Source organism: Silvimonas iriomotensis (assembly GCF_014645535.1).
GTDB lineage: Bacteria > Pseudomonadota > Gammaproteobacteria > Burkholderiales > Chitinibacteraceae > Silvimonas > Silvimonas iriomotensis.
This window is the reverse complement of sequence record NZ_BMLX01000003.1, coordinates 113,117-228,459: the sequence shown is the minus strand read 5'-3', so window position 1 is coordinate 228,459 and position 115,343 is coordinate 113,117. Positions and strand designations below refer to the sequence as shown.

Below are 115,343 nucleotides of genomic sequence, written 5' to 3'. Positions count from 1 at the left end.
CTTCTTCCCGGGTATTGTCGCCTGCTTGTCTTTTTCATTGCACCGTCACGCCGGGCTTCTGACCCGCAGCAAGGCATGCTGCCGGAACACGAGCGGCGCCATCTCATGCCGTGCGCGGAAAAACCGCGTGAACGCGCTTTGCGACGCAAACCCCAACTGCTCGCTGATCTGCGCCAGGGTGATTTGCGGGTTGCCCAGCAAACGCCGTGATTCGCTGATCTTCACTTTCATCTCCAGCGCCCTGAAATGCGTCCCTTCCAGTTGCAACTGCCGGTGTAACGACCAGCGCGACGTCTGCAGGCGCTCGCACAATTGCTGCAGCAATGCCGCGCCGCGCGTATCGGTTTGCGGATCGTTGATGAACTCCAGAATCAGGTTTTCCACGCTGGCGGCAAAAGAGTGCAATTGCTGGATGCGTTCCAGTTCTTGCTGTGCATGCTGTTGCAACATGGGCGCGAGCATGGCGTTGCACTGGGCAAACGGCGCATCCAGCGCCGGCGCGGCAAACGCCATGCGATTGGCGGCGCTGTGGTATCGCACCGGGACGCCGAAAAAATCATTGATCTGCCGGGCCAGATGCGCCGGCGGCGCGCCCCCCATCAACTCGACCATGAACCGGGTTGCAACGCCTTGCTCGTACACCCGCGCCAGCGCGGCAAGCACCTGGAAATTGGAAAGCGCCTGAAAGCCGCTGGCGGGTGCGAACTCGGCCAGATATTCAAAACGCACTTGCTGCCCGCTGATCCGGCACAACAGAAAATCAAACTCCCCGATCAAGGGCCGATAGGTGCTGAACGCGGTCAGGGCCTCGCGCAGGGTGCGCGCGTTCATGCACAGGTTGCCCAGCACCGGAAAATCGGCAAACAGCGTTGCGCAAGCGTGGTTCAGCACCACGGGCGGCAGGCCGATCCGCCCGGCCAGTTGCACCATGCGGCGGTGGCGTTCGCCATCAATACGGCCGTTGGGGTCCATCAGATCTTCGGCAGTGATCCCGGTATGGCGGGCAAACAGGCTGGCGGACAGCCCGGCCTGTTCGGTGGCGCGCTGAACGTAGAACGCAATCCGGTTGGATACGGTGCGCGCCAATGCGCGGTGCAGAGCCGGCATGCAAAACCTCCACAGTGCGTTGACTGGTTTGATGTTTTTTTAGTCATCCTGGCGAGGCCGCCCTGGTCAGGCCATCAGGTAAAGTCCATACGAACCATGGGCCTGTGATGGATCACACAGCCAAACCCAATACCGGCGCGGCTTTGCGGCACGCTTTGCCACCTGGCGGTGCCGCGTTTGACGCACTGCACGATCGATCCTGCTCCCCAAAGGTAAAAACGCGCCACCGCCAGTCAAAGCGCCCCAAACGGGATGCGTACAGTGGGACAAGGCCCGGTACAGGGCCGTTACATGCGTAACAAGAACAACCCACGATCGAGGAGTAGTCGATGAAAAAGAAGAGTACGACACCGCTGGCCACGCGCAATCTGTTGCTGGTCAGCAGTACCCTGGCGCTGTTGCTGGCCGGCTGCGGCGGTGGCAGCGACGGCGGTGGCCAGGTCGCCCAGATGGACTTTGGCTATACGTCGCTGAGCCTCGTTAGCCAGGATGGCCTGCAGTTCAAGGACATGAACAAGGACGGCAAGCTTGAGCCATACGAAGACTGGCGCCTGGCGCCAGAAGTCCGCGCGCAGGATCTGGTATCCCGGCTGACGCTGGAAGAAAAAGCCGGCCTGATGATGCACGGCACGGCCCCGGTGCTGAACGACACCACGGGCGCCGGTACCGGCAACGCCTATGATCTGACCGCGCTGGGGACGTTGATCAACACCCAGTTCATCAATACCTTCATCACCCGCATGGCCGCAGACCCGCAAACCATGGCGGAGCAGTACAACAATATCCAGAAACTGGCCGAGCAATCGCGGCTGGCCATTCCGGTCTCGATCAGTACCGACCCGCGCAACCACTTCCAGTACACCCTGGGCGCCAGCGCCGGCAGCAGCGGTTTCTCGCAATGGCCGGAAACCCTGGGCTTTGCCGCCATCAATGATCCTGACCTGACCCGCCGCTTTGGCAGCGTGGCCCGCCAGGAATATCAAGCCGTCGGGATTACCCAGGCGCTGTCGCCACAGGCTGACCTTGCGACCGAGCCACGCTGGCCGCGGATCAACGGCACGTTTGGCGAAGATGCCGATATCGCCAAAGCGCAGGTACAGGCGTATATCGAGGGCTTCCAGGGCGGCAGCACCGGTCTGAAACCGGGCAGCGTGCTGGCCGTGGTCAAGCACTGGGTGGGTTATGGCGCATCGAAAAGCGGCTTTGATGGCCACAACTACTACGGCCGTTTCCTGACTTACCCGGGCAACAACTTTGCCTATCACCTCAAGCCGTTTGAAGGCGCGTTTGCCGCCAACGTCGCGTCGGTCATGCCGACGTACTCGTTCCCGGATTCAACCGTTACGGTAGATGGCATCACCATCGAGCAAGTCGGCGCGGGTTTCGACAAAGCGCTGCTGACCGACCTCTTGCGCGGTCGCTACGGCTTCAAGGGCGTGATCCTGTCGGACTGGGGGATCACCTCTGATTGCGACGCCAACTGTCTGAACGGCACGCCGGCCGGTGTGGCACCGTCCTTCTACGGCTTTGGTACACCGTGGGGCATGGAAACCGCCACCAAGCTGGAACGCTACGTGAAGTCGGTGAACGCCGGGATGGACCAGTTTGGTGGCGCCACCGAACCGGAATATCTGGTACAGGCCGTACAACAAGGCTTGCTGACCGAAGCCCGCCTGACCGATTCGGCCTACCGCGTGTTGCTGCAGAAATTCCAGCAAGGCCTGTTTGACAAGCCGTTCGTGAACGCCAGCGCGGCCAGCAGCATTGTCGGCAACGCCGAGTTCAAGGCACTGGCACTGGATACCCAGCGCCGCGCCATGGTACTGCTGCAAAACAACAACGCCACCTTGCCCATGGCACTGACCGGCAAGAAGGTGTGGTTGTATGGCGTGGATGCCTCGGTGGCGCAAAGCTACGGGTTCACGGTGGTCAGCGCACCGCAAGATGCCGATGTGGCCATCCTGCGCGTGAGCACGCCGTATGAAACGCTGCACCCCAACTACATCTTTGGCTCCATGCAGCATGAAGGCAGCCTGGCGTTTGTAGATGGCGCAGCCGATTACGAAGCCATCAAGGCAGCGGCAGCGGCGCCTAAAACCATTGTCTCGGTTTACATGGACCGCCCGGCCATCCTGACCAATGTGCAAGACAAAACCAGTGCGATCCTGGCCAACTTTGGCGCCAGCGACACCGCCCTGTTTGACGTCATCACCGGCAAGGGCAAGCCGCAAGGCAAGCTGCCGTTCGAGTTGCCATCGTCGATGGTCGACGTCGCCGCACAAAAAGAAGACGTGCCGCACGACACCGCCAGCCCGCTTTACCCGTTCGGTTACGGCTTGTCTTACTAAGCCTGCCGATACACTGCGAGACACAGCCCGGCCTCGTGCCGGGCTTTTTTGTGGGCCATGGCTTACACAATATGCACCGTTCATCCTGGAATATACCGTCAGTCGCTTTATGGACTGCGTAAGCCTCAAGCAGACCTGATACACGTCGATACACCGGAAAACCGCGCATTTGTGGAGTCCGATCATGCATGTCGACCAAGCACGCCAGTCTCTCAATCCATCCTTGAGCTTGCTCTACCTGGATCAGTTTTCCGGTACCTGGCAGCCCGATAACAGCACCGGCAGCACTAGCACCAGCGCCAGTAGTGGCAGCACAGGCAGCACCTCCTCGCCCAGCCCCAGTACGGATGTGCAGCTCTCGCAAGCCGGCCAGCAGGCCGCCAGCAGCGCCAGCCAGACCGATAGCCAGAATGGCCTGACTTCCGTATTGAGCCCGGAAGTGGATATTTTCCGTTCGATGATGGAACAGATGCTGGGTACCAGCATTACCGGCATGCAGTTTTCCGGCCAGCTGGCTGAAGGCATGCAAGTCGGTTCATCGTCGTCCGGGCATCATGGCCACGGCGGCGGCGGTGGCAGCAGCAATATGTATGCGGCCTTTGGCATGGCACTGAATCTGAGCGGCACCATCACCACTTCAGATGGCCGCACCCTGGGCTTTACCGCATCAATGACCTTGCTGGAGGCCGAATCCTGGTCTGGCGGCACCAACGCACACGCCAGCAACCCGGATGGCGGCAAGCAAACGCCCGCCCTGCCCTCGCCCAGCCCGTCGTCCGGCACGCCATCAGCCAGCACCCCCAGTGCATCGACCGGCAGCAACAGCGGTGTGCCTTCTGTGAACGTGCCGATTCCATCGCCCACGCCAGCGCCGACGCCCACAGCCAGCACGCCGACGGCATCCACCCCAACGCCAACGCCGGCCCCGACGCCCACCTCCGCCACACCGGCACCAACGCCGACGGCAGGCAGCAGCACGGGCTCGGGCCAGAACGACTGGCTGGGATCACTGATGCAGTTTGAAGAAAGCGCCATTCATTTCATGCTGCAACTGAACCAGACGCTGTTCCAGCAAATGAGCAGCTGGCTGTCGTCGCTCAATGACACCAGCAGCAACAGCGGCAACACCATCGAGAACGGCAGCGACAGCAGCAGCACGCGCTCAGCCAGCGGCAGCACCAGCAGCGTGACGGATGCCAATGGCACCACCACCGTCACCATTACCGGTGACAGCGGGCAGACGCCAGACGACACCAGCACCAGCCTGACCAGCGCCAGCCCGGCCCCCACAGCCGGCAGCAAGGTGGGCGATACCTACACCAGCAGCAGCCCGACACCCAGCGCCGTCAATGTCTCAGCCTGATGGTAATGCGCCCCCGCGATGCCCCGCCCTGATCCGGCGGGGCTTTTTGTTGGTAACTCGCGATAACGTGCTTAAAGTTAAAAATTGCCAATGCAGGGCTTGAGCAGCATCAAGGCGCTCAGGAGTAACATACCAACCCGTTCCCTTTTGCCATGCCAATGCCATGATCATCCGTCCCCACGGCCACTGGATTTCCCTTCTGTTTGTCTGGCGCGGGTCCGTTCTGGGGCGCATTGCGCTGCGGCTGGCGGTGGTGGCCGGCGTCTCTGTCTTTGCCGTGCTGGCGCGCGGCTGGTGGTCGTCGGAACACGCCAACTCATCGCTGAGCATTCCGCCATTTACCCTGATGGGGATCGCGCTGGCGATTTTTCTGGGGTTTCGCAACTCGGTCAGTTATGAACGCTACTGGGAGGCCCGCAAACTGTGGGGCGGCATGCTGGTGGCGGCGCGCTCGATCATCCGCCAGTTGCATGCGGCAGCGCCGGATCACCCGGCCGTGACGCGGCTGGGGCGCGGGCTGGCCGCCTGTACTTATGCCTTGCTGGGCCAGTTGCGCAATACCGACCAGTCTGCCCACATGGCGCGGCTGTTGCCGGAAGAGGCGCTGGCGGGCGTGGCCCAGTCCCGCTTCAAGCCGGCGTATATCCTGCACTGGCTGGGCAGCGAATGCGCGGGGCTGCTGCGCGATGGCACGCTGTCGGCGCTGCAATATCAATCGATAGACGAGAACCTGAACAAGCTCTCTGAGATGATCGGCGGCTGCGAGCGCATTGCCAGCACGCCCATTCCGTTCAGTTACCGGGTGCTGTTGAACCGCACGGTCACGCTGTATTGCCTGCTGCTGCCGATTGGCCTGGCGACCAGCACCGGCTGGCTGACGCCCCTGATCGCCGTGTTCATTGCGTACACCTATATGGCGCTGGACATGATCGGGGAAGAACTGGAAGACCCGTTCGGGCTGGAACCTAATGATCTGCCGCTGGCCGCGCTCAGCCACACCATCGAGTCCTCGATCATGGATGTGCTGGGCGAACCGCTGACCCAGTCCACCCCGCAGGCACACAACTACATCCTGAACTAACCGGCCACCGGGCTCAGCGCGGCGCGGCGGCGCGGCCAGCGCGGTGTTGCTTGACCTTGTACATGGCGGTATCGGCCTGGCTTAAAGCCTCGCTGATCGACGCAGCAGCGGGGTCGACGGCAATGGCGCCGACGCTGGCACCGGCGTAGTCAAACTGCGCCGGGCCGGTTTCGACCGTGGCGCGGGTTTTCTCGAACAAACGCAGGCCAAAGGCGGCGGCGGCATCGTCCGCTTGCTCGCCGGGGCGCGGGCCGACGCCAACGGCCACAAATTCATCGCCACCCACGCGGGCAATGAAATCACCGGCACGGCGTTGCTGCGCCAGTTGCTGGGCAATGGTCTGCAACAGCGCGTCACCGGCGTCATGCCCCCAGGTATCGTTGATCTGCTTGAAGCCATCCAGATCCAGGAAAGCGATCAAGACACAGCGGGTTTCGCGCTGGGCCACGGCAAACATGCGGCCCAGTTCGTCCAGCAAGGCGCGGCGATTGGGCAGGCTGGTCAACGGATCGGTCAGCGCCATGGCCGAGAGTTCAATATTGGCTTCACGCAACTGATTCATGAGCGACTCGCGCTCGACATGCTGGGCAATCATCCGCGCAAACAAGCCAATGATCTTGCGGGTGTCAGGGGTGACTTCGCGGCGGCTGGCACTGGCCGCGCACAGCGTGCCGTACAGATTGCCGCCACCGGTACGGATGGGCGTGGACAGATAGGTGGCAATACCCAGCGCGCGCGCTGCGTCTGAATCGCCCCACTGATCCGCCACATCATTGGTGAAACCGCAGTTTTCATCCAGCGCGCGTTTGCACAGGGTGTCGTTCCACTCCACGGTCAACCCTTCAGGAATGCAGAAGGTGGTCGACTCGTTGCGCGAATACAGGATGTGCTGCAGACCTTTATCCAGATCGATCGAGGTCAGGTAAGTGGATTCCAGCCCGGTCACGGCGTGCAGCATTTCCAGCAACGGCCGCGTCAGATCTTCCAGCGTTTGCGCGCCGGAGACCGAGTCGGACAGTTTGAGCAGAATCGATTCCATGGTTGCCCCTCCCTGAACTGGCCTTGCGCGGCGCATGGGCAAATGCGCGGCACCAGCAAATCTGGCGGTATTTTTGTCGGTGACGTCGCCGGCCCCTTGCGCCTTTGCCTTGCGGCCCGGCTGCAGGATATATCCGGCTTTTTGCTAATTATGCCGTCAGTTTGCCCTTTAGAGGGTGCCGGTTTACCCCGGTATCAGGACATTCAGTACAGAGTTTTCGACAATCGGCAGCTTCGGGCGCATGCAATCGGTTTCGTGCGCAATCTGACACCGATTGCAAACCCCCACTGCGGGAGAAATGCGACACATTCGTCGGTGATCGTGCACAACAAGGCCCTGGCGGCATGCAATTGCCCTGGCCGTCGACTACATTGTCAGCTAACCGTATGAATTTTCTGCGCTGACCCGAGTTTTCTGACAGCACAGAAGAGGTCTTTCTTGCCCAGGATTCTGTGCCCATGGCCAGCCTTGCCAGCACCCGTTTTGCCTCTCGCGACAGCACCGGCCGCATGCGCATGCTGGTATTGGTGGCAGCCATCATTCTGGTGACGGGCGGCTTGCTCAGCGGCGTCTACCGCTTTGCCCAGAATCTGAAAACCGAGTACCGCGGCACCAGCGAAGCCGGCGCGTTCATTGCCGCCACGCTGGATCATGAACTGGATTTGCGGCGGCAGTACCTGGAAACGCTGGCCGATGAAGCCAGTGAACTCTTGAGCGGCCGCTATACGCTCAATCTGGATATCACCCGTTATCTGCAGCCCGGCCCGGAGAAACAAGGGTATCAACTGGCCCGTTTGCCCGGTTTCGGCCCAGCCGATCAGGGCCTGCTGACGGGCTCTGGCGCCATCCCGCAGACTGGCTCGCCCGAGGCGCACGAGATGTCTATGGCCATGGGCCTGACGCCGATGTTCCGCGCGCTCAAGCGGCGCGACGTGCATTTGCCCTGGGTGTATTACCGCTCTGAAAACGACTTTGTGTATGTTTACCCGCCGCCAGAAACTCCGGATGGTGAAGCGCGCTTCTACCACGTCCAGGATCTGGCCGCCCGCACTTACGCCCACGCCGGCCCCGCCGCCAACCCCACACGCACAACGGTCTGGAGCGCGGTGTATGACGACGCGGTCGGCAAGGGCAAGATCGTCACCGTCAGCAAGCCGCTGTATGACCACGGCCGCTTCATGGGCGTGCTCAATGTCGATCTGGCGCTGCAAACGCTGGTGAATACGCTCAAGGTGCGCCACATCCGGCACGCCACAGAAAGCCTTGTCGGCAAGGAAAGCGGCATTAACCTGCTGCAACCGGACAGCGCAGTGTTGCCCGCCAGCATCCTGGCTGCGCCGCGCGGTCAGCCGGTGGGTAGCGGCGATACGCGCTATCTGGTTTATCCGCTCAAGTCGGCCAACTGGTCACTGGTGCTTGAAGTCGATCACCGGGCCATGCTGTGGCAGGCGTTCCGCGCCACGCTGCTGCTGGTGGGCGCCATCATTGCCTCGCTTGCTTGCGTGGTGTTGCTGCTGTTGCTGGTGCGCGCCATGCGCGACATGCAGGAGATGTCGATCCGCGATGGCCTGACCGGCTTGTTCAATCGCCGCCATTTTGACGAAATTGCCCAGCGGGAAGTCGCCCACAGCCAGCGCAATGGCCAGTGGCTGGGCATGGCCATTCTGGATATCGACCACTTCAAGAAATACAACGATTTTTATGGCCACCAGGGCGGTGACGATGCCTTGCAGCAAGTGGCTGGCGCGCTGCGCAACGCGGTCAGGCGCGCCACCGACGGCGTGTTCCGGGTGGGTGGCGAAGAGTTTGCCGTGCTGGTGCAACTGAACGACCCACAGCACCTGGCCAGCCTGATGGCGCAGATTTGCGAAGCCGTGCGCGTGCTGGTGATCCCGCATGAAAAAAGCAGCTGGGGCAAGGTCACCATTTCGCTGGGCGCGACTTTGATCGGCCCGGACAACCCGTTGCCGCTGGATACCGCCTATCGCGAAGCCGATGAGGCGCTGTACGAAGCCAAAACCGCCGGCCGCAACCGGTATATGCTGTCTCCCGCAGCGGCGCGTTACGCGCCCGCGCTTGAACCTGGCGAGGGAACACAGCATGAGTGAGACCGAACAAGCCATCCGGCAGGTGCTGGATCAGTACAAGCACAGGGTGCATGCCAAAGACGTGGACGGCGTGCTGGCCCTGTATACCGAAGACGTGCGGGTGTTTGATGCCTGGGCGCACCAGCAGCACGACGGCAAGGCCGCGCTGGCCAGCATGGTCACCCAATGGCTGACGACGCTGGGCGATGTCGTCGTCACGGTCGAGGTGGACGATGTGCGGATTCTCACGAGCGGTGATCTGGCGGTGGCGCACATGTTTGTGCAATACCGCGGCGACTCGGCCACCACCCACAACGCCATGAAGGATCGGCAGACCTGGGCGTTCCGCCACGGCGCGCAAGGCTGGCAGATTGCCCACGCGCACTCTTCGCTGCCGATGGACCCGGCCACCACCAAAGGCATGTTCGGCTGAATGCCTCAGGGCTGCGGGACGGCGATCAGGCCGTCAGGCACCTCGCCATAACGTTGCACCTGCCCGCGCCCAAGGTACTGGGCGCACAAGGCGCACAGCGCGGCGTCCACATCATCGATCGAGCGCAAACCGGATGGATCAATCCCCGCCGCGACCAGCACGGCGCGGCGCTGGCTGCGCTTGCGCCTGGCGCTGACAGCCTCTGACTGCAGCAAGGCGGCGGTGATGGCGTGGGGAAAGGTCTCAAAACACACGCCTCTGGCCGGTGTTTCACCCGACCACAGCGGGTAGTGCGCGGCCAGCGCGTCAAACACCCGCTCGCCATTGAACATCCAGCCATAAAAATTCGTCGGATGGGCCAGCGCAATCTCGCGGGTCGGGCTGGAGAACACAAACAGCTTGCGGGCATTGAGTTGTTTCTCGGCCACGCGCCCGACGCCTTGCGTCGCCCAGCGGCAAGGCGCATCCACGCCGACCAGCCTGGCGCCATGCTCAACACAGTGGCGCGTCAGCGTGGCCGCATCGGTGCTCCGGGTACTCAACAGGATGTCGGTGCCGCGCAAGATGACCAGATGACAGCCTTTGCGCTCGCCGCCCACGTCGACCCCGGCCACGACAGGCGGCGGGCTCATGCAGCGTTCACCGCCAGCGCCAGGCCAAAATGCGCATCCAGCGCCTGGCGTCCGCGCGGGGTCAGTAGCAACTGCCGGCTTTCCGGCACGCGCTCCACCCACCGGTGTCGTTCAAACGCATGCAGCAAGGCCGCGCCCAGTTGCCCGCCCAGATGCGACTGGCGCTCGCTCCAGTCCAGACAGCCGCAGGCAAAACGGCGGCGGCTGGCAGCGGGCCAATCCACGCCCATGGCGGCCAGCGCGTCCCGCCCTGTATCACAGAGTTGATAGCTCTCACGCGCCAGCCAGCCCAGATCCAGCAAGCGATCATGCAGCGCCACGGCGACTTCGCCCGCCATATGGTCATAACAGGTGCGCGCAAAACGGAGTTGCACGGGCGTGGCCGATTGCACATTGCGCACCCGCCCGCCGACAAGGCCCATCAGGGTTTCCAGCGCGCTGGCCACCTCTTTGCCGGCAATCCGAAAGTAGCGGTGCCGGCCCTGCGGCAGGCATTCAACCAGCCGTTGCTGCGTCAGCCGCGCCAGATGGCTACTGGCGGTCGAAGCCGCCACCGACGTCGCTGCCGCCAGTTCAGTCGCGGTATAGGCGCGGCCATCCATCAGCATGCACAGCATGCCGGCGCGGGTTTTGTCGGCCACGGCGGCGGCCACATTGGCCAGCCGTTGCTCCAGGTGTTCTTCATCCATATTTCGATCTTAGTCAAAGTACGGCTGCAGATACAAAAACCGGCCAATCCGGGCCACCAGCGGCACTTTGTCAGCCTGTCATCAGCTTGAAGACCACGTCTGCGGGGCCGGCGCACGACTTTCAACAGCCGGCTCCGTACCATTGCCCCGATCAAATTTCCCGGGTTGCATCCATGTTCAGGTCTGAGGCAGTAAAGGCGGGTTGGCGATGGGCCGTGGTCAGTAGCGCCATGTTGCTGGCTGCGTGCGGCGGCGGTGGTGGCAGCAGTGATGCCACCAGTGCACCGGCAACCACGACAACACCCACCGCCGCCAGTTTTGCGGTCACCAGCCACACGGTCAGCGTGTCGGGCGGCAAAGTGTTCGGGCTGGCTGCCAATTTCTTTGATGACCGTTTCGTGCCGGCGGCACCGGTCTCCAACTATGGTTTCCCCAATCCACTGATCCAGTACGTGAACAGCGACGGCAGCCTGGATGTGGCCTGGCTGGATTACACCGGCGGCGGCGCAGTGCCTTCGGCCTCTGGCCTGGCGGCGCCGGGCAAGGTGTTCATCACGCATATCGCGGCAGACCTTGGCAGCAGTACCACCACCGATACCGGTATCCAGACTTACCGTTTGCTGGGTTTCACGCGTGATCCGTCCGGCAATTACTACCTGGCGTTCAATGTCGACAGCACGTTCAAGTCGTCGGTTTCGGGCAATGCCAATAATGTGAACGGCAACGAGTTCCATGTGGCGCGCTCGGCCACGGCCAGTTTTGCCAGCCCGGTCTGGAACACCACGGTGTTCGGCAACAACGACAACACCACCGCCGACAGCCCGGGCAATCCAGGTGAGGCCGGCAGCGGTGTGCTGGGCTTTGATGCGACCAACGGTTACGTGGTGACTTATGTCTCGCACCTGATGGCCTGGACGGCCAACGGCACGCGCCATCAAGCCGGCCTGCTACGTTTGCTGAACCCCAATACTGGCGCGGTGCAAACACCCACCGGGCAGTTCGATACCTGGCAGGCAGGTTCTGGCTGGTTCTATTCGCACAACTTTGACCAGCGCCTGATCATTGATAACGGCACCTACTACACGCTGGCCCACGGCGATGCGTATTCCCGCCAGCTGGGTTTCTCTGCGTTCACGCCGGCCAGCTACCAGAACTTTACCGCTACTGTGTTCGATCAATCGTACTGGACCATTCCAGGCGCAGAGGGCGACAACACCACCAACGCGCAAACGGGCCAGTTCATCAAGCTGGCCAATGGCAGCTTTGCCATTACGCATACCACCTCAGACACCCGCGCGGCCCGTGATGTGCGCCTGGTGCTGGCCAATGGCGGCAACGGCACAACCTCTGCCACGGCCTGGCTGACCAGCAATACCGGCACCACCCAGGCGATCATGCCCAAGATTGCCCCGTTGCAATCGAACCTGCTGGTCACCTGGGGCACGTGGGATTCAGCCAGCCGTACCAACCACAGCGTCACCTGGTATGCGCAACTGGTGGATCAGAACCTCAGCCCGCTGGGCACGCCTACTACGCTGAGCGGGGTGGAGTTTGTCGCCGGGCTGCCGCTCTTTACCTTCCCTGCCGGCCCCAACCAGGGCGCCGTGGGCTGGGTTTCGGGCAATGCCAATGGCTCGATCACCGTAAACGTGGCGCAGGCCGGCCACTGAGCATCCGCGGCAATCGTGGTGACTTCCATGAAAAAAGCCCCGGACACGTGCCGGGGCTTTTTCATGGACGGGGTTGCTTGCCCCGGGCGCAGCCACTAAGCTGTTTCGCAAACGGGTACCGCTGATCCCTCTTGCATTTTCTGTTCGGTATAAACAGAAGATGGAAGGAATCATCATGCCCGCCTACGCCTTTGCGTGGTGCATGCTCGTGCTCAGCATTGCCGCTGAAGTCACCGGCACCATCGCCCTTAAATACTCCCACGGTTTGTCCCGTCTGCTGCCCACTTTGGGCATGGGCGCGTGTTACGCCACCGCCATCTGGCTGATGGGGATATCCACCCGCGTCATTCCCATCAGCACCGCTTATGCCGTCTGGGCCGTGGCCTGCACCGCCCTGACCGCGCTGATTGGCGTGATCTGGTTTGGCGAAGGCATCAGCATGGTCAAGACCGCGGGCCTGGCTTGCGCCCTGTTCAGCCTGGTGTTGCTCAATCTGGCCGATGCCGCCGCCTGAAGGCGCTTGCGTTACAGCACCATCCCGCCAGAAGCCTCGATCCGCTGACCATTGACCCAGCGCGAGGCCTCAGACAGCAACGACGCAATCAGCGGGCCGATATCATCCGGCACACCCGGGCGGCCCAGCGCAGTCATGCTGGATACCACCTGGTTGACTTGCGGATTGTCACGCACCACGCCGCCGCTGAAGTCCGTCTGGATAGCGCCCGGCGCCACGGTATTGGCGGTAATGCCGCGCGGGCCAAGCTCTTTGGCCAGATAACGCGTCAGGACTTCCACCGCCCCTTTCATGGCGGCATACGGGCCGCTTTCCGGCACCGAGAACCGGGTCAGCCCGGACGAAATATTGATAATGCGGCCACCGTCATTGAGCAGCGGCAACAGCTTTTGCGTCAGGAAAAACACGCCTTTGACATGCACGTTGTAGAGCGCGTCCAGCTCGGCTTCGGTGGTCTTTTCAATGCTGCCGTGGTGCGACGTGCCGGCGTTGTTCACCAGGTAATCAAAGCGGCTGACCCCCAGTTGCGTCAGGGCGTCTTTGACTTGCCCGACAAAGCCGTCAAAGGCGGCGCTGTTGCCGGCATCCAGTTGCAGGGCGACGGCTTTTGCCCCCAGCGCGGCGACTTCGGCCACGACTTCATCAGCCTGCGCGCGGGCGTTGTTCCAGGTCAGGATGACCGAGACACCACGCTGGGCCAGCGCCAGCACGGTGCTGCGGCCCAGACCACGGCTGCCGCCGGTCACGATTGCCACTTTTTGCGTTTGGGAGTTCGGTGTCAGTTGCGTCATGGTGTACTCCAGATCGTTGATTTACCAGCATAGACTACGCCGCACCCGCGACCCTGCGTATGCCAGATGCAAGCTGATTCTTGCCTGATCCTGCTTTAGTCCCTATGCTGGCGGGCAGAAAGAAGGAAGCCGATATCATGCAGATGCAGCAACTGGCGGACGCCGCCCAGCACTATCTGGACCAATACGGAGAGGGCCAAAGCCCGTTCTTTACGGCGGTTCCCGGGCTGATTTTGCTGCGCGCGGTGACCGAACAGCACCCCACGCATCTGATCCACTCGCCCGCCTTGTGTGTGGTTATCCAGGGCGCCAAATGGACCACCTTTGGCAGCACCCGTTATGACTACGCCGCCGGCGAGGCCTTGCTGGTCAGCCTGGATATGCCGGGCTTTAGCCAGGTGGCGCAGGGCAGCCCGGAACAGCCGTATCTGAGTGCGGTGGTCGGGCTGGATACCGGCATACTCAGCCAGGTACTGGCCGAACTGGCCCACCCGCCCGCGCCGCCCGCCGATACCGCGCCAGGCGCGGCAGTGACCCGCATTGAAGGCCCACTGGCAGATTGCACCTTGCGCGCCATGCGGCTGATCGACAACCCGGCGGCGATTCCGGTGCTTTATCCGGCCATCATGAAAGAGATCTGTTACTGGCTGCTCACCGGCCCGCATGGCGGCGCGGTGGCCCGGCTGGCGCTGGGCAGCGGCAATGCGCCCAATGTCATCCACGCCATCCAGTATTTGCGCCAGCACTTTGCCCGGGCACTGAGCATAGACGAGCTGGCGGCCGTGGCCGGTTTGAGCGCCTCGGCGTTTCATCGCCACTTCAAGGCGCTGACGTCGATGTCACCGTTGCAGTACCAGAAACGGATGCGCCTGCTGCAAGCGCGCAAGCTGATGATCGTGGATGACGCCCACGCCGAAGAAGCCGCGTTCCAGGTCGGTTATGAAAGTGCCTCGCAATTCAGTCGCGAGTACGCGCGCATGTTCGGGCAACCGCCCCGGCGCGATATCGCCGCGCTGCGCGTTGAGGCACGGCGGGTGCTCTCCATGGCCGGCTGACAAGCGGCAGGGTCTATGGCTGGGCTAAGTTGCGCTGGCCAGACTCCACCCCTTGTCCATTTTGCCTGTGCCCGCATCCGTGCCGGCGCCCCTGCCATGACCCAAGCTACCCAACACCCGCTGGTTAAAGTCCCTGAAGTCACCCTGTTGTTCTGGATCATCAAGATTGCCGCCACCACACTGGGCGAAACCGGTGGTGATGCAGTTTCGATGTCGATGAATCTGGGGTATCTCGTCGGCACCGCCATTTTTGCGGTGATCTTCGGCGTCGCCGTAGTCGCGCAAATCCGCGCCAAAGCATTCAACCCGCTGCTGTACTGGACCACCATCATTGCCACCACCACGGTGGGCACCACCCTGGCGGACTTTGCTGACCGCTCGCTGGGCATTGGTTATGCGGGCGGCTCCAGCTTGCTGCTGGCCTTGCTGCTGTTGTCGCTCTTTGTCTGGCACCGCGTGATGGGGTCGGTCTCGGTCAGTTCCATCCACTCGCCCAAAGCCGAGGCCTTTTACTGGGTGACCATCATGTTTTCGCAAACGCTGGGCACTGCGCTGGGCGACTGGATGGCCGACACCGCCGGCCTGGGCTACACCGGCGCGGCCATGGTCTTTGGTGGTTTGCTGGTGTTGATCGTCGCGGCGTATTACTGGACGCGGATCTCCCGCACCGCGCTGTTCTGGATGGCCTTCATCCTGACCCGCCCACTGGGTGCGGTGGTGGGGGATTTTCTGGATAAACCGCTCAATGCCGGCGGTCTGGCGCTCAGCCGTTATGCCGCATCGGGCAGTTTGCTGGTGTTCATTGTGACTTGCGTGCTGCTGTTCCGGCAGAAACCGGCCCGCGCCGCGCACTGAGCTAGCGATCTTGTCTGGCGGCCGGGCGCAGCATTGCCATGGCCGCGTCGGCGGCAGAGAGCATTTCAGCGCGGCTGCGGCCGCATTTGCCCAGAACCCGCAGTCCTTCAAGCACGCTGAGCAGCGTGAGCGTCACCGCGTGCGGATCGGTATCAGCGGCAATGGAACCGTCGGCCATGCCAGCCTCAACCAGCGCCTGCAGCAGGTCTTGGGTCTGTTGCAGCAGGCCGGTGACGTGGGCGGCCAGTTCCGGATCAAAAGTGCTCAGTTCAACCACGCTGCCGACGACGAGGCATCCATCCCGGCCTTCTTCGCCGTGGGCGGCATCTGCATAAAACTGCAGCATGGCGCGGATTTTCTCCCGCCCGGTCGGCTCTGCCGCCAGTTGCGAGGCCATCAGCCGGCGCCGCTGTCCGCTGTAGCGGTCCAGCGTTGCCATGAAGACTGCGCGTTTGTCGGTAAACGCCTTGTAGATGCTGCCCGCCGTCAATTGCATGGCAGCGCCCAGATCACTGATGGAGGTGGCGTGATAACCGCGCTGACGGAACACCCTTGCCGCGTGATCCAGCGCGGTATCGACATCAAACTCTCTGGGGCGGCCGGCGCTGCGAGGCCGGGTCGATTCTGCTGTCATGAACGCATTATAGGAAACGCTCATTTCCTAAACAACGCGAGCGGCCGGATGGCAACCGGCGCCAAGCCGGGCGCCTGAAGCGGTCTGACGCTCACAGGCTGTCTGGCGCGACGGGCAGGCCTTCAATTTTCCAGCGCAGCATGCCGCCAGCCAGATTGGCAACCTGGCCGAAGCCGGCCTTGGTCAGCAGTACGCTGGCCTGGGCGGAGCGGATGCCAGAGCGGCATACCGCCACGACCGGGCGTTGCGCGTCCAGTTCGGCCTGGCGGGCGGTCAGTTGCGAGAGCGGGATCAGCACGGCGCCTTCCAGATGCCCTAACCGGTCGATAAATTCCGGCGCTTCCCGGACATCGACAATCTGGGCGTCGGCCATGTGTTCCAGCAGCGCCAGCGGCTCGATTTCCCACACGCCGCTAAAGCGCAGCGTGAGCGGGGCCCAGTCTGGCGTGGCGGGCAGCGCGGCCCCGCCTTCGGGCTGACCGCAGCGCAGATTGGCTGGCACGGCAACGGCAATCAGCTTGGGGTGCGGCAGGTTCAGGTTGTTCATGTGGCCGGCAAAGTCGCCCAGATCTGCATCGCCGCCAAGTCGCGGGTTAAAGCGGCGTTCTTCCGCCACGCTGGTTACGGTAATGCCGCGATAATCGTGCCCCGGGTACAGCAGACAGGCGTCTGGCAGCGTCAGAATCTGTTCGCGCACGGAAGCAAACAGTTGCTCCGGGCTGCCGCCCTGAAAGTCGGTACGGCCACAGCCGCGGATCAGCAGGCTGTCGCCGGTAAAGGCCATGCTTTCGTCATCGAGCACATAGGTCAGGCAGCCGTTGGTGTGGCCCGGCGTAGCGCGCACACTAAGATAACGCCGACCAAATTCAATGCGATCGCCATGCTGCAAGGGCCGGTCCACCCCGCTGGCGCCCGCTGCCGCCGCCAGGCCGATACGACTGCCGCTGCGCTGGCTCAGCCGCCAGGCGCCGGTGACGTGATCGGCATGAACATGCGTATCCAGGCTGGTCAGCAAGCGCAGCCCCAGTTCTTGCAAAAGCGCCAGGTCACGCGGCACCTGTTCAAACACGGGGTCGATCAGCACGGCATCGCCGGCATCGCCCAGAAGGTAGGTGTAGGTGGAGGAAACCGGATCAAACAACTGGCGCAAGATCATGATGTCACCTGCAAAAGGGGCGGTATGGCCAGCCGCGTGGCCCGCCATACCCGGGTTATGACATTCAGCCAGGTTGTTTTGTGGTGCGCAGATACGGCTTGATGGTCTTGAAACCGGGGAAACGTTCCGCGGCTTCTTCATTGCTGACGGCCGGCGTGATGATCACATCGTCGCCCTGCTTCCAGTTCACCGGGGTGGCCACTTTATGCCGGGCGGTCAGTTGCATGGAATCGAGCACGCGCAGGATTTCATCAAAATTGCGGCCGGTGGTCATGGGGTAAGTCAGCATCAGCTTGATGCGCTTGTCCGGGCCGATGATGAAGACCGAACGCACGGTTGCGTTGGTGGCGGCAGTGCGGCCTTCGGCGCCGCCGGCTTCATCGGCGGGCAGCATGTTGTAGAGCTTGGCCACGTTCAGATCGGTGTCGCCAATCATCGGGTACTTCACCGCAGCGCCCTGAGTTTCTTCAATGTCAGCCGCCCATTTTTCGTGGTTTTCCACGGCATCGACCGACAGGCCGATCAGCTTGGCGTTGCGGCGGGTGAATTCGGGCTCGATCCGGGCCATATAGCCCAGTTCAGTGGTGCAAACCGGGGTGAAATCTTTGGGGTGCGAAAACAGGATGGCCCACTGCTCGCCAATCCAGGTATGAAAATCGAGGATGCCGTGCGTGGTGCGCGCGGTGAAATTGGGGGCGATATCGTTGATGCGCAAAGACATGGTGCGTGCTCCTGTGAAACCGTTGAAAGGCTGACGAGAGACCCGTCCTGGATCTGGCTGCAGTATCCGGCAGGGGCACGCTAAAACTTGGTGATAAAAATCACCAAGCTTTCAGAAATTGACAAGTTTTTTCAAAGACGCCGCATCAAGCACGCACACCTGCCCGCGCTCCAGCCGCACCCAGCCGCGGTTTTCGAAGTCTTTCAGCAACCGGCTGACCAGTTCCCGGAAGCTGCCCAGCTCGTCGGCCATGGCCTGATGCGTGAGTTCCACTGGCGACGGGCGCGAGATCAATAACGCCGCCAGCCGCTGGTCCAGTTTCTGGAATGCAACGGCAGTCACGAGGTTCATCAGTTCAGTCAAACGCTCGGAAAACCGGTTGAACACCTGGTTGCGAAACTGTTCCAGCTGCCCGAACAACTGCTTGAAAGAACCCGGCGGCAGCACCACCAGCTCCAGTTCCTCCTGCACTACGCCGCGCGCCTGATATGGCGAATTGGCCAGCAGGCAACTGCTGGTCAGAATACAGGTCTCGCCCGGTAACACCTGGTACAGGTACAGATCACGCCCGCTGGGGGACGATTTGATCACCCGCGCGCTGCCCGATATCAGCAACGGGAACCCCATGCACGGCTGGTTTTCATCAAACATCAGCGCGCCATCAGGCACCTTCATATAGGTGGCATTGGCAAACAGCCGGTCGCGATCTGCCGCCGGCAGATCTGCCAGCAAGGGGTACAGCGCCAGCACGCGGGACTGGATATCGGGATTGATCAACGCAACACCTTCAGCAAGTAGTCAGCATGAACATGACGGCGGCCGCCATTTAACTCTCATTATGTGACACATCAATGCGCTGGCGGCGGCGCGAGCCGACATCATAAATGTTGAAGCTGTTCATGGTGCGGCCATACAGATGCAGACTCACTGCCCGCCCCCGCCCCTGCGGCACGCCGGTGACGTGGATATGATCGGGATTGGGCACAAAACTGGTGACCGCGCCGCGCCCCAGCAGCAAGGTGCCGCCACGGGCCAGATCAATGTCTTCATCCGCGTGCCGGTCTGGCGAAAGGCGCACATAGCTGCGTTCTTCCAGCACGCCTTCCACCACGCCCACCACGCCCCAGCTGCCGTGATCATGCACTGGCGTCCACTGGCCAGGCAGCCACACCAGCGCGTACAAAGACAAGCCGGCATCCGGCGCGCAGTAGATCAGGTTGCGGGTGTAGGTGGCCGGGTCGCTGCGAAAATGCTGCGGCTCCAGAAAAGAGCCGGCGTGTTCGATCAGGTCAAGCATCAGCGGGGCCAGGGCCAGCACGCAATCGGCCGGGTCCGGCTGCTGGTGGCTGCACAGGCTGGCGTCGCGGATAAATGAATCCAGGGCGGTCGTGGTCATGGCGTCTTCACGGTGGCAAGGGCAAACCGGGCCACAGCATGCCTGCGACCCGGACATCAACGGCGTTAGCGCTCAGCCTGGTACAAACCGCCAGCAGAATCAAATGTCAGATCACGCTGACATTTCATGACCTTGGCGCGGTGCGGGCCTGCGCCAGCAACTGCTGGATCTGCGCCTCGGTTTCGTCATACTGGCCTTCGCCAATGGTGCGGTAAACCACCTGTCCTTGCGCATCCACCAGATAGATCGCCGGCCAGAACTGGTTTTGCCAGGCGTCCCAGTTGCTGTTGTGGTTATCTTGCGCCACCGGGTAATGAATGCCATAGCGCTTGATGGCGTCTTGCAGATTGGCGGTCGAGGCTTCGTAGGGGTATTCCGGAGTGTGGACGCCCACCACCACGAGGCCCTGATCCTTGTACTTGTCGTACCAGGCTTTCACGTGGGGCAGCGTGTGAATGCAGTTGATGCAGGAATACGTCCAGAAATCGACCAGCACCACCTTGCCACGCAGCTGGTTCATGGTCAGCGGCGGGGAGTTGATCCACTGGGTAACGCCGGTAAATTCCGGCGCGGCGGTGTGGCTGGCCGCAGTGGGGTTGCCGCCATGGGTCTGGGTACCGAAAGCCACGGCACCGACACATGCAGCGGCAAGCGCGATAACACAAAGCAGGGTTCTCATGATTGCACCTCGTGGGTTCAGGAATTGCGCCGGGCGGCGGCGCGGATACGGCCACGCCCGGACACGTCAACCAGTCTGACTTGTGATCAGGCCAGCAAGAGCTCGATATGGATGTTGTTACGCAGTGCCTTGGAATACGGGCAGATCTGGTGTGCGCCATCCACCACCTTGCGGGCCGTCTCTGCTTCGATCCCCGGCAGGTGCACGGTCAGGCGCGCTTGCAGGAAGAACTCGTCCGCCGCCGTGCCCAGATCAATCTCGGTATGCAGCCATGCATCTGCCGGCAGCTTCACTTGCAACTTGCTGGCAGCGCGGTTCATGGCGCCGATAAAGCAGGCAGACCAGCCGGCGGCCAGCAGTTGTTCCGGGTTGGTGCCGGCCCCCTTGCTGCCCGGGGGCGAGAGCTTGATATCAAGGCGACCGTCGTCGCTGTGGGCCTGGCCTTCACGGCCGCCGGTTACGTTGACCTGGGCGGTGTACAGCACGTTTTCGATCTGTGTCATGACTTTCTCCTTGTATGAACTGATGGCTTGCTGGTGGTTTGTTCCGGCCCGGTCGGCCCTGAACACGGAACACATTTAACCGGCCCGATGTATCGCGGATGTAGCCGCAAACACCGGCCTGCGCATGCGACTGTGTACAGCGCACGCTGTGCTACAAAACCCTACAAATCTCTGGCTGTCTGGCGCGCTGGCGTGGGTTAGCCAGGCAAAAAGAAAGCACCCCACGGGTGCTTTCCGGGTGTGGTCGGGGCACGGATCAGAAGCGATCCACGTCCTCGATGGCTTGCACAAATGCCGCCGGCGCTTCTTGCGGCAGGTTGTGTCCGATACCGCCATCCACCTGGCGGTGCTCATACTTGCCGGTAAAGCGCTTGGCATAAGCCGCCGGGGCCGGGTGCGGCGCGCCGTTGGCATCGCCCTCCAGCGTGATGGTCGGCACGGTAATGGCCGGGAAGGTCGCCAGCTTTTGTTCGATGGCGTCGTATCTGGCTTCGCCCTGGGCCAGGCCCTGGCGCCAGCGGTAGTTCTGGATGGTCAGCGCCACGTGATCCGGGTTATCAAAGGCCTGGGCGGAGCGGTTAAAAGTGGCATCGTCAAACTTCCACTCGGGTGAGGCCGTCTTCCAGATCAGGCGGTCAAAGTCGTGGGTGTACTTGGCGTAGCCCGCTTCGCCGCGCGGGGTAGAGAAGTAAAACTGGTACCACCATTGCAGTTCGGCGGCTGGCGGGAGCGGCGCCTTGTTCACTTCCTGGCTGCCGATCAGATATCCGCTGACGGACACCAGCGCCCTGGTGCGCTCCGGCCACAGCGCGGCGACGATATCGGCGGTGCGGCCACCCCAGTCGTAACCGCCCAGAATGGCCTTGTCGATGTGCAACGCGTCCATGAAGGCGATGACATCGCTGGCCAGCGCGGCCTGTTGCGCGTTGCGCGGCGTATCGGCCGACAAGAAGTGCGTGGTGCCAAAACCGCGCAAATAAGGCACGTACACGTGGTAGCCCGCAGCGGCCAGCGCCGGGGCGACATCGACATAGCTGTAGATGTCATACGGCCAGCCGTGCAGCAGGATCACCGGCTTGCCGTTTTTGGGGCCGTCTTCGGCGTAACCGACATCCAGCACGCCGGCCTTGATGTGCTTGAGCGCGGCAAATTCAGTATGCGCGCCGGCAACCACCGGGTCGGCAGCATGGGCAGGCTGGGCCAGCGAGAGACCGGCAAGGGCGGCGGCAGCAAGGCCGGAACGCAGCTGGCTGAGAACGTGGGACATGATGTTTTTCCTTTGATGTATGAAAACAAGGCGTGCGTGTCACCTGACCCGCTGCATGCACAGGGGCTTCGGTTGCTAACGTAATTGAAAAAAACGGGGCTGGAGCGGGGCTTACCCGGATGGGCAGGAGTGGTTATCTGCCGTGAAGCGGAGTCGGGCCTCTACTCCACCTTCCGGGCGGTTCTGCAGGGTTAAAACGGCGTTCATGGCCTGACTTAACTGCCGGGCAATGGCTAGCCCCAGGCCGGTGCCGCCGGTCTCGCGGTTGCGCGATCCTTCAAGCCGGAAAAAGGGCTGGAACACGGCTTCAAGCTGGTCGGCCGGGATACCGGGGCCGTTGTCGCAGACGCTGACCAGCACATCTGCGCCATCCAGTGCGACGGTGACATCTGCGTTACCGCCGTACTTGAGCGCGTTATCAATCAGGTTGCCCAGCACGCGCTTGAGCGCTTGTGGCCGCGTGATCACTTTGGCGCCCACATGGCCTGCCAGCGTGACGGGCTGGCCGGCGTCCTGGTAGTCGTAAACCATGCTGCTCAAGAGCGCGTCCGGGTCGATGCGCACGGGCGGCTCGTTCACGCCTTGCAAGGTGCGGGCATAGGTCACGCCTTCCTTGACCAGGGACTGCATCTCGGTCAGGTCTTTGTTGAGTTTGTCGCGCAGATCGGTGTCATCCAGCAGATCGGCCCGGACCCGCATGCGGGTGATCGGCGTTTGCAGGTCGTGCGAGATCGCGGCCAGAATCTGCACCCGTTCAGCCATGTATTGCGCAATGCGCGTCTGCATGGCGTTAAAGGCACGCGCCGCGCGGATCACCTCGCTGGGGCCGGTTTCCGGCAGCGCCACGGCTTTCAGATCCGGGCCCAGCGTATCGGCAGCGGCGGCGAGTTTTTCCAGCGGCTGCGTCACCAGCCGCACACCCAGCCACACCGCGGCGGCGATCAGCAGCAGCTGCGCCAGCAACAACAGCGGCAACCAGGCGGGGATGGGCAATGGCGCCGGGATCATGTCGATGGTCAGCGCGCTGCCGTCATGCAGCGTGACATGGGCCTGGACGCGGTCACGGCTGCCCGGCACCTTGCTGGCGGTAACGCTGTAATGCTGGCCAATGGCATCGACAAACGCGGCGGCAATACGGCGGGAGAGTTCGGTATCCGGCACGCCGCCCGCCAGGCCCTGGCCCAGTTCAAACTGATAGGTGCGGCGCGCCAGACGCGGCAACCATGTGGGGCGCTCAGCCGCTGGCAGACGGTCGAGCAAGGCGACAGAGCTGGCGACATCTTTTTCCAGATACCCCAGCATCATGTCGGTGGTGGCCGCGCCGCGCTCACGCACGATCAGCACGTAAGTGAGGCCATGCGCCAATAACAGCCCGCCCAGAAAAACCAGCGAGAGGCGGGTAAACATGGTGCGCGGCCAGCGGGCGCCGGTAGGGGTGGTGGTCATTCGGGTTGCCGCTTCTGGCGAGACGTACTGTTGGTGATCAGCTGGCACTGCGCCGGAAACACCGTTTCGACGATGGCAGTACAAGCCAGAAAAGAAAACAGCAGCAAATAGCGTTTCATGTTGATCTCCAGGCGGCGGGGCTTGCGTAATCACCGTGATGTCCGGCTTGCCCATGGCGTGCTTCAGTTGTGCACGCCCTCTTTATATCCGGCCTGGAAAAGGCCTTTGTATGACAATGTATATGCGCGGCCACATCACACAAAACATTTCACTTGGTGCTGTTTTGTGGCGGTTTTTTGCCGCTACAGCACGCCCAGCGTGAATGCTTTCAGGGTGGCCGCCGCCCGGGTACTGCATTGCAGTTTGCGGAAAATACTCTCCATATGCGTGCGCACGGTGCTGGGGCTGATCACCAGCGCGCGGGCCACTTCCTTGTTGCTTTCGCCCAGGCTGATGCGGCGGAGTACATCGGTTTCGCGCTCTGACAACAGGCCAGGCGCCTTGCGGGTTTGCGCACTGGACTGGCCGGTGACCTCACCGATCAGCGCCTCAACAATGGCCGCATCCAGCCGGCCAGCGGCGGCTTCAGCGCGCAACTGCGTGGCGGCCTCAGCCGGGGTGAGCGCGGCCCGCCACGGCCGGCGCGAGACCAGCGCGCACCAGGCCACGGCTGCGGCCAGAATGCGGCACTCGGTCGAGATGGCCTGAGCAGTCACGCTGCGGAAATACCCGCTGCCATCCAGCCGTTCATAAGCATACGAGGCCAGCTCTGCTGCTGCCGCCAGCGCGGCGGTGTGCTGCGCAGCGCGCCGCGTCCAGTAGGGCACCAGCCGCACGCGCTCCCACGCGGCATAAGCCAGCGGGCCGGGGGTATTCCATAAAGCGTTGGGCAAGGCGGCACGGCCGATGTTGTGGATCAACCCGGCGCGGTAAAGCTGCTGCGTTTGCGCCGGTTCCAGCCCCAGCGCGGTGGCCATGCCCTGCGCCAGCGTGGCCACCTGGCGCGAATAGCCGGCCAGCCAGGGCAGTTTCAGGTCGGCAATATCGGCCACCAGTTCCAGCGCCACGGGTTGGGTGGTGGCTGGCAGCGCGGGCGGCAGCAGGGTGCCGACTGTGCTGAAGGTATCCAGTTGGGCCAGCCATGCGCTGGCCTGTTGCAACAGCAAGTCCGCCAGTGCGGCCGGGTAAACCTGGCCGGCGCGGCTTTCGATCAACTGGCGGGCGCGGGGCAGTCCATGCGCGCGGCTGAGGATTTCCAGATCGCTGGCCAGTGCCACGATATACACCGCCAACGGCACCGCATCGCCTTGCAGCACGCCCGGCAGACCGCGGCCGTCATAACGTTCAAAGGTGTGGCGCAGGGCGGTTTCAATGTCGGTGCCCAGATCAAGCATGCGGGCGATATCCCCCGCTACTTCGCAATGAATCTGCGCCATTTCCGGCATCTGGCTTTGCGCCTTGGCGCTCATGGGCGCCAGGGTGAGCGCCATCATGGCTTCGCGGCCGGCGACGTCATCGCCCAGGATGCGCTCAAAGCCGGCGGCATTGGCGGTACAGCCGGACCAGCGCAGCAGGGCCGCGATCTCCACCGCGGCGATCACGCCTTCATCACAGCCCGCCGCGCGGGCCAGCGCCATGGCCAGCCAGGCCGTGCGCGGAGACTGGTCCGTGGCGCGGCCCATGCTCAAGTCGCCAATGAACGCGATCGCCACAATGGCGTCCCGCGCCGGAATCAGCGCGGCCTGTTCAAACGGTATTGCCTGCATCAACTACACCTGGTTGCCCGGGTTGGTGGTACCGCAGCCAGTGACGCGATGGAGGCGCGTATCGGATATCCGACCGATGTTGCCCTGCCCCCGCCCTGCGCATACTTCGTCCTGTCTTGCACACACCAACAACCCAAGGAGATTCATCATGACTGCCCGTATTTTCATTGCCACTGCCGTTGCCACCCTTGCCCTGTCTGCCGGCGTTGCCCACGCTGCTGACACCGCCAAAGCCGATGCACCGACCGTGGTCATCGTGCACGGCGCGTTTGCCGACGGCTCTGACTGGTCCCGCGTGATTCCCTATCTGCAAGCCAAGGGCATCAAGGTGACTGCCGTACAAAACGGCCTTGACTCGCTGTCTGGCGACGTTGCCGCCGCCCAGCGCGCCATTGCCAACGCCCCTGGCCGCGTCGTGCTGGTGGGCCACTCCTGGGGCGGCACCGTGATTACCCAGGCCGGCAATGATCCCAAGGTGGCCGCGCTGGTCTATGTCGCCGCCTTTGCCCCGGATGCAGGCCAGTCCACCGCAGACCAGGGCACGCAATACCCGGTGCCGGAAGGCATCAAGCATCTGCAAGCCGATGCCGCCGGTTATCTGTCGCTGTCGGCCGACGGCGTGGCCAGCTACTTTGCCCAGGACCTGCCGCGTGCCCGCACCGACGTGATGGCCGCCACCCAGGGCCCGATCCAGTCCAAAGCGTTTGGCGAAAAAGTGACCGCCGCCGCCTGGAGCACCCGCCCGAACTGGTACATCGTTTCGTCCAGTGACCGCATGATCCAGCCAGACCTGGAACGCGATTACGCCAAAAAACTGAACGCCAAAACCACCGTGCTGCCGTCCAGCCACGTGCCGCAACAATCGCACCCGGAAGACGTCGCCAAGGTCATCATCGACGCCGTGCAGACCGTCGCTGCCAAATAAGCAGCAGTGCCGGAGCAACGAAGGCGGGCCTACAAGGCCCGCCTTTTTTGCATGGCCCGCTTAGAAATCCTGGCGAGCTTCGGTGATCTCTACCGCCATGGCCAGCACATAGCCTTCGCTGCGCACGGTTTTGATATACGCCGGTTCACGCGCGTCATCGCCCAGCCGCTGGCGCACGCGGCTGACCAGAAGATCAATCGAGCGGTCAAACAGATCGGCCTCGCGCCCCTGGGTCAGGTTAAGCAGTTGATCCCGGTTCAGCACGCGCTGCGGGTGATCCACAAATGCCCGCAACAAACGGTATTCCGCACCACTGAGCGCCACCACCGTCCCGCTTTTGTCGACCAGGTGACGCGCCGTGGTATCGAGTTTCCAGTCGCCAAACGCCAGCACCTGCGCCGCTTCGGTAATCTGCAGGTTGGGCGGCAGCATGCGGGTACGGCGCAGCACGGATTTGATCCGCGCCAGCAACTCGCGTGAGGCAAAGGGCTTGGTCAGATAATCATCCGCGCCCATTTCCAGCCCCAGCACGCGGTCGGTTTCGTCATCGCGCGCGGTCAGCATCAGGATCGGGACCAGTTTGTGTTTGCCGGCGCGCAATTCCCGGCACAGCGACAGGCCATCTTCACCCGGCATCATGATATCGAGCACGATCAGATCAACCGGGGTGACATCCAGAATGGCGCGCATATGCCGGCCGCCTTGGGCCACGGATACGCGCAGGCCGTTTTTGGTGAGATAGGTGGCGACAAGATCGCGGATTTCGCGGTCGTCATCCACGACCAGGATGTGATCGATATGCGTGTCCATGAGCGCCTTCAAATGCAAACAAACGGCCCGGTTGCCGGCAAGACGGCAGTGTACGGCGCCGCGCCCGGCCCATTGTGTGGCAGTGTCCAATGCGCCGGGATTTGTACACTATGGTACAGAGCAATGACAGTGGCATTGAGGGTGGCGGGTCTGTCGACTGGCAGAGGCCTGGGTCTGCGCATCCGCACAGGTCAGCGCTGCGTTACGCCATTTTTCTTACGAATGATGCGCCCCCTGCCCGTGTTCGTTCTCCCGCGCGATCGCCAGCAAGACTTCATCGCGATACGTTTCTGTCAGATCAAGCGGCGCCAGCAAGGTGGCGTAACTGGTGTTGGGCAAGAAGTGATGCAGGGCGATGATGTCCGACGGGATGGCGGGGTTTCGCGGGTCGCTTTGCAGGTGGCGGGCGGTGTCGTTGGCAATGCGGGCGATATTGGCGCGGATGTTGTCGACCCCCTTGATCAGCATGGCAATCAGCGGCGGCAGGTGCCAGGCCGAGGCCAGTGACAAAGAGAGCGTCTTGAAGGCAAAGCCGGCCACTTGTTGCTGCGCTTGCAGGGTACGGGTGGCGCGGCCGCTTTGCATTTCATCTTGCACGGCCAGCGGGATTTCCGGCGCAAAGTGCCACAGCAGCATCTCGCCCATTTCGGCCAGCAAGGCGGCCAGCGCCACTTCTTCCGGCGAGATATCCGCGCGCCAGCCGGCCCACTGGCGGGCCAGCATGCCGGCGCGGGCGCAGCGCGATTCGCTCAGCAGCAGACCTTCTTGTTCGTCACTGCAGACCGGGGCGTTCTCGATCAATTTGATCAGGTTGTCTGTGCCGGTATGCAAAATGGCCGAGAGCGGCGTGGTGCTCTCGCGCCCCAGATGGTGCGAGCGGTGCGCCTCGGCATATCGCAACAGCCGCAGCGCCAGAAACGAATCGCTGTTGGCCAGTTCAACCAGCCGCTTGGGCGCGACGGTGTCGGCGTGCTCCACGAGCAAGTCCAGCAGACCTTTGGTCCGCGGCATGACCGGGATTTCCTGCACTTTCAGGTAATGCGTCCACTGCTCTACATCCCAGTGTTTCTGGGCGCTGGTGAGCATGTTGATGCCTCGCTGGGGCCAGGGAAAGGAATGTCGCTACCGGGCACTGGCCTGCAAGCTGACCGGCCTGCACACCTGCGCCCCTCAGTAGTATCACACTCCAGTCTATGCCGTGGATAGCCGTCATGCCGGGCTGCAGCCTTTGTGCAAAGCCGCGCGGCCATCGCCCTGCGCTATTTACTGCCAGCGGTCCCAGTCTGTAAGCAGGATGACGGCCCAGGTTCTGAACAGATCAGCGCCGTCACTACTGATCTGCACCATGCACGGCAGGCAGGGGCGGCTGACGGCGCGTTGATCCGGCGCGAACGAGCTGGCGCTCAGCGACAGCGCCAGCACGCCGGTCACAAAGGTGAGCTTGCCGGAGCAGGCCGGCATCAGCTGTTGGCGTCCGCGCCGCCGCCCAGCACCTTGTACAGCGTTACCCGGTTGGTCGCTTCGCTGAGCTGCAAAGAGATCAGGTCTTGCTGGGCACTGTAAAAGGCGCGCTGGGCGACCAGGGTAAGCAAGTAGCTATCCACACCGTTCTTGTAGCGGGCGTCGGCCAGCGTGTAGCTGCGTTGCGATGCGTTTACCAACGCGCGCTGGGCATCCAGACGCTCGTCCAGCCGGGCGCGCACGGCCAGCGCGTCGGCCGTTTCCTGGAAGGCGCTCTGAATGGCTTTTTCATACTGGGCCACCGCAATATTGCTGGAGATCCTGGCGACATCCAGCGAGGCCTGCAGCGCACCGGCATGGAAAATCGGCACGGAAATGGTCGGCATAAATGACCAGGTGCGCGTGCCGGCGCTGAACAAGGTAGAGAGCGCATCGCTGCCCACACCGGCAGAGCCGGTCAAGGAGATGGTCGGGAAGAACGCTGCGCGCGCCGCGCCAATGTCGGCATTGGCGGCCTTGAGCGTGTACTCGGCCGACAGGACATCCGGCCGTTGCAGCAGCACGCTGGACGACATATTGGCCGAGACCGGTGCCAGCGCCACGGCGTTGTCGTACGCGGCGGCGTCGGGCAGCAGGTCGGCCGACACGGCGGTGCCCACCACCAGATCAAGCGCATTGCGCGCTTCATCCAGGCTGGTGGCATAGCTGGCGACATCGGCCCGTGCGCTTTGCACGCTGGCCTCAACAGTGGCCAGATCGGTGCCGGCCACCGCCCCGGTGTCATGCATCTGCCGGGTCAGGGCGAGGGTTTTTTGCTGGCTTTCCAGCGTTTGTCTGGCCAGCGCCACGCGCTGCTGGTAAGCGGCGACCGTCAGCCAGTCGCCGGCCACTTCGGCCACCAGACTCATGCGCGTGCTGCGCTGGGTTTGCGCCGTGGCCAGATAGGTTTGCAGCGCTTCGTCATTCAGGCTGCGGATGCGGCCAAACAGATCAAGCTCCCAGCTGCTGAAGCCCACCGTGGCGCTGGCGCTGCGGCTGATGCTGGTTTTGCCGTTGCTTCCCGTGGCGCTGGTGGTTTGCGAGCCGGTGGCATCAATCGATGGCAACGAGTTGGCGCGCTGGAACTGATACTGCGCCCGCGCTTTTTCGATATTGAGCACGGCCACGCGCAAATCCCGGTTGTTCTGCAGCGCCAGCGCAATCACCTGCCGCAGACGTTCGTCCAGGAACACGTCATGCCAGTCCATGCTGGTGAACGACGTGGCCGGTTCCGCCGCCGCTGTCGCGGCCGGAAACTGTGCCGGTACCGGTGAGGCCGGTTGCGTGTATTGCGGCGCCATGCTGCTGCAGCCGGCCAGGATGCTGGCACACACAACGCTCAGTACCAGGCGGGGGAAACGATCAAACTGGATCATGATGAACATCCTCATGCGCGGCGTGCTTTTTCTTGCCCGGGAACAGGCTGCGCACGATCACGTAAAACAGCGGAATAAAGAAAATACCCAGCAGCGTGGAGGTCAGCGTGCCGCCAAACACCCCGGTGCCCAGCGAGTGACGGCTGGCCGAGCCCGCGCCGCTGCTGACCACCAGCGGCAGCACGCCCAGCAAGAATGCGGCGGAGGTCATCAGAATCGGGCGCAGACGCTGGCGGGCGGCTTCGATTACCGCGGCGGTCACCGAGGCGCCTTTTTGTTCAAGCTCGCGCGCAAATTCCACAATCAGAATGCCGTTCTTGGCGGCCAGGCCCACCGTGGCCAGCAAGCCCACCTGGAAGTAGACATCGTTGTTCAGACCGCGCAGCGTGGTCAGCACCAGCGCGCCGACAATACCGATCGGCACGGCCAGCATCACCGAGAACGGAATCGACCAGCTTTCATACAGCGCAGCCAGGCACAAGAACACAAACAGCAGCGAGATTGCGTACAGCAGCGGCGCTTGCGAGCCGGCTTGCTGTTCCTGATAAGACAGGCCGGACCATGAATACCCGAAGCCCGCCGGCAATTGCCTGACCAGCTTTACCATCTCGGTCATGGCCGTGCCGGAGCTGACGCCCTGGCCCGGTTCGCCGCTGATCTCCATCGACGCCGTACCGTTAAAGCGCGCCAGCGAAGCCGCCGCGTAGCTCCAGCCGCTGCCGGCAAAAGACGAGAACGGCACCATGGCGTTGTCGCTGTTGCGCACGGTCCAGCGGTTGATGTCCTGCGGCAACATGCGGGCGTCGGCCTGGCCTTGCACGTAGACCTTCTTGATGCGGCCGCGATCGACAAAGTCGTTCACATAGCTGCCGCCCACCGCCGTGGCCAGCGTGCTGTTGATATCGCTCTGGGTGAGGTTGAGCGCGCCGGCTTTGGCGTCATCAATCTTGATATCAAAGGTGGGGGTGTCTTCCAGCCCGCCGTAACGCACCGCGTTGAGTTTGGGGTCTTGCGCGGCCAGCGACAGCAGTTTTTGTCTGGCCGCGACCAGCGCGTCGTGCCCGGCGCCGCCAAAGTCTTGCAGCTCCATGGTGAAACCGGTCGATTGCCCAAGGCCGGGAATGCCCGACGGCGCAAAGGCAAAGATCTGCGCATCCGGGTGCTGGCCCATCATGGCGCGGGTAATGCGCATGCCGATTTCCGTGGCGTCGGCCTTGCGCTCGTTCCAGTCCTTGAGCTTGATAAACGCCATGCCCGCGTTCTGGCCGCTGCCGCCCATGCTGAAGCCGGACACCGCCATCATGGTGCTCACTTCTGGCTGCTTGCGCACAAACTCCGACACCTGGTTGACCACTTTCTGCGTCTTTTCTGCGGTGGTGCCCGGCGGCATCTTGACCGACACCATCAGCTCGCCCTGATCTTCTTCCGGCAGGAAAGACGTTGGCAGATGCCAGAACAGCGCGCCCATCAGTGCGATCAGCACCACGTACACCCCAAAGCCAAGGCGGCGATGCTTGATCATGCGTTCCACGCCGTGCTCGTAGCGTTTGGCGCTGCGGTCAAAGCTGCGGTTGAACCAGGCAAAAAACCGCCCCAGCACGCCTGGCGCGCTGACATGGCCGCCCTTTTCAATAGGTGTGAGCAAGGTGGCGCACAAAGCCGGGGTCAAGGTCATGGCCACGAGGACCGACAACATCATGGCCGACGCAATGGTCACCGAGAACTGGCGGTAGATCACGCCGGTAGAGCCGCCAAAGAACGCCATCGGCAAAAACACGGCGGTCAGCACCAGCGCAATGCCGATCAGCGCGCCGGTAATCTGCGACATGGACTTGCGCGTGGCTTCACGCGGGGACAACCCTTCCTCGCTCATCAGGCGTTCGACGTTTTCCACCACCACAATGGCATCGTCCACCAGCAAGCCGATGGCCAGCACCATGCCGAACATGGTGAGCGTATTGATGGAATACCCCAGCGCGGCCAGCACGCCGAAGGTGCCCATCAGCACCACCGGCACGGCAATGGCCGGGATCAGCGTCACCCGCCAGTTCTGCAAAAACAGATACATGATGGCGACGACCAGGATCACCGCTTCGATCAGCGTCTTGACCACTTCTTCGATCGAGATCTTCACAAACGGCGTGGTGCTGGAGGCAATCTTGTAGCTGATGCCGGTGGGGAAATACGGCTTGAGTTCGTTCAGGCGCGCTTCAACGGCTTTGGACACCGCCATGGCATTGGCGCCGCTGGCCAGCTCAATGGCAATGCCGGAGGCCGGCTTGCCGTTAAACAGGCTGGTCACCGTGTAGTCTTCGCTGCCCAGTTCAACCTGCGCCACATCAGACAACCGCACCACCGCGCCGGCATTGCTTGATTTGACGACAATCGCCTTGAATTCATCGACCGTTTTCAAGCGGCTGCGCGAGGTAATGGTGGCATTGAGCGCCTGGCCTTTGGCAGCGGGCAAGGCGCCCAGCTGGCCGGCAGAGACATCCGCGTTTTGCGCTTCAATGGCGCTGATCACGTCGGACGGCATCAGCGAATACGTGCGCAGTTTTTCTGGCGACAGCCAGATGCGCATGGCGTACTGCGAGCCCAGCACCTGCACATTGCCTACGCCAGAAACGCGGCTGATCGGGTCCTGGATGGTGGACACCATGAAGTCAGCAATGTCCTTGTCGCTCAGGCTGCCATCGTCTGAGGTAAACGCCAGCACCTCAAAAAAGCTGCCGGCCGAAGACTTGCTGACCGACAACCCGTTGGCCTGCACCGACGAAGGCAACATGGCCTGGGCTTGCTGCAGTTTGTTTTCCACCTGCATCTGCGCCACGTCCGGGTCGGTGCCGGCCTTGAAGGTCAGCTGCACCTGGGCCGAGCCGGAGGACGAACTGCTGGAGGACATGTACATCAGGTTATCCAGCCCGGTCATTTGCTGCTCGATCACCTGGGTGACCGAGTTTTCAACCGTCTGGGCCGATGCGCCGTCGTAGGTGGCGCGGATGGAGACCGTGGGTGGCGCAATGTCCGGATATTGTTCAATGGCCAGGGTAAAGATGGACATCGCACCGGCCAGTGTAATGACAATGGCGATGACCCAGGCAAAGACAGGACGATCAATGAAAAAGCGTGACATGGCGCGTCCTTAACCGGCAGTGGCCGGCTGGCTGGCCGCCGTGGTCGATGCGCTGCCCTCGCCACCCGGCACCTCATGCACTTGCACGGACTGGCCGGCACGCACGTTGCTGCCGCCTTCCAGAATCACCCGTTCGCCAGCCTTGAGGCCGCCGGTGATCACCCACTGGTCTTTTTGCGCGTCGCCCGTCTGCACCACGCGCTCGATCACCTTGCCATCCGTGCCAACCAGCTTGATGGTGGCTTCACCCCTGGTGTTGCGGGTGACGGCGGATTGCGGCACCAGAATGGCGTTGTCATTGAGCGCCATGGGCAACACCGCCTGCACGTACATACCCGGCAGTAGCAGTTTGTCCGGATTGGGCACCAGCGCACGCAAGGTCACGTTGCCGGTACTGGTATCCACCGTTGCCCCAACGAACTCCAGCGTGCCGGTACGGCTGTAGGTGCTGCCGTCTTCCAGCTGGATCTGCACCGGCACTTTGCCATGGACATTCTTGAGCTGGCCGTTATCAAGCTGTTTACGCAGCGCCAGCATTTGCGCGGCAGACTGCGTGACATCGACGTAGATCGGATCCAGTTGCTGGATAGTGGTCAGCGCGTTGGTCTGGCCTGCCGTCACCAGCGCGCCCGGGGTGTAGGTCGAGGTGCTGATCCGGCCCGAGATCGGCGCCGTGATGCGGGTGTAATCCAGATTGATCTTTGCCGTTTTCAGCGAGGCCTGCGCAGCAACCACTGCGGCCTTGTTCTGCTGCAAGGTGGCCACGGCGTCGTCCAGATCCTGCTGGCTGACGGCGTCCAGTTTCACCAGATTGGCGTAACGCTGCGCCTTGGGCTCGGCAGACAGCACGGCAGCCTGGGCGGAATCCAGATTGCCTTTGGCGTTGTCATACGCCGCTTGATAACTGGCCGCATCAATCTGGTACAGCACCTGCCCGGCCTTGACGTCCTGGCCTTCAGTAAACAGCCGTTTCTGGATGATCCCGCCTACTTGCGGGCGTACGTCAGAGGTCATCCAGGCCACGGTGCGGCCCGCCAGCGTCTGGCTCACCGCCAGCTTGCGGGCATGCACGGTCCAGACGCCTACCCGGGATTCAGGCATCTGCGGCGGGGACTGTTCAGAACATGCGGCCAGCAGCAGCAAAGCGGGGATCGCCAACAGCCGCAGGCGCGGAACAAGGGTGGAAGCGGTACGGGAAAACATGTGCTGTCTCTGCCGGGAATAGGTAAATGGTCAACCCGTACCCTAAAAGCACAATGTGGAGCGAATATGGAGTTTTGCCCGGCACGTGGACTTCTACCGCGCAGCCATGTATTTCTTGAAAAAGACAACCGACCACGCGGAGTGGAACCCCACCATGAAACCCGGGCTGACCGCCAAACTGTTCATCGCCATTCTGGCCTCTTGCGCCGTGGTCTTGCTCGTCAATGGCGTGCTGGGCCGGATCAGCTTTGAGCGCGGGTTTCTGGGCTACCTGAACGACCAGGGCGTAGAGCGCATGCATACCGTGGTGCCGCGTCTTGAGGCGGCCTACGCCGCGCATGGCAACTGGGATTTCATGCACAAGAACATGCAGGGCTGGTTCGATTTCATGCGGCCAGCGCCGGGCGAATGGCATGAATCCGGCTCGCCGCCAGTGTCTGACCAGACCGGTGCGGTGCCGCGTTTTGCCCTGCTGGACCAGCACTACCACCTGGTGATCGGCAACCCGGATGCCGGTCGCAACTCGATCTTGCTGCCGGTGGTGGTCAACGGCAATACGGTGGGCTGGATGGCCATGCTGCCCTTCCAGCAAGCCATTGCCGCTGGCGATGTGCGGTTTTTCAATGCCCAGTTGCAACTGTGGTGGCAGATCGGCGTGTTCTCCGTCATCGTGGCGGCGCTGCTGGCCGGCTGGCTGGCGCGCACGCTGTTGCGCCGGTTGTATGGCTTGACCAACGCCACCCACCAGCTGGCCACCGGCAATTACACCAGCCGCGTGGTGGATAAATCACGCGATGAAATCGGCGCGCTGGCCCGCGACTTCAACCAGCTGGCGCAGGCGCTGGAACACACCGAGCGCTCACGCCGCAATTTCATGGCCGACATCTCGCACGAACTGCGCACCCCGCTGGCGGTGATGCGGGCCGAGGTCGAAGCCATGCAGGATGGCATTCGCCCCATGGATCACAGCACGCTGCAATCGGTCGCCGCGCAGATCAACCAGCTGGGCAAACTGGTCGACGATCTGCACGATCTGTCGCTGACCGATGTCGGCGCCCTGACCTACCGGCGCGAGCAACTGGATATCGGCGTCCTGCTGGAAAGCACCCTGCAGCCCTTCCACGGGCGCTTTGCCCAAGCCGGCCTGCAACTGACCTGGCAGCTGGATTTTTCTGATCGGCATATCTACGGAGATGAACGCCGTTTGCAGCAATTGTTTGGCAATTTACTGGAGAACGCCTTGCGTTATACCGATGCCGGCGGCCGGGTTGAAGTACGCGGCTGGCAAGAAAAGGGCCGGCTGCTGGTGACGCTGGATGACAGCACGCCCGGCGTGGACCCGGACAAACTGCCACGCTTGTTCGAGCGCTTTTACCGGGCCGAAAGCTCACGCAACCGCAATAGCGGCGGCAGCGGGCTGGGGCTGGCCATTTGCCGCAACATCGTGGAAGCCCATGACGGCCGGATCGAGGCCCGCGCCTCTGCGCTGGGTGGCCTGCACGTCACGCTGTCGCTGCCGGAGGCCGCATGAGCGAAGGCAAAATCCTGATCGTCGAAGATGAACCCAGCTTGTCCGCCATCTTGCGCGACTACCTTCAAGCCGCCGGTTATACCTGCCAGCAAGTATTTGATGGCAGCCTGGCCGTCACGCAGTTCAAGGCGCTGGCCCCCGATCTGGTCTTGCTGGACCTGACCTTGCCCGGCAAGGACGGCATCGAAATCTGCCGCGATCTGCGCGCGTTTTCTGACGCGCCCATCATCATGGTCACCGCGCGGGTGGAAGAGGTAGACCGGCTGCTGGGGCTGGAAACAGGCGCGGATGACTATGTCTGCAAACCCTACAGCCCGCGGGAGGTGGTCGCCCGGGTCAAGGCCGTGTTGCGGCGCCATCACCGCACGCCGGGGGATGCGGTCGCGGCCGGGCTAAGTCTGGATGACGCGGCCGGCCGCGCCAGCCTGTTCGGGCAGGATCTGGGGCTGACCCAGGTCGAGTTCCGCCTGCTGCGCACGCTGGCGGCAGAGCCCGGGCGCATTTATTCGCGCGATCAGTTGATGGATCATCTTTATCTGGACCGGCGCGTGGTGACCGACCGCGCCGTAGACAGTCACATCAAAAACCTGCGCCGCAAAATGGGTGAATCCGGCGATGCCTGGATTCACTCGGTCTACGGCGCCGGTTATCGCTTCGAGAGCTGATTGCGCGCCGGGCCGCCCGCCACGCTTGAATACCCGTCATCCAGCGTTTTCAGAAAAGCCACAATGTCGCGGATTTGGGCATCATTCAGCACCGGTTTTGCCGGGCCGTGGTTGAACGGCGGGTCGGTGTGATCCACGTTGGCGCGGTAAGCCACGGGCAGATCGTTGTATAGATCAACCTTGCCATTGGCGGCACGGGGAAACCATTTGCCGGCCTTGCTATCGCGCTCGCTGTAAAAGCGCACCGCATCATCCAGGGTATGAAACACCCCGTTATGAAAGAACACCGTGCGGCCCGCGACGTTGCGCAGCGTCGGCGTTTTGAACATGCCGCAGTACTGCGTTTCCTTGCGCATGTCGGTGCGCACGGGGCCGCATAAACCCATATCGAAATACGCCGGGTTCTGATTGGCCGGGATCTCTTTGTTGCGCGGCAAGCCCAGCGCCACAAAGGAATAATCGGTAAACGCAGCGGGGCGGCCGCCCGGCCCGGGCGAGGCAACGTGACATTGCGCGCAGTTGCCTTTGTCCGGATCGCTGAACGCCGTCAGGCCGCGCAATTCAGCCGGGCTGAACGTGGCATGGCCCGACATCACCGCATCAAACTTGCTGGTAAACGGATGAAAAGCCGGGTCTTCGGTTTCAAACGCCTCCAGCGCCTCGCCCGCGTGGACAAACGCCCTGGCCGGATCGGCCCAGACATTGGCGCCATACACTTTGGCAAAGGTACCGGCATACGGGGCGCGGCGCAGTTTGGCGACAACGGCCTCGCGGCTGGCATTGGCCATTTCATCCGGGTTGAGCATGGGCATGGCCATTTGCTCACGCAGTGAGGACATGGCGCCATCGCGCATGAAGCCACCGGTCGGGCCTTCATCGTCGCTGTCTTCCGAGGCCGGCACGTAGTAATGGCGGGTAAACAGCGGGGTAAAGGTGAGATAACGCAGCGACGGCACAGCGCGCGCGCCCGCATGTTTCATGTCCACGCCACCAGGCTGGACCGCCAGACCATTGGCCGGGCCGAAAGCGTGATCCGGACTGTGGCAGGTGGCGCACGACATCTGGCCAGAGCCGGACAAGGTGGCATCAAAGAAGATCTGCTTGCCCAGTTCAGCCGCCGGGCTGAGTTTGTCCGGCACCGCCGGATAACGTACCCAGATGGCCGATTTGGGGGCCGGGGTGGGCGCAGCGCCCGCGCCCGCGCACAACAACAGAAAACCCGCCGCAAGTGCGGCGGGTGCAAAGGTCTTCACAGTCATGGGTGCAGTTCAGGTGGATCAGAAGTTGAACATGGCCATCAAATCACCCACGGCCGTCTTGTTGGTCGGCAGATAGGCTTTTTGCGCTTGAACGGGGTTGGGCAGGCGGTCGCGACTGCGCTTGGAGAGCGGCGCCAGTTTCCAGTTACGCTCGATGAATTTCAGTACCGAGGCGTGATCGTAGTAGGTGTGATCGACCATGCCGGCGCGGGCATACGGCGACACCACCACCATCGGGATACGCGGGCCATCGCCAAAGAAATCCAGATTCTGGATCGGGCCGGTATCAAAGTGGCCGCCGCCTTCATCGGTGGTGATCAGGATGGCGGTATTGGCCCACAGCGCCGGGTTGGCCTTGACCTCATCCACAATGTGCTTCAGATAAGCCTCCAGGTCAGCCGGGGCCGAGTAGCCGGGGTGGCCGCTGGCCAGGTTCTTGGGCACCACATAAGACACGGCCGGCAGCGTGTTGCTGGCTACGTCATGGTCAAACGTGGTCAGGTTCACCAGGTTGGCCTTGAGCGCGGCGTTGGTCATGACTTTGGACGACGCCACCAGCGGATCGCCAATCACGTTGTACTGGGCGGCAATGGCCGACGGCGCAAACTGCGCCAGCAGGCCGGGGTTTGTAGCCACGTAGGCCAGGGCCTGGGATTGCGTCATGCCCTGCTGGGTCATCAGGTAAGAAACGGCCAGCAGCGTGCTCTCGGTGGTGACATCGGCCGCATCACGCCCGCCGGTGTACCACTTCCAGCTGACATTGGCGTTGGCCAGCGCCTCGGCAATGGTCGGCACGGTCTGCGGCGGGTAGTTGTAGTTGTTGGGGCCGATCGGGTTGGTGGTGCCGTCTGTGGCGTAGCCCGGGTTGTAGTTGTTCACCAGGTAATACTTGCCGGCGTCACAATTGCTGGCGATGCCCTTGGCCGTCAGCAGGGTCAGGATGGCCTGCACGCCAGGCTGGGTGGCATCGCCACAACCCACGTAAGAGCCGCCGGAATACCCGTCTTGCTGGTAGAAGTTGTCCGTACCCGCCAACGGGTTCGGGTTTTCGATCTGGCTGGACGGCGGTGTCGCCACGGTGCCGGCGTTGTTGAAGTACGGCATGTCCCCGGTCGCCACCTGGAAGAAGTTCATGCCCGTGCCGCCCATGACGGACTGGTGATAGTTGTCGCTGATGGCGTAGGTTCTGGCCAGCGTATTGAAGTACGGCGCATCACCGGCCGACATGTTCATGAAGCCCATCAGCTCGCCACCCTGGGCCGGATTGGACGGCGTGATGCCACTGGTATCGCCACCCTGACCGGTCTGCGCGGCCACCCACATGAACATGTCCAGCTTGCTGTTATCGCCGCCGGTTTGCTGCCACATCTGGAAGAACCGGTGGACCGGGTCACCGGTCGTTGCGCTCAGGCCCAGCTGGACGCCCAGCGCCGAAGAATCCGGTTGGGCGTACGGCACGTACTTGCTGATCTGGAACGGGCCATTGGGCAGGTTGGCCGGGAACCGCGTGTCCGCCACGCCACCGGCCGTGCTCAAGGACGAGAGATCAACAATGCCGATTTTCTCTGGCTGCAGCAGCGTTGCATAAGCACTGCCGCGGGTCGGGTTCAGCGTGTAGCTGGTCTGGGTGGTTCCTTTGTTCTGCGCGGCCAGGGCAAAGTTCGGGCCCGGCGTGCCATCGGCATTGACAATGCCTTGCGACAAGAGGTTTTTCACCGTCTGGTCAGAGGTCGTCTGGTACGTGCCAAACAAACCGTCAAAGGTCTGGTTTTCTGCCACGATCACGATCACGTGCTGGATCGGCGTGGTAGTCGCGCCCTTGCTGATGCTCTGCGCGGCCACAACCGGGCCATTGGCCAGCGGATTGGGCATTTTGCCGGTCAGCGGCAACTGCAGGGACTGATACGTGCTGGAACCATCTGCCGCCACGGTCTGGCCGCTGGCATCAATCCGCTGGCCGACGCTGATGGTGTTGTTGTGTACGGTGATGTGGGCAATATCAAAGAGCTTGTCCAGCGCGGAACCAATGCTGTAGCTGGCGCCAACGGGATCATTGACCGCGCTTGAGGGCACGCCCAGGGCGGTAAACAGCGGCTGCAGCACGGTATCGACGTCGGTCACCGCCTGCGCAATGCTGGCAGCCGACGGGTTGGCGGCAGACAACTGCGCGGCCGTCGGTGCGGCGGTCAGCGTCTGGCCCAGTGCGCGTTGCGTCACCAGCGTGGTGAGCGGGTTCAGGTTAGCGGTGGTGCTGCTGCCAGAGGCCACAATGGCCGACAACACGGCCGGCGAGCCATCGCTATCGTTCACCGGCACGGTCAGCACAAAGGGTGCCTTGCCGCCTTTGAAGCTGAGCGAGAAATTGCCGTTGGCATCGGTGGCCGCAGTCTGCAGCGTGGCGCCGGTGCTGTCTGTCAGCGTAACCGGCACACCGACCACGGCAACACCTTGCGCGGCCACACCAGAGAGGGTTTGCGATGCGGCCGGGGCAGAGGCCGAGGAAGAAGAATCGCTGCCACAGCCAGCCAGCGTCAGCAAGGCGGCGGTACAGGCGAGCGTCAGAATGGAGAGTTTCATGGGATTGGCGTCGTAGTTGGAATCGTTGTCGCCAATCAGACCTTGACCGCCGCCTGTACTGGCCGGCAGATAGTCACAACTTTATGTGTCACCCCCATGAACGGGATGTGTCATCGCAGTGAAGGATGCGTGACCCGCCGCGATGGCGCCCAGGCGGGGCATCAATCGCCCGCGTCGGCGCCTCTGTTGCTGTTTTTGATCAGATCCTGCAACACGGCCATGATCATGGCGGCGGTCATGCCGAACATCAAAATGCCGTTGCCGGTTTCCAGCGGGCCCAGGAGTTTCCAGGCGTTGCTCATGACATGATCGCCATACCCCAGCGAGGTGAAATTCACCGCCGAATGAAACACCGCGTCATACCAGTCAGTAAACTCACCCAGCCCGACAAACAAACAGCTCCACGCCAGAATCTGGATGAAATTGCCCATCATCAGCAAGACCATGGCCACCCCCAGCGCAACCAGCCCGCCCTGCATGAACCCGGCCCGGCCCTTTCTGGCGACACGCCGGAAGTAATAGCGCACGCACACCCCCATCATGGCCACTTGCGCCACCAGACACAGCAACATCATCGGCAGGCCGACCAGCAAGTTCATCAGCATGTTGATACTCCATTGCGCGGCCCCGCCGGATGAAAGCGGAGGCGGACACGTTCCAGCACATAAATGGCGGCCCAGGCATACAGCGCGACACCGGTAAACAAGGCCAGCCGGATCACCGCAGCGGTCAATACGTCTTTGCCACTGGCACTGTCCTGCACCGCGGGCCCCAGAAAAATCACCAGCGTGATCATGGCGTTCAGCCAGAACGACGGCGGGTGCCGGGTGGGCAAGATGCGATACAAACGCAGACCCAGCCAGCACAGCGCCAGGGTGATCCACAAGGTGTACATCCATAACGAGGGCCACAGGCTTAGCCCCAGCCAGGCCAGCAGCGCCAGCCCGGCGCCAAGCAGCGTTGAACCCAGCAACTCGCGGCCGGCGTCCCTGGCATTGAGCGAACCCGCCTGCTGGCCCAGCGTGGCGGTTTTCATGATGGCGGCCATGTACAACGCCGGGTTCTGCAGCGCCAGCAGCAAGACCGGCAACACAATCAGCACGCCGCGCACGGCCAGCCAGACCGCATCTTCGACACCTGGCTTGTGCGGCGCCGCTTTGGGCAACTGGCGCAGATCAGGCAAGAGCAGATGCATCAGCGTGCCGGACACCGCGCCCAGGATCACCCCGCCCGCCAGCGCATGCACCACTTGCAAGGCCAGCGCCTGACCTTGCACGCCAGCGACCGGGATCAAGGTAAAACTGACCAGCAACAGGCTCAGCAGCGGGTGCGATTGACGTGTGCCGATGAAAAAAATGGCAAACAACCCCAGCCCGATCAACAACAGCGCAGCGACCGCGTAGTTTTCCAGCAAGGGCACCAGCAACACGCCAGAGCCGATCAGCAGCATGAGCACGCCCGCCAGCACGACGCCCTTGCCCAGCGCAAGCGCCGGTCCCGGTTTACTCAGCAACAACAAGGCCATCAGCAACGACACATGCGGCACCGCAAAAGCCAGACCATACGCCGCCGCCAGCGCCAGCCCGCCGCCCAGCCCCAGGCGCAAGACCAGGCGACTGGGCTGATCAATCACCGGTTGCGGCAGCCGCAGGCTAGTAAACATAAGAGAGCTTGCTCATCAGGTGCAGATACAGCGCGCCCAGCGCATTCAACAAGCCGCCCTGCCCGGTAAAGACCATGACCTCGGCCTGACCGCCCACGCGCAAGCCATGAATCCGGCCTAGTTCCTCCGGCAAAAACTCGATCGCGACCGGAAAGCGCTGCGCCTGGCGCAACCAGTCCCGGTTGTTGTCGATGGTGGGCAGGCTCCCGGCCGGCGTGGCTTTGCCGGCGCTCACGCCATTGCCAATGCTGCGCACCCGGCCCTTGAGCACTTCGCCGGGCATGACATCAAGCACGATGCCTACCTCATCGCCCACTTTGACGTGCCCCAGATTGTTTTCCGTCATCTCGGCGCTGATCCACAAGTCATGAATGGCAATGAGCGTCATGGTGGGCGCACCGGCCTTGGCAGACTGGCCGGTATCCGTCTGCAGATCAGTCACCAGACCGCGCGAGGGCGCGTAGACCGTGGTTTGTTGCAGATCCAGTTCTGCCCTGGTGACGGCAGAACGGGCACTGGCGATTTTGGCATTCACGTTTTCATCGCCACCCATGTTTTCTTGCGCGCGGACCACCTCTGCCGCTGCAGCCACGGTCTTGGCCCGGGCTTGCTCACGCGCGGCCTGCGCGGTTTCCAGCCGCCGCACCGAGATCGCCCCCGGGTCTTCGGCGTACAAGGACTCCTGGCGATGCGCGTCTTGCTCTGCCTGCAACTGGTTGGCCTGCGCCGCGCGCAGCGAGGCTTTGGCCGAGGCCACCCCGGCGGCGCCGGCAGACACGCCTTTGCGCGCTGACTCCAGATCCGCATTGGCTTTATCAAGCGCAATGCGGTACTCGCTCTGATCCAGTTCAAACAGCGGCTGGTTTTTCTGGACGTCGTCGTTGTTTTTCACCAGCACCTTTTTGACGATGCCCGCTACTTCCGGCGCAACCGGCACCACAAACGCCTGCACCCGCGCCTGCGACGTATAAGGGGTGATGCGGTCGGCCGCAAAATACCAGACCAGGCTGAGCGCAATCAGCAGCAGCAACAGCCACTGCATGACGCGGGCCGCGCGGCCGGGCGGGGGCGCCGCCGTAGCGGGTGAAGGGGCAGATTCGCTCATGGTTTTCCCGTCATGAAATCCTGGTCAGAAGCAGGCAATGGCGCGTCCAGCAAGTCGCCCCAACTGGTCCGCTCCTTCATGGTTTTCAGGGTGGCGTCGTCCAGCAACGGTTGCGGGCGCGCCACTTGCCAGGCGCCGCCCATGGCTTTGTAAACCGCAATCAGGTTGGCCACGACATCGCCCTGATTGGTGACCACCCGCTCTTGCTGGCTGAACAGCGCCCGCTGCGCATCAAGCACGCGTTCAAAATCCGCCATGCCTTCGCGATACTGGATATTGGCGATCGCCAGCGCGCGTCGGGCGGCAATCTCGCCTTCATTCAGCAACGCAATCTGCTCCAGACTTTTGGCGTAAGAGACCGCGGCATCGTCCACCTCCCGCGCGGCCTGCAAGACGCTGTCCTGATATAACTCCGCCAGCGCCTGAAAGCGCGCATCCTGCACGCGGACGTTATTGGTGATGCGGCCATAATCAAAAATATTCCAGGTCAGACTGGGGCCGAGACCCAATGTGGCCACCGTGGGTGACCCGGCAACAGAGGTGGCCGAGACCCCGAGCGAGCCCAGCAGCGTCAGCGAGGGATACAAATCTGCCTGCGCGACCCCGATCAGCGACGATTGGGCAATCAACTGCATTTCAGCCACGCGGACATCCGGCCGGCGGCGCAACAGGTCAGCCGGCAGATCGGCCACCATCAAGAGCCCGGCTTGCGGAATCGCGCCAGTGCCGGATGCCATTTCCGGCAAGGGGCCAGGGGGCCGCGCCAGCAAGCCGGCCAGCGCGTTTTGCGTGGTGCGCAAAGACGCTTCCAGCGCGGGGATACTGGCGACCGTACTCAGGTATTGGGTCTTGGCCTGTTGCAGATCAAGTTCAGACTCGTTCCCGCTTTGGAACAAGTGCGTGGTGATTTCCAGGCTGCGTTTCTGGATGTCCGCATTGGCATGCACAATCTGCAGCCGCGACTCCAGCGTGCGTATCGCCGCGTAGACCGTGGCGGTTTGCGTTACCAGCAGAATGCGCACGTCGTCATAGCTATCGAGCGAGGCGAGGTAACTGGCGTCCGCCGCTTCAATCCCCCGCTGAAAGCGCCCCCAGAAATCCAGCTCCCACCCCGCATTGAGGCCGACGCTGTAACTGATTTGCGACGACGTGGCGCCACCAGACGGACGCGTCGCGGTATAGAGCGCACTGCCAGTGGCTTGCTGCACTTGCGGATAAAGATTGCTGCCGGCAATGGCCAGTTGTGCGCGCGCTTCCATCACCCGCAGGGCGGCGACCTTGCCTGAGTGGTTTTTGCGCAGGGCCTCTTCAATCAGCCCGTTGAGTACCGGATCGTTGAAGTGTTGCCACCATTGCGCCATGTCCGCTTGCTGCTGCGGGGCCAGCGCAAGGCTGCCGCTGTGCCAGTCAGGGGCAATTTCTGCGGCCGGCCGCACATAATCGGGCCCGACCACGGTGCAGGCCGACAGCCCGATGACCACCAGCAAAAGGCCACCACGCCGGGCGAACCTGGCCACGATGCCGGTCACTTAGTCTTGCCCGACGGGGTCAGTCTCTGTTGTCACCGCCAGCACGGCGTCTACCTCGGTCTCTGTCTGCATGGCCACCCAGTCCATAAAGATCTGGTAGCCCAAAGCCAGCATGACCGCGCCCACAAACATGCCCAGAATCCCGCCGGACACCATGCCGCCCAGCGCACCCATCAGCACCACGGGCATGGGGGCATCTACCCCGCGGCCCAGCATCAACGGTTTGAGCACATTGTCGACCGCGCCAGCCAGCAATAACAAAACAGAATAAAAAATGGCGAGCAGGGTCGAATAAGCGCCACTCATCCAGATATATGCAATGGCCGGCAAACTCACCAGCAAGGCGGGTAATTGGGCAATGCCCAGGATCAGCGCAATGATCGCCAGTACGCCCGCAAATGGAATCTGCGCCACCAGTAAAATCACGCCCAGCAAGGTGGCCTGAATAAAGGCAATCCCGATCACGCCTTGCGCTACGGCACGAATGGTTGCCGTAGATAACACCACAAATGCTTCGCCTTTTTCTGCCCCGCCAAAACGCCGGCCAATAGCCCGTGCGCTTTGATGGCCTTCATGCCCGAAAGCCATGATCACGCCGGCAATAATGAATGAAGCAAAAAACTTCAGCAGCCCGCCGCCAATACCGGCCACAAACCCCAGCGCCTTTCGGGCCAGATCGCCCATTTTGGGCTGGTAAGACTGGATCAGCCCGGGCAGGTCCGTCGCTGCCGCATACCATAATCCATGCACTTTCTTGCCAATAATGGGCCACGATTCCACCGAATCGGGCGGCAGCGGAATTGTCAGCGTATTGTTTTTGATCAGGTCAATCGAATTGGTAATTGCATCTGCAAGCGAACTGGATAAAAGCACCATGGGCACAAAGATCAGCACAATACCCAGGATGATAATCAGCGTGGCCGCCCTGCCCTGACTGCAACCGGTTTTTCTGACCACCATCTGATGCAATGGAAACAGCGTTACCGCCAGAATGACCGCCCATAACATCAGCGTCATGAACGGGCCAAAAATCTGATAACAAAACGCCGCCAGTGCCGCAATCAAACCGGCCTGGATAAATACATCAAGCAAGCGGCGCGACAGTACGCTTTGCACCTGGGCAGTAATAAGCATGATGGTTGATCCAGAAAGATCAATACGTTGCGGGCTGACCAGAACAACACACGCTATCCATGCAGCATGGTGATGCGCCGGGCCTGGGCATTGCAGGAATGTGCTGACTACAGACTAGAAGGGGAATGGCGGTTATTCCAGGTGCCTTCGTCCCTGCACGTGGCCGGTTGCGGCGGGCCGCCAGAATAAAAAAACCGCCCGAGCGCATCGGGCGGTTTTTCTGGAACACGCTGTACTGCAACAGCGCTGGTTACAGGCCTGGCGAACCGATCGAGCCTGAATCGCCCGGCTCCTGGAAGGCATTCAGCGAACCATTCACCGCAGCCACATAGTTAGGCGAACTGATCGAGACGGTATCCCACACGGCAGACACCTTGGCGGTGCCGCCGGTAAAGACCGCACCCGCATGGTTGCTGGCGGCCACCAGTGTTGCGTTGGCACCGGCCACGGTCGGGATCGCCTTCAGCGTGCCGTCGCCTTGCGTGGCACTGATCGGCGCACCGTAGTTCACGGCAGCAACCACATTGCCGTTGGCGTCGTACACGATCACCGCGTCGCCCTTGCCCAGACCGATCAGATTGGCCGGGTCCTGGTTGACGTTCCACATGGCCACCACCGGCACCGACGAGCCCAGACCCCAGGTGTTACGGAAGGCGGTTTCGCCCGTGCCCGGTACGCCAGAGACCACGACCAGACGCTGGCCTGCCGCCAGAGTCGTGCCTGCGGTAAAGGCCGCGGTGTTGTTGGCGTCGTTGACGTCGGCGTGGTTGTCGCCCCATTTCCAGCCGGTCAGGTCAATGGCCGAGCTGCCGTAGTTGTAGATCTCGAAGAAATCCTGGCCGCCGGTGGCGTTGGAGTTCACTTCGGTAATCAATACGGTCGGGGCCGGTGCGCCGGCAGCGGCGGTGGTAAAGCTCTGCGAGGTGCCGGCATAGGCGTTGCCATACAGATCGGTGATCACGCCGCTGGCCAGTTGCACGGTATAGCGGGAGCTATCCTGCAACGGCGAGGTCAGGGTGATGGTCACGCGGCCACCGTTGAATTTGACCTGCGTTGCATCGTTGATCGACACAGTACGGGTATCCGAACCGTTGCTGATCACGATATTGCCGCTGCCTGCCTGGACGATCTCGCTGAACTGCATGGAGAAATGGCTGCCGATGATGCCGGTTGCGCCATTGACCGGTGCAGTGCTGGTCAGGGTCGGGGCGGTCTGGTCCACCGTACCGACGGTGGTGAACGCGAATGTACCCGCGTCAGTCACCGCCGCAGTGTTGGCTCCGGCGGTCGTCTTGATCACACCGGACTGGTAGGTGATGTTGTACGTGGTACCGGCCACCATATAGAACTTGGGATGCACCTTCATCACGCTGCCGCTGAAGGTGACTTGCGTGGGGTCGGTCACGGCGATCGTGCGGGTATCGCCCGCGCCATTGCTCAGCACCAGGTTACCGGTGCCGGCTTTCACCGCCTGATCAAACGTCAGGTACAGATTACTGCCAATGCCCACGGCCGCCTTGCTGGTGGTCGGCTTGAAAATGGTCAGGCCAGGCAGGCTGGGGCCGGCGGCCTGTTCGCCCACCGCGTAGATGGTGCCGTCCGGCGCCATGGTTACGCCTTCGTTCTGGGCCGTGGCGCTCATGTACAGGCTGCTGAGCATGTTGCCAGCGCGATCCATCTTCACGATGCGGCCATCCGGTGCACCAATGATGACGACGTTATCGTAATCCGGTGCGCTGGCCGGCACGATGTTCGAAACCGAGAACACATCGTTGAAAGCCGAGAGCCCGGTTTTGGCAGCATCAAACAGCACCGGCGGATTGTCGGTGGTCGGCAGGATGGCCGAGCCATCCGGCGCGGTAGCAGAACCCGTGGCAAAGTTGATTGCGGCCTGGAAAATGCTGGTCGGCTGCGACTGGCGCACGGCGACATAGCCGCCGGTTTTGGTATCAAAGGTCACACCTTCGATCCCCACATTGGACACCGTCGTACCCAGTTTGACCGCTTGCACGTCGGTGCGATGCAGCGTGCCACCGGCAGTGTAGGTAAACAGGTTTACCTGGCGCAGGCGTTCTTCCACCAGTACAAACTTGCCGTTGCCAACATAGGTAATGCCTTCGGTATCCTGGAAATCGCCGGCGTTAAGCGTCATGGAATCGATGACATGGCCATCCAGTTTGGAGACCTGCACCACGGCCGTGCCGCCATCACCGATCACAAACAGCGAATCCGTGTCCTTGTCATAGGTCACGCCAGAGGCTTCTGCGTTAAGCAGGTTGGCACCGGTGCCCACTTGCAGGGCGTAGCTGGCGGTTTGCGTATAGTTGTTCAGATCCCAGGTGCTTTGCGGATCAGTAAACGTCAGCGCCGGGACTTTGCTATCAACCGGCAGGCTGCCGCTGTCTGTGGGCGCACTGGTGCTGCTGCTACCGCTACCGCCGCCACATGCGGCAAGGCTGGCTGCCAGCACCGCCGGGATCAGGAAATTGAGATTTTTTTTCACGATGCTCTTTGGAGAGTGAGAGTTTTTATACGCAATCGCGACGTGATCGGCCTGGTGTTCTTGTCGGTGCCGAACCAGTGGCGGTTGATCGATGTTCATGACCGGATCGAACCGGTTACTGCCTCGTGGGCAAGTAACACACCTGTTACGGGTATCAGCAGGCGCCGCAGCCATGAGTTGTGCGCGGCGGATTGTGGCAGCGGCAAATGTACATACCGTGACAATCTGGTTACTTTACGAACCATTTACATACCCGCAATACGGCGGCCCGCAGGCGGCGCCAGAAACAAAAAAGCCCGGCAAGCACATGCTTGCCGGGCCGTTTGAACCGCACCGGGCCGGGTTAATCCGCCAGCCAGCCACCATGAAAACCGAAAGGCACCCGCACCGGCAGGTGGATGGTGGCAACGGGCGCGCCGGTAAAGTCTTGCGCATCCAGGATGACCACGTCGCTCAGATCCCGGTTGGCATCGTAGACGCTGGACATGATCCAGCCGTCGTCCTCAGCCACCGCGCCCGCCCGGGGCACAAACACGGGTTCAGACGTCATCCGGCCCGGGCCGTAGTCATGCTCCAGCGTGGTGCCGCGCTGCATGTCGTGCTTTCTGGCCGGGCCAAAGCTGAGCTGTTTGCCCCAGTGCGCCGTCCAGGCATAGCGGTAAGGCTGCCCTTCAAAGCGCGCGTTGATGCGCGGGAACTCGCTACCGCGTTCGTCCACCACGGTTTCGCGCAACTGGCCGCTGCGGCGATCCAGTGTCCAGCGGACCAGAATGCCTTCGCCTTCGCCGGGGCCGTGATGGTCGTGCACAAACACGCGCAGGTGCCGGACCAGATCAATCATCGTGCAATCGCCCTCATCCCAGGCGTTGACGAAATGAAAAACAAAACAGCGCGGCGCAGTAAACCATTGCAGGCGTGACTGATCGCCATCGCGCGGCAGTAGCCCGATTCTGGCATCGCGGCGGTCATCCCACAGCCAGGGAAACCCGGCCCGTGCCCGCGTTGGCTGAAAGGTGACCGGTAAATCCGGAACCACCACAAACGACGCCGTGATGGCCGTGTCATGCACCAGCGGAATATGGGGCAAATCAATGCGGGACCGGGTGCTCGCGCGGCCATCGGGCCCTACCACCACATAGCGCACCGGCTCGCCCGGTTCATAGGTCAGCCCATGCAACTCGCCGGTCAGCGGGTCAAACCGGCTATGCGCGCTAAAGCCCGCTTCCAGTGTCCCGTCAAAATCCGAGCGCGCCACGCTTTCCAGATGGTCATCCAGCTCCACCGGCAGCGCGCCCGCCTCCACCACCGCGTACAACTTGCCGCCCACCCGCGCAAAATTGGTGTTTACATGGCCAGCACGCTGCTGCGGCGCCGGGCCAGGAATCGGCGCCAACCCCAGCGTGGCTGCTGCCATGCAGTCCTTGATAAAACGGCTGCGATACCACTGCGCCTTGCCATCACGCAGGTACAGGCCATGCGCCATGCCGGTTGCGTCAAACCAGTGATAGCGCGTGACATCGGGCGCCGTAACCGGGTTGGGGCCAATCCGCAAAAAACGGCCGCGCAGTTCTTGCGGAATGCGGCCGGTGACCGGCAGGTCAAACGCCGTGGTTTCGGTCTTGACCGGCGCAAAGTTGCCCGCCAGATAAGGCAGGCCAGAGACAGAATCAGTCATGGCTTCATCGTTCATGGGCCTGGCAACACCTGTGGTGATCGGGTGGGGATACGCCCCGCGCCAGCGCTACGCGGCGGGACGGCTACGGGAGTATTGGCACACGGTGGCCCGATCGCCACCGCCAGACGCACGCCGCAGATCAACAGGGCAAGGGCGGCAACGGGCAACCGGTACGCCGACCCGCCATGCCCCGGGCATAGGCTTTATCTGATTTTTTCGAATTTGTTCTATATTTGGCCCCCGCCCCGCCGCCGTACGATGCGATCCAGATAGCAGATTGAATGAAACGGCCGCGCTACCTGATCAAGGCAACGGCCCCACTGGAGAACACATCATGATCCGGGTTTTGGTTGCGGATGATCATCCGCTGGTACGGCTGGGCATCAAGGGTGAACTGGCAACAGAGCCCAATGTCGCCGTGGTCGCAGAAGCGCAGGATTCAACCGGCATTGTGGCGGCGCTGGCCACCGGCGGCGTGGACGTGCTGGTCACCGATTACGCCATGCCCAACGGCCAGATTGGTGACGGCATCCGCATGCTGAGCTACCTGAAGCGCCATTATCCGGCACTGAAAATTGTGGTCGTGACCGTGCTGGAAAACGTGGCCCTGATCAGAAGCATGAAAAAGCTGGGCGTGGACGGCATCATCGGCAAAAGCGACATTGGCAGCAGCATTGCCAACGCCTTGCGCCATGCCGTATCAGGGCATGTCTATCTGTCGGAGTCTGTCCGCAATCTGGAGCGCGACTTTGTACCGACGCGCGTAGCCACCGGTGCCAGCCCCAAGGAAATTGAAGTGCTGACCTACCTGGCCCGCGGTGCCAGCATTATCGAAATTGCGAAGGCATTTAACCGCAGCGCCAAGACCATCAGCACACAAAAGCGCTCGGCCATGGTCAAGCTTGGCCTGAAAAACGATGCCGAATTGTTCCGCTATATCGCCCAGGCCGGCCTTGTGAACCGCGGCAGCGACGCGCTCGGGGCAAGATGAAGAAAGCATTGCGCCAGGCGCAGCAGCAAATCCCGCATGACCCGGCCAGCTGTCGCTGCGCCGGGAGGCGGGCGATTGCGCCGCGGCCGTCCGCAAACGGGTTTTCTCCAGGTTTGATTTGATGGCATTCATGGCCGCGTTGTTCTTGCCGCCAGGATCAGCGCCAACGTCGCTCAGCACAGCCAATGCGCAATCCGGCCCGTTATTCGGAGAGCGATCAGACAAGCTGTCAGTTGTTGCAGGTGAAACCGTTTTACCCCGGGGTATATAAAACATGCACTGCAGCGCCAGTGTTTAACGCTGGCTAAAAACCCGCCATTTCACATTGCAAATGGCCACCTCCAGCCCGGGAATCCGCTCATGAGTGTTTCATATATCCCCACCACAGGCGGTTCAACGCTAAGCCTTGGGCAAACCACGCCGCGCATTGATGCATCGAACACGCTGACGGGCGTTAACCCCCAGATTGCGCCACAACACGATTACATCGCGGATTTCGAAAACGATATGGTCAATATCACCCGGCCAGCAGCCAATCGGGCCAATACCGCGATCCAGACCATTTACGACCAACTCACCCGGGTACAAGCCAATTTGGCGCAGCAACATCCACAGATCGCAAACAGCAACTGGGATGTCGTACTGCAAGATGGCAAACTCAAAGTCACTGGCAAGCTGTCGGACTCTGATCGCGCCTGGCTGGAAAACGCATTGAATGCCAACACCGATCTGGTCAACGCGGCCAGGTCGTATAGCAGTGCCATCGTGACCTACTTCCAGGGCACACCCGACCACCAGCAAGTCCCTTCGCTGATGGGACAGGACGGCCGCGCGTACGACTCCGCGCATCCGTTGCTATGGCTTCAATCACGTCACTCAAACCATCAAGGATGTCCTTGGAGTCGTTCCATTTTTGCTGAAACATTTCCGCTCAGTACATCACGTTATTGATGGTTAGTCACCAATGTGATCGTTCCAGATATCCAACGGCCGGGCCAGGGAACGGGAATTCGGCGTGAGGTTGAACTGGTCGACCACATACTTGTGCAGCAGATACACCAGTGTTTTGAACCGGAGGACTGCATCTTTTGCCGGATCGTAACCAAATCGTTTCTGGTAGATCGCAAAGGTTTTACCTGGCAGTGACTCCAGGAAAGTCGTTTCAAGATTGCCGAAGAAACGCTCGATGCCAGCCTTGAACGTTGGTTTCCGGGGTGGGCACAGAATGAGACGGGAGCCCAGACCAGTGATGGCCAGGCGCAGGTTTGTCGAGATGAATTCCTTGGCCCGGTCTGCCACGTAATGCTGACCGAAGCCGGCGCAGGGCCACTCATTGTCCAGCAGCCCATCCCAGATCGAGATATAGCCATGGGCCAGGACCGAATGTCTCAACGCGCCATAAACAGCCTCTAGTCCCCCCTGGTTAAAGCTGACGTAAAAACCCAGGACCACCCCGGTAAAACGGTCCTTGATGGTCGTAAGCCATGGACGTCCGAGCGGCAGCCACGCGGCATCCGTGCGCGGTTGGGTCTTGATGTGTGAGATGTCCTGGCACAATGCCAGAATGGCTTCGGTGTTCTCTTCGAGCAGAGACTCAAAAGCCAATGATTCGCCGGTTCGGCGATCTGAAGCGACGCCGACTGCGCGATGCACGACAGTTTTAACAAGGTCACGGGCGGGTTTAGCCGCCGACCGAGATTTGGATTTTCTGGACACGATCGTTCTCCTCGCCTGCCAGCCATTTGAACTGGCAGGCGCGATACGTCGAAGCACCCGTCATCGGGCAACTTCGTGTTGCGGTTTGGGAGAAAAGCCTTGACCGCGGCAAGTGACCAGGTATACTGACGAGCGACTCTACTCGTAGTAACAGTGGTTCACCTTCCGGTGTTCTTGCTGCGGAGCAAAGACAATCCTCCTGCTAGAGGTTTGTACTGCTTCAAAATTGGTATGTAGTCGTTACGCCTCCTTGTCTGCTCGGACGCAGAAGTGGTGGTTAATGGATACAGACATGCCTCAGTCGTCTGGTAAACGTCTGATAGCATGTTTTACATACTTTCTTGCAAAACCTTCGCAATTCAGTTGCGAGGGTTTTTTGCATTTCAGTGCCTTGTTTTCAACCTGCACCGAGCAGGCGATTGCGAGGCCACTTCGGTTTCGGCGGCACAAACCGCGCGCCAAAAACAAAAAACGGCAGCTCCGAAGCGTGTACATCGCCGTGATGTCAGAAAACTTCATGGGCCCCTGTATTCCCCATGACTGCCATCAGCAAAATGTACCCATACCCCAAAGCTGCCGTTCGTGTCATTCCGACAGCGAGCCATCTCGGCTCAACAAGCGATCTACTCTACCGTAAATTTCCCGAAAAAAAAGACCCGTCGGGTCAATTAGCATTTGATTTTGTCATCAAATGCTCATGGTCTTTTTTTGCACGGCAGTTGGCACTACGATAAATACGTAGTGCCAACTGCCGTGCACCTCTCAAAAGTTCCTGTCTCAAAAATACACCGACTCCAGTTTCGTGAGCGAACTCCAGAATTCAACGGACGACGACAGCAGCCTGTCGTCGGTCATTCCCTCCTGAATTTCCTTTCCTTTAAAATCAATGAGTTGCCAAACTTCAGATTTTTGTCTCGCCCGTTATGCGTCATTTAATTCTGAAGTTTTCCGTGTTTCGGTCATTAGAAACTGGATTTTTCTAACCTACTGCTTTGCATGGATTTTTCCTGGCAAGCGTCAAAGCAAGATCTCCGAGCCGATCTGGTTGTATCAGCCCCGTCCCCTTTTTCCGCAACATCACACAGGCTCGTTAATGACTGCCTCGATCCGGTAGCCATCGGGGTCGATAATGAACGCCGCGTAGTAGCAAGACCCGTAGTGAGGCCGTAACCCGGGTAAACCATTGTCCCGGCCACCATGCGTTAACGCAGAGGCATGAAATTCATCGACCGCAGCACGCGAACCAGCCGCGAACGCCAGATGAAATCCCTCGCCAGGAATAGAGGCATATGCCGGCACCAGCTTGATGGCAAATTTATCACCGCCACCGGGATACCCATACCCTACCGCTGTGTCATCGGTCCAGGCTCGCACGTAACCCAATGACCGGAGCACAGCGTCATAAAAGGTAGCTGCCCGGTTGATATCTGAAACGGCAAATGAAAGATGGTGGAGCATTCGCCACTCTGTTTAGTTACTGTTGATGGTCAACCAATCTTGAAATGATTGCCCTGAAAGACCTGACAATCCGCCGACTCAATCGCACTCGAGAATAAACATCAGTTTATCGGGCCTCAGGCTTGACTGCCCGTCCTTTGGTTTTGTCTTGGGGGCGCAAACAGCACCGACGATGCCTGACCGGCCGCGCTCAATTCACTGTGAGTTGCTGATCTTGTCTCGTACCTGCATCAGCGCAAACCCCTGCAGGTTTAGCCCACACCACCAGTTTGGATCACCGACCTTCTGATCATGCTGCGCCAGCCCAATACCCGTGTCAGGCACCCTTGAGTGAAAATGTTTCATTCGTCATGAGTTTTGCGAAAAGTTACGCCAAATCATGGCCATAGTACGCAGAAGCAATTTCTGATAGCCATCAAAATCCATTCCATCGGCATTAGCGCCACGCTCAACGCAGTCTCAGATGCGCACTGGCGCTGGTTCTTCCATCCAGTGGACGGGCCTGTGACTAGCCCATTGCATTGAATATTAATTTTTACAGGAATTGAGGAATGCGATTTCTCAGGATCATCACGACACTTGTCTGTTTGTCTGCCTTGTTTGGTTGCGCAACGGGATCATCAATCGTTACTGGAAAAACAAGGCCCGCCGTAAGTCCTTCCCAAGTAAACATTTATCTCGATCCACCGTCCCAGTTTGAAACCATCGGCATCGTAGAGGCTTCCAGCGAGATCGAATTTTCAACGCAGGCGGCACAAGACCGGGCAATCAACGAGCTGAAATCCCAGGCCGCCAAATTAGGAGCCAACGGTGTTCTTCTCATGGGCGCTGAGAGCAAATCCGGAGATGCGTCCGGTTTTTACTCTGGTGGAGTGTTCTATGCGACCGCAAGTGAAAAGAAGGTCGTTCACGGAAAGGCAATATTTCTAACCAATGAGTAACCCTCAAGGTTATCTATGGTCATTTTCTGGTGAGCACCGCCCCATCTACGCGCGAACCCGACCTCCACTTTAAAGCGGGTCACCCCACTATGCTTGCCAAGGACCCAGCGATTTATTGAGTTTCTACGGGGCCGACTGGGCGACTAACTTTACTTACTTCAAACACATGCAATAGTTTATAACTTGGCCGTGTTAATTATAATGGCCATGTTTACCAAGCAGATGAGCAGCGATGGCGAAATCTCTCACATCAGAGTCAGGTGCCAAAGAACTGGAAAAACGGGTCGCCGAATTCTTCCGAAACTCTGGCTGGCTGGTCATCGATGATTTCCCCTCATTCAGCAATGAACCCGTTGGCTTGCTGATTCAACGGGAATTGGTCCGGTACAGTGTTGCGATCAAATCCCTCGCCGAGAGTCGACCGGATCGGGTGATCCCCCTTCTAGCACAAGCTATCCTGATTGCGACGACAAATGCGCGAAACAACATTGGGTCTCACCCACTTGCGGTCGTCTACGTTGAAAGTGCAACCCCATCGCTGGCGAGGGCAGTTGGCGCGTTCAGGGAGAAATACGCGTCCGATGTGTCTGTTGGGATCATCTCTGGAAACGGACTGAGGCAATTTCGGGGAGCGGGGCTTGAAGAACTAAACGCGGAACCCTTGGAGAGAAGGAAAAACAGCAATTCTTCAACCAGTACCCCCGTAAATCTGTTCTCAGACCTCAATCAGTGGATGCTGAAAATATTATTGGCGCCGGACATTGCAGTCAGCCAGCTACACGCGCCCCGACAAAAGTATCGAACCGGTGCTGAGTTGGCAGCTGCAGCACAAACATCCCAGATGAGCGCTTCCCGTTTCTTGCAGCAGCTTCGTAACGAAGGATTTCTGGATGAGTCCTCGCGATCAATCAATCTGGTGCGACGCCGTACACTGTTCCAGCGTTGGCAGGCGGCAACGATGAGGCCCTCACAAGAGCTGCCAATGAAATTCCGATTCCCGGGCAAGAGGGATGAGCAGATCAAGTCGCTATTTGCAAAACTGAAGAGTGAGGCCTGTCTGGGGTTCTTTGCTGCTGCGGATGCACTGAACCTGGGACACGTCATTGGAGTGCCACCTTATATTTACGTGCCCACACTGCCTCGCTCTGAAGACAGCGACTGGCGAGTGCTAAGGGTTGCATCAGCTATGGAACCGCCCGATGTCATCCTTCGGCAGGCATCCACCCCGAAGTCAATCTTCAGAGGGGCCATCCACCAAGATGGCGTGCATGTCGCAGATGTTCTTCAGGTCTGGCTGGACGTAGCAAACCACCCTTCACGAGGCACAGAACAAGCCGCTCTGATTTACGACAAGGTCATTCTCCCTCTTGAACGCAATGGGAAATGAGCGAACGAATTTAAATGGCTGGCAAGACTGGTTCTCACTCTCTCACCTAGCCGTCTCTACACAACTAGTGGGCAAGAAACGATAAGAGGTTAACGGGTGCAATTCATTGCAAATGGGCCTGATATCCCAGATGAGCTGTTACAAGCTCACGAAGATGGGCGCGTAGTTTTCTTTTGCGGAGCCGGAATTTCGTATCCGGCAGGATTGCCAGGATTCGGTGGACTGGTAGAAGCAATTTATAAGCTCACCGGCACCACCTTCAAACCTATTGAAAGCGAAGCTTTCAAAAGAGGGCAGTTTGATGCCACTCTTGATCTCCTTGAACGACGGCTGCCCGAGCAACGGTTAGGGATGCGTCGTGCATTGGCAGAGCGGCTCAAACCCAATCTACGGCTTAAAGGTGCTACAGATACGCATGCAGCCTTACTTCGGTTAGCGCGGGTTGGTACTTCGTTGCGGTTAGTGACTACGAACTTTGATCATCTGTTTCACGCAGCTGCAAAGCGCACAAAACAGGCATTTCAGACCTATTCAGCACCGATGCTACCCATCCCCAAAAAAAGTCGTTGGGACGGTGTGGTCTACCTACATGGACTCCTGGGCGACAAAGCTGATGACGTGGCACTAAACCGTTTGGTTGTCACAAGTGGTGATTTTGGTCTGGCATATCTTACTGAGCGTTGGGCATCTCGCTTTGTCAGCGAACTATTCAGGAACTACGTCGTATGCTTTGTCGGGTACAGCATTAACGATCCAGTTCTTCGCTACATGATGGATGCACTAGCGGCAGACCGCATGCAGGGAGAAACAACACCGGAAGCGTGGGCATTTGGTGACTGCAATCCTGGGCAGGAGAGTGAGAAAAAGATTGAATGGGAAGCCAAAGGGGTTACCCCAGTCCTCTATGAGGTACCCACTGCTTCACACGATCATTCCGCGCTTCACAAGACATTGCAAGCCTGGGCCGAAACCCATCAGAACGGGGTTTTGGGTAAAGAGCAGATTGTGGTGAACCATGCACTTGCCCGACCATCGGCTAGCAGTAAACAGGATGACTACGTGGGGCGGATGTTGTGGGCCATCGCAGATAAAACTGGATTGCCTGCTCAACGATTTGCAGAACTGAATCCCGCACCATCGCTGGACTGGTTTCTAGAGGCGTTCACGCAAGATCGCTTCAGGCATGCTGATCTTGTTCGCTTTGGTGTGCCCCCCGACGCCTCAGTGGATGACAAGCTCAAGTTCAGCCTAGTCCACCGGCCTTCTTCATATTCAGCGGCCCCTTATATGTCCTTGGTGTCGCGTATGGCAAACGCGCCTCGGTGGGACAACGTGATGTTTCATCTTGCGCGCTGGTTGCTGCGCCATTTGAACGACCACCGATTACTCATCTGGGTAGCCCAGCAGGGGGCGCAGTTGCCGGACCACTGGATCAACATGATCGAGTTCCAGTTCGGGAAAATTCTCAAGCTTGAAAATGAAGGCAAGGTTGCCGAACTGGCGGAAATTCGCGAGCAGGCACCTAATGCCATACCCAATCAGATCATGCGATCGCTCTGGCGGTTATTTCTCTGTGGCCGAATAAAGTCGACGGCATACTCACCGGATATTTATCGCTGGAAGGAACGTTTGAAGCGTGACGGGCTGACTACAACACTGCGGCTGGAATTTCGCGAAGTCCTTGCCCCAAAGCTGACTATCCGCGCGCCCTTCCGGTTGGTGGAGGAGCAAGACTCTTCAAGCGAACCGGGGAGGTTGAGACATCTTGTTGACTGGGAGCTCGTCCTGAACGCCGATCACGTAAAAGTGACGCTCTTCGACTCAGCAGATGCGGGCTGGGCAGATGCTCTTCCGGCGTTGCTTGATGACATTGAGCTCCTGCTGCGTGACGCACTGGATTTATTGCACGAACTGAACGAAGCGGATGAATTTCAGGATCGTTCTCATTGGGACTTGCCATCTATTAGCTCCCACTGGCAGAACCGTGACTTCAGGGAATGGGTGTGTCTAATCGAATTGTTACGCGATGCGTGGCTGCATGTTCTCGAAGAAAATCTTGCGCGAGCCCAGTCTGTAGCTTCGGGCTGGTTTGAGGTGCCCTATCCCACATTCAAACGTTTAGCACTGTTTGCAGCAAGCCAGGACAACTGCATTGCCGCAACAACGTGGAGCGGTTGGTTGTTGCGTGATACAGCTAAATGGCTGTGGGATGGGCAGACACAACGTGAGGTAATGCGTCTCTTGGTTCTGCAAGGAAAACATCTGTTCCAAGCAGATCAGGAAGCACTTGAGCAAGCCATTCTTGCTGGTCCACCACGCGACATGTTTGTCTCTGATCTCGAAGAAGATAGATGGCAACACATAAAAGACTCCACGATTTGGCTGAGGCTTGCAAAGCTACAACAAGGTGGTGTCGTCCTTGGGGGAGCCTCCTCTGCCTATCTCGATGCAATCACTGTTGAAAACCCGGAATGGAAGCTCACTGAGAATGAGCGTGAGGAATTTTCTACATGGATGAGTGGTACGGGTGACCCCGATTATGTGCAAGAAATCGACTTAGTTGTAACCCCCACCAAGCGCGGCCCACTCGTGGCGTGGCTCCAGCAAACTCGATCAGGAAACAGACCTTTCTACCAAGATACGTGGCGTCAGGTATGTCGCAACCATTTTTGTAATAGTCTTGCGGCGCTATGTGATCTTGGACGACAAGGGATATGGCCCGCTGGACGTTGGGGTGAAGCCCTGTATGCATGGGGTGAATATAGGCCTGCGCTTCGCCGCTGGCTTAGCGTTGCCCAAGTCCTCAGTCAAATGCCTAGTGAGGTGTTGGTGGAGTGTGCCCACGCAGTTACCTGGTGGGTTATGGCCGTTTCCAAAACCATAAAGAAACCAGAACATGAATTTCTCAAACTGTGTGAAAAACTGCTGACTTTTCAGTTTGCTGCTGATTCCACGATGACGACAAATGGTCAGCCGATAGACAAACCCGTGACGGAGGCACTCAATCACCCCATTGGACATATCACTCAGGCTTTGCTCAATGTATGGTTCACAAGTGAACCGAATGACCACGACCTGCTACCCGCTGAACTTAAGCCACTGCTCACTCAACTCTGCGATACCCGGGTAAAGCAATATAGGCATGGCCGTGTTTTGCTTGCTTCGAGGTTAATCGCATTTTTCCGAGTAGATCGTCCATGGACAGAAATTAACCTGTTACCGCTTTTTAGCTGGAGTTCAGACACCAAAGAAGCTAAATACGCGTGGGAGGGTTTCCTGTGGTCCCCTCGTTTGTATGCTCCCTTGCTCAACGCACTTAAACCTGACTTTCTGGCAGCTGCCGCTCGCTACGAATACTTGGGAGAGCATGCGCGGCAGTACGTTACTTTTCTGACCTATGCGGCGCTTGAACCGGTCCCCGGTTTTGCTGAAGAGGACTTCCGTGCCGCAGTGGAAGAACTACCACCCGAGGGATTGCTTCAGTGTGCACATGCGCTGACACAGGCGCTAGAAGGTGCAGGTGACCGCCATCAGGAGTATTGGAAGAATCGGATTCAACCATTCTGGAAGAATGTTTGGCCGAAATCCCGAGAACTTGTTTCTTCCAAAATCTCCGAAGCAATCGCGCGGCTGTGCATTGCTGCACGAACGGAGTTTCCTGTTGCAATCACGTTGCTAGGGGGGTGGCTGCGCCCGATTGAACATCCATATTACGTGATGCACCTTCTTGTGGGATCCGAGTTGTGTAAATCTTTCCCTGATAAAGCGCTGATTCTGTTGGACGCAATCATTGATGGACGAAGTTGGCCGCCGAGTGAGCTAGGTCCCTGCCTGCAATTGATTTCAGCAACCAACCCTGAGCTTGCAAAGGATGCTCGCTACCAACGGCTGCATGCGTTATCGAGACAAATGCTAGGTTAATACTGGAAGAAGCTAGCCATTAGGCTGATTTTCATGCAAATGCGACGGGCTGAATCCAACCTGCCTCTATGGCACTGGCTGGTTTCTTAAAGCCAACCAGTGTCACCCATGGATTACCTGACGTTAATCACGGCAGGGCAATCCACCCCCTGACAGCCTCTATACAAATCCATCAGCATGATGAGCGCACCTAAGACAAACGGTGCCTAGCGAGCAAAGTCGCCGAAGCCGCTCCAGCGTCAGGAGACGTGCTTTATGGACAACGTGGACAACGCTGCAAGGTGCTCCCAGGGTCCGAAGCGTCTACTTTGGCCGATAAGTAGTCGAACCCACAAAACTGCTAAGTGGTGGCAGCGGCAACACCATGTCCGGAATCCACGCGCGGTTTACGCAAGGCACAAAAAACAAGGCGGCCCGGTTACCCCAAACCCGCATCCTGATACAACGGCACGTTTGTGTAGCGGGTTAACGAGTCGCCGCAGCTGGGAGTGCCGCCAGACCGGCCAATAGTGCCTTGTGAAAGGCTTCCGGGTCTTGCATTTGTGGTGCATGCCCCAGGTCTGCAAATTCGACCAGCGTGGCATGTGGAATCTGCCGGGCGGCTGCTTTACCCAACTCCGGGTAACGGCCCAGCGTGGCGCGGATGGCTGGTGCGGCCAGGTCTTTGCCGATGGCAGTGGTGTCTTTCTGGCCAATCAGCAACAAGGTGGGCATACGCAGCTGCTCCAGTTCATAAACTACGGGCTGGGTGTAGATCATGTCGTACAGCAGGGCCGAGTTCCAGGCCACCCGTTCACGATCCGGGCCACGGTACATGCCGGCAAGCATCTGCACCCACGGCTCGTAGGCGGCCCGCCATTGACCCGCATAGTACGTGTTCTGCTCGTAATTACGAATACCTTCTGCGGAGGTTTTGAGTTCGCGCGCGTACCACTGGTCCACGGTGATGGTGGGAACGCCCTTCGCTTTCCAGTCCTCCAGCCCGATCGGATTGGCCAGTGCCAATTGCTCTACCCCGTCCGGGTACATTAATGCGTAGCGGATGGCCAGCATGCCGCCGGTGGAGTGGCCCAGCAGGGTAACCCGGTCAATGCCCAGCGAGGCCAGCAGGGCATGGGTATTGTTGGCCAGTTGCTGGAAAGAATACTGATAGTGCTCAGGCTTGCTGGATTTACAGAACCCGATCTGGTCCGGCGCAATCACCCGATAACCCGCCGCGGTCAGCGCCTTGATGCTGCCTTCCCAAGTTGCAGCACAGAAGTTTTTGCCGTGCAGTAGCACCACGGTGCGGCCATTGGGCGTGGCCGGTTTTACGTCCATATAGGCCATGCGCAATGGCACGCCCTGAGAGGTAAACCCGAACTGCTGCACCGGCGCCGGATAGTTAAAACCCTGAAGCTCTCCCCCGTAGACCGGAGCGTCTTGTGCAAATGCCGGCAAGCTCGCCGCGGCGTACAGGCAAAGAGCAATGGTCAGTAGCTTGAGTTTCATCGTGGTTGTCCGGCTTTGAATGATCGGGGGGGTCCGACCAGCTAGTACGCAGATGGTTCCACCCTGTGTATTCCGATGGTGTTGATCAATAGTTCCGGAGATACTGCGGTGGCATGCCGGTCCTGTTGCGTGATCCGCTCAGCTTCGTCGATAGGCAGAAAAAAAGCGCCTAGAGGCGCTTTTCCGGGGTCACGCCGAAAATGCATAGCTCGCCGTTCATTTGGTCAGAGATGATTTGTCTGCTTATCGGCCAAAGCAGTCGCTTAGTGCTCTCGGCAAAGCAGTCCGCTTTCGACCCGTTGCTGCCGCGCGCTTTGAAATAGCAGACCTTTACGATGATGTTTTGTGCTGGTTAGTGCACCAACAACTTCGTCACTTTTCTATCCTTGATCGAAGCTCAGGTAGTTCAGGTAGCTCCCAACAACCCAGACTACACACCAGCTGTTCACATTGCTTTCATCTGTGAAAAGGGGAGAGTTCTCAAGCGACACGCTATCCTGAAACACCTTTTTATTGGCGTTCACAAATTTACAGCAATCTGCACTTACGTCGCTCGGTGCTTCGCAATTGCTAACAAGCCATGCGAAGTCGTCGCCCCAATCTGGATTTGCAAGCGCTTCGGATGGGGGCTTTAAATTCAGCTTGGCAATAACTCGTGGCCAATCAGATGGAGTTAAGTTGCAACGGATCGCAAGCCTGTCATCAACGCCAATGCCTCCACTATAAAAATTCAAGGAGTAATCGAGTCCATTGATTTGAGGGGCGAAACCCAGAATGTTTTGGATGATGCGGACCACTTTGTTTTTATCTGCATCCGAACTTGTGTAGCGGTGGTCAATCCCGTCGTAGGGATGCATATCGGACTCCTCCATGTAGATGCCTACAGTTGTCATACGGGTCTGATTGTCCGCTTCGGGACGAAAGGCTCAACGGCCGCTTGTGGCCGACAGCGGCCAACCTGGCACATTGGCCTCAACGACTGCTTTGGCCGATTACCCGCCAGAGCCAGTACGCCATGCCTTGGTCGTTCGACTGATCAGTGCCCTGCCACTGAGAAGGTTATTTCCCGGCACTCAATGAGCTATAGTCCGCGTGTATATCCCGTTGCAGATGTCCTTGCCAACCGCTCAGCCAATCATGCCAAACCTTGAACGCCAGGTTGTTTATCTCGTAGATGACGACGAGCCCTTTCGAAACGGGCTGGACAGCCTTTTGCGGTCCGTTGGCCTTGAGGTCGCTTCGTTCTCGGCGCCAGGGGAGTTTCTCGCAGCCTACAATGCAGGCCACCCGAGCTGCCTTGTGCTGGATGTTCGGCTCAGTGGTGCCAGTGGTCTTGCTCTGCAGAAGGAAATTGCGGCCAGGGAAATGGATATTCCGATCATTTTCATGACAGGGCATGGCGATGTGGAAATGTCCGTGGCGGCAATGAAAGGTGGTGCTTTCGACTTTCTGCCCAAGCCGTTCCGTGAGCAGAACATGCTGGATGCGGTCAACGCCGCGCTCGCCAAGGATCAGGAACGCTTGCAACGCGAAAAGGGATTGTCGCCACTACGATATGGCTATAACTCACTCACCTCCCGAGAGCGGCAAGTCCTTGATCTGGTTTTGAGTGGACTGATGAACAAGCAAATCGCGTCAAAGATCCATCTCAGCGAGGTGACGGTGAAGGCTCATCGTGGTCAGATCATGAAGAAAATGGGCGCACGCAATATCGCTGATCTGGTGATCAAAGCCACCTCGATCGGTGTCTTTCCAACCCATTGAATGTTCCTAAGCGCTGGTTTCAGCGGTGAGCGGAAGGCGCACGCTGAACGTGGCGCCTTCGGTTTGTTCGTCCAGCACAATCGTTCCGCCATGGGCTTCGACAATGGTTCGGCACATCGACAACCCGATGCCCAGCCCTTCTGATTTCGTCGAATAAAACGGCGTGAAGATTCTTTCCCGATTCACAGGCGCGACGCCCGGTCCGTTGTCGGTGATCTGCAACAAGATGCCGTCACCCGCAATGAAGGACAGAAAGACACTAATGATCCTGCGCCGATCATGCACGGTAGAAAGAACATCAATCGCGTTGGCCAGCAAGTTGATGAGAACCTGCTGGATTTGAACCTGATCGATCAACGTGGCCGGGATGTTCTCTTCCAGCGAAAGCTGGATTGAAATCGAATGGGTTTGCACTTCCCGTCGCATCAGAGCCAGTGTTTCCTGCAGCAGTTCACCCAGATGGATCGAACTACGCTGGGGTTGCGAGCCCTTGATCAGGCCACGGGTCCTCCCGATGACCTGATTCGCCCGTTCCCCTTCCTGAACTACTCGCTGCAATGCGCTAACCACCTCCCCAAAGTCAGGTGTGTCTCTTTGCAGCCATCGCAAACCGGCTAACCCGTTTGCGATAATCGCGGCAAGGGGCTGATTGACTTCATGGGTAATCGATGCAGCCAATTGGCCCAACGTGTAAACACGCGTGGCTTGGGAGAGCTGGCTACGCGCAAGTTGCAATGCTTGCTCACGCAGTTCACGTTCGGTGATGTCAATCGTGGTGCCGATAAATCTCAACGTATCCGGTCCCGCAAGTTGCGGCTCGCCAATTGCCTGAAAATAGCGGACGTCTTCACGACCAAGGCTGCGAAACTGGATACGGAATCCGCGCTGATGCAGGGCAGCGTCATTGAGATTCTGTATCACAGCAGAGCGATCGTCATGATGGAGCCGCTCAAGAATGACCTCAAGAGGAATGGTACCTACAGCTTCGGCCTGTTCAATTCTGAGCATATGGGCCAATTCGGGTGAGCAGTCGACCTGCCCCGAGGTCACGTGCCAGATCCAGTGTGCTGTCCCGCCCACTCTCTGGGTCTGGGCCAGCACAGTTTCGTTTTCTCTGAGCGTCAACTCGATGCGTTTGCGCTGATGGTTTTCCTCTGAAGCGTCGGCGTAAAGCCTGGCAACTTCCATCGAAACCGCAGCCTGTGCGGCAATCATTTCAAGCACCGCCAATTTGCCCGGTGTGGGCAGTTTCGCAGGTTCGTGTTGCTCCAGATAAAGCACACCCAGTGAACGACCTTGCTTGATCAAGGGGATGCAGACGATGAACGAAGCGCCATGCGTGCGGAAATATTCTTCATCGGGAAAGCGAAGTTTGACTTCCGTCCCGTCAAAGACGACGGGATGTTGCTCCATGAGCATGCCGTGCCAGAAGGGGGTTGAAGGCGTTGCGCTTGCGGTGGTTCTAAATCCGGTTTCGGAGGAGAGATCACGCACCAGGGATGCGAGTACTTCGGGTTGCGTATTGCGGCGTACAAACAGGCCGAAGCTGGCCCCCGTATAGGTCAGCGTAGCGGCAAGCAGTTTCTCAATCAGTTGCTCCACCACAATCTCGCTCGACATGGCTCTGGTCGTCTCCGCCAGAAACTGGATGTCTTTATCGCGGAGCCGCGGGCCGGCTTGTCCAGCCAGATCTGTTCTGGAGAGCAGATGAACATTCTGTCGTTCCAGTTCGGCAGCCTTCGCCATTGCCCCCCAGCGGGACCAGGCTTGATGAGCCTGTTGTAGCCAGCCGCGCGAAATGCCGGTGAGCCCATGCTCCTGGCAATACCCCGCGGCGCGCTCCAGCACCAAGCCTTCATCATGAGCCAGCCCATAAATGCTGGAGGCCCGTATAGCAGCGTCATAGCGGGCGAGCGCTTCGAGCTGATTACCCTCAGCACGGGCCGCTTCGGCTAACAAGAGTTCGTGTTTGCCAGAAAACGTGGATTCACACGAATAGGCCCACCGGGACAACCGTTCGATGGCAACCTGCAGGCGTTCGGCCCGGCGGGTGACATGGGGACTTTTTTTATCTCGCAGCAAAGCGGCTGCGGTCAATCCCCCAAAGAAATGGTAGTCGCACATCTGAAAGAACCCGGGCAGTGACCAGGCTACTTTCTCCGCCTCCAGAAAGGCGGCCTCTGCTTCATCAAACTGCCCGGCCATACAGCGCAACCGGCCCTTCATCACCCAATACATGCAAACCAGGCTGGCGTTGGCGTTGCTGGTCAGTTTTTGTTCGAATCCCGCTTCTGCGAACACGGCATTATCCAGTGTTTGCGTGCCGGCCTCCGGGTCCGCCAGTGCATCAATAAACGCCAGCTGAATGGCCAGCATGTCTGCCAAATCACCAAAGCCGGCACGTACTACAAAAAGCTGTCCAGAGAGTGCAGCTTGCCGTACTTCGTCCAGCGGTGAGCCAATAGCCAGCATATTGGTCACGAGCAAACTGCGCGTTGTACAGGAAATATCAATTTCCCCGGACTCATCGGCCGCATCACGCGCCATTTTGATCACTTTAAGCGCCACATCGAGCGGCTGTGTCCACAGGCTGGCCATCTGCAGGCTGACAAGCGTTCTGGCTTTAACTGCATCGTAGCCCCGGGAGAACACCAGCTCCTTGGCGAGTACGCCGAAGCGATAGCCATCTTCGTAGCGGCCGAGCAGTTCGCCTATTGCAACGCCCAATGCACTAAAGGAATAGGCTGCCGTGGCATTGATGCCGCGATCAAGTGCCAGCTCAGCCATTTTGGCGATATGCAGCAGGAAAAGCCCCAGGCTGGTGTAAAAGCTGGGCAGCAGCAGGCTGGACAGCAAACTCATTGTTTGCGTGGCGTCGACGTCATTCAAGTCAGGCAATGAAACCAGAGACTCGATTTCACGGTTGCCCAATTTGGAAAATACCGCATCGAATGCTGCATGAATTTCCGCTTCATCCGGGTACTGAGACAGATCGACGCCGCAGTATTGGCGCAAGCAGGCCAGCGCGATTTGCGCGGCTTCGACATTGTTTGACTGCATCACGTTCAGGGTGACAGCAATCAGCGTTTTTTCGATGGTCCGTTCTTTCGAAAGATCCGGCTTCTCCAGGATGCCCAGCACATTCTGGCAAGCCTGGAGGTTGCCACGAGCCAGTTCACAACGCGCGGCTTCTACCAGTATCCGGGTGCGCAATGGATGGGCGATATCCGGATCGATTGGCCCAAGCAGCTGTTGCGCGCTATCCAGATAAAACACGGCAGCATCGAGCGCGCCGGTGACTTTGGCCAGTTGTGCTGCCTCAAAATTCTCTTGTGCTGCGTCAAGACGCAGGGACTCAGAGTCAAGCAACACCGCCGCCTTGTTCAAATGGGTGGCCAATTCAAATTGCCGGGCAACGACCGGCCTATCGAGCTTGATGGTTTCTGCAATTCGCAGATGACATTGCGCCCGTACTTCGGCATCCAGCATGGCGTACATGACTTCACGGATCCGGTCGTGCACAAAGAAATATTCTTCGCCCCGGTTCAGGATCAGCCCTGCCCGCAACGCGGGTAACAACTGCTCGTAAAGAACGGCCTCATCCAGTTTTGTGACCAGACCAAGACGCTTGTTTGTCGCGACATTGCCCATACAGGCAAACAAAGCGATGACACCCTGTGATGGCAAAGGCAGAGCATTCACCCGGAAACGAACCAGGGATGGGAGATCAGTGGTCTCGAGTGCGGCTAACAATTGCGCCGGTACCCATTCCCAACGCTGGCTGACGTAGTTTTTTGTGACAATGCGCTCATCCACTATTTTGCGGACAAGCTGAATGGCGAAAAGTGGATTGCCTGCTGCCTTGGTGTGAACAAAGTCGACAAGTTGTGTCACCTCATCCTGACCCGTTCCCAGAAAGTCATTCAGCAGGTTGCCGATTGCTTCTCGCGACAATGGCGACAGTGCAAGGACCTCAATATCAGCGGCATCATGACTGGCTGCCCGTACCCTTGCAGGCCAACCGGTCTCAAGCAGATTCTCCGTGTCCCGTGTTGCTCCGGCCAAAAACAGCCACTTGATCGGCCGATGCGTCATTGTCTCGGCCATGAACTCCAGCGTGGCAGTATCTGCCCATTGCAAATCATCGATAAACAGCAGCAACGGATTGGCCGGCCGCGCAAACACGCCAATGAATCGGGCCAGCGTGTCATGCCAGCGTGCCTTCACCCGTTCTGTGCTGACCTCCGGCGCCGGGGCGGGTTGACCCAGCAGCCAGGCCGCCTCGGGGATCGCATCTGTAATTAACCTTCCAAGCCCTCCGACGGCCTGCTGTGCTTCTATTTGCAGAAGCTCCGGACTCTCGCCCGACGTCTGCAGTCGTGAGATCAGGCTACCTGTTGCCTCCAGCAACGCTTGATAAGGTGAATCCAGTTTTTGCTGATCAAACTTGCCGCTGGCAAATCGCCAGGAGGTGCTTTTTCCGTCTGCACGCAGCGCTTCGATCAACGTCGACTTGCCTGAACCGGCAGCACCACTGATCAGCACTGCTGCGGAATCGCCCGTTTCCGCGACCCGCGCCATGTGCTCGAATAAGCGTGAGAACTCTCGTTTTCGTCCGTAAACACGAGGTGGCCGAAAGGCCAGGGCAGACCTGTCACGAATGCCAGTTTGCGCGATGGTTTGCGTGGCGGGCTCATTATCGAGCCCCTTCAGCGCGGCCAGAACACGGTAGAGGTCGGCCTGAATTGCAGATGCAGACGGATAACGGGCGTGGTGATCCGTGTGCAGCAGACGCGCGGTGATTTCGGCCAGCAATTCCAGCGCAAATCCATAAGGCTCAACAAGGGCTGGAGCAGGCTCAGTATGCCCCATCAGATGCTGCAGTATCTCGCCAAATGCGTAAATATCAGCAGCGTGATCCATATACCGGCCAGATCCCGGCATTTGTTCCGGAACCAGAAACCGCGGATTTGCCGCTGAACCACGCTCTCCTTGCATGAAACGGATCCGGGACGCGACACCGAAATCTGTAATCCATGCCGCACGCAAATCCACGCTGACAAAGAAGGTTTGAAGGCTCAAACCCGCATGCACAATGCCTTTGAGGTGCATACGCCGGATCGCTTCAATCACGCTGAGTGCAAGTACAAGCCGTTGTGTCAACCCAAGCGATGCGACCTGAATGCTGGCAAGCAGGTCACCCCCTGGATCACGCAGTAGCAATGCAGACGCATTGTCGTGGCGCGCGTGGCGCAGGGGGAGCACCGACCATTCCCGCTCAAGCATGGGTTCGAGCGCCATTTCATTTTCGAAACGCGCGTAGATATCCGGGGCAGGATTGATGGCTGTCGGGGTGACGACGAGAATCGGCTCGCCCGCTTCTGCAAGACCTCGCTTAACCGTGAGGTGGTCACTTCGTAGGGTGGCAAGACTAACGAATGAGCGGAGCATAGGCGCGGCAGTCATTTGCGCACACAGCCGGGTTCAGGAGTGTGCTGGTTCAGGGCCATTAACAGATCATCCACATCCCGGGCGCCATCAGACAGACGCCCATTGCCGGCGCGCCAGCGGAGCCGACAGGCTATGTACTGGCAGGCATGCCGGCCATTCCATTGTCATACAGTATCAACGTACAGTGAACCTGTACCAAGGTATAGCCCGCCAGTACCTTGGGCGTAGCAAAACCCGCCATCAGCCTGGTAGTTTTGAATTGCGTCAGAAATTATCTTTGACACAACGAAAAGCGATCCACCCGCCATCCAGATATTGAGTCTCACGTGTCCATAACAAAGCCCATTTGTGTAGTGGACGACGACGAAGCTGTCCGCGTTGCACTGTCCAGTTTTATTCGTTCATCCGGCTGGGCCGTTGAGACCTTCGATAGCGCAGCAGCCTTGCTTGCTTTCTCGGCGCGTCACGAGATTGCACTGCTCATTGCCGATATCCGGATGCCGGGCATGTCAGGGATCGAGATGTTTGACCAGTTGGTCAAGACCGGGAAACAACCACCGACATTGTTCGTTTCCTCTTACTGCACACCCGAGCATCAACGCCGGGTGGGCCAGTTGAAGGTTCTTGGCCTGATGCAAAAGCCGTTCAGTCTCAGCACTTTGTCTGAGCTGATCGTAAAAACATTGGGCGATCCGCCTGCTGCGGCCTAACCCCCAACGTAACGCCTTTTTTGAGCAATGAATGGCAACCCCATCCAAGACCGTTGGGGAGAAGCGTCGCAATACTCGATCCCGATTTTGAATGAACTGCGCAGGGCGGCGTTTTCAGGGTCCTGCATTTACTTTCAAGGAAAATGCAATGTCTCTCCCCATCATTGCCTTGGCATTAAGCGCGTTTGCCATCGGGACCACCGAGTTCGTCATCATGGGCATCTTGCCCGACGTGGCGCATTCGCTGTCCGTCTCCATCCCTTCTGCCGGCCTGCTGGTCAGCGGCTATGCCCTCGGTGTCGCGTTTGGCGCACCACTACTGGCCCTGTTGACCAGCCGCATGCCACATAAACTGGCGCTGCTGTTGCTGATGGGCATCTTCATTGTCGGCAATGTCCTTTGCGCCACTGCATCCAGCTACCAAAGCCTGATGGTCGCGCGGGTGATTACCTCATTCGCCCATGGTTCGTTCTTCGGGATCGGATCAGTGGTTGCGGCTTCGCTGGTGCCCAAGGACAAGCAAGCCAGCGCGGTTGCCATGATGTTTACCGGGCTGGCGCTTGCCAACGTGCTCGGCGTTCCACTCGGCACGTTTATTGGTCAATCACATGGATGGCGGGTGGCATTCTGGGCCGTTGCGGTTGCCGGTGTTGCTGCTGCCATCGCACTGGCTTTGCTGGTGCCCGACAAACGAGACGGCAAATCTGGCGGGCTGGCCCATGAACTCAGCGTACTCAAGCAAGGCCAGGTCTGGCTGGCCTTGTTGATGACCGTGCTTGGGTTTGGCGGCGTATTTGTGGTGTTCACCTATATCACGCCGATTCTTGAAGAGATGAGCGGGTTCGCTGCGCATGCGGTCACACCCATCCTCGTCATGTTCGGGATCGGCCTGGCGATCGGTAATTGGGTGGGCGGCAAATTTGCGGACCGTGGGGCACTCAAGGCACTGATTGTCATCTTTGCTGCCCTCATCGTGATCATGGGGCTGTTCAGCTACACGATGCACAACCAGGTGCTCTCGTTGATCACCATCTTTATCTGGGGCATTGCCGCATTCGCCACCATCCCCGGCCTGCAAATGCGTGTCCTGAGCAAAGCCAGCCACGCACCCAATCTGGCATCAACCCTGAATATCGGCGCTTTCAACGTGGGCAACGCCATGGGGGCCTGGCTGGGCGGTCTGGCCCTGTCGCACGGTCAATCGCTTGATGTTTTGCCTTGGGTTGCCGCGGCAGTCACCGCCGGTGCGCTGATCCTCACCATCTTTGCCCGCCGGCTCGACGGGGCGGAAGTACACGTGGAGGCCTCACACGCAGAGGCACCCGGCAAGCCATCACTGGGTGAGGCCGCCACCCGTTCTATCTGAATGCGGCAACACAACTAACGTCGTCTCAACTTTGCCAATCAGGGAACTCATCATGACCACCAAAACGCTTTCGATCACTACCGCTCTGTCAGCATTGCCCATCGTTGCAGCCCTGCTGATCGCCTCGCATGCCAAAGCCGCATCGGATGATCTGGCCAAACCAGGTGTTCTGATCGTGGATAAAACGCTGCCCAAAAAGCAACTGGAGCAACAAATTCATGCGGCACGCCTGTACGACACGTTCTGGACCACCGGCGATGAAGCCATGGCGCGTGAAGCACTCGCCGCTGACTTTATGGATCGCACATTGCCGGCGGGCCGTCCGCAAGGCGTGGCAGGCCCTTTGGCCGCCTCCAAGGGCTTTCATGGCGCTGTGCCGGATGTCCACGCCGAAATCACCCAAATGATCGTGACGGGTGACCGCGTTGTAACCCACCTGCGATTCACCGGCCATTTCACCGGCAGCTTTAACGGTGTCCAGGGCACTGGCCAACCTGTCGACTTTATCGCCACGGATATCTATCGCATCCACGACGGCAAGATCGCGGAAAACTGGCATCTGGAAGACAACCTCACCTTCCTGCAGCAGTTGGGTGTTGTCGCCAAATAATGCCCGCCACCGGTGCTCACCATGAATCACGACTTCAGGAGCAACAACATGCTTTTCAAAGATCAACGTGTATTGGTTGTCGGTGGCAGCTCGGGGATTGGCGCTGCAACCGCTGCGAGCTTTGCGCAACACGGCGCTCACGTCTATATCGCATCGCGCAACAAGGCCAAGCTTGATCATGTCGCCAGTCAGATTGTCGGGAAGGTTGAAACCGTCGTTCTGGACATCACCCATGATGAACAAGTCAGTCACGTGCTGCGTGAACTGGGCGAATTTGATCATGTGGTGGTTTCAGCAGCCCAGACAGCGACCGGCCCGGTTCATGGTCTTGAACTTGAGGATGCGTACAGCGCCATGAACAGCAAGTTCTGGGGTGCCTATCGCGTGGCACGCGCAGTTCACATTCGCGAAGCGGGTTCACTGACACTGGTGTCCGGCTTTTTGTCGGTGCGCCCCAGCAAGTCTTCTGTCCTTCAAGGTGCGATCAATGCTGCGCTCGAATCGTTGGGGCGTGGTCTCGCGCTGGAGTTGTCACCGATTCGGGTCAACGTGGTTTCTCCAGGATTGATCGCGACCGAACTGTGGGCAAATCTGGACGCGTCGGCACGCGAGCGGATGTACGAAAGCGTGGCCGCCCGCCTGCCGGCAAAACGGGTCGGCGCGCCAGAGGATATTGCCAACGCCGTCATTTACCTTGCCTCAACCCGTTATGCGACGGGCTCGACGGTACTGGTCGACGGCGGTGGCGCGATTGCGTAACAGGGCGCGTGCCCCTTCATTGCAAGAGGCGCTGCCACAAATGGAATCCAGCAATCTATTCGCAGGTAGCTGGGCAACCATCCTCGATAGACAAGAGATTGCCATGACTGAGACCGTGCCATTGCATGTTGCCGTAGCCCACCGCAATCCGCTGGTGGCCTGTGGCATTAAGGGGCTGTTGTCATCTGCGCCGGACATCATTGTCTCGATTCATCCCGTTGAATGGGTCGAGGCGCGGCGCTTTACCGGCGTTGATGTCATTGTGGGTGACTACGATACCGCGTGCCTGTTTCTACAAAGGTTGCGTGGGGGCTCTCGTTATCCGGGGAGCGCTCCGCGCGTATTGCTGTTAACCGTCCGTGACAACGAGCGGGACATGCGCAATGCCTTTGATCTGGGTGTCCACGGCTACCTGTTGATCGATTGCGATGCTGATGTGCTGGAAGAGAGCATCCGCAAACTTGCCGCGGGCCACCGTTACTTAAGCGACGCGCTATCCCGGCGGCTAGTCGACTCCCTCTCCCGCGCGGCTCTCACCGCACGTGAGCAGGACGTACTGGCGCTACTGGCCAACGGAAACTGCAACCGTGACATCGCCTCCACGCTGGGCATCTCTTTAGGCACCGCCAAGACCCATGTGGCTTCCATTCTGGACAAGCTGGAGGCCGATACTCGTACTCGCGCGGCAGCGATTGCCAGGGATCGCGGCCTGGTCACTGTGTCTGCGCCCGCGTCCTGAATACCGGAACCCGCTTGGCCGCACAGAACTCCCCAACCATTGTTTAACTGAAACACCCGGAGAAAATCATGCCAGAAATTATTGTTTACGCTGCTGCAGGCCGTACTTCCGAGCAGAAGAAACGTTTGATGGAACGAATCACCAGCGCGGTGGTTGAAGAGTTCAGTGTTCCGAAGGAAGCTGTTGTGGTGCAGGTGATGGAGTCTGCGCTTGATCACAAGATGAAAGGTGGGGTGCTGTTTTCGGATAGATGAACAACCTGGTGCCTTTTATAGCGGGTACAAAAAAGCCGCATCAATTCGTATGCGGCTTTTTTCCAGCAGCGTCTACCCGGATTTGGGTAGTACTGTGGTTCTGAGTCCATGCATCGCGCAGGTTTTCAACGCACATGATGGCCGATTTCCGGTGCAAAGCAGACTTAGACGGCCGCCCGCGCCAAATTCCGCTTTGGCCGATAAGCCGAAGTTTCAGCGTTTGCTTAGGCCCCGTTTGACGCCGGAAGGCCAACGCTGGCGGCCTCGTCACAAGCAATCATCCTAAAGGGCTCGCACCCACCATGCTTCCAAGTTACAGAGTGGCTGATGAAACTGGCTCAATCTGGCAACGGCAAGCCACATATCACGCGAAAAGTGACAACATCCGGGATGAGACAGACAGCAGATATAAAAAAGCCCCGCTAACGCGGGGCTTTTTTATATCTGAACGTTCAGGCAACTTTCTTGTGGCGTGGCTGCTTTGTTATCGGACCCGCCAAAACGCCAGTTAACAGTTCAGTATGAGAAACCGTTAGCGACTCTACAAACCTCCCGCGAGTGGCATTCGCATAGGCGTCTAAACGTGCGCGCACACCTGCAGGCAACGTGCTCGAGGTTTCATTAACCTTGCTCTTGGGCGCTGCAGCTTTCAAGACCAGTCTAGGTTTCAGCTTGGTAGTCATGGTAAAATTCCTTTTAAATCAATATCCCACGACACAACAGCAACGTCAAGACTGTTTACCTTAGGTAACGTCGAAATCAAAGTAGAAGCTACTTTTTGTACAGAAGTCGGCTCCTTCTCATAGATTACATATTCAGATGTGTCTTCCAGTGCAATGCCTGGATGGGTATCCAGTTCGGCCAGTAGATCGTGGCGATGTATCCCGTAGATTCTCCGAAAGTCGAGCCCTAACAGCAGGACAAGTCGTTTCTTCTCATCATCTTCCGCGCAAAAGTACGACTGCAGAAACTTCTCCGCCGAGATCGAACCAATCCCCGTAACGCTTACGGTCCCGGCCGAAAGTACACGAAGAATTTTGGATTGCAGGCGACATAACCTTTCCCATGTAGTGCCCGAAAGCTCGCGTGCATTGCATTCCTGCAATCGGACCCCGCAATGGAAGCAAGCCCGAAGCACATCTTTTCGATCCTCACTGTCAAACAAACCAATCCGCAGATTCTCAATTGAAGTGACGTGTTCGCACTGAGCGCAATACCACCGCATCTGCAGAGGATGCTGGTTGCAAACCAGAAAGCAATTGAGACGCCACTCTCTCCGGAAGTAAGGAGTTTCATCCTCCCGAAGGCAAGTTGGACAGTAAGAATAAAATGCAGATGTCCCATTAAGCGTCGTCAGACTGCGGATCATCAACTCGCTGCGTAGCGCCGGTGAGCCTTCCCAGAAGTGCTTCAGGTCCTCGCTGGTTTGACCCAAAAATGGTGCGATCACTGCCCCCAAGGAATCTGAAACCGGCTTACGAAAATCAAACCAGTGGAACGGTTTTGAAAGTTTCAACACCCCCCGCAATTCGTCCGACGTCATCCTGTGCCAACGTGCAACACGGGTTGCCCATGATGAAAACAATTCCCCCGGTAGTGGCGGAGGAGAACCGTACAGACGAGGCCCCATCATTGAAGACATCGCTTGTCCTCCGCCCGCAACGCAGCGTCGAATGGTGTCTCGAAACCAAGATGGAGTTGAGTGCCGAACATGCGTAGCGAATGGATCCTGTTCCATTTCACCCATAGCGCCCGTGCACCTGCCTGATAGGCTTGTCGAACCGGATCCAAAGCATCGTCAGCCAGTTCGCGAACAACAAATCGGTGTAGAGAAGTCAGGGCACGATCAAGGTAGCTGGCCGACGTACTGTGTACGGTCACTTCGATTTTCTGCATATCCAGGAGAAAAGCGTCAGGCCAGCAAGTCAGTCTGTCCAGCGCATAGCGGGCGATCAACAACGCTTCTTCTACATTAGGGGCGTGCCGCCCTGACCGAATTACACCATCACGCAATCCGGGCAATATCCATCCCAGTAACCAGATCAGCCGGCATGCGGCGTCCGGGTCCAGCGACCGAACCCAAGGTGGCAATTCGTGATCAGTGCAGAAGTGGTGCCCGCTGATTGTGGCAAGCAACTTTGCGACAATCAACTCATCTTGCTCGGCCACAACTGGCTTTGCCAATCGGAGGTCAGCTCCGCACTTGCAGTGACAAATCTCAGACCTTCCGGGATCAAGAACTTGCTTGCATGCCGGGCAGGTTTGGCAGAGGCGGCATTGGTGCTGTGGGCAGCACGACAGCATTGAAAGTAACCACAATCCACGCTGGCATGCGCCCTCGGCCAGACAAAGAGGGCACACCACAGGCCTCCGCAGGGCAACGAAATAACTTTTGCCAAGGTGTCGCCCCGCCATATACCACCCCCATCCCTGTGCGCCCAGATGCTCACGGACCACGGAGAGCCGCGATATTTCGTCTTCAGTGCAATGGACTGCCTCGGCGAGCACGTTGAGCTCTTTGACACTTGGCCATCGGGCATGCCCAAACAGCTTCAATACAAGGGTGTGTGCGCTTGTCCTGTTCGCATGTGCTAGCCGGATCAGATACCCAGGCATTGCCTCGAATTCAAAAGGGACGGGCCGCTCTCTGAGAAATATCATGAGAGCCCCCTGAACGGATTGGTGCCGCGATAGCCCAGAAGATCAAATGCCTTTGCAACATAATCAATTTCGAGTTTCTGGTCAGACCGCCTGGCCCCGAGAAGAACTGCTTCCGCCACTAGGCGTTTCAAGAGTCGGAGATTGCCGCCAGTTGCCGCAAAGAACGCATTACTGGATTCCCTGCTATTCAGGCCTGCGGATTGTTCAAAAGGCAGCGCTTGATCCAGCGCACCCAGCAGGCCATTCCAACTCTGATCATTCTGATAATGGCGCATTGGTGCCTCGCCCCAGCGCGAATTGAACTGCGAATCAGAGCGAACCATTTCACCCACCACCGGGGTTCCGACAAACACAAAGCCGATCTTCAATTCTTCGTGAAGTCTCTTCAGCGTATCCCAGGCGGCACCCCCAAGCCGATCCTCATTACGGCGACGGCTTGAGGGCACCAGATGGCCCGCCTCATCGACGACGAGGAGTCGAACATCCAACTCTCCGAATGCCTCTTTGATGACTCTGTCGAGCTCTGCAGCTTTTGCTTTTCGAATCTGCCCCACATAGCCAATCGCTTCAAGTATGTCCTGCCGGATAGAGGTTGAGGTCGGATTCCCGTCGAGCGTGATCTTCACAATCGGGAGTTGCACTCCTCGAAGCAATTGCCGTGACAGATAACGTCGCTGAAGAAAATCTACGATGAAGGACTTCCCCGTACCACCCTCTCCATGAATACAAAGCCCACCTGGCTGCGAAGTTTCACCAACCCGGCTTATCAGATGATCCAGCGAATTCATCGCGAAAATGAATTCCGGTGTGTGAATGGGCACGTTCAGAACGTACTCGGCTTGTTCAGCTGCCGGCCTGGACATTACGGCACGGCGAGCCTCTGCCGCATTCGGCAACGGAAGGGGGGCCAATGGGCGTCTTGCAGTCAGCGTGCTCATAGCGTCCCCCACGTCATGGGTGGTGCCGAAGTGAATTCCGGTTCATCCTCTTCGATTTCAGAGGTGAGCGCAGTTGATCCAGGACGCGCAGTCAGGGCAGACAACGACTGGTCTTCACCTTCAAGAACAGATTGTGAATTGAGATCGGCGACGCGTGCGCGCTGCTCTCTTCGCTGAACCTTTTGCTTTTGCGTCAATTCATCCTGAATGGTCTGAATCAGAGACGCGCGAGCCTCCAGCAACAGGTCAACTGCTTCATGTCGGTTCAGCCGCTCCCTGCACACTTTGCGCAGATAATCGTGCTGAAAGAGGGTCAAACCGTCGGCATAGTCGGGCCGGGTGCAGGGAACAGGGAAAAGCGCAAACGTCTCGGGGTCCATGACATATATCCGTCCAAGATCGTCCGGGTTTACCTTGAACTGAAGTGTGATCTTTTCATATTTTCGGCGTAGCTCCCCCAACCGGCCCTCCGGGTCCGCATAGTTGAGGTACCTGAATCTCAAGCCTTCCTGGGAAAGTGCGCCTTCATGAGGTTCGCCAAATACTGCGTCGATCCGTTCCAGATCAATCACATAGGGCGGAGGACAATCTCCAATCAACGCGTTCCAGTGATCAAGCGGCGAGATCAGGCTTCGGGAGTTCGGCTGGATATTGTGGTAATCCACCGCCCATTTGTGGATGAGGTAAACCAGCGTTGAAAATCTGACTACGGCATCCTGTTCCGGTTTGTATTCGCTACGATCTTTCAGCGAGGCAAAAGTCTTGCCCGGCATAGTTTCAAACAAGGACTCATCAAGCGTCTTGAAGAAACGCTCGATACTGGGCTTACCCCAAGGAGTTCTTGCAGCATTGGTTTCGATATCCGAACCAAGGTGCTGGAGCGCCAGCGGAAGCGCATCCCCGATAAAATCCCGGCCGCGATCCGTCGCGTACTTCGTCGCCAAACCAAAGCTAGGCCACGGATTGAGGATTTTGTCTCCCCATCTTTTTGCCACGTAGGTGTGCGCCCGCAATGAATGCTTGATACATGCAAAGATGGCCCGTGCGCCGCCATGGTTAAAGCTGATATAAAGCCCTAGCACCATACCCGTACCTGCATCCCTGATCGCAGTGAGATATGGACGTCCAAGGGGCAGCCAGTTCAGATCATCAAGAACAATACAATTGAGCGCAGAGTGATCAATTTCGGCGACCTCAAGTGGCGCCACTTTCGTCCGATGACCTCGGATCATGCGGGTATCGTGGATCGCTCGCTGCCTTCCTTTTCTTGCGGCCGTCCTTTCGAAAAAATCCAGATCACCCACCCTGCGCCGGAACGTGCTCAAGGACATCGGCCGTATCAGCATCAGCCCTTCCTCCACTGAGCGCCTGTTTAGCGCTTTTGCACGAGTCTTGTACGTCTCATAACACGCGGCTACCGAGGGTGCCTCCATTGTCAGAAATTGATCGGCGATGACTTCTTTAGCCAGGCATTCGCTTTCCCCACAAGTCCTTTTGGAACGAATCGACGGCGTAGTTCCGAGCACAGAATAGGCGGAGTAGCCCCGCTCCTCGTAGGCCTTGAGCCACTTCCAGGCAGTGCTCACGCCGGGTAGCTTGAAGTCAAACTCGGACGACGCGGCAGCTCGATCCAGCCACTCTTTGATGTGTTTTCGCTGACCACGCGTTATGCCGGCCTTCCTGAGTCCATTCACAACCGCAAGCAACTTCCTTGCTCTCCGTCGCTTCTCCGGGGGCAGAAGAGAGATATCTATCCAGGGTGCCTTTGGAAGAAACCGGATCTCATTCGGCGACGCTGCGCTGGGTATAACTTCAATTACACCCGCTTCCTTCGCGGTAAGAAAATCCTCGATGGTAAGTTCGCGCAGATCTCCATCTCGTATGCTTTCCAGGAAGCAATGCTTAGTTGTCGTTCGGAGAAGCTCCCACTCTTGCCCCTCCATTCGAACGATCAAGCCCTTGGTTAAATAGAATGAGGTCATGATTGCTACTCCTCATCCGATACCAGCGGAGATAGGCCCCGATCAAACGAGATACCTCCACCGGCCCAAGCGCTTCGAGGTGTGGACTCTTCCGGTCGGAGATCACGTAAAGGCGTCCCTCCAGAAAATCCTCCGACAGCGCTGAAAACGCCTGCACTTGAACGCGGCCGTCGTTGAAGCGTCTGAGCCTCCAGGATCCGCCAATCTGGCGGTCGACGCCCCAAAGCCACCGCTTCCACAAGATCACCATACCTACCCGCAGCCTGAATATCCGCATATCTGAGACCTCCTGTTTGCGCGGGGAGTGCAACGAGTGCCCTACGATTGATGATCTCATTGCTGGAAAATGTAAGCTGCCGTTTTGCCAGCAGGGTATACACGTCGACCAGGTCAACATCAGCTGTATCAAGCAGTTGCTGGATTTGCATTGGGCCGCCACGCTCCAAGCACCTTGAAAGTCTCTCGACTCTATCCGCAGGAGGCATGGCGCCTTTCATGTAGCGCCAAAGGAGCAGGGCATTTTGCCGGTTTGGGCCGGCGTAAATCTGGTCATCGGTCAGAATACAAAACCGGATGCCCTGGTTCAGACACTCGTCTGCGACCTGCAACAATCTGGTTAGTGTGGGCTCCGACACTAGCACAGCAAGGGGCTTGATCTCGACCAGAATTGACTCGAGCTCTCCCTGCGTTTCGAGCTTGAGCAAAAGATCGGGGTAGTACTTCCTGGACCTTTCTGCGGTATGGATTTCCAGGACCGTGGGTTGGGTCGCAATACTTTTAACATCGTGGCAGACGCTCAATAGTTTGGCCGCGATCTGCTCAAGATAGGACTCCCATGCAAGCGGATAGGGGGCCAATCCCGGCAGGTGGCCGGTAACAATGGAACGATGGGGATTTAGGCGCACGACCTGGCGGGCTGCCTGCCTGGTTTTGCGCGCATTTCTCGTACGAACCTTGGGCATGACGATCTCCTCGCGAGCCGGATTGAATCCAGCGCGATAACGTGTGCGAACCTCCCGAATTACGGGACTTCGCGTTGTTTACGTTTTTGAGGAAAAGCCGAGCCCTGGCCTTGACCAGGAGGGACTCTTGGACGATACTAACTTTTCCAATGGTAGTATCGTGAGTTCACCTCACCGGGCAGGGCAATTCTCAAAAAAAGGGGGTTGTCCTGTTTTGTTTTCTACATAATTTGTCCTTCAAAAAATCCAAGATTTCAGTACATGGCAAGAATTGATCCTTGCCCAATTTTTGCACCTCAGAAAATCACGAAATTCCTACTGCATCCACCATTCCAGGTTATTTTTTCAGGCCAAAAATGTGTATCCAAGTCATCTCGGAAGCGCTTGAATCCCGCAGATTTTGACCAAAATCGGTGCCACCTCATTAGTAGCCAACCTGCGGAACAAGAAAGCAGGTGACAGCGCCAAAACCTCAATAAAATTCACCACAAGCCATTGTTTTACAATGAAAATACCAAAATCAACCTACATGTTGATCTGAAAAGCCTATCCCTTGCGGAGAAGCATTTCAACCCCCACTCTTTGGAAATGGCGGGCCAAACTGTGCCGCCCATCCAATTTCTTCTTACAGATCATAAAGATAAATTTTTTATAAGAAGAACGGCCTCCAAAATGGTCAAAGCCATTGCAAAAACACCCCTAAAAAAACAGAGCCAAATAGAATCTCTACTATTTATCCATAATAATTAAGTAAACATAAAAACAAACTAATTAATTATTTTAGAAAACAAAGGGAAAATACTGACTACCCAATATTTGATTTTTATTTCTTGGTTAAACCCGGGGAAGACAGCAAAAAACACCTGTGTGGAAATTCAATTCCATGGTGTTAGGCCGAGAGGGTCGAACATCGTGTAGGAGGCATGGGGGAGAACGGGTTCGAGCGGGAACTGAGAAACCCTCTTCGAGCGACTCATCTTAGAAAGGAAAAGGCAGGGACAAAAACCCAATTAAGTGGCCGTTCATCGGTCGTCCAGAAGTGGGCATGGGCCACAAACCCTGATCGGGCCTAGATTGGCGGGACTACAGCTTTTTGACGTAACTACAGAATTGAGTGGAAGACGACACAGCCCAACAGAAATTTAACCTTTCTCCCCTTGAAAACCCAGGTTCCCATCCCTATTATTGGCACTCGTTAGCCGAGAGTGCTAACGGGCCGCGCTGGGCGCTGGCCCCTGAACTTTCAGGCATTGATTTCTCAGGAGAATAAACGATGAAGATCCGTCCCTTGCATGACCGCGTAGTCATCAAGCGTGTTGAGGCTGAAGAAAAAACCGCATCCGGTATCGTGTTGCCGGGCGCTGCCGCCGAAAAGCCGGATCTGGGCGAAGTCGTTGCGATCGGCACCGGCAAGCTCTTGGATAACGGTGAAGTGCGCGCGCTGTCCGTCAAGGTGGGTGACAAGGTCATCCTGGGCAAGTACAGCGGCCAGTCCGTCAAAGTGAACGGCGAAGAATTGCTGGTTGTCCGCGAAGAAGACATCTTCGGCGTGGTTGAAGCCTAAGGCTCACCCGAACCCCGGTTTTCAGTCTGGCCAGTTCTGGCCACACAAACAAGATTCAGGAGTAATCCACAATGGCTGCAAAAGAAGTCAAATTTGGCGATTCCGCACGCTCCCGCATGGTTGCTGGCGTAAACATTCTGGCTGATGCCGTTAAAGTCACGCTGGGCCCGAAGGGTCGCAACGTGGTGCTGGAGCGCAGCTTTGGCGCCCCGACCATCACCAAGGATGGTGTTTCCGTTGCCAAGGAAATCGAACTGAAAGACAAGTTCGAAAACATGGGCGCCCAACTGGTCAAGGAAGTGGCTTCCAAGACCTCCGACGTGGCCGGTGACGGTACCACTACCGCGACCGTGCTGGCACAAGGCATCGTGAACGAAGGCCTGAAGTATGTGGCCGCCGGTTTCAACCCGACCGACCTGAAGCGCGGTATCGACAAGGCTGTTGTAGCCCTGGTTGAAGAACTGAAGAAGATCGCCAAGCCGACCACCACCAACAAGGAAATCGCCCAGGTTGGTTCTATCTCTGCCAACAGCGATGAAACCGTGGGCGCGAAGATTGCCGAAGCCATGGACAAGGTCGGCAAGGAAGGCGTGATCACCATTGAAGACGGTTCGGGTCTGGAAGACGAACTGGCCGTTGTGGAAGGTATGCAGTTTGACCGCGGCTACCTGTCCCCGTACTTCATCAACAATCCGGAAAAGCAGATCGCCCTGCTGGACAACCCGTTTGTGCTGCTGTTCGACAAGAAGATCAGCAACATCCGTGACCTCTTGCCGGTGCTGGAACAAGTGGCCAAGTCGGGCCGCCCGCTGTTGATCATTGCTGAAGATGTCGATGGCGAAGCGCTGGCTACCCTGGTTGTGAACAACATCCGCGGCATTCTGAAGACTGTTGCTGTCAAGGCGCCGGGCTTTGGCGACCGTCGCAAGGCCATGCTGGAAGATATCGCCATTCTGACTGGCGGTACCGTGATCGCTGAAGAAGTTGGCCTGACGCTGGAAAAGACCACCCTGGAACTGCTGGGTCAAGCCAAGCGCATCGAAGTGGCCAAGGAAAACACCACCATCATCGATGGCAACGGCAACGAAGAAAGCATCAAGGCGCGTGTTGGCCAGATCCGCAAGCAGATCGAAGAAGCCACCAGCGACTACGACCGTGAAAAGCTGCAAGAGCGCGTGGCCAAGCTGGCCGGCGGTGTTGCCGTGATCAAGGTTGGCGCTGCGACCGAAGTTGAAATGAAAGAGAAGAAGGCCCGTGTGGAAGATGCACTGCACGCTACCCGCGCCGCTGTGGAAGAAGGCATTGTGGCCGGCGGTGGCGTTGCCCTGCTGCGCGCTCGTGCCAACCTGGGCGAACTGAAAGGCTTCAACGCCGATCAGGACGCCGGTATCAAGATCGTGCTGAAGGCCATCGAAGCCCCGCTGCGCCAGATCGTGGCCAACGCCGGTGACGAGCCGTCCGTGGTCGTGAACAAGGTTGTGGAAGGCAAGGGTAACTTCGGTTACAACGCCGCCACTGGCGAGTACGGCGATCTGGTTGAGATCGGCGTGCTGGATCCGGCCAAGGTGACCCGCTCTGCCCTGCAACACGCTGCATCGGTTGCCGGTCTCTTGCTGACCACCGACGCGATGGTTGCAGAACTGCCCAAGGATGACGCTCCGGCCATGCCGGCTGGCGGCGGCATGGGTGGTATGGGCGGCATGGACTTCTGATCGCCTGATCTTTGACTTGCCTCGTTATGAGGTGAATGTCAGTGAGGAGCCCGGCTTAGCCGGGCTCTTTGTTTTGGTGGGGCGCCAGGGTGGGGCGATCGATTTGTAGCAATCCGGCTCCCCCCGCCCTCGCCGCCGCGAGGGGGCCGTTTGTGGCGGTGGTGCTGGCACGCAGTCACGCGGATGGAGAGGAATGGCGTGGTGCGCGGGCGGGGGTATACCGGCCTTCCAGCGACTTCTGATTGCCTGATCTTTGACTTGCCTCGTTATGAGGTGAATGTCAGTGAAAAGCCCGGCTTGGCCGGGCTCTTTTGATTTGTGAGGCGCCAAGGTGGAGCGGCCAATTTGCAGCCCTCCGGCTAACCAACGCCAACGCTGGTGATGCGACGACGCTGGCTGGGGCATAAATACCTAGCCTGGATGTTTGGCGGTGTACTCGGCCAGCGCTTTTTCCAGGTCTTCATATTCTTCGCATTCGCCGCATAGTTGTTGCAGTTGGGCGAGTTGGGCTTTGGCTTTTTCTGGCTGGTTATCCTGCAGGTAGGCCTCGCCCAGGTATTCGTGTGCGCCCAGGTGTTTGGGGTCAAGTCGCAGGGCTTGTTCGTAGGCGGCAAAAGATTCCGGCATGTGGCCCAGGTGGCGCTGGGCGTAGCCGGTGTAGTTCCACCAGTCGGCGTTGCGTGGCTGTTGCTGGCGCGCTTCGTCCAGCAGGGACAGCGCGCCTTGCCAGTCCTGGGCGTCCAGTCTGGCCTTGATCCGGCTTGCCATGGCCGAGGTCGGCACAGACTGCCCGCCGCCGCCTCCGCCACCACCGGAACTCCATGCCAGCCCGCTGGCGCCAAGCAATACTGCCATCAGGGTTACATTGATCATGCTGCGTTTCATGGCGGTCTCCCTGGCCATGGTGGCCATCTGCATCACAAACGCCAGGAGGGCTGCGTTTATTCCACAACATTTTTTTTGCATGCTTCTGGAATAAACCGGTGGCCGGGCCGTTATCCGATACATTCCCGCTTATTGTGCCCATGCAGGACACCAGTCGATGCTCGACGAAGATTTATCCCGGCTGATTCCGTCGCTTTTGCCGCGGCTGTGGCGCTTTGCCTTGCGCCTGACCGCCAATCGCCATGATGCAGAAGACCTGGTCCAGCGCGCTTGCGTGCGGGCGCTGGAGCGGCCGCACCAGTTGCAGGAAGGCACTTCGCCGCTGTCGTGGTTGTTCTCCATCATGTATTCAATCTGGATCAGCGAAGTCCGCGCCCGCAAAGTGCGGGCGGGCAGCGCGGCAGAATGGCAGGACGAGGCCTTTGACCAGTTACCCGATCCTCGCGCTGGCGATCCGGAAAACGAGATGCTGCATCAACAGATCATCAACGCCGTCGGCGCCCTGCCCGATCCGCAACGGGTGGTGATGTTGCTGGTTGCCGTCGAGGGCCTGAGTTACCGGGAGGCGGCCGTGGCGCTGGATATTCCGATCGGCACGGTGATGAGCCGCCTCGCCCGGGCCCGCATCACGCTGGGGGAACGTTTTGCCATCACCCGGCCACAACGCTTGCCCAAGGGGGTCCGGCCATGAAACTGAACGAAGCCCTGCTCATGGCCTGGGTGGACGGTGAATTATCTGCCGCCGATGCCGATGAAGTCGCCCGCCTGGTGGCCGAATCGCCCGATGCCATGGCAACGGCCCAGGCCCTTGCCGCATCGCGCCTGCCTTATGCCGAGGCCTTTGCCAGCGAGGCCCAGCCTGAAGTGCCTGCCAGCCTGCGCACCAGCATTCATGTGCTGGCCCAGGCCAGCCGTGAACGCGCCGCGCCCATGCCCCCGTTAACGGGTCGCCAGCCGGCGCGCTGGCAGACCGCGCGGCTGGCCAGTGCTTTCTTTGCCGGTGCGCTGTGCGCGCTGGGCGGCGTGCATTACTGGGAAAGCGCGGCCGATAGCGACGGGCCGTGGGTCAACGCGGTGGCGCAATACCAGGAGATGTACGTGCGCGATACGCTGGTGAACGTGCAGGACGACGCCACCTTGTCTGCCCGCACGCTGGAAGACGCCAGGACGCGCGATCACCTGGCGGTGCGCATTCCTGACCTCAACGACCTGCATTTCGAGTTCAAGCGCGTGCAACGCCTGCGCTATAACGACAAACCGGTGATCCAGATGGTGTATCTGCCGACGTCGGGCGACCCGGTGGCGCTCTGCGCCGCGCCTGATAACCGGCCAGACAAGAACGTGCAGGAAAAGACGGATGAGAACCAGACCATGCTGACCTGGCGCAGCAACAATGTGAGCTATGTGCTGGTCGGGCGCGCACCGCCGGCCGTGCTGCGCGCGCTCTCTGAGCAGATCCGCAGCAGCAAACGGCCGCCGTTGTACAGCTAGAGCATGGGCGGGGGTGCGTCAGGCCTTGTTGGCCAGGCCAAGACGCATCCACAGTTCGGCCACGCCGCTGGGTACGGGCTCGCTGAAGTGAAAGCCCTGCAGGTAATCCACGCCCATGCCTTGCAGGAAACGTGCGGTCTCGACCGACTCGACGCCCTCGACAATGGTCTGCAGTTGCAGCCCTTGCGCCAACTGAATGATGGCCTGCATGACGCGGCGGCCTTCTTCGGTGTTCAGGCGCTGGGCGAACGAGACATCCACCTTGATCAGCGCCGCCGGCATTTCGTGCAATTGCGAAAGCGAAGAATAACCGGTGCCAAAGTCATCAATCGCCAGCTGGAAGCCCGCTGCGGCCAGTTGGCGCAGGTGTTTGAGCTGGCGCGAGTAATCGGTCAGCGCGACGGACTCCGTGATCTCCAGGATCACGTCTTGCGGGCGCAAACGGTACTGCAGCAGCATATCGAGCATGCCGGAGACAAATTCCGGCGCAAACAACTGGCTGCGTGAGATATTGAGCATCAGACGCTGGGTCAGGCCGGCATCACGCCATTCACGCAGGCGGGAGAACGCTTGCGCCGCCACCACGTCTGACAATTCCTGAATCAGGCCGACTTTCTCGGCCATCGGGATGAACAGCTCCGGGCTGATCCAGCCGTTCTTTTCATCCTGCCAGCGGGCCAGCGCCTCGACGGCGAAGACTTCGCCATCCCGCGAGCGCACGATAGGCTGGTAGAACACCTGCAGCCGGTTCTGGCGGATGGCGTCGGCCAGCCGGGCCTGAATGGCCACATGTTCACGGCCCAGCGACTTCATGTGCAGCAAGTCGCCGTAGAAACACACCGTGTTGCGGCCGACGTGTTTGGCGTGGTGCATGGTGTGATCGGCGGCGGACAGCAGGTCTTCACCACAACTGGCGTTATCCGGGAACACGGCAAAACCGGCGCTCACGGTCGGGCGGGCATCCAGCCCGTCCAGCGCCAGGCCCTGGCGCGTAATGCTGCGCAAACGCTCGGCGCGCTCCTTGAGGGCATTGGTGTCGGTCACATCCGGCATCAGCACCACAAACTCGTCGCCGCCCCAGCGCGCCAGAATATCCTGCTCGCCCAGCACGCTCTTGAGTTGTTGCGCCAGGCCCACCAGCAACTGGTCGCCAGTGCGGTGGCCAAAGGCATCGTTGATCTGTTTGAACTGATCCAGATCCAGGAAGCCCAGCGCCACCTTGGTGTTGTTGCGCCGGGCGCGCTCAATGGCGCTGGCCAGCTGGTCATCCAGCATCAAGCGGTTGGGCAGCTTGGTCAGTCCGTCATACAGCGCCAGCTGGGTAATGTGTTGTTCGCTGACGTGCGCCACGGTGACATCGCGCAGCACCACACGCACGCCTGCCAGCTGGCTGTCTTCGTCAAACCGCGGCAGCAGGCGGGCTTCGACCCACAGGAACTCGCCGCTGTGCTGCATCAGGCGGAAACGCACCGGCGCCACATTGCCGTGACACGCCGGCAATTGCGCCAGCGCCTGCGTCACTTGCGGGGCATCGTCCGGGAATATCCAGGTGAACAAGCGCTTGCCGACATCACGCTGCGCTTCACGCGGTTCTATGCCGCGCAAGGCGGCCCAGGCCGGGCTGCACTCGGTCAGCTCATGCGTGGGCGTCAGGTCAAGAATCGCTTCTTCCAGCAGATTGAGCGTATCGAGCAGATTCTGCCGGCGCTGGCTGTCGGCCATGTGCGCCGTCATGTCGTGCACCTGGACAACCGAACCGCCCTCGCTGCCCGCAATGGGCTGTACGCGAACGCGGAACCACACCAGAGCGCCGCCATGGCGTAAAGACCAGTTGAACGACTGCACGCGCTGCATGACCCGGGCCACGGGCAAGGCTTTGCCAATCTGCGCAGCCAGCCCGGCTGGCAAGGCATCAGCCAGGGTGCGGCCAGGCAAGGTGGTGGCGGCAGCCAGCGCCGGGTGGCCAGACCAGGCATTGCCAATGCGGCCATCGGCGCGCACTTCAAACACCATGTCGCCCGTCGTACCCACCAGCGCCTGCATGCGCGATTCAGACGCCGCCAGGCCGCTTTGCAGCTTGCGGCGAAGCAGCGCCTGGCCAATATGCGTGCCCAGCATGTTCAGGAAACGCAATTCCTGCGTGCTGCGCTGGCAGTCTTCGCCTTCATCCAGCAAGCAGATAAAACCGGTCAGCTCGCCACGATCATGCAGCGGAATGCTCAACAGACGGCGGGCACCCAGTTGCGCCAGCCACATCTGCTCTGCCAGCGGCAGTTCTGGCAGCGCTACATCAAGCTGGCGGCCGGTTTGCAGTGCATCGGTCAGGAACGCAAAGGCGGTGTAGTCGATCACCCGCAGGTAATCGGGCGTGACTTCAGCAATGCGGCAACCCGGATCACGCCAGACGGCCACAAGGCGGGCATGATCCTGCTCACCCTGCGGATTGAGATACAGACTGGCGAGGCTGGCACGCGCAGTTTGCCCGACAACGGCCAGCACAGCGGTCAGATCGGGTTGATCTGCGTCGGCCAGCAACTGCGGTACTACACGTTCAAGCGCATCAAAATAGGCCAGGCAAAGGGTGTGTTCGCTGCGCATTGCAGCGTCAACCACCGGCTCGGGCCGTTCCGGGTTAACCATCAAAGACTCATTCAACCTGTTTGTCGTCCTGGCCCATTGTGGCAGCAGACGCTGAACAGATTCTTACGGGTAGCAAGAGAAAACCGGCCGTCGCGTGTCACGAGGGCCGGTTTTGTAAGTATCGGTATTACCGAGAGTCTGGCTTGGTTCCCGCGCCGCGTCAATTCGCGTCTGGCGGAGAGACCTGTTCTGCAAAACCGCACTCTTTCTGCGGGCAGACCTTTTCCACACCGCGCCGCTTGGTGGTTTTCAGCGTCAGCACCGGCCAGTGACACTTGGGGCAAGGCTCGGCAATCGGCGGGTTCCAGGTGGCGTAGGTGCACTTGGGATAAGTGGAGCACGAGTAGAACAGTTTGCCGTAGCGGCTCTTCTTCTCGGTCAGCGTTCCCTTGTGGCACTGCGGGCATTCCACGCCGGTGTCCTTGGGTTTTTCCAGGGGCTCGATGTGCTTGCACTTGGGGTAGTTGGCGCAACCAATGAACTTGCCGTAACGGCCGCTCTTGATCAGCAACTGGCCGCCGTCTTCCGGGCAAACCCGGCCTTCTACCACTTCCGGTTCGGTCGGGGCGGTGTCGGCATCTTCGTTCAGATTGCGGGTGTAATCGCATTCCGGATAGGTGGTGCAGCCAATGAAACGGCCGCGCTTGCCCAGACGAATGGCAAGTTTGTTGCCACATTTTGGACACAATTCGTCCAGTTCTTCCTGGGTTACTTCCTTGCGGGAAAGCGATTGTTTTTCCACGACCTGTTCATGGAAACGTTTCCAGAACTCATCCAGCACCGGCACCCACTCGCGCTTGCCGGTCGAGATATCGTCCAGCTGGTCTTCCATGCGCGCCGTGAAGTTGTAATCCACGTACTGCGTGAAGTGATCTGTCAGGAACTTGTTCACCACCTCGCCGGTATCGGTCGGGATGAACCGCTTCTTGTCCAGATCAACGTATTCGCGATCCTTCAGCGTCTTGATGATGGAAGCGTAAGTGGAAGGACGGCCAATGCCGAACTCTTCCAGTGACTTCACCAGACTGGCTTCAGAGTAACGCGGCGGCGGCTGCGTGAAATGCTGCTCGCCAAAAAGCTTGTCGATAGGCAGGACTTCACCGGCTTCCAGCGCCGGCAGGCGGGCTTCGCCTTCTTCGTCGTCTTCCACATCGTCCTGGTCTTCCTGGTACACGGCAATGAAGCCGGGGAACACCAGGGTCTGGCCAGAAGCACGGAACACGGCCTCAGCACCCACTTCGATATCCACACCCACCGTATCGAAACGGGCCGGGGTCATCTGACAGGCCAGCGTACGCTTCCAGATCATCTGGTAAAGCTTGAACTGGTCGGCCGACAGATACGGCTTGACCGCTTCAGGCGTGCGCAGGATGGACGTCGGGCGAATGGCCTCGTGCGCCTCTTGCGCATTCTTGGCCTTGTTCTTGTACACGACCGGCGCGGACGGCAGGTAATCCTTGTCGAAATGACTGTCGATAAAGCCGCGGATTTCGTCCAGCGCCTCATTCGCCAGCGCAACCGAGTCAGTACGCATATAGGTGATCAGACCGACCGTACCCTGGCCGACATCGACACCTTCGTACAGTTGCTGCGCCGTGCGCATGGCTCGGTCAGTAGTCATGCCCAGCTTGCGCACGGCTTCCTGTTGCAAGGTGGAGGTCGTGAATGGCGCGGCCGGGCTGCGCGATTTCTTTTTCTTCTCGACGTTCGCGACCTTGGCATCCTTGCCCTGCAGGGCGGTCAGGATGGCGGCCTGGGCCTTTTCGTCGGGAATATCAAACTGGTCGAGCTTCTTGCCTTGCCAGGCAGACAGGCGCGCGCCGAACTTGCTGCGGGCCTTGTGGCTATCCAGATGGATCGTCCAGTATTCCTGGGCAGTAAACGCCCGGATTTCCGTCTCGCGCTCACAGATCAGGCGCAGCGCCGGGCTTTGCACACGGCCGGCAGACAGGCCGGAACGCACCTTGCGCCACAACAGCGGCGAGAGGTTGAAACCCACCAGGTAATCCAGCGCGCTGCGGGCCTGCTGGGCATCGACCATATCGTCGTCAATGTCACGCGGGTTGGCCACGGCGGCCTTCACGGCGGCTTCGGTGATCTCGTGGAACACCACACGCTTGAAGGTGCGATCCTTGCCGGTCAGCTTCTTGTCCTTGAGGATTTCCATGATGTGCCAGGAAATCGCCTCGCCTTCGCGGTCCGGGTCAGTTGCCAGATAGACGTGTTGGGCGTCTTTGACGGCAGAACAAATGGCATCGACGTGCTTTTTGTTCTTGTCGATGATCTGGTACTTCATCTTGAAGTCGTGCTCGGTATCGACCGAGCCATCTTTGCGCACCAGACCACGGACGTGACCGTAGGAGGCCAGGATTTCAAAATCCGGGCCCAGATATTTTTTCAGCGTTTTCGCTTTTGACGGCGATTCGACAATCAGCAAGTTTGCGGACATGGTAGGCCGTAACGTTTATTGTTTCTTCGAGATTGAAAACGGCCGGATCGGCCAGTGCGCGTTGTGCGCTTAGTGCTGTGTCAGGCCTTCGCGGCCAAACAGGATCTCTTCGATCAAGAGATTAGACAGTTCGTCGCGCTTTCGCCAAACCACCATCAGCACGATCAACTGTAGCCGCTCTTGCGAAATCTCGCCGGGCGCGGCATGCATCACCAGGTCCAGCGCCATTTCGCGCTCCGCCGGGCCAAGAACGCGGGCACTGGTCAGGTACATCCAGTAATCCAGCGCTTCCTCGTCAAACCGGGCCAGTTCTTCCGGATGCAGATGACGGCCGAGCATATCGCCCAGCGCGGCATAGCGCGTGGTATCGATACGGTTCAGTTCGGCCAGCCACCCCATGGCCTCGCCAATGTCGTCCTGCTCGAATCCGGCACTCGCAAGGCGCGAAGCCAGCAGCGACACGTCGGGCTCACCCTCGGTGTGGTAGAACTGTTCAAAAAGGTAAGCGAGTACTTCCAGCATTGTATGAATCGGGCCTTGATGCGTTTCTTTTTTAAATCTGTATCCGGAATTTGAAGGCAGTGCAACGGCAATTCAAGCCTTCCTGGCTTCCGACCCGTCAGGCGCGCCGTTGAAAACGGCCGCCAGGCAAGGCCAGAACCGCCCCCTGCAATTCCAGACCAAGCAGGATTGCGCACAGTCGGTCTGCCGTCAAGCCGCAGCGGGTTGCAAGCTCGTCAACGGTGACCGGGTCATAGCCTGTCGCCGCCAGCACCTGACCCTCTTCGCCTTGCGGCAAGGGCGCCGGATCAAGCAGCGTCAGGCCTTTTTGCACCGGGCCACTGTCCCAGCCCAGTTCCTCCAGAATGTCTTGCACACTCTCGGTCAAGCGTGCCCCTTGTTTGATCAACTGGTGGCAGCCCTTCGCTTGCGGCGAATGAATCGAGCCTGGAATGGCAAAGACGTCCCGCCCCATCTCATTGGCCTGACGAGCGGTAATCAGCGAGCCACTTTGCAACGCGGCCTCCACCACCAGACACCCTTTGCCCAACGCTGCGATCAAACGGTTGCGCCGCGGAAAATGACCCGCCCTGGGTTCGGTCCCCACGCCGAACTCCGACACGATCACGCCTTCAGCGGCAATCCGGTGCGCCAGCGCCCGGTTGGATGCCGGATAAACGCGCTCCGGGCCCGTGCCGATGACGGCGATGGTGCGACCGGGCCCGGCCAGCCCGCCGCGGTGCGCGGCAGCGTCGATCCCGGCAGCAAGACCGCTGACAATGCCGATGCCCGCATCACTGACCGCCGCCGCAAAGCGCTCGGCATGCTCGATCCCCTGGGGCGTGGCGTTACGGCTGCCCACCACCGCCAGCGAGGTCTGTTTGAGCAGCGCCAGATTACCCATGCAAAACAGCACCGCCGGGGCGTCGGGCAGATCAAGCAGGCTGGCCGGCCAGGCATCGTCGGCCAGTGTCAGCAGATGGTGCCCGGGTGCGTCCAGCCATTCCCGTGTGCGCAACATGGTCTCAGAAGGCGGCGCGCTTGCCGCGGTACACCAGACGCGCGCGGCCTGATTGTCGCCCAGCACATTGCACACGTCATAAAAAGAAGCCGCCAGTGCGGCCTGCGGCGTTCTGAACGCTTGCAGCAGGCTGGACTGGCGGCGTGGCCCGATGCCGGGCACTAGCGCGAACCGCAGCCACAAGGCTGCGTCCGCGTCGTCAGATATCAAGGATTGGTGACCTCGTCGGCAACATTGACCGGCTCTGTGCTATCAAGCAGCAACCCGTACGAGAAGTGCGGGAAGACACGGTAGATGAACAGGTTGCCAGTGCGTTCGTTCGGCGTGAAGAGGTCCGGCTCGTTACTTGACTCTTTCTTGATCGGACGCCCGGCTTTCCAGGTCGCCAGCACGGTACCCACGTCCATGCCGTCGCCAGCGCCCAGGTTGATGACCAGCGTGGTCATCGGGCCGGCTTCAGCCACGCTGCCATAGGCAGACACGACCAGACCATGCACATCGCGATCCGGCGCATGCGGGGCGTAGTTCAGGTATTGCGCTTCATTGGCCTTCACCAGGCGAGCGCCAATGCCGATTTCTTCCTTGCTGGTCTTCACGCGCAAGGTCACGACCTGGCCCGGCTTCTCAACCACCACGTCGCCCAGATAGGTGACTTCATGACCGATCACACGCTTGTGGTCCGGGTCTTTGGGGTCAAACAGCGGCTGGGCCGGGCGGAAGGCCTGATACACGTCACCGACCTTCGGATCGGGCATGTTCACGGCGTAAATCTTGTCGCCCACGGCAAACACCACGCGGTCATCCGGGCCGGCAGCAACGCGCGGCGCGGTCAGCAGTTCGTTTTCTTCCACCACCAGCGGCTTGTTCAGGAACGGCTGGATGGAGGTCAGCGGAATGCTTGGAACGGCGTCGTTATCCAGATCGCTGGCACGAATACGCGGCGAGAGCTTGACTTCGCCGTTAGAGCCCGCACGTTCATTCTTGAGGAGCTTCAGGCGCGGCGTTGCGCCAGAGCGGTCAAGCACCACCACGTCACCCGGGTAGATCCAGTGCGGATTCTTGATCTGTTCACGGTTGAGGTTCCAGATTTCCGGCCAGCGCCACGGCTGCTTGAGGAAGTGTCCGGAAATGCCCCACAGGGTATCGCCCTTGACCACGACGTAGCGGTCAGGCGCATTGTCCTGCATGGCCAGCGTATCGGCATGTGCAACGCCGGCCGCGCCACTGAGGGCAAAAAGAAGCGATATAATTGTTTTACGCATGGTGGTCATACTCATCTGCTCCGGTTGATCCGGAAGGGCCGGACAATATTTTCCGGGACGGCCAACGTGAACCCATTTGTCCACGTCAGACAGCCAATTTGATTGTCTGACAGGGAAAGACTGTTTCTTCGTTGATTTCTACTCAGGCTCAAAAGCCGCGTAGATTCTGCATATAAACTTTTTGAGCCGCAAGCAAACATGGCAATTCTGAATATCCTGCATTATCCCGATGAACGTTTGCACACAATTGCAAAACCCGTCACCGTTTTTGATGCAAAGCTGCAACAGCTTGTCGATGATATGGCGGAAACGATGTACGCCGCACCAGGCATCGGGCTGGCAGCAACACAGGTCAATGTGCATGAACGTCTTATCGTCATTGATATTTCTGAATCCAAAGACGATTTACTCGTCCTGATTAACCCCCGGATTCTGGAGATGGACGGCAAGGTCAAATCTGAAGAAGGTTGCCTTTCCGTGCCGGGCATTTATGAAGAAGTGGATCGGGCTGAGCACGTGAAGATCAGCGCACTGGATCAGTCTGGCAAAGAATTCGAGCTTGAGGCCGATGGTTTGCTGGCCATTTGTATTCAGCATGAAATGGATCATCTGGAAGGCAAAGTATTTGTTGAAAAACTTTCGCGCCTGAAGCTGAACCGCATCGTCCAGAAGCTGAAAAAGAACGAACGCAAGGTGATGTAAGCCCCCGACGGCCGTAGCCAGCGGGCCGCGCACCGGTCAGGCTGATTGTGGCTATCGGACAACGGTCACCAGCGCCGCCCTCTGGCGGCGTTTCTTTTTTTTGAAGTTTGAACCTGTAGAACCTGCTGCCCATGAAACTGATTTTTGCCGGAACGCCGGACTTTGCCGCTGCCGCCCTCAAGGCCCTGATTGATGCGGGTCATGAAATTGCGCTGGTACTCACCCAGCCCGATCGCCCGTCCGGGCGCGGCATGAAGCTGACCGCATCGCCGGTCAAACAACTGGCGCAGCAACATGGCCTGACGGTCTATCAGCCCGAAAAACTGCGCCTGCCGGAGCAACAAGCCCCGGTCGCTGCGGTTGGGGCAGACCTGATGATCGTGGCGGCCTACGGGTTGATCTTGCCGCAAGCGGTGCTGGATATGCCGCGTCACGGCTGCCTGAACATTCATGCTTCGCTGCTGCCCCGCTGGCGTGGCGCGGCGCCGATCCAGCGCGCCATTCTGGCGGGCGATGCCCAGACCGGCATCACCATCATGCAGATGGATGCCGGTCTTGATACCGGCGACATGCTGAGCATGCATCACGTGGCCATCACCGCCGACGACAACGCCACCACCTTGCATGACAAACTGGCCGTAGCCGGCGCCAGCGCGGTAGTTGCGGCCGTCGCCAACCTGCCGCAACTGCAGGCAGCGCGGCAAAAACAGCCTGAAGCCGGCGTGACCTATGCCGAAAAACTGCGCAAGGAAGAATCGCAGATCGACTGGCAGCACAGCGCGGGCCAGCTTGATCGCATGATCCGCGCGTTCAACCCGTTCCCCTCGGCCCAGACCACGCTGGCGGGCGAAGCCCTCAAGATCTGGCGGGCCGAACCGGCAAGCGGCAACGGCCAGCCAGGCCAGGTGATCCAGGCAGACAAGAACGGTCTTGTCATTGCCACGGGCGAGGGCGCGCTCAAATTGCTGGAAGTCCAGAAAGCCGGCGGCAAGCGCATGGACGCCGCTGCGCTGGTGGCGGGCGGAGGCATTGCCACGGGCGACGTACTGGGCGCTGCCGCCTGATTTTGCAGGTGAACGGGCGGGCATTGTGCATGTTTCACAAGCGCGTTGAATTATTCTTGCCGGCGACAATCTATTGATTGAAGCCGGCGCCCGCCGGCGGTAATCCTGATGAGGAATCAATGAACAACTGGATGAAAACCACGTTGCTGATGGCAGCCATCGTGGCGCTCTTTGGTGTGATCGGCGGCATGATTGGCGGCCAGAAAGGCATGTTGCTCGCCCTCTTGTTTGCGGGCGGCATGAATGTGTTTGCCTACTGGAACTCGGACAAGATGGTCTTGCGCATGTACAACGCGCATCTTGTGGATGACACCACCGCGCCTGAACTGGTGGCCATGGTGCGCGAACTGGCGGGCCGTGCCGGCTTGCCCATGCCCAAGGTCTACGTGATCGAAGAGGACCAGCCCAACGCTTTTGCCACGGGCCGTAATCCGGAAAATGCCGCAGTCGCCTGCACCACCGGTATCATGCGCGTCCTGACTGCGCGTGAACTGCGTGGCGTCATGGCGCACGAACTGGCGCACGTCCAGCATCGGGACATCCTGATTTCGACCATCTCGGCCACCATGGCCGGTGCGATCTCGGCCCTGGCCAATTTCGCCATGTTCTTTGGCGGGCGTGACGAACACGGCCGCCCGGTGAACCCGATTGTCGGCATTGCAGTCGCCATTCTGGCACCCGTGGCGGCCTCGCTGATCCAGATGGCCATTTCACGCTCACGCGAATTTGCGGCTGATGCCGGTGGCGCAAAGATTTCCGGCGACCCGCAGGCGCTGGCCGATGCGCTCAAGAAAATCGAGGCCTATGCCTCGGGCATTCCGATGTACACCGCAGAACAGCATCCGGAAACCGCCCAGATGATGATCATGAACCCGCTGCATGGCGGTGGGCTGGCGTCCTTGTTCCGCACCCACCCCAGCACGGAAGAACGTGTCGCGCGCCTGTATGCCATGGCGCGTGGCCAGAACCAGACGGATTTCAGATAAGTGTTTGCAACCCAGAAACTTGCCTCGCAAGCGCTCGACGCAGTGCTTGCCGGGCAAACCCTCACCGACGCGCTGGCCCGTATCTGGCGCGAAGAACCCGATTTGCGCCCGCAACAACGCGGCGCCATCCAGGACTTGAGCTACGGCTCGTTGCGCCACCTCGGTTTGCTCGACAGCACGCTCAAGCAGTTGTTGAACAAACCGCTGCATGAGTCGGCCTTGCGATCACTGCTGCTGGTGTGTCTGTACCAGCTCCAGTTCACCCGCGCCGCGCCTTACAGCGTAGTGGATCACGCGGTGAAAGTGGCGTCGCATACCGGCACCGGCATGGGCAAGGGCCTGGTCAACGCGGTGTTGCGCAACTTTCTGCGCCGGCGCGATGAACTGTTGAACCAGTCACGCAGCACGCCTTATGGCAAATGGTCGCACCAGCCCTGGTGGATCGACGCCATGAAAAAAGCCTACCCGCGCGACTGGGAAAACATCCTGGGGGCCAACAACACCCACCCGCCGCTGACGCTGCGCGTGAACCGCCGGCGCAGCTCGCTGGACGCTGCCATGGCGGCGTTGCAAGAGGCCGGCATCGAAGCCAAAGCGCTGGACGACACCGCCATCCAGCTGCGCCACCCGATCGGCGTCGACCGTATTCCTGGTTTTTACGATGGCTTGCTGTCGGTGCAGGACTGGGGCGCGCAGCAGGCGGCACGCTTGCTGGATGTCGCTGACGGCATGCGCGTGCTTGATGCCTGTTCGGCACCGGGCGGCAAAACCGGCCACCTGCTGGAACTGGCACAGCTTGACCTGACGGCGATTGACGCCGATACCCAGCGGCTGTCCCGCGTCGCGGACAACCTCAAGCGGCTGGGTTTGAGTGCGACGCTCAAGACCGGCGACGCCAGCCTGCCGGCAAGCTGGTGGGACGGCAAACCGTTCGACCGGATCCTGGCCGATGTACCGTGTTCTGCGGCCGGCGTGGCACGCCGCCACCCGGATATCAAATGGCTGCGCCGGGCGGGCGATATTGTCCAGTTTGCGCAACAACAGGCCGCAATGCTCGACGCCCTGTGGGGTTTGGTAGCCCCGGGCGGCAAACTCCTCTATGCTACGTGCTCCATATTCCCGGCAGAAAACGCAGAGCAGGCCGCGGCCTTTGCGGCCAGAACGCCGGATGCCCTGCGGCTGCCGGTGACACTGGAAGCCGCCTCAGAAGGGCAGCTTTTGCCGAATCCGGAGCACGATGGTTTTTACTACGCCCTTTTCCAGAAACAAGCTCAGTAGCCTGCGCCGCTGGTGCGGGCTCTTTGTCTTGTGGCTGGCCCTGTCGGCCGGTTTTTCGGCCGCCTGGGCGGACAACGGCGGCATCAAGGCCCAGCAGACCTCGTCAAGCTGGGGCGACAATCAGGTCGAAATCTCCGCCAATTACAAAATCAGCATTTCCCCTGCCCTGGAAGATGCGCTGCTCAACGGCTTGTCGTTGCCGTTTGTGTATGAGTTCCAGCTCACCCGGCCGCGCATGTATTCCTGGTATCGCCAGGTGGCGGACTGGTTCTCTCCCACCGCCACGCTCACCTATCGCTTGAGCTATCACGCGCTGTCGCGCCAGTATCGCCTGCACCTGGGCAGTTTCTACCGCAGTTTCAACACGCTGGATGAAGCGCTGGCCGCGCTGGGCGTGCTGCGGGCCTGGGCGGTATTGCAAGACACGTCCATTGCCCAGGACAAGAGCGATTTTTCCGGCCGCATGCGGCTCAAGCTGGATGTATCCCAACTGCCCAAGACCTGGCAGCTGACTGCCCTTGGCCACAGCGACTGGCAACTGGAGTCCAGCTGGACGGAGGTCGGGCTGCATGGTGGCGAGGACGGCAAGTAAATGCGTCGCGCACTGGTCATTCTCGCCTCTTTAGGCACCATTCTTTTGTTCCTGCTGGCCACGGCCTCAGGCAACACTTCAGCGTTTGCCAAGTACTACACCGTTCTGCTGACCATCAATGCGCTGATGCTGCTGGCCATGATCGTGCTGGTCGGCGTGCGCTTGATGCAGCTGGTCCAGAAGGTCAAACACAAGGTGTTTGGCTCAAGGCTGACCTTGCGCATGGTGTTGATGTTCTCGCTGGTCGCCGTGTTGCCAGGCGCGCTGGTGTATACGCTGTCGGTGCAGTTCCTGAACCGGTCGATCGAGACCTGGTTTGACGTGCGGGTGGAGGGCGCGCTCGATCGCGGCCTGAACCTGGGCCACAACGCCATTGATTTCCAGCAGAACGATCTCTTGCGCAAGGCGCGGGTGATCGCACTGGATATCCACGACGAAAACGGCACCGCGCTGTTGTCGCGCCTGACCCGTTTGCGTGACCAGATTGGTGTGCAGGAAGTCAGCGTCTTTGACGAAACCGGCCAGACCATTGCCCATATCGGCAATGAAAACGCGGGGCTCTTTCCCAGCGTGCCAGAACGCAGCCAGTTGCGGGCCGCCATGTTCGGGCCACTCAAACAGCTGGAAACCGACGCCGATAAAGGCCTGACCATGCGCGTACTGATGCCGGTGCATGACACCGGGCTATCAGAGCGAACACGGATCTTGCAGCTACGGCAACCGGTTGATCACACACTCGCCGCCGATGCCGAGCTGGTCGAACAGGTGCGGGCCGACTACAAACAGCTCTCGCAATCACGGCAGGGCCTCAAGCTCATCTACAGCCTGACGCTGACGCTGGCCCTGTTAATGGCCTTGCTGGGCGCGGTGGCGCTGGCGATTTACCTGTCTGACAAACTGGCCGCGCCGCTGTCAGTGCTGGCCGAAGGCACGCGCGCGGTGGCGTCGGGCGACTATTCGCAGCGCCAGCCCGTCATTAGCCGGGATGAACTGGGTATTCTCACGCACTCGTTCAACCGCATGACGCGTCAGCTGGCCGACGCCCGCTCTGCGCTGGAGCAGCACCAGGCCGAACAAGAGGCCGCCAACGCCTATCTGGAAGCAATGCTGGGCTCGCTCACTGCCGGCGTGATGTCGTTTGATGACGGCTGGACCCTGGCCTCTGCCAACCAGAGCGCGCTGCGCATTCTGGGCATTGATCCATTGCAGCTGGGCAGCCTGGCGCTGCCGCGCTGGCACGAGCTGTACCCGGCACTGATGGCGCTGTGCGATGAAGTCATGCTGGGCTTTGCCGGCCGCGAAGAACACTGGCAGAAGTCGGTAGAGGTGGCAGACCAGAAGCGCATCCTGCAAATTCGTGGCACCCGCCTTGCCGTGGGCGAGAGCCGCACTGGTTACCTGGTGGTGTTCGACGACATCACCGATCTGATCTCGGCCCAGCGTGACGCTGCTTGGGGCGAAGTGGCGCGTCGCCTGGCGCATGAAATCAAGAACCCGCTGACCCCGATCCAGCTGGCCGCCGAGCGCATGGAGCTCAAACTGGCCGACAAGCTGGACCAGAGCGGAAAAGACTTGCTCAGCCGCAATTCTCAAACCATCGTAAAACAGGTGGCGGCCCTCAAACAGATGGTCGATGCCTTCCGCGATTACGCCCGCAAACCCACGGGCAAGAAAAAAGCGCTGGATTTACGACAGCTGTTGAGCGAAGTGCTGGTACTGTATGAAGCCGCGCCGGTGAAATATGAAGATACAAGCGAAGGCGCACTGACTGTGGATGGCGATGCGACCCATTTACGCCAGGTGATCCACAATTTGCTGCAGAATGCACAAGATGCCATCCATTCCCAGGAAAGCGGACAGACGGCGGAAGGTGCGGTACGAACGCCACAAATTTGCGTCCGGACCGAAAAAACCGATAAATTTGCCAGACTAGTCGTTGAAGACAGCGGAAACGGCTTTCAACCCGATATACTGCCTCGGGTTTTTGAACCGTACATCACAACAAAACAAAAAGGTACGGGCTTGGGATTGGCGATAGTGAAAAAAATTATCGACGAACATCACGGCCGCATTCAGGCCGGAAACCGCGAAACTGGCGGAGCCTGGGTTCGTATTGATCTGCCGCTGGCGGAGGAATGAAGTTGCATAGTCAGGATATTCTGGTAGTTGATGACGAGATCGGCATTCGTGAATTGCTGTCCGAGATTCTGCAGGACGAAGGCTATAGCGTTGCGGTGGCGGAAAACGCCGAAGCCGCGCGCCGGTTGCGCAATCAGGCACAACCGCGGCTGGTCTTGCTGGACATCTGGATGCCCGATACCGACGGCGTAACCCTGCTCAAAGAGTGGGCGCGCAATGGCCAGCTCACCATGCCGGTCATCATGATGTCGGGGCACGCCACGATCGATACCGCGGTGGAAGCCACGCGTATCGGCGCGCTGGACTTTCTGGAAAAGCCCATCGGCCTGCAAAAGCTGCTCGCTGCGGTCAAGCGCGCGGTCACCATGCAGCAAGAAGCGCCGCGTCCGGTCATGACGCTGGCCCGTCTGGGCGAGAGCGAGCACATCCGCGAACTGACCCGCATGCTGCAGGCAGCACAGGCACAAACTGCGCCGGTACTGCTGATCGGCCCGCCGGGCGTGGGCTTTGAGTACTGTGCCCGTTACGTCAATCCGGATGGCAAGCCGTTTGTGGCGCCCTACTCCAACGAAGAGTTCGCGCTGGCCCCCCAGGAGCTGCTGAACAAGGCGACGGGTGGCACGCTGTTCCTGCGTGATCTGGCGTATCTGGATACCCGTGCGCAAGCGGGCCTGAAGTCGGTGCTGGGCAAGCTGGAAAAAATGAAAGTGCGTCTGGTGTCGGCCTCCAGCCGTCCGCTGGATCAGCTTAGCGCTGATCTGGACCCGGAACTCTTTCGCCAGCTGTCGCAATGGATTGTCCCGGTGCCTGCCCTGCGTGAGCACAAGGAAGACATCCCGCGCATGGCAGAGACCATCCTTGCCGACACGGTGGCCCAACACAAGCTGGGTGCCCGCCGCTTCAGCCATAACGCGCTGCAGTTGCTGGCCCAGCAAGACTGGCCGGGTAACCTGGATGAGCTCACGAACGTCGTGAAAAGCCTGGCGCTTTCTTGTCGCGATGGTGAAATCGATATCAATCCGGTATCGCGCATCCTGTCGCAGTTCTCGCCCAGCGTAGAGACCTCTGCCGTGCAGATTTCCGCACCGGCACCGGCGCTGTCTGCGGTGGACATGAACCTGCCGCTGCGTGAGGCGCGTGACCAGTTCGAGAAGTTCTATCTGGAACGCCAGATCGAGCTTTCGGGCGGCAACATGAGCCGCGTGGCAGAGCGTATCGGCCTTGAGCGGACCCACCTTTACCGCAAGCTCAAGCAACTGGGTGTGAACATGCCCAAAAAGAACAAGCCAGTCGAAGATGACTGAGCCATGCACAAGTCGCACATTGGTGCGGCTGTGCTAGTCTGAACGGGAAGCTGATCCTTGCGATCGCTTCCCGTTTTCATTTGCGGCGCCGGCCAGCCTGGCGCAGCGCATCAGCGGCCTCAGAACAACAACGGAGCTACACGCATACCGTGTCCAATATCCTGATTCTTGGCGCTGGCCGGGTTGGCGCAACCGTGGCCGAACAACTGGTGTACGAGCAGCACAACGTCACCATCGTCGATGACAATCCTGCCAATCTGGCGCCCCTGACCAGCAAGCTTGATTTACGGGTGGTGGCAGGTTCTGCCTCCAGCCCGACCACCCTGCGTGAAGCCGGGGCCGCCGATGCAGAGCTTTTGCTGGCCGTCACGCCCACGGACGAACTCAATATGGTGGCCTGCAAGATTGCCTACCAGATGTTCCGCGTCCCTACCCGCATTGCCCGCATCCGCAATGCCGACCTGCTGGCGCACGAAGACCTGTTTTCAGAAGAAGACGGTTTCGCGATCAGCCACACCATCACCCCGGCACAAGTGGTGACGGACTACCTGACGCGCCTTGTGAAAATGCCTGAGGCGTTGCAGGTGCTCGATTTTGCCAACGGTCTGGTGCAACTGGTGGTGACCCGAGTGACCGAAGGCGCGCCCATGGCGGGCAAACCGCTGACCGCCTTCAATGAAGTCTTGCCCAATACCGACCGCCGCGTGGTCGGCATTTACCGCAACAACCGCTATATCCGGCCCGATGGCGACAGCGAACTGCACGCGGGCGACGAAGTCTTTGTGCTGGCTGAATCCCGCCAGATGCGCAAGGTGATCGGCGCCTTGCACGTGGTGGAGTCTCCGATCAAGAACGTGCTGCTGGCGGGTGGTGGCAACGTCGGCTATCGGCTGGCCAAGGCCTTGCAGAAGGACTACAGCGTCAAACTGGTCGAAGCCGACCCGGGCCGGGCCGAATGGCTGGCCAACGAATTGCCCGGCGCGCTGGTCCTGCATGGTGATGCCACCAACGAAACCATGTTTGAAGCCGAGCAGATCCACCGCACGGACATGTACCTGGCACTGACCTCGGACGATGAAGACAACATCATGTCAGCGTTACTGGCGCGGCAAATGGGCGCGCGCAAGGTGATTTCCATCATCAACCGCTCACGCTATGTTGATCTGCTGCAAGACAGCCGCATCGATGTGGCGATCTCCCCCGCCCAGCTCACCATCGGCACCTTGCTGGCCCACGCACGCCAGGGCGATATCGCCGCCGTCAAACCGCTGCGCCGGGGCGCGGCCGAGGCTGTGGAACTGGTGGTCCACGGCACGAAGAATGTCTCACGCGTCATTGGGCGGCGCGTGGATGAAATCCGCATGCCGGCCCATGCTTTCCTCGCCACCATCGTGCGGGCGGGCAAGGTGATCATGGTCCACCACGATACCGTGATCGAGCCTGATGACCGTTGCATTGTGTTCGTACACGACAAGCTGCGCACGCGTGAGGTCGAGCACCTGTTTGCCGTCAAACTGGGGTTCTTCTGATGCGCCTCTTGCCCACCTTGAACATCCTGGCGCGGGTGGCGTTGCTGTTCTCGCTCACTTTGCTGGCGCCCATCGGCATGGCCTGGCTGGGGCAGGACGCGGGCTTCCTGCCGCTGGTCGAGGGTCTTGTCATCAGCGTCGTCAGTTGTTTGCTCATGCTGCTGCTGACCCACCCGTTCCGCCGCGAACTGCATGTGCGCGATGGCTTCTTGCTGGTGGTCGGCATCTGGCTGCTGTTGCCGCTGTCTGCCGCAGCACCGCTGATGCTGTATGACCCGCACATGGGTTTTACCTACGGCTACTTTGAAGGCATGGCCGGCCTGACCACGACCGGCTCGACCGCCATCACCAATCTGGACGCGCTGCCGCCCTCGCTGAACCTGTGGCGGCACATGCTTAGCTGGCTGGGTGGCATGGGGGTGATCGTGCTGGCCGTGGCCGTGTTGCCCATGCTGGGCGTCGGCGGCATGCAGATGTTCAAGGCCGAGATGCCCGGCCCGATCAAGGATGCCAAGCTCAAGCCACGCATCCGCGAGACGGCGCGCAATCTGTGGCTGGTGTACTCCGGCCTCACCATTGTGTGCATGCTGTTGCTAAAGCTGGCCGGCATGACCTGGTTCGACGCCGTTTGCCATGCCATGACCACGGTCTCGCTGGGCGGCATCTCTACCCACAACGACAGCGTGGCGTATTTCGACTCGCCGGCCATCGAGGCGGTGATGGTGGTGTTCATGATCGCCGGCGCCACCAACTTTGCCACGCACTATGTGGCGCTCTCCCGGCGTTCGCTCATGGCTTACTGGCGCGACTCCGAGTTCAAAGCCATGCTGGGCGCCTTGTGTGCGGCCGTGGCCGGGCTGGCGGCCTATCTGTATGTGCAGAACATCTACCCGGATTACGAAACCGCCTTGCGGCACGTGACCTTCAATCTGATTTCGGTGGCGACCAACACCGGCTACGCCACAGCCGATTTCGGCGCCTGGCCGCTGTTTGTGCCGCTGCTGATGCTGTTCATGTCGTGCTTCACCGCTTGCGCCGGCTCTACGGGTGGCGGCATCAAGATGTTCCGCGCCCTGGTGCTGCTCAAAGAAGCCGGGCGCCAGTTCACCACGCTGCTACACCCGTTGGCGGTCAAGCCGGTGCGCATTCACGGGCGCAGCGTGCCGCCCGCCATGATCTTTGCCGTGCTGGGGTTCATTTCGCTTTACGTGATCAGCATGGTCGTCCTGACCTTTGTGCTGCTGCTGACGGGGCTGGACTTTCTCTCGGCCTTCAGCGCGGTGGTTGCCTGTCTGAACAACACCGGGCCGGGCCTGGGCATTATCGGGCCGTCGGCCAATTTCTCGATCTTCGGGCCGGGGCAGGTCTGGGTCTGCACCTTCGCCATGTTGCTGGGGCGGCTGGAAATCTTCTCCGTGCTGATCCTGTTTACGCCCGCGTTCTGGCGTAACTAGCCTGCGGGTGGGGCGTCGCCCAAAAACAAAACCCCGGCATGACCGGGGTTTTGTTTTGTCAGGCAGCGTACAACGTGCCGATCAAGTCGCCATTTCCACCCGGCCACGGCCGTTGGCTTTGGCGCGATACAACGCTTCGTCGGCACGCAATACCAGCGCGCGGCCGTTTTCATCGTCTTTCAGTTGCGCCACGCCGGACGAGAACGACACATCAATGCGTTCTGACTTCTGCATGAACGGCGTACGCGCCGCCACCACACGCAGGCGGTCGATGACAAAGCGGGCACCGTTCTGGTCGGTTTCCGGCAGGATCAACAAAAATTCTTCGCCGCCGTAACGCACCAGGGCGTCGCTTTCGCGCAACACCGCCTTGGCCAGATCGGCCACGTGCACCAGCACCTGGTCACCGACAAGGTGACCATAGCGATCGTTGACGAGCTTGAAGTCATCCAGGTCGATGATGACAACACTGAGCTTGCCGGCATGACGCCGCGCCCGTTTGACCTCGGACGCCAGCAGGTGGTCAAAGCCCTGACGGTTATGCGCGCCGGTCAGCGGGTCCAGGCCCAGCATCATGCGGTTATGCGCCAGGTCTTCTTCAATGTGGCGCATGGATTCGCGAATCGCCGCCAGATCACCATGCGAGGTCTGCACCGTGCTATGGATAGTGCTGGTGGAGTCGATGATGTTATTGAGCAGCGATTCCAGCCGGCCATGGGTTTCTTCAACCGGCACACTACGGGTACGATGCGCCTCACGGGCGTTTTGCAACTCGCCAAGGCTGCTGACCATGTTCTCGCCATTGCTGGCGAGCGCAGAGAGCAGGTCGTCGGTGGTATCGGTCACGCCACTGACAGCATCGTCAAGACGGCACAGAATCTGCCACGCCTGCTGAAGCTCATCCGTAGTCTTATCGTCCGGTGCTTTGATGGTGGCAATCGCGTTGTAAAATTGCGTATAGTTTTCCGGGGTCGGCGGCAAGCGGCTTTCGACCAACCGTTTCAGGGCAATCCGGGCGATTTCCACCGGATTAACCGGCGGCACTTTCTGCATGATCTAGTTCTGAGCGTGAAATGAATACGGGATTGTACGCAATCCAAACTTGACGCGCCAAGACATTCAAACTCTTAATTTCTGAAGCATTTCCATACTCACCATGCATATCCACATCCTCGGCATCTGCGGCACTTTCATGGGCGGTATCGCTGCTCTGGCTCGGGCAGCGGGCCACACCGTAACGGGCTGCGACGCCGGGGTCTACCCGCCCATGTCCGACCAGCTCGAAGCGCTTGGTATCGCGCTGATCGAAGGCTTTTCTCCTGACCAGGTCAACCTCAATGCCGACCTGTATGTGGTGGGGAACGTGGTCAGCCGCGGCAATCCGTTGATGGAAGAAATCCTCAACCGTGGCCTGCCTTACACATCCGGGCCGGAATGGTTGCGGGATCATATTCTGCAAGGCCGCTGGGTGCTGGCTGTCGCAGGGACACATGGCAAAACCACGACGACCTCCATGCTGGCCTGGATACTGGAATACGCAGGACTGGCGCCGGGTTTTCTGGTGGGCGGCATTCCGGAGAACTTTGGTATCTCCGCGCGTTTGCCGGGCGAACCGCGTCAGGAAAAGGGCGGACAATCTCCTTTCTTTGTAATCGAAGCTGACGAGTACGACACAGCCTTTTTTGATAAACGTTCCAAATTTGTGCACTACCGGCCACGCACGGCCATCCTGAACAATCTGGAATTCGATCACGCCGATATCTTTGCCGACCTGCCCGCGATCGAGACCCAGTTTCATCACCTGGTACGCACCGTGCCGGGCAATGGCCGGGTGCTGGTCAATGGCCGTGAAGAGAGCCTGGAACGCGTGCTTCAGCGCGGTTGCTGGAGCGAAGTGGAACGGTTTGGCACGGCACAGGGCTGGAGCACTACCAATGATGACGGGCAACACTTTGACGTGCTGCTGGCTGGCGAGAAACAAGGCCGCGTCACCTGGGATCTGCTGGGCGAACATAACCGCCTGAATGCGCTGGCCGCCATCGCCGCCGCCCGCCACGTGGGCGTGCCGGCCCAGGAAGCCATTGCCGCGCTGGGCGAGTTCCGCAATGTCAAACGGCGTATGGAAATCAAGGGCGTGGTGAACGGCGTGACCGTGTACGACGACTTTGCGCACCACCCGACCGCCATCGCCACAACCCTGGCCGGCCTGCGCCGCAAAGTGGGCAAGGCGCGCATTCTGGCCGTGCTGGAGCCACGCTCCAACACCATGAAGCTGGGCACCATGAAGGCGCAGCTTCCGGCCAGCCTGACCGATGCCGACCGCGTGTATTGCTATGGCGCCAATCTGGGCTGGGATACCGCAGAAGCACTGGCACCGCTGGGCGAGCGCGCGCACAGCCACACCGATCTGGATGCGCTGGTGGCCGACGTCATCAGCACCGCCCAGCCGGGCGATCATATTCTGGTGATGAGCAATGGCGGGTTTGGCGGCATCCACGGCAAATTGCTGGCCGCCCTGCAAACGCGCTGAAAAAGCGAAGCGTGTGGAGCCCGCTCACCAGAAGACGGGTTCGGGCTCCAGCATCACGCCAAATTGTTGCTGCACTGATGCCTGCACGGCCTGGCACAGGCGTTCGATATCAGCCCGATGCGCGCCGCCGTGGTTCACCAGCACCAGCGCCTGTTTTTCGTACATGCCAGCCGGGCCCAGCGCTTTGCCTTTCCAGCCGGCCTTGTCGATCAACCAGCCGGCGGCCAGCTTGAACCAGCCCTCGCCAAACGGATAGCTCACCAGCTCTGGCCAGTGCGCCTGCAAGCGGCCATGGGTGGCCGCATCCACCACCGGGTTCTTGAAGAAACTGCCGGCATTGCCGATCACCGCCGGGTCTGGCAATTTGCGCTGGCGCACGTTGATCACCGCCTGCGCAAGGGCTTGCGGCGACGGTTCCGCCTCGGCGCGCTGCATTTCACTGACCAGATCACCATACCCGGTGTGCAGCACCGTTTGTCTGGGCAGGCGGAAAATGACTTCGCTGATCAGCCAGCGACCGGCCTCTTCTTGCTTGAACACGCTGTCGCGATAACCAAAGCGGCATTCACACTGACTGAAGATGCGGCGCTCGCCGTTTTTCAGATCGGTGGCATGCACGCCGTACAGCACGTCTTTCACTTCTACGCCATACGCGCCGATGTTCTGGATGGGCGCCGCGCCGACGGTCCCCGGGATCAGCGAGAGATTCTCCAGCCCGCTCCAGCCTTGCGCCAGCGTCCACTGCACGAAGTCATGCCAGTTCTCGCCCGCACCGGCCGAGACATACCAGGCATGCTCGTCCTCGCCCATCAGGGTGCGGCCCATCAGCGCCACCTTGATCACCAGCCCGGGTACTTCGTCCGGCAATACCAGATTGCTGCCGCCACCCAGCACATGCCAGGGCAGCGCCGCCACCTCCGGATCAGCCCGCAGGGCGTCAAGCTGGGCCAGATCCGTCAGCGCACAGAAATACTGCGCACGGGCCGGCAAACCCAGAGTATTGAGCGAGGTCAGATCGGTGTTGTGCGAGAGCGGCATGGCAGGTCCCTGTAAAAGGTGATTATCCCGTATGCCGGCGCCCATGCACAGGCCGCCGTGCATACCGCACAGATGTGACACTGCGCGGCTTCGGGCTTATTTACCTCCACAAGATCATGTAGTCTGACTACATTGCACACTCCCCCAACGGTCTGCCCCTGCTGCCATGGCTTTGCACCCCTCGCTGATACTGGCCAATACGCCAATCAACCGTCGCAAAATGTTCCGTGGTGCAGTTGCGGTGGGTTTGCCGCTGCTGATAGCACTGACGCGTGGCGAATTTTTACCTGCCGTATACGGCGGCGTTGCCGGCTTTTATACGCTGTTCGTCGATTATGGCGGCGAAACCAGCGAGCGCATCGCGGCCATCATCTACATGACCCTGGGCATGTTGCTGGCAGGCATCGCCGGCGTGGCCGGGCATTTTGTGCCTGGCGCCGGCCTGGCCTTGCTGGTGGGTTTTGCGCTGTTTGCCGGCTGGCTGCAAGGCGCGGGGGGCTCGGTGGAGTTCATCGGCAAATACTGGCTGGTGGCTTTTCTGTTTGGCGACAGCGCGCCAGACCTGCCCCCGTTGTGTGGCACTTACCTGATCATTGGCGGCTTGTCCGGCATTTTGTCGGTGCTGATCTCGCTCAAGCTGTTTGAAGGCCCCGAATACCAGACCGCGCCCATGCTGCGCGAAGCCGCGCGCCATTTGATGCGGCGGCGCCATAACAACGGCGCGTTTGCGCTCTACTTTGCCTCGCTGGTGCTAGCGGGTTACTTGCTGGGCCAGTGGCTGCATTTGCTGCGCTATTACTGGGTGCCGCTAACCATCGCCATCGTGACGGTTTACGACGCGCATCACAGCGTGCATCGCCTGATCCAGCGGCTGGTGGGGTCGCTGGTGGGTGTGGTGGCCGGCGCGGCCGTTATCTATTACGTGAATTCGGAATGGGTGCTGGCGATTCTGGTCACGCTCATGGCCGCCATGACCCCCGCCGCCCAGGCCCGCAACTACTGGGTTGCCGTGATCCCGATTACCGCACTGGTGATGGTGCTGCTGGACTTTGGCCTGCAACGGGTCATTGCCTCGCCCATGCAGTTTGCCATTGCCCGGGTAGAAAACACCGTCCTGGCCTGCGCCCTATGCGCCGTCGGGTCCGCGCTGTATTTACGCATGCTGCCGCGCATTGAAGCCTGGCAGGAACGGCAACGGCGGCCTGGCGTGTATTGAGGTGTGAGGTGTGAGGTGTGAGGTGTGAGGTGTGAGGTGTGAGGTGTGCAGAGTGTATGGCGGGGTTTGCCGGGTGCAACCGCCATTTCATGCCGCACCACTTTCACGCACCCCACAATTTCGTCATTCCGGACCTTGGCGGCGCCCTTGGCCGGAATCCAGATGTAAACCCCGCACCGAAAAGTGCTGCCCTTTGCGTTATTGCCAGCCAAGCCCACCTGCGGTGGGCGTGCTGGATTCCTGCCTTCGCAGGAATGACGAGGCAAAGGTATGCACGCCTCCCCCTCCTCACTCCTCACTCCTCACTCCTCACTCCTCACTCCTCACTCCTCACTCCTCACTCCTCACTCCTCACTCCATCCCGCCAGCCAATAAAAAAGCCCCCCGAGAAATTCCGGGGGGCCAACCGTATCGGATCACGATACGTCGTCGGGTCTACAACCTTGCTGCTTACTGATTGATGGCGCCCATGGCGTTCATCAGTGTGGCGGATGTGTCGTCACCGTCCAGCGACCAGGAGAACACGCCGCCCATACCCTTGGACTTGGTGTAGTTCAGCTTGGTCGAGATGATGGTCGGATCGTCGTAGCTCCACCAGTTAGTGCCATCGAACTTGTACAGGCCAACTGCGGTGTTGTTGTAGTAGATCGAGCCAGCGGCCGACTTCAACACGTTGTAGTTGTTGATACCTGCTTCAGATGCACCGCTGGCCGGGCCAGTGGCGGTCTGATACATGCCGTTGTTGACGTTCTTCACACCAGTCCAGCCACGACCGTAGAACGGGATACCCATATTGAGCTTGGCAATCGGGAAGCCTGCGTTCACCAGTTCGTTGACTGCAGCATCGGTGTAGTACGTCGCGACCACGCCACCGTTCTTGATGTTCGGGCTGTTCGGGTCGGCATACAGGTTGGCCTGGAAGTCCGTCGGACCGGTCGGCTCAAAGCCGCCGTGGTAGTCGTAGGCCATCAGGTTCAGCCAGTCGACAACTGCGCCCAGTGCGGCCGGTTCTTCCTGGGCAATCTTGTCCGAGCCCGCACCCGTGGTGGCGGTCAGCAGATAGTGTTTGCCGGTGGTTGCACCGTAAGCATCCAGTTCCGAACGGAACTCTTGCATCAGCAGGGTGTAGTTGTGCTTGTCGTTCGTCGCATCAACCGTGTTGTAGCCAACACCCTGGATACCCGGGTATTCCCAGTCAATGTCGATACCGTCAAAGATGCCTGCCAGTACGCCAGTACCGCCGGTACCCGAGCCGGAATCAACCGGATAGTTACCCTTGATGTACATGTTGACGCAGCTCGATACCAGCGCCTTGCGGCCTGCATCGGTGGCAGCAGCGGCCGAGAAGTACTTGGACCACGTCCAGCCACCCAGCGACATCAGCACCTTGATGTTCGGATACTTGGCTTTCAGTTCCTTCAACTGGTTGAAGTTGCCCTTGACCGTTTGATCCCAGGTGTCAGCCACGCCGCTGACCGAAGTCGTGGCGTCAAAGCCCTTCTGGATATCGGCCCAGGCATCGCCGCCCGTACCTGCACCAGCAGCATTCGGGTTGGTGGCGCCTTGTTCAGTCACGGTCACTTGACCCTGGCACTGATAGGTACCATCAGCCTGCTTGTACACGTTGTTGAAGGCGTAGTTCAGGAAGGTCATCTTGGCAGCGGAACCGCTGGTGTCGATGTTCTTCACGTTGTAGCCCAGCGAGTAGATACCCCACTGTGCGAAGTACGAACCGACTTGATACTTGCCCGACGGGGTCGGTGCCGGCGTTGGTGTTGGTGTTGGTGTCGGTGTCGGTGTCGGTGTCGGCGTCGGTGTCGGCGTCGGTGTCGGTGTCGGTGTCGGCGTCGGCGTCGGAGTCGGCGTCGGAGTCGGCGTCGGCGTCGGAGTGCCGCCGCTGCAGTTACCCACGATCGTCCACGGCTGGCCGGTACCAGAGCCACCGTTGCTGGTGCTCGGGTTGTTGCCTTGCGTCCAGAAGTTGGCCTTGTAGTTCACGCCGTTGTAGCTGACGGTTGCGCCGGTGCTGTACGCGGTGCCGGCATCCCATGCGGTGTAGCAGCTACCCGACGGTGTCGGAGCCGGTGTGGGGGCTGGTGTCGGCGCAGGCGTCGGAGCCGGTGTCGGTGCGGGCGTTGGTGCCGGGGTCGGAGCCGGCGTGGGGGCCGGTGTCGGTGCAGGCGTCGGCGTCGGGGTCGGGGTCGGTGTGCCGCCGGTATCTGCGCCCAGATCCTTCCACAGGCTCGGGGTCGCGGCCGGGTTCCAGTTGGCGCCAACGTAATCCGTCTGCGTCACCAGGGCCTGATAGTCATGACCGTTGTAATAAACGATGGTGCCGGCAGTGTAGGTGCCACCATCTTGCCAGGTGGGATAAGCAGCAAAAGAATGGGCCGCCACGAGGGCGGCCGGAATTGCTGCAAGGTGTAAACGTCTCATTTTCATGATAGGTCAGGTCTCCATCCTTCTTGTATTGGCGCTATTCATGCGCATCCAGTGGTCTCATCGCCAGTGGTTTTATCCAGAGTGCACCGTGCGTTCAGTGCTTGTTGCAGGCGATGGCCGAATACCCTGTGCAGACTTCGGGTTCCACGGCGCCCATTTACATCCAGACCCTCCAGAGGCGTCAAGAGGACCACCGACATACGGGTTTCACCTGAGCCGTTCATTCCTTGCACCAGATCGATGCGGTTGTCAGCTTTTCCCAAGACTTGTTTTGTTGCAATGCAGCAATGAAACGTGAATATGCACAAATTGTGGCTTTTTTATGATGTCTTGTTTATATCGCGCCGCAACATAAGTGGTTGTTTATGCACCAATCAGGAAAACCTTCCGTCCGTCCGGCGGAAAAAATCGACGTTTGTCGCCGCCGAAAGGTAGGGAACATTGTTGTTCCAGAACCCGTCATCAGCCCGCTGTTTTTTCATTTTGCCGACAAGATTCTTTAATCCCTTGTCAACAAGGGTGGCAGGCACCGGATCTACCCATGCCAAAACTGGCGCACGACGAGCGGCAGGCGCAAATATGACAAAGTGGTATTACGGGAAACAGGCGACCTGTTATGCCAATGGTATTAAGGTAGGGACAGAGGCGACGGCAGCGGCGCCGTCAATCAGGGGCGATTACCCAGGTTCCAGCGCGCGCAGTACCACTTGGTCTGGTTGTTGGAAAGCCCAACCAGCACGCTGCCGAATTTGGAGAGATAACGGGGATACGGACCAGCCAGTTGCACAAACTGGATGTTGAGGGTGGTTTCCAGCTGCTTTTTGACTTTGTCGACGGGCGTGGGGATCAGCGCCCCGACCATCAGCGCGCCGCTGGTGGGCACGTTGACGAACACTTCAGTGGCGGTATTGCCGGCCAGTTGTGCTTTCTTGGCGTCATACCATTCAGCGTCGCCCCAGGTGCGCAGGGGTTTGCCGAGGTAATGCTGAAAATAGCCGCGCCACCATTCGGTGGACCATTCGGATTCACAGGTCAGTGCGGCCTCAACCTGCTCACCAAAATGATTGGGCAGCCCTGCGGCGGCAACCGGCCGGGCCGCCACCAGAAACATCGCCGCCAGGCCCGCTGCCTTGAAGATTTCAAAGCGTCGGATCATGGCGGCGAGTATATGACGGATTGTCGCGAGGCGGTGCATCCGCATCACCCCGCGACGGGCAAACCACAACGCATCAACCGCTGTTACGCAGGCCGGCGGCAATGCCGTTAATGGTCAGGTGCACGGCGTGTTGCAGTTCTTCGCTTTCATCACCGGCACGCATGCGCTTCAGCAGTTCTACTTGCAGATGGTTCAGCGGGTCCAGATACGGCAGGCGGTTATCCAGACTGCGTGCCAGCATCGGGTTGTCACCCAGCAACTGGCTGTGGCCGGTAATGGCCAGCACGGCGTCTACTGCACGTTGCCATTCATCACGGATACGGCCGAAGATGCGGCGGGCCAGATCCTGATCACGCACCAGTTCAGAGTAACGCGCAGCAATTGCGATATCCGACTTGGCCAGCACCATTTCCATATTGGAGACGGTCACCTGGAAGAACGGCCACTCGCTGTACAACTCTTGCAGCACAGCCAGACCCTTGTCGCCGGTTTCGGCCAGGTATTCGGCAATGGCCGTACCAAAACCATACCAGCCCGGCAGCATCAGACGGCATTGCGACCAGGAGAACACCCACGGGATCGCACGCAGATCGGCGATGCTGTTGGTGTTCTTGCGGGCGCTGGGGCGCGAGCCGATGTTCAGGCTCGGGATCTCGTTGATCGGCGTTGCTTCACGGAAATACGTGATGAATTCCGGTGTCGCGTAAACCAGATCACGGTAGGACTGATAGGCACGCAGCGACAGACGCTCTGCCAGCTTGTGGCGTTCCGGCGTATCCACACCGGTCTGCTCGTCCGACGGGAAGCTGGCTTCCAGCGTGGCAGAGATCATGATTTCCAGGTTGCGGCGGCCCACTTCACGGTCGGCAAACTTGGAGGCAATCACTTCGCCCTGTTCGGTAATCCGGATCTGGCCATTCACGGAGCCAGCCGGCTGCGCCACGATGGCGTCAAAAGCCGGGCCGCCACCGCGACCGACCGTACCGCCACGACCGTGGAACAGACGCATCTTGATGCCGGCAGCATCAAACACCTTCACCAGGTTCAGCTCGGCCTTGTAGAGCTCCCAGTTGGACGTCATGTAACCGCCGTCCTTGTTGGAGTCCGAATAGCCCAGCATCACTTCCTGCACCTGATCGCGGCCGCCCACAATGGCGCGCCACTGCGGCAGGGCAAAAAGGTCAGCCATGATCTGGCCGCTGTTCCGCAAGTCGGCGGTGGTTTCAAACAGCGGGATGATATTGATTTTGGCTTTGAGCGACGGCGCCAGCTGGATGATGCCGACTTCGTTCATCAGCACCGCCACTTCCAGCATGTCAGAGACCGACGCGCAGTTGGAAATAATGTAGTTCGGCAGTGCCTGCGAGCCATAACGCGACTGGATTTCTTCAGCAGCGCGATAGATATCGATCTCTTTTTGTACGTCTTCCGAGTAATCGATATACGGGCAGATCAGCGGGCGCGGGCTGGCTAGTTCACGCAGCAGTACGACGCGACGGGAGGCTTCGTCCAGCTTGCTGTAGTCCTCAAGACCCGCCTTCTGGAAGAGTTCGGTCAGCACCTTTTCATGCGTGGTGGAGATCTGGCGCATGTCGATCGGCGCCAGATGGAAACCGAACACCGACACGGCGCGCAGCAGGCGACGCAGGCGGCCATTGGCCAGCTTGGCGGCGCCATGCGCCTTGAGCGAATTGGAAACGATCAACAGATCGCGTTCCAGTTCAGCGGCGCTTTCGTATTCCGGCGCGCGGGCGACATCATGCAACTGGTGATGGAACGTACCAATGCGCACGGCGGTCGCGAAAATACGGGCCGTGATATGCCCCACTGCCAGACGATAGGGTTCTTCGGTCTTGCGTTCGTCTTCAGCGGCCTGTTCAGCCAGTTGCTGCAGCGACTGGTCAACCTGCACCAGACGGACCGACATCGACAACTCGGCGCCCAGCTTGGAACACTGCTGGTAGTAGTAATCCAGCGCAATGCCCGACTGGCGCGATACGGCGTAACGCATCACGTCACCGGTCACGAACGGGTTACCGTCACGGTCGCCACCGATCCAGGAGCCGACGTGCACAAAATTGGGCAACTCGACATCTGCACCGGCCAGTTGGGACAGGCGATCTTCCAGATCGACATACAGACGCGGCAGTTCATGCAGGAAGGTGCTGCGGAAATAGGTAGAGCCGTTTTCGACTTCGTCCTGTACCTTGAGCTTGAAGGTACGGATTTCGCGGGTTTGCCACAGCGTCAGCACCACGCGTTCCAGTGCTTCGCGGTTGGCGCGCTCTTCTTCCGGCGTCATGGGGTTGCGATCGCGCGCAACCAGCAATTCGGAGATGGCAGCGTGGCATTCCAGAATGGTCTTGCGCTTCACTTCCGTGGGGTGCGCAGTCAGTACCGGGGCGATCAGCGTATCGCTCAACAGGGCCAGAATTTCGGCCGGTTTGATACCGCGATCAATCAGTGC

General features: G+C 59.6%; 92 protein-coding genes (1 of these 92 cut by a window edge). 39 read left to right on the top strand and 53 right to left on the bottom strand.

Features of this window, described 5'->3' with window-relative positions; translation table 11 throughout:
- Positions 1-45 precede the first annotated feature (45 nt).
- Positions 46-1,107: an AraC family transcriptional regulator gene (locus tag IEX57_RS12550; protein WP_188704699.1), complete on the bottom strand. Its 1,062-nt coding sequence runs from the start codon at positions 1,105-1,107 to the stop codon at positions 46-48.
- A 329-nt stretch (positions 1,108-1,436) separates the two neighbouring features.
- Here IEX57_RS12550 and IEX57_RS12545 point away from each other — a divergent pair, with 329 nt between their 5' ends.
- The 3 genes from IEX57_RS12545 to IEX57_RS12535 all read left to right on the top strand — a co-directional run bounded on the left by IEX57_RS12545 (position 1,437) and on the right by IEX57_RS12535 (position 5,899).
- A complete protein-coding gene (locus tag IEX57_RS12545; RefSeq protein WP_188704698.1) occupies positions 1,437-3,455 on the top strand; it encodes a glycoside hydrolase family 3 protein in 2,019 nt (672 codons plus the stop codon).
- A 184-nt stretch (positions 3,456-3,639) separates the two neighbouring features.
- Entirely contained in the window at positions 3,640-4,818 is a 1,179-nt protein-coding gene (locus IEX57_RS12540; RefSeq protein WP_188704697.1) for a hypothetical protein, read from the top strand.
- 163 nt (positions 4,819-4,981) lie between these two features.
- The gene (locus IEX57_RS12535; RefSeq protein ID WP_188704696.1) at positions 4,982-5,899 is read left to right on the top strand and encodes a bestrophin family protein; all 918 of its coding nucleotides are present in this window, start codon (positions 4,982-4,984) and stop codon (positions 5,897-5,899) included.
- A gap of 13 nt (positions 5,900-5,912) precedes the next feature.
- Here the strand turns inward: IEX57_RS12535 and IEX57_RS12530 are convergent, their stop codons facing one another.
- Positions 5,913-6,938 (bottom strand): sensor domain-containing diguanylate cyclase, encoded by a 1,026-nt coding sequence (locus tag IEX57_RS12530; RefSeq protein ID WP_188704695.1) that lies wholly within the window; start codon positions 6,936-6,938, stop codon positions 5,913-5,915.
- A gap of 458 nt (positions 6,939-7,396) precedes the next feature.
- Here IEX57_RS12530 and IEX57_RS12525 point away from each other — a divergent pair, with 458 nt between their 5' ends.
- Together IEX57_RS12525 and IEX57_RS12520 are read left to right on the top strand one after the other, a co-directional pair.
- Positions 7,397-9,046: a sensor domain-containing diguanylate cyclase gene (locus IEX57_RS12525; protein WP_188704694.1), complete on the top strand. Its 1,650-nt coding sequence runs from the start codon at positions 7,397-7,399 to the stop codon at positions 9,044-9,046.
- Positions 9,039-9,458: a YybH family protein gene (locus IEX57_RS12520; RefSeq protein WP_188704693.1), complete on the top strand. Its 420-nt coding sequence runs from the start codon at positions 9,039-9,041 to the stop codon at positions 9,456-9,458. The genes IEX57_RS12525 and IEX57_RS12520 overlap by 8 nt, the downstream gene beginning before the upstream one ends.
- Positions 9,459-9,463: 5 nt before the next feature.
- Here IEX57_RS12520 and IEX57_RS12515 read toward each other — a convergent pair whose 3' ends face one another.
- Positions 9,464-10,090: a DUF429 domain-containing protein gene (locus IEX57_RS12515; RefSeq protein WP_188704692.1), complete on the bottom strand. Its 627-nt coding sequence runs from the start codon at positions 10,088-10,090 to the stop codon at positions 9,464-9,466.
- Complete coding sequence (locus IEX57_RS12510; protein WP_188704691.1) at positions 10,087-10,779, bottom strand: ArsR/SmtB family transcription factor; 693 nt, start codon at positions 10,777-10,779, stop codon at positions 10,087-10,089. Before IEX57_RS12510 ends, IEX57_RS12515 begins: the two co-directional genes overlap by 4 nt.
- Positions 10,780-10,994: 215 nt before the next feature.
- On the opposite strand from IEX57_RS12510, the gene IEX57_RS12505 reads away from it, so the two are divergent.
- Complete coding sequence (locus tag IEX57_RS12505; protein ID WP_188704690.1) at positions 10,995-12,449, top strand: hypothetical protein; 1,455 nt, start codon at positions 10,995-10,997, stop codon at positions 12,447-12,449.
- A 175-nt stretch (positions 12,450-12,624) separates the two neighbouring features.
- Entirely contained in the window at positions 12,625-12,963 is a 339-nt protein-coding gene (locus IEX57_RS12500) for a DMT family transporter (protein WP_188704689.1), read from the top strand.
- Between the two features lie 11 nt (positions 12,964-12,974).
- Here the strand turns inward: IEX57_RS12500 and IEX57_RS12495 are convergent, their stop codons facing one another.
- Entirely contained in the window at positions 12,975-13,754 is a 780-nt protein-coding gene (locus IEX57_RS12495; protein WP_188704688.1) for an SDR family NAD(P)-dependent oxidoreductase, read from the bottom strand.
- A 137-nt stretch (positions 13,755-13,891) separates the two neighbouring features.
- Here IEX57_RS12495 and IEX57_RS12490 point away from each other — a divergent pair, with 137 nt between their 5' ends.
- Positions 13,892-14,809: an AraC family transcriptional regulator gene (locus tag IEX57_RS12490; protein WP_229709003.1), complete on the top strand. Its 918-nt coding sequence runs from the start codon at positions 13,892-13,894 to the stop codon at positions 14,807-14,809.
- A gap of 96 nt (positions 14,810-14,905) precedes the next feature.
- On the top strand, positions 14,906-15,664 hold the full coding sequence (locus IEX57_RS12485; RefSeq protein WP_188704687.1) for a COG4705 family protein: 759 nt from the start codon (positions 14,906-14,908) through the stop codon (positions 15,662-15,664).
- Between the two features lies 1 nt (position 15,665).
- Here the strand turns inward: IEX57_RS12485 and IEX57_RS12480 are convergent, their stop codons facing one another.
- From IEX57_RS12480 to IEX57_RS12435, 11 genes are all read right to left on the bottom strand, one after another.
- The gene (locus IEX57_RS12480; RefSeq protein WP_188704686.1) at positions 15,666-16,322 is read right to left on the bottom strand and encodes a TetR/AcrR family transcriptional regulator; all 657 of its coding nucleotides are present in this window, start codon (positions 16,320-16,322) and stop codon (positions 15,666-15,668) included.
- A gap of 67 nt (positions 16,323-16,389) precedes the next feature.
- Positions 16,390-17,454 carry an MBL fold metallo-hydrolase gene (locus tag IEX57_RS12475; RefSeq protein WP_188704685.1) on the bottom strand — a complete coding sequence of 355 codons (1,065 nt, stop codon included), beginning with the start codon at positions 17,452-17,454 and terminating at the stop codon, positions 16,390-16,392.
- Positions 17,455-17,518: 64 nt separating this feature from the next.
- Positions 17,519-18,175, bottom strand: a complete 657-nt coding sequence (locus IEX57_RS12470) for a peroxiredoxin (protein ID WP_188704684.1) — start codon at positions 18,173-18,175, stop codon at positions 17,519-17,521.
- A gap of 111 nt (positions 18,176-18,286) precedes the next feature.
- On the bottom strand, positions 18,287-18,952 hold the full coding sequence (locus IEX57_RS12465; RefSeq protein ID WP_188704683.1) for a Crp/Fnr family transcriptional regulator: 666 nt from the start codon (positions 18,950-18,952) through the stop codon (positions 18,287-18,289).
- A 49-nt stretch (positions 18,953-19,001) separates the two neighbouring features.
- Positions 19,002-19,571, bottom strand: a complete 570-nt coding sequence (locus IEX57_RS12460; RefSeq protein ID WP_188704682.1) for a cysteine dioxygenase family protein — start codon at positions 19,569-19,571, stop codon at positions 19,002-19,004.
- 124 nt (positions 19,572-19,695) lie between these two features.
- Positions 19,696-20,250, bottom strand: a complete 555-nt coding sequence (locus IEX57_RS12455; protein ID WP_188704681.1) for a thioredoxin family protein — start codon at positions 20,248-20,250, stop codon at positions 19,696-19,698.
- An 86-nt stretch (positions 20,251-20,336) separates the two neighbouring features.
- Positions 20,337-20,753 carry an organic hydroperoxide resistance protein gene (locus IEX57_RS12450; protein ID WP_188704680.1) on the bottom strand — a complete coding sequence of 139 codons (417 nt, stop codon included), beginning with the start codon at positions 20,751-20,753 and terminating at the stop codon, positions 20,337-20,339.
- A gap of 256 nt (positions 20,754-21,009) precedes the next feature.
- On the bottom strand, positions 21,010-22,020 hold the full coding sequence (locus IEX57_RS12445) for an alpha/beta fold hydrolase (RefSeq protein ID WP_188704679.1): 1,011 nt from the start codon (positions 22,018-22,020) through the stop codon (positions 21,010-21,012).
- Positions 22,021-22,131: 111 nt separating this feature from the next.
- Positions 22,132-23,466: an ATP-binding protein gene (locus tag IEX57_RS12440; RefSeq protein ID WP_188704678.1), complete on the bottom strand. Its 1,335-nt coding sequence runs from the start codon at positions 23,464-23,466 to the stop codon at positions 22,132-22,134.
- Positions 23,463-23,585, bottom strand: coding sequence for a hypothetical protein (locus tag IEX57_RS21305; protein WP_268238336.1), 123 nt, complete (start codon positions 23,583-23,585; stop codon positions 23,463-23,465). The genes IEX57_RS12440 and IEX57_RS21305 overlap by 4 nt, the downstream gene beginning before the upstream one ends.
- A 183-nt stretch (positions 23,586-23,768) precedes the next feature.
- Entirely contained in the window at positions 23,769-25,232 is a 1,464-nt protein-coding gene (locus IEX57_RS12435) for an HD domain-containing phosphohydrolase (RefSeq protein ID WP_188704677.1), read from the bottom strand.
- A 148-nt stretch (positions 25,233-25,380) separates the two neighbouring features.
- Here IEX57_RS12435 and IEX57_RS12430 point away from each other — a divergent pair, with 148 nt between their 5' ends.
- Entirely contained in the window at positions 25,381-26,157 is a 777-nt protein-coding gene (locus tag IEX57_RS12430; protein ID WP_188704676.1) for an alpha/beta fold hydrolase, read from the top strand.
- A 60-nt stretch (positions 26,158-26,217) separates the two neighbouring features.
- Here the strand turns inward: IEX57_RS12430 and IEX57_RS12425 are convergent, their stop codons facing one another.
- The 6 genes from IEX57_RS12425 to IEX57_RS12400 form a co-directional block, all read right to left on the bottom strand.
- Complete coding sequence (locus IEX57_RS12425; protein ID WP_188704675.1) at positions 26,218-26,967, bottom strand: response regulator; 750 nt, start codon at positions 26,965-26,967, stop codon at positions 26,218-26,220.
- A gap of 216 nt (positions 26,968-27,183) precedes the next feature.
- Positions 27,184-28,053: an HDOD domain-containing protein gene (locus IEX57_RS12420; protein WP_188704674.1), complete on the bottom strand. Its 870-nt coding sequence runs from the start codon at positions 28,051-28,053 to the stop codon at positions 27,184-27,186.
- Positions 28,054-28,230: 177 nt separating this feature from the next.
- On the bottom strand, positions 28,231-28,428 hold the full coding sequence (locus IEX57_RS12415; RefSeq protein WP_188704673.1) for a hypothetical protein: 198 nt from the start codon (positions 28,426-28,428) through the stop codon (positions 28,231-28,233).
- Positions 28,428-29,843, bottom strand: a complete 1,416-nt coding sequence (locus tag IEX57_RS12410) for an efflux transporter outer membrane subunit (RefSeq protein WP_188704672.1) — start codon at positions 29,841-29,843, stop codon at positions 28,428-28,430. Before IEX57_RS12410 ends, IEX57_RS12415 begins: the two co-directional genes overlap by 1 nt.
- Positions 29,830-32,976: an efflux RND transporter permease subunit gene (locus tag IEX57_RS12405; protein ID WP_188704671.1), complete on the bottom strand. Its 3,147-nt coding sequence runs from the start codon at positions 32,974-32,976 to the stop codon at positions 29,830-29,832. Before IEX57_RS12405 ends, IEX57_RS12410 begins: the two co-directional genes overlap by 14 nt.
- A 9-nt stretch (positions 32,977-32,985) precedes the next feature.
- Positions 32,986-34,179, bottom strand: a complete 1,194-nt coding sequence (locus tag IEX57_RS12400; RefSeq protein WP_188704670.1) for an efflux RND transporter periplasmic adaptor subunit — start codon at positions 34,177-34,179, stop codon at positions 32,986-32,988.
- Between the two features lie 154 nt (positions 34,180-34,333).
- On the opposite strand from IEX57_RS12400, the gene baeS reads away from it, so the two are divergent.
- Both baeS and IEX57_RS12390 read left to right on the top strand, forming a co-directional pair.
- Positions 34,334-35,710 carry a sensor histidine kinase efflux regulator BaeS gene (gene baeS / locus IEX57_RS12395; RefSeq protein ID WP_188704669.1) on the top strand — a complete coding sequence of 459 codons (1,377 nt, stop codon included), beginning with the start codon at positions 34,334-34,336 and terminating at the stop codon, positions 35,708-35,710.
- Positions 35,707-36,375 (top strand): response regulator, encoded by a 669-nt coding sequence (locus tag IEX57_RS12390; protein WP_188704668.1) that lies wholly within the window; start codon positions 35,707-35,709, stop codon positions 36,373-36,375. The genes baeS and IEX57_RS12390 overlap by 4 nt, the downstream gene beginning before the upstream one ends.
- Here the strand turns inward: IEX57_RS12390 and IEX57_RS12385 are convergent.
- From IEX57_RS12385 to IEX57_RS12345, 9 genes are all read right to left on the bottom strand, one after another.
- The gene (locus IEX57_RS12385) at positions 36,357-37,634 is read right to left on the bottom strand and encodes a cytochrome-c peroxidase (protein WP_188704667.1); all 1,278 of its coding nucleotides are present in this window, start codon (positions 37,632-37,634) and stop codon (positions 36,357-36,359) included. The two genes, IEX57_RS12390 and IEX57_RS12385, sit on opposite strands and share 19 nt — an antisense overlap.
- Positions 37,635-37,652: 18 nt before the next feature.
- The gene (locus tag IEX57_RS12380; RefSeq protein WP_188704666.1) at positions 37,653-40,211 is read right to left on the bottom strand and encodes an alkaline phosphatase family protein; all 2,559 of its coding nucleotides are present in this window, start codon (positions 40,209-40,211) and stop codon (positions 37,653-37,655) included.
- 161 nt (positions 40,212-40,372) lie between these two features.
- Positions 40,373-40,816: an ion channel gene (locus tag IEX57_RS12375; protein WP_188704665.1), complete on the bottom strand. Its 444-nt coding sequence runs from the start codon at positions 40,814-40,816 to the stop codon at positions 40,373-40,375.
- Positions 40,810-41,874, bottom strand: a complete 1,065-nt coding sequence (locus tag IEX57_RS12370; protein ID WP_188704664.1) for a DUF2955 domain-containing protein — start codon at positions 41,872-41,874, stop codon at positions 40,810-40,812. Before IEX57_RS12370 ends, IEX57_RS12375 begins: the two co-directional genes overlap by 7 nt.
- A complete protein-coding gene (locus IEX57_RS12365) occupies positions 41,864-42,979 on the bottom strand; it encodes an HlyD family secretion protein (protein ID WP_188704663.1) in 1,116 nt (371 codons plus the stop codon). Before IEX57_RS12365 ends, IEX57_RS12370 begins: the two co-directional genes overlap by 11 nt.
- Positions 42,976-44,508 carry an efflux transporter outer membrane subunit gene (locus tag IEX57_RS12360; protein WP_229709002.1) on the bottom strand — a complete coding sequence of 511 codons (1,533 nt, stop codon included), beginning with the start codon at positions 44,506-44,508 and terminating at the stop codon, positions 42,976-42,978. The genes IEX57_RS12365 and IEX57_RS12360 overlap by 4 nt, the downstream gene beginning before the upstream one ends.
- A complete protein-coding gene (locus tag IEX57_RS12355) occupies positions 44,509-45,642 on the bottom strand; it encodes an AI-2E family transporter (protein WP_188704662.1) in 1,134 nt (377 codons plus the stop codon). It abuts the gene before it with no gap.
- Positions 45,643-45,892: 250 nt separating this feature from the next.
- The gene (locus IEX57_RS12350) at positions 45,893-48,145 is read right to left on the bottom strand and encodes an SdiA-regulated domain-containing protein (protein WP_229709001.1); all 2,253 of its coding nucleotides are present in this window, start codon (positions 48,143-48,145) and stop codon (positions 45,893-45,895) included.
- 343 nt (positions 48,146-48,488) lie between these two features.
- Entirely contained in the window at positions 48,489-49,835 is a 1,347-nt protein-coding gene (locus IEX57_RS12345) for a carotenoid oxygenase family protein (RefSeq protein WP_188704660.1), read from the bottom strand.
- Positions 49,836-50,154: 319 nt separating this feature from the next.
- Between IEX57_RS12345 and IEX57_RS12340 the strand changes: the two genes are divergently transcribed.
- Together IEX57_RS12340 and IEX57_RS12335 are read left to right on the top strand one after the other, a co-directional pair.
- Positions 50,155-50,811 carry a response regulator gene (locus IEX57_RS12340; RefSeq protein ID WP_188704659.1) on the top strand — a complete coding sequence of 219 codons (657 nt, stop codon included), beginning with the start codon at positions 50,155-50,157 and terminating at the stop codon, positions 50,809-50,811.
- A 360-nt stretch (positions 50,812-51,171) separates the two neighbouring features.
- Positions 51,172-51,762, top strand: coding sequence for a hypothetical protein (locus IEX57_RS12335; protein ID WP_188704658.1), 591 nt, complete (start codon positions 51,172-51,174; stop codon positions 51,760-51,762).
- Between the two features lie 3 nt (positions 51,763-51,765).
- Here IEX57_RS12335 and IEX57_RS12330 read toward each other — a convergent pair whose 3' ends face one another.
- Both IEX57_RS12330 and IEX57_RS12325 read right to left on the bottom strand, forming a co-directional pair.
- Positions 51,766-52,527: a TnsB C-terminal domain-containing protein gene (locus IEX57_RS12330; RefSeq protein ID WP_188704657.1), complete on the bottom strand. Its 762-nt coding sequence runs from the start codon at positions 52,525-52,527 to the stop codon at positions 51,766-51,768.
- A 1,077-nt stretch (positions 52,528-53,604) separates the two neighbouring features.
- The gene (locus IEX57_RS12325) at positions 53,605-53,985 is read right to left on the bottom strand and encodes a VOC family protein (RefSeq protein WP_188698240.1); all 381 of its coding nucleotides are present in this window, start codon (positions 53,983-53,985) and stop codon (positions 53,605-53,607) included.
- A gap of 551 nt (positions 53,986-54,536) precedes the next feature.
- Between IEX57_RS12325 and IEX57_RS12320 the strand changes: the two genes are divergently transcribed.
- The 3 genes from IEX57_RS12320 (at position 54,537) to dsr1 (ending at position 60,234) form a co-directional block, all read left to right on the top strand.
- Positions 54,537-54,926 carry a hypothetical protein gene (locus tag IEX57_RS12320; RefSeq protein WP_188698237.1) on the top strand — a complete coding sequence of 130 codons (390 nt, stop codon included), beginning with the start codon at positions 54,537-54,539 and terminating at the stop codon, positions 54,924-54,926.
- A gap of 232 nt (positions 54,927-55,158) precedes the next feature.
- Positions 55,159-56,313 carry an RpiR family transcriptional regulator gene (locus tag IEX57_RS12315; protein ID WP_188698235.1) on the top strand — a complete coding sequence of 385 codons (1,155 nt, stop codon included), beginning with the start codon at positions 55,159-55,161 and terminating at the stop codon, positions 56,311-56,313.
- A 96-nt stretch (positions 56,314-56,409) separates the two neighbouring features.
- On the top strand, positions 56,410-60,234 hold the full coding sequence (gene dsr1, locus IEX57_RS12310) for an anti-phage defense-associated sirtuin Dsr1 (protein WP_188704656.1): 3,825 nt from the start codon (positions 56,410-56,412) through the stop codon (positions 60,232-60,234).
- 465 nt (positions 60,235-60,699) lie between these two features.
- Here dsr1 and IEX57_RS12305 read toward each other — a convergent pair whose 3' ends face one another.
- Together IEX57_RS12305 and IEX57_RS12300 are read right to left on the bottom strand one after the other, a co-directional pair.
- Positions 60,700-61,725, bottom strand: coding sequence for an alpha/beta fold hydrolase (locus IEX57_RS12305; protein ID WP_188698228.1), 1,026 nt, complete (start codon positions 61,723-61,725; stop codon positions 60,700-60,702).
- A 380-nt stretch (positions 61,726-62,105) separates the two neighbouring features.
- Positions 62,106-62,582 (bottom strand): hypothetical protein, encoded by a 477-nt coding sequence (locus IEX57_RS12300; protein WP_188704655.1) that lies wholly within the window; start codon positions 62,580-62,582, stop codon positions 62,106-62,108.
- Positions 62,583-62,817: 235 nt separating this feature from the next.
- On the opposite strand from IEX57_RS12300, the gene IEX57_RS12295 reads away from it, so the two are divergent.
- On the top strand, positions 62,818-63,489 hold the full coding sequence (locus tag IEX57_RS12295) for a response regulator transcription factor (RefSeq protein ID WP_229709000.1): 672 nt from the start codon (positions 62,818-62,820) through the stop codon (positions 63,487-63,489).
- A gap of 6 nt (positions 63,490-63,495) precedes the next feature.
- On the opposite strand, the gene IEX57_RS12290 is transcribed toward IEX57_RS12295, so the two are convergent.
- The gene (locus IEX57_RS12290; RefSeq protein WP_188695241.1) at positions 63,496-68,940 is read right to left on the bottom strand and encodes an AAA family ATPase; all 5,445 of its coding nucleotides are present in this window, start codon (positions 68,938-68,940) and stop codon (positions 63,496-63,498) included.
- Between the two features lie 353 nt (positions 68,941-69,293).
- On the opposite strand from IEX57_RS12290, the gene IEX57_RS12285 reads away from it, so the two are divergent.
- The 6 genes from IEX57_RS12285 to IEX57_RS12260 all read left to right on the top strand — a co-directional run bounded on the left by IEX57_RS12285 (position 69,294) and on the right by IEX57_RS12260 (position 73,378).
- Positions 69,294-69,650 (top strand): response regulator, encoded by a 357-nt coding sequence (locus IEX57_RS12285; protein ID WP_188695245.1) that lies wholly within the window; start codon positions 69,294-69,296, stop codon positions 69,648-69,650.
- A gap of 148 nt (positions 69,651-69,798) precedes the next feature.
- A complete protein-coding gene (locus tag IEX57_RS12280) occupies positions 69,799-71,016 on the top strand; it encodes an MFS transporter (protein WP_188695247.1) in 1,218 nt (405 codons plus the stop codon).
- Between the two features lie 52 nt (positions 71,017-71,068).
- The gene (locus IEX57_RS12275) at positions 71,069-71,626 is read left to right on the top strand and encodes an ester cyclase (protein WP_188695250.1); all 558 of its coding nucleotides are present in this window, start codon (positions 71,069-71,071) and stop codon (positions 71,624-71,626) included.
- Between the two features lie 21 nt (positions 71,627-71,647).
- A complete protein-coding gene (locus IEX57_RS12270; protein WP_229708999.1) occupies positions 71,648-72,385 on the top strand; it encodes an SDR family oxidoreductase in 738 nt (245 codons plus the stop codon).
- A 103-nt stretch (positions 72,386-72,488) separates the two neighbouring features.
- Positions 72,489-73,124 (top strand): LuxR C-terminal-related transcriptional regulator, encoded by a 636-nt coding sequence (locus tag IEX57_RS12265; RefSeq protein ID WP_188695255.1) that lies wholly within the window; start codon positions 72,489-72,491, stop codon positions 73,122-73,124.
- Positions 73,125-73,192: 68 nt separating this feature from the next.
- On the top strand, positions 73,193-73,378 hold the full coding sequence (locus tag IEX57_RS12260) for a tautomerase family protein (protein WP_188695258.1): 186 nt from the start codon (positions 73,193-73,195) through the stop codon (positions 73,376-73,378).
- Positions 73,379-73,830: 452 nt separating this feature from the next.
- On the opposite strand, the gene IEX57_RS12255 is transcribed toward IEX57_RS12260, so the two are convergent.
- From IEX57_RS12255 to IEX57_RS12230, 6 genes are read right to left on the bottom strand one after another with little or no spacing between them, the layout of a single operon-like run.
- Complete coding sequence (locus tag IEX57_RS12255) at positions 73,831-74,061, bottom strand: hypothetical protein (RefSeq protein WP_188692396.1); 231 nt, start codon at positions 74,059-74,061, stop codon at positions 73,831-73,833.
- On the bottom strand, positions 74,058-75,020 hold the full coding sequence (locus IEX57_RS12250) for a TniQ family protein (RefSeq protein WP_188692394.1): 963 nt from the start codon (positions 75,018-75,020) through the stop codon (positions 74,058-74,060). Before IEX57_RS12250 ends, IEX57_RS12255 begins: the two co-directional genes overlap by 4 nt.
- On the bottom strand, positions 75,008-76,039 hold the full coding sequence (locus IEX57_RS21480) for a TniQ family protein (RefSeq protein WP_188692391.1): 1,032 nt from the start codon (positions 76,037-76,039) through the stop codon (positions 75,008-75,010). The genes IEX57_RS12250 and IEX57_RS21480 overlap by 13 nt, the downstream gene beginning before the upstream one ends.
- Positions 76,036-76,977, bottom strand: coding sequence for a TniB family NTP-binding protein (locus tag IEX57_RS12240; RefSeq protein WP_188692388.1), 942 nt, complete (start codon positions 76,975-76,977; stop codon positions 76,036-76,038). Before IEX57_RS12240 ends, IEX57_RS21480 begins: the two co-directional genes overlap by 4 nt.
- Positions 76,974-78,959, bottom strand: coding sequence for a TnsB C-terminal domain-containing protein (locus tag IEX57_RS12235; RefSeq protein WP_188692385.1), 1,986 nt, complete (start codon positions 78,957-78,959; stop codon positions 76,974-76,976). Before IEX57_RS12235 ends, IEX57_RS12240 begins: the two co-directional genes overlap by 4 nt.
- A 5-nt stretch (positions 78,960-78,964) precedes the next feature.
- Positions 78,965-79,921 (bottom strand): TnsA endonuclease N-terminal domain-containing protein, encoded by a 957-nt coding sequence (locus IEX57_RS12230; RefSeq protein ID WP_188692382.1) that lies wholly within the window; start codon positions 79,919-79,921, stop codon positions 78,965-78,967.
- 1,273 nt (positions 79,922-81,194) lie between these two features.
- On the opposite strand from IEX57_RS12230, the gene IEX57_RS12225 reads away from it, so the two are divergent.
- Together IEX57_RS12225 and groL are read left to right on the top strand one after the other, a co-directional pair.
- The gene (locus IEX57_RS12225; RefSeq protein ID WP_188704654.1) at positions 81,195-81,485 is read left to right on the top strand and encodes a co-chaperone GroES; all 291 of its coding nucleotides are present in this window, start codon (positions 81,195-81,197) and stop codon (positions 81,483-81,485) included.
- A 71-nt stretch (positions 81,486-81,556) separates the two neighbouring features.
- The gene (groL, locus tag IEX57_RS12220) at positions 81,557-83,197 is read left to right on the top strand and encodes a chaperonin GroEL (protein ID WP_188704653.1); all 1,641 of its coding nucleotides are present in this window, start codon (positions 81,557-81,559) and stop codon (positions 83,195-83,197) included.
- 411 nt (positions 83,198-83,608) lie between these two features.
- On the opposite strand, the gene IEX57_RS12215 is transcribed toward groL, so the two are convergent.
- A complete protein-coding gene (locus IEX57_RS12215; protein ID WP_188704652.1) occupies positions 83,609-84,082 on the bottom strand; it encodes a tetratricopeptide repeat protein in 474 nt (157 codons plus the stop codon).
- A 157-nt stretch (positions 84,083-84,239) separates the two neighbouring features.
- On the opposite strand from IEX57_RS12215, the gene IEX57_RS12210 reads away from it, so the two are divergent.
- Positions 84,240-84,773: an RNA polymerase sigma factor gene (locus IEX57_RS12210; RefSeq protein WP_188704651.1), complete on the top strand. Its 534-nt coding sequence runs from the start codon at positions 84,240-84,242 to the stop codon at positions 84,771-84,773.
- On the top strand, positions 84,770-85,573 hold the full coding sequence (locus IEX57_RS12205; RefSeq protein WP_188704650.1) for an anti-sigma factor: 804 nt from the start codon (positions 84,770-84,772) through the stop codon (positions 85,571-85,573). Before IEX57_RS12210 ends, IEX57_RS12205 begins: the two co-directional genes overlap by 4 nt.
- Positions 85,574-85,591: 18 nt before the next feature.
- Here the strand turns inward: IEX57_RS12205 and IEX57_RS12200 are convergent, their stop codons facing one another.
- From IEX57_RS12200 to IEX57_RS12180, 5 genes are all read right to left on the bottom strand, one after another.
- Positions 85,592-88,213 carry a sensor domain-containing phosphodiesterase gene (locus IEX57_RS12200; RefSeq protein ID WP_188704649.1) on the bottom strand — a complete coding sequence of 874 codons (2,622 nt, stop codon included), beginning with the start codon at positions 88,211-88,213 and terminating at the stop codon, positions 85,592-85,594.
- Between the two features lie 160 nt (positions 88,214-88,373).
- On the bottom strand, positions 88,374-90,662 hold the full coding sequence (topA, locus tag IEX57_RS12195; RefSeq protein ID WP_188704648.1) for a type I DNA topoisomerase: 2,289 nt from the start codon (positions 90,660-90,662) through the stop codon (positions 88,374-88,376).
- A gap of 69 nt (positions 90,663-90,731) precedes the next feature.
- Positions 90,732-91,184, bottom strand: coding sequence for a DUF494 family protein (locus IEX57_RS12190; protein ID WP_188704647.1), 453 nt, complete (start codon positions 91,182-91,184; stop codon positions 90,732-90,734).
- A 97-nt stretch (positions 91,185-91,281) separates the two neighbouring features.
- On the bottom strand, positions 91,282-92,367 hold the full coding sequence (dprA, locus tag IEX57_RS12185) for a DNA-processing protein DprA (protein ID WP_229708998.1): 1,086 nt from the start codon (positions 92,365-92,367) through the stop codon (positions 91,282-91,284).
- A 23-nt stretch (positions 92,368-92,390) separates the two neighbouring features.
- On the bottom strand, positions 92,391-93,446 hold the full coding sequence (locus tag IEX57_RS12180; RefSeq protein WP_188704645.1) for a LysM peptidoglycan-binding domain-containing protein: 1,056 nt from the start codon (positions 93,444-93,446) through the stop codon (positions 92,391-92,393).
- A gap of 198 nt (positions 93,447-93,644) precedes the next feature.
- On the opposite strand from IEX57_RS12180, the gene def reads away from it, so the two are divergent.
- From def to IEX57_RS12135, 9 genes are all read left to right on the top strand, one after another.
- Positions 93,645-94,148, top strand: coding sequence for a peptide deformylase (gene def / locus IEX57_RS12175; RefSeq protein WP_188704644.1), 504 nt, complete (start codon positions 93,645-93,647; stop codon positions 94,146-94,148).
- Positions 94,149-94,279: 131 nt separating this feature from the next.
- Positions 94,280-95,212 (top strand): methionyl-tRNA formyltransferase, encoded by a 933-nt coding sequence (gene fmt, locus IEX57_RS12170; protein ID WP_188704643.1) that lies wholly within the window; start codon positions 94,280-94,282, stop codon positions 95,210-95,212.
- A 131-nt stretch (positions 95,213-95,343) separates the two neighbouring features.
- The gene (gene htpX / locus IEX57_RS12165; protein WP_229708997.1) at positions 95,344-96,198 is read left to right on the top strand and encodes a zinc metalloprotease HtpX; all 855 of its coding nucleotides are present in this window, start codon (positions 95,344-95,346) and stop codon (positions 96,196-96,198) included.
- Positions 96,199-97,476, top strand: coding sequence for a 16S rRNA (cytosine(967)-C(5))-methyltransferase RsmB (gene rsmB / locus IEX57_RS12160; RefSeq protein ID WP_188704641.1), 1,278 nt, complete (start codon positions 96,199-96,201; stop codon positions 97,474-97,476).
- A complete protein-coding gene (locus IEX57_RS12155; RefSeq protein WP_188704640.1) occupies positions 97,436-98,068 on the top strand; it encodes a DUF4390 domain-containing protein in 633 nt (210 codons plus the stop codon). Before rsmB ends, IEX57_RS12155 begins: the two co-directional genes overlap by 41 nt.
- Entirely contained in the window at positions 98,069-100,207 is a 2,139-nt protein-coding gene (locus IEX57_RS12150; RefSeq protein WP_188704639.1) for a sensor histidine kinase, read from the top strand.
- Entirely contained in the window at positions 100,204-101,511 is a 1,308-nt protein-coding gene (locus tag IEX57_RS12145; RefSeq protein ID WP_308433869.1) for a sigma-54-dependent transcriptional regulator, read from the top strand. The genes IEX57_RS12150 and IEX57_RS12145 overlap by 4 nt, the downstream gene beginning before the upstream one ends.
- A gap of 149 nt (positions 101,512-101,660) precedes the next feature.
- Positions 101,661-103,040, top strand: a complete 1,380-nt coding sequence (trkA, locus tag IEX57_RS12140) for a Trk system potassium transporter TrkA (RefSeq protein ID WP_188704638.1) — start codon at positions 101,661-101,663, stop codon at positions 103,038-103,040.
- Positions 103,040-104,494, top strand: coding sequence for a TrkH family potassium uptake protein (locus IEX57_RS12135; protein ID WP_188704637.1), 1,455 nt, complete (start codon positions 103,040-103,042; stop codon positions 104,492-104,494). Before trkA ends, IEX57_RS12135 begins: the two co-directional genes overlap by 1 nt.
- 81 nt (positions 104,495-104,575) lie before the next feature.
- Here the strand turns inward: IEX57_RS12135 and IEX57_RS12130 are convergent, their stop codons facing one another.
- Positions 104,576-105,547, bottom strand: a complete 972-nt coding sequence (locus IEX57_RS12130) for a GGDEF domain-containing protein (protein WP_188704636.1) — start codon at positions 105,545-105,547, stop codon at positions 104,576-104,578.
- 103 nt (positions 105,548-105,650) lie between these two features.
- On the opposite strand from IEX57_RS12130, the gene mpl reads away from it, so the two are divergent.
- Positions 105,651-107,024: a UDP-N-acetylmuramate:L-alanyl-gamma-D-glutamyl-meso-diaminopimelate ligase gene (gene mpl / locus IEX57_RS12125; protein ID WP_188704635.1), complete on the top strand. Its 1,374-nt coding sequence runs from the start codon at positions 105,651-105,653 to the stop codon at positions 107,022-107,024.
- 24 nt (positions 107,025-107,048) lie between these two features.
- Here the strand turns inward: mpl and murB are convergent, their stop codons facing one another.
- Complete coding sequence (murB, locus tag IEX57_RS12120) at positions 107,049-108,062, bottom strand: UDP-N-acetylmuramate dehydrogenase (protein ID WP_188704634.1); 1,014 nt, start codon at positions 108,060-108,062, stop codon at positions 107,049-107,051.
- 166 nt (positions 108,063-108,228) lie between these two features.
- Here murB and IEX57_RS12115 point away from each other — a divergent pair, with 166 nt between their 5' ends.
- Positions 108,229-109,278 carry an FUSC family protein gene (locus tag IEX57_RS12115; protein WP_188704633.1) on the top strand — a complete coding sequence of 350 codons (1,050 nt, stop codon included), beginning with the start codon at positions 108,229-108,231 and terminating at the stop codon, positions 109,276-109,278.
- A gap of 450 nt (positions 109,279-109,728) precedes the next feature.
- On the opposite strand, the gene IEX57_RS12110 is transcribed toward IEX57_RS12115, so the two are convergent.
- The 3 genes from IEX57_RS12110 to ppc form a co-directional block, all read right to left on the bottom strand.
- Positions 109,729-111,675: a glycosyl hydrolase family 18 protein gene (locus tag IEX57_RS12110; protein WP_373285187.1), complete on the bottom strand. Its 1,947-nt coding sequence runs from the start codon at positions 111,673-111,675 to the stop codon at positions 109,729-109,731.
- A gap of 712 nt (positions 111,676-112,387) precedes the next feature.
- Positions 112,388-112,876 (bottom strand): hypothetical protein, encoded by a 489-nt coding sequence (locus IEX57_RS12105; protein WP_188704631.1) that lies wholly within the window; start codon positions 112,874-112,876, stop codon positions 112,388-112,390.
- A gap of 73 nt (positions 112,877-112,949) precedes the next feature.
- A protein-coding gene (gene ppc, locus IEX57_RS12100; protein WP_188704630.1) for a phosphoenolpyruvate carboxylase crosses the window boundary here: on the bottom strand, positions 112,950-115,343 show its 3' portion. Its footprint extends 366 nt past the window's final position; 2,394 of the gene's 2,760 nt are visible here — the last part of the coding sequence; the start codon falls outside the window, past its right edge — the gene reads right to left on this strand; the stop codon is at positions 112,950-112,952.

What these genes read in the sequence shown, in the direction of transcription:
- IEX57_RS12550 (WP_188704699.1), bottom strand. Translation starts at nt 1,107, where the DNA reads ATGCCGGCTCTGCACCGCGCATTGGCGCGCACCGTATCCAACCGGATT.
- IEX57_RS12545 (WP_188704698.1), top strand. Translation starts at nt 1,437, where the DNA reads ATGAAAAAGAAGAGTACGACACCGCTGGCCACGCGCAATCTGTTGCTG.
- IEX57_RS12540 (WP_188704697.1), top strand. Translation starts at nt 3,640, where the DNA reads ATGCATGTCGACCAAGCACGCCAGTCTCTCAATCCATCCTTGAGCTTG.
- IEX57_RS12535 (WP_188704696.1), top strand. Translation starts at nt 4,982, where the DNA reads ATGATCATCCGTCCCCACGGCCACTGGATTTCCCTTCTGTTTGTCTGG.
- IEX57_RS12530 (WP_188704695.1), bottom strand. Translation starts at nt 6,938, where the DNA reads ATGGAATCGATTCTGCTCAAACTGTCCGACTCGGTCTCCGGCGCGCAA.
- IEX57_RS12525 (WP_188704694.1), top strand. Translation starts at nt 7,397, where the DNA reads ATGGCCAGCCTTGCCAGCACCCGTTTTGCCTCTCGCGACAGCACCGGC.
- IEX57_RS12520 (WP_188704693.1), top strand. Translation starts at nt 9,039, where the DNA reads ATGAGTGAGACCGAACAAGCCATCCGGCAGGTGCTGGATCAGTACAAG.
- IEX57_RS12515 (WP_188704692.1), bottom strand. Translation starts at nt 10,090, where the DNA reads ATGAGCCCGCCGCCTGTCGTGGCCGGGGTCGACGTGGGCGGCGAGCGC.
- IEX57_RS12510 (WP_188704691.1), bottom strand. Translation starts at nt 10,779, where the DNA reads ATGGATGAAGAACACCTGGAGCAACGGCTGGCCAATGTGGCCGCCGCC.
- IEX57_RS12500 (WP_188704689.1), top strand. Translation starts at nt 12,625, where the DNA reads ATGCCCGCCTACGCCTTTGCGTGGTGCATGCTCGTGCTCAGCATTGCC.
- IEX57_RS12495 (WP_188704688.1), bottom strand. Translation starts at nt 13,754, where the DNA reads ATGACGCAACTGACACCGAACTCCCAAACGCAAAAAGTGGCAATCGTG.
- IEX57_RS12490 (WP_229709003.1), top strand. Translation starts at nt 13,892, where the DNA reads ATGCAGATGCAGCAACTGGCGGACGCCGCCCAGCACTATCTGGACCAA.
- IEX57_RS12485 (WP_188704687.1), top strand. Translation starts at nt 14,906, where the DNA reads ATGACCCAAGCTACCCAACACCCGCTGGTTAAAGTCCCTGAAGTCACC.
- IEX57_RS12480 (WP_188704686.1), bottom strand. Translation starts at nt 16,322, where the DNA reads ATGAGCGTTTCCTATAATGCGTTCATGACAGCAGAATCGACCCGGCCT.
- IEX57_RS12475 (WP_188704685.1), bottom strand. Translation starts at nt 17,454, where the DNA reads ATGATCTTGCGCCAGTTGTTTGATCCGGTTTCCTCCACCTACACCTAC.
- IEX57_RS12470 (WP_188704684.1), bottom strand. Translation starts at nt 18,175, where the DNA reads ATGTCTTTGCGCATCAACGATATCGCCCCCAATTTCACCGCGCGCACC.
- IEX57_RS12460 (WP_188704682.1), bottom strand. Translation starts at nt 19,571, where the DNA reads ATGACCACGACCGCCCTGGATTCATTTATCCGCGACGCCAGCCTGTGC.
- IEX57_RS12455 (WP_188704681.1), bottom strand. Translation starts at nt 20,250, where the DNA reads ATGAGAACCCTGCTTTGTGTTATCGCGCTTGCCGCTGCATGTGTCGGT.
- IEX57_RS12450 (WP_188704680.1), bottom strand. Translation starts at nt 20,753, where the DNA reads ATGACACAGATCGAAAACGTGCTGTACACCGCCCAGGTCAACGTAACC.
- IEX57_RS12445 (WP_188704679.1), bottom strand. Translation starts at nt 22,020, where the DNA reads ATGTCCCACGTTCTCAGCCAGCTGCGTTCCGGCCTTGCTGCCGCCGCC.
- IEX57_RS12440 (WP_188704678.1), bottom strand. Translation starts at nt 23,466, where the DNA reads ATGACCACCACCCCTACCGGCGCCCGCTGGCCGCGCACCATGTTTACC.
- IEX57_RS21305 (WP_268238336.1), bottom strand. Translation starts at nt 23,585, where the DNA reads ATGAAACGCTATTTGCTGCTGTTTTCTTTTCTGGCTTGTACTGCCATC.
- IEX57_RS12435 (WP_188704677.1), bottom strand. Translation starts at nt 25,232, where the DNA reads ATGCAGGCAATACCGTTTGAACAGGCCGCGCTGATTCCGGCGCGGGAC.
- IEX57_RS12430 (WP_188704676.1), top strand. Translation starts at nt 25,381, where the DNA reads ATGACTGCCCGTATTTTCATTGCCACTGCCGTTGCCACCCTTGCCCTG.
- IEX57_RS12425 (WP_188704675.1), bottom strand. Translation starts at nt 26,967, where the DNA reads ATGGACACGCATATCGATCACATCCTGGTCGTGGATGACGACCGCGAA.
- IEX57_RS12420 (WP_188704674.1), bottom strand. Translation starts at nt 28,053, where the DNA reads ATGCTCACCAGCGCCCAGAAACACTGGGATGTAGAGCAGTGGACGCAT.
- IEX57_RS12415 (WP_188704673.1), bottom strand. Translation starts at nt 28,428, where the DNA reads ATGCCGGCCTGCTCCGGCAAGCTCACCTTTGTGACCGGCGTGCTGGCG.
- IEX57_RS12410 (WP_188704672.1), bottom strand. Translation starts at nt 29,843, where the DNA reads ATGATCCAGTTTGATCGTTTCCCCCGCCTGGTACTGAGCGTTGTGTGT.
- IEX57_RS12405 (WP_188704671.1), bottom strand. Translation starts at nt 32,976, where the DNA reads ATGTCACGCTTTTTCATTGATCGTCCTGTCTTTGCCTGGGTCATCGCC.
- IEX57_RS12400 (WP_188704670.1), bottom strand. Translation starts at nt 34,179, where the DNA reads ATGTTTTCCCGTACCGCTTCCACCCTTGTTCCGCGCCTGCGGCTGTTG.
- baeS (WP_188704669.1), top strand. Translation starts at nt 34,334, where the DNA reads ATGAAACCCGGGCTGACCGCCAAACTGTTCATCGCCATTCTGGCCTCT.
- IEX57_RS12390 (WP_188704668.1), top strand. Translation starts at nt 35,707, where the DNA reads ATGAGCGAAGGCAAAATCCTGATCGTCGAAGATGAACCCAGCTTGTCC.
- IEX57_RS12385 (WP_188704667.1), bottom strand. Translation starts at nt 37,634, where the DNA reads ATGACTGTGAAGACCTTTGCACCCGCCGCACTTGCGGCGGGTTTTCTG.
- IEX57_RS12380 (WP_188704666.1), bottom strand. Translation starts at nt 40,211, where the DNA reads ATGAAACTCTCCATTCTGACGCTCGCCTGTACCGCCGCCTTGCTGACG.
- IEX57_RS12375 (WP_188704665.1), bottom strand. Translation starts at nt 40,816, where the DNA reads ATGCTGATGAACTTGCTGGTCGGCCTGCCGATGATGTTGCTGTGTCTG.
- IEX57_RS12370 (WP_188704664.1), bottom strand. Translation starts at nt 41,874, where the DNA reads ATGTTTACTAGCCTGCGGCTGCCGCAACCGGTGATTGATCAGCCCAGT.
- IEX57_RS12365 (WP_188704663.1), bottom strand. Translation starts at nt 42,979, where the DNA reads ATGAGCGAATCTGCCCCTTCACCCGCTACGGCGGCGCCCCCGCCCGGC.
- IEX57_RS12355 (WP_188704662.1), bottom strand. Translation starts at nt 45,642, where the DNA reads ATGCTTATTACTGCCCAGGTGCAAAGCGTACTGTCGCGCCGCTTGCTT.
- IEX57_RS12345 (WP_188704660.1), bottom strand. Translation starts at nt 49,835, where the DNA reads ATGAACGATGAAGCCATGACTGATTCTGTCTCTGGCCTGCCTTATCTG.
- IEX57_RS12340 (WP_188704659.1), top strand. Translation starts at nt 50,155, where the DNA reads ATGATCCGGGTTTTGGTTGCGGATGATCATCCGCTGGTACGGCTGGGC.
- IEX57_RS12335 (WP_188704658.1), top strand. Translation starts at nt 51,172, where the DNA reads ATGAGTGTTTCATATATCCCCACCACAGGCGGTTCAACGCTAAGCCTT.
- IEX57_RS12325 (WP_188698240.1), bottom strand. Translation starts at nt 53,985, where the DNA reads ATGCTCCACCATCTTTCATTTGCCGTTTCAGATATCAACCGGGCAGCT.
- IEX57_RS12320 (WP_188698237.1), top strand. Translation starts at nt 54,537, where the DNA reads ATGCGATTTCTCAGGATCATCACGACACTTGTCTGTTTGTCTGCCTTG.
- IEX57_RS12315 (WP_188698235.1), top strand. Translation starts at nt 55,159, where the DNA reads ATGGCGAAATCTCTCACATCAGAGTCAGGTGCCAAAGAACTGGAAAAA.
- IEX57_RS12305 (WP_188698228.1), bottom strand. Translation starts at nt 61,725, where the DNA reads ATGAAACTCAAGCTACTGACCATTGCTCTTTGCCTGTACGCCGCGGCG.
- IEX57_RS12300 (WP_188704655.1), bottom strand. Translation starts at nt 62,582, where the DNA reads ATGCATCCCTACGACGGGATTGACCACCGCTACACAAGTTCGGATGCA.
- IEX57_RS12290 (WP_188695241.1), bottom strand. Translation starts at nt 68,940, where the DNA reads ATGCTCCGCTCATTCGTTAGTCTTGCCACCCTACGAAGTGACCACCTC.
- IEX57_RS12280 (WP_188695247.1), top strand. Translation starts at nt 69,799, where the DNA reads ATGTCTCTCCCCATCATTGCCTTGGCATTAAGCGCGTTTGCCATCGGG.
- IEX57_RS12275 (WP_188695250.1), top strand. Translation starts at nt 71,069, where the DNA reads ATGACCACCAAAACGCTTTCGATCACTACCGCTCTGTCAGCATTGCCC.
- IEX57_RS12270 (WP_229708999.1), top strand. Translation starts at nt 71,648, where the DNA reads ATGAATCACGACTTCAGGAGCAACAACATGCTTTTCAAAGATCAACGT.
- IEX57_RS12265 (WP_188695255.1), top strand. Translation starts at nt 72,489, where the DNA reads ATGACTGAGACCGTGCCATTGCATGTTGCCGTAGCCCACCGCAATCCG.
- IEX57_RS12260 (WP_188695258.1), top strand. Translation starts at nt 73,193, where the DNA reads ATGCCAGAAATTATTGTTTACGCTGCTGCAGGCCGTACTTCCGAGCAG.
- IEX57_RS12255 (WP_188692396.1), bottom strand. Translation starts at nt 74,061, where the DNA reads ATGACTACCAAGCTGAAACCTAGACTGGTCTTGAAAGCTGCAGCGCCC.
- IEX57_RS12250 (WP_188692394.1), bottom strand. Translation starts at nt 75,020, where the DNA reads ATGTCTTCAATGATGGGGCCTCGTCTGTACGGTTCTCCTCCGCCACTA.
- IEX57_RS21480 (WP_188692391.1), bottom strand. Translation starts at nt 76,039, where the DNA reads ATGATATTTCTCAGAGAGCGGCCCGTCCCTTTTGAATTCGAGGCAATG.
- IEX57_RS12240 (WP_188692388.1), bottom strand. Translation starts at nt 76,977, where the DNA reads ATGAGCACGCTGACTGCAAGACGCCCATTGGCCCCCCTTCCGTTGCCG.
- IEX57_RS12235 (WP_188692385.1), bottom strand. Translation starts at nt 78,959, where the DNA reads ATGACCTCATTCTATTTAACCAAGGGCTTGATCGTTCGAATGGAGGGG.
- IEX57_RS12230 (WP_188692382.1), bottom strand. Translation starts at nt 79,921, where the DNA reads ATGCCCAAGGTTCGTACGAGAAATGCGCGCAAAACCAGGCAGGCAGCC.
- IEX57_RS12225 (WP_188704654.1), top strand. Translation starts at nt 81,195, where the DNA reads ATGAAGATCCGTCCCTTGCATGACCGCGTAGTCATCAAGCGTGTTGAG.
- groL (WP_188704653.1), top strand. Translation starts at nt 81,557, where the DNA reads ATGGCTGCAAAAGAAGTCAAATTTGGCGATTCCGCACGCTCCCGCATG.
- IEX57_RS12215 (WP_188704652.1), bottom strand. Translation starts at nt 84,082, where the DNA reads ATGAAACGCAGCATGATCAATGTAACCCTGATGGCAGTATTGCTTGGC.
- IEX57_RS12210 (WP_188704651.1), top strand. Translation starts at nt 84,240, where the DNA reads ATGCTCGACGAAGATTTATCCCGGCTGATTCCGTCGCTTTTGCCGCGG.
- IEX57_RS12205 (WP_188704650.1), top strand. Translation starts at nt 84,770, where the DNA reads ATGAAACTGAACGAAGCCCTGCTCATGGCCTGGGTGGACGGTGAATTA.
- IEX57_RS12200 (WP_188704649.1), bottom strand. Translation starts at nt 88,213, where the DNA reads ATGGTTAACCCGGAACGGCCCGAGCCGGTGGTTGACGCTGCAATGCGC.
- topA (WP_188704648.1), bottom strand. Translation starts at nt 90,662, where the DNA reads ATGTCCGCAAACTTGCTGATTGTCGAATCGCCGTCAAAAGCGAAAACG.
- IEX57_RS12190 (WP_188704647.1), bottom strand. Translation starts at nt 91,184, where the DNA reads ATGCTGGAAGTACTCGCTTACCTTTTTGAACAGTTCTACCACACCGAG.
- IEX57_RS12180 (WP_188704645.1), bottom strand. Translation starts at nt 93,446, where the DNA reads ATGCGTAAAACAATTATATCGCTTCTTTTTGCCCTCAGTGGCGCGGCC.
- def (WP_188704644.1), top strand. Translation starts at nt 93,645, where the DNA reads ATGGCAATTCTGAATATCCTGCATTATCCCGATGAACGTTTGCACACA.
- fmt (WP_188704643.1), top strand. Translation starts at nt 94,280, where the DNA reads ATGAAACTGATTTTTGCCGGAACGCCGGACTTTGCCGCTGCCGCCCTC.
- htpX (WP_229708997.1), top strand. Translation starts at nt 95,344, where the DNA reads ATGAAAACCACGTTGCTGATGGCAGCCATCGTGGCGCTCTTTGGTGTG.
- IEX57_RS12155 (WP_188704640.1), top strand. Translation starts at nt 97,436, where the DNA reads ATGGTTTTTACTACGCCCTTTTCCAGAAACAAGCTCAGTAGCCTGCGC.
- IEX57_RS12150 (WP_188704639.1), top strand. Translation starts at nt 98,069, where the DNA reads ATGCGTCGCGCACTGGTCATTCTCGCCTCTTTAGGCACCATTCTTTTG.
- IEX57_RS12145 (WP_308433869.1), top strand. Translation starts at nt 100,204, where the DNA reads ATGAAGTTGCATAGTCAGGATATTCTGGTAGTTGATGACGAGATCGGC.
- IEX57_RS12135 (WP_188704637.1), top strand. Translation starts at nt 103,040, where the DNA reads ATGCGCCTCTTGCCCACCTTGAACATCCTGGCGCGGGTGGCGTTGCTG.
- IEX57_RS12130 (WP_188704636.1), bottom strand. Translation starts at nt 105,547, where the DNA reads ATGCAGAAAGTGCCGCCGGTTAATCCGGTGGAAATCGCCCGGATTGCC.
- mpl (WP_188704635.1), top strand. Translation starts at nt 105,651, where the DNA reads ATGCATATCCACATCCTCGGCATCTGCGGCACTTTCATGGGCGGTATC.
- murB (WP_188704634.1), bottom strand. Translation starts at nt 108,062, where the DNA reads ATGCCGCTCTCGCACAACACCGATCTGACCTCGCTCAATACTCTGGGT.
- IEX57_RS12115 (WP_188704633.1), top strand. Translation starts at nt 108,229, where the DNA reads ATGGCTTTGCACCCCTCGCTGATACTGGCCAATACGCCAATCAACCGT.
- IEX57_RS12105 (WP_188704631.1), bottom strand. Translation starts at nt 112,876, where the DNA reads ATGATCCGACGCTTTGAAATCTTCAAGGCAGCGGGCCTGGCGGCGATG.